General features: G+C 58.3%; 80 protein-coding genes, 1 tRNA gene and 1 pseudogene (1 of these 82 only partly in view). 39 read left to right on the forward strand and 43 right to left on the reverse strand.

The annotated features are described in order from the left end of the window. On the reverse strand, positions 1 to 205 hold the beginning of the coding sequence (locus SLH47_RS03175) for an FAD-binding domain-containing protein (protein ID WP_320237889.1). It extends 959 nt beyond the left edge of the window; the window shows 205 of its 1,164 coding nt (coding positions 1-205); its start codon is at positions 203 to 205; its stop codon lies beyond the left edge, outside the window. An 85-nt stretch (positions 206 to 290) separates the two neighbouring features. Here SLH47_RS03175 and SLH47_RS03180 point away from each other — a divergent pair, with 85 nt between their 5' ends. Together SLH47_RS03180 and SLH47_RS03185 are read left to right on the forward strand one after the other, a co-directional pair. Continuing rightward, a complete protein-coding gene (locus tag SLH47_RS03180; protein WP_320237890.1) occupies positions 291 to 1,739 on the forward strand; it encodes a TrkH family potassium uptake protein in 1,449 nt (482 codons plus the stop codon). 35 nt (positions 1,740 to 1,774) lie between these two features. Beyond that, the gene (locus SLH47_RS03185; RefSeq protein WP_413785617.1) at positions 1,775 to 3,340 is read left to right on the forward strand and encodes a thiamine pyrophosphate-binding protein; all 1,566 of its coding nucleotides are present in this window, start codon (positions 1,775 to 1,777) and stop codon (positions 3,338 to 3,340) included. A gap of 46 nt (positions 3,341 to 3,386) precedes the next feature. Here the strand turns inward: SLH47_RS03185 and SLH47_RS03190 are convergent, their stop codons facing one another. Then, positions 3,387 to 5,120, reverse strand: a complete 1,734-nt coding sequence (locus SLH47_RS03190) for a trypsin-like peptidase domain-containing protein (protein ID WP_320237892.1) — start codon at positions 5,118 to 5,120, stop codon at positions 3,387 to 3,389. Positions 5,121 to 5,299: 179 nt separating this feature from the next. On the opposite strand from SLH47_RS03190, the gene SLH47_RS03195 reads away from it, so the two are divergent. From SLH47_RS03195 to glmM, 9 genes are all read left to right on the forward strand, one after another. Continuing rightward, positions 5,300 to 6,220, forward strand: a complete 921-nt coding sequence (locus SLH47_RS03195; RefSeq protein WP_320237893.1) for a glycine--tRNA ligase subunit alpha — start codon at positions 5,300 to 5,302, stop codon at positions 6,218 to 6,220. After that, on the forward strand, positions 6,220 to 6,777 hold the full coding sequence (locus SLH47_RS03200) for a hypothetical protein (RefSeq protein WP_320237894.1): 558 nt from the start codon (positions 6,220 to 6,222) through the stop codon (positions 6,775 to 6,777). The genes SLH47_RS03195 and SLH47_RS03200 overlap by 1 nt, the downstream gene beginning before the upstream one ends. Then, positions 6,777 to 7,301 carry a DUF6446 family protein gene (locus tag SLH47_RS03205; RefSeq protein WP_320237895.1) on the forward strand — a complete coding sequence of 175 codons (525 nt, stop codon included), beginning with the start codon at positions 6,777 to 6,779 and terminating at the stop codon, positions 7,299 to 7,301. Before SLH47_RS03200 ends, SLH47_RS03205 begins: the two co-directional genes overlap by 1 nt. Further along, a complete protein-coding gene (gene glyS, locus SLH47_RS03210) occupies positions 7,301 to 9,682 on the forward strand; it encodes a glycine--tRNA ligase subunit beta (RefSeq protein ID WP_320237896.1) in 2,382 nt (793 codons plus the stop codon). Before SLH47_RS03205 ends, glyS begins: the two co-directional genes overlap by 1 nt. A 131-nt stretch (positions 9,683 to 9,813) precedes the next feature. After that, entirely contained in the window at positions 9,814 to 12,309 is a 2,496-nt protein-coding gene (locus SLH47_RS03215) for a putative PEP-binding protein (protein WP_320237984.1), read from the forward strand. Between the two features lie 191 nt (positions 12,310 to 12,500). Next, a complete protein-coding gene (locus SLH47_RS03220) occupies positions 12,501 to 13,169 on the forward strand; it encodes a cell wall hydrolase (RefSeq protein ID WP_320237897.1) in 669 nt (222 codons plus the stop codon). A gap of 101 nt (positions 13,170 to 13,270) precedes the next feature. Further along, complete coding sequence (locus SLH47_RS03225) at positions 13,271 to 14,191, forward strand: dihydroneopterin aldolase (RefSeq protein WP_320237898.1); 921 nt, start codon at positions 13,271 to 13,273, stop codon at positions 14,189 to 14,191. Next, positions 14,188 to 15,198, forward strand: a complete 1,011-nt coding sequence (gene folP, locus SLH47_RS03230) for a dihydropteroate synthase (protein WP_320237899.1) — start codon at positions 14,188 to 14,190, stop codon at positions 15,196 to 15,198. The genes SLH47_RS03225 and folP overlap by 4 nt, the downstream gene beginning before the upstream one ends. After that, the gene (glmM, locus tag SLH47_RS03235) at positions 15,195 to 16,538 is read left to right on the forward strand and encodes a phosphoglucosamine mutase (protein WP_320237900.1); all 1,344 of its coding nucleotides are present in this window, start codon (positions 15,195 to 15,197) and stop codon (positions 16,536 to 16,538) included. The genes folP and glmM overlap by 4 nt, the downstream gene beginning before the upstream one ends. On the opposite strand, the gene SLH47_RS03240 is transcribed toward glmM, so the two are convergent. The 3 genes from SLH47_RS03240 to SLH47_RS03250 are packed head-to-tail and all read right to left on the reverse strand — an operon-like array spanning position 16,535 to position 18,111. Continuing rightward, the gene (locus SLH47_RS03240; RefSeq protein ID WP_320237901.1) at positions 16,535 to 17,434 is read right to left on the reverse strand and encodes a DMT family transporter; all 900 of its coding nucleotides are present in this window, start codon (positions 17,432 to 17,434) and stop codon (positions 16,535 to 16,537) included. The two genes, glmM and SLH47_RS03240, sit on opposite strands and share 4 nt — an antisense overlap. 12 nt (positions 17,435 to 17,446) lie before the next feature. After that, entirely contained in the window at positions 17,447 to 17,791 is a 345-nt protein-coding gene (locus SLH47_RS03245) for an antibiotic biosynthesis monooxygenase (RefSeq protein WP_320237902.1), read from the reverse strand. Continuing rightward, positions 17,788 to 18,111 carry an NIPSNAP family protein gene (locus SLH47_RS03250; RefSeq protein ID WP_320237903.1) on the reverse strand — a complete coding sequence of 108 codons (324 nt, stop codon included), beginning with the start codon at positions 18,109 to 18,111 and terminating at the stop codon, positions 17,788 to 17,790. The genes SLH47_RS03245 and SLH47_RS03250 overlap by 4 nt, the downstream gene beginning before the upstream one ends. Positions 18,112 to 18,180: 69 nt before the next feature. On the opposite strand from SLH47_RS03250, the gene SLH47_RS03255 reads away from it, so the two are divergent. Then, positions 18,181 to 18,870: a winged helix-turn-helix domain-containing protein gene (locus SLH47_RS03255; RefSeq protein WP_320237904.1), complete on the forward strand. Its 690-nt coding sequence runs from the start codon at positions 18,181 to 18,183 to the stop codon at positions 18,868 to 18,870. On the opposite strand, the gene SLH47_RS03260 is transcribed toward SLH47_RS03255, so the two are convergent. Beyond that, on the reverse strand, positions 18,843 to 19,313 hold the full coding sequence (locus SLH47_RS03260) for a GyrI-like domain-containing protein (protein ID WP_320237905.1): 471 nt from the start codon (positions 19,311 to 19,313) through the stop codon (positions 18,843 to 18,845). The genes SLH47_RS03255 and SLH47_RS03260 overlap by 28 nt on opposite strands. A gap of 108 nt (positions 19,314 to 19,421) precedes the next feature. Then, positions 19,422 to 20,444 (reverse strand): ketol-acid reductoisomerase, encoded by a 1,023-nt coding sequence (ilvC, locus tag SLH47_RS03265; RefSeq protein WP_320237906.1) that lies wholly within the window; start codon positions 20,442 to 20,444, stop codon positions 19,422 to 19,424. Positions 20,445 to 20,572: 128 nt separating this feature from the next. On the opposite strand from ilvC, the gene SLH47_RS03270 reads away from it, so the two are divergent. The 4 genes from SLH47_RS03270 (at position 20,573) to SLH47_RS03285 (ending at position 23,493) form a co-directional block, all read left to right on the forward strand. Next, positions 20,573 to 21,028, forward strand: coding sequence for an Lrp/AsnC family transcriptional regulator (locus SLH47_RS03270; RefSeq protein WP_320237907.1), 456 nt, complete (start codon positions 20,573 to 20,575; stop codon positions 21,026 to 21,028). Further along, the gene (locus tag SLH47_RS03275; protein ID WP_320237908.1) at positions 21,025 to 21,477 is read left to right on the forward strand and encodes an Lrp/AsnC family transcriptional regulator; all 453 of its coding nucleotides are present in this window, start codon (positions 21,025 to 21,027) and stop codon (positions 21,475 to 21,477) included. The genes SLH47_RS03270 and SLH47_RS03275 overlap by 4 nt, the downstream gene beginning before the upstream one ends. A gap of 57 nt (positions 21,478 to 21,534) precedes the next feature. Beyond that, positions 21,535 to 22,284 carry a GGDEF domain-containing protein gene (locus SLH47_RS03280; RefSeq protein WP_320237909.1) on the forward strand — a complete coding sequence of 250 codons (750 nt, stop codon included), beginning with the start codon at positions 21,535 to 21,537 and terminating at the stop codon, positions 22,282 to 22,284. Between the two features lie 81 nt (positions 22,285 to 22,365). Continuing rightward, positions 22,366 to 23,493 (forward strand): aminotransferase class V-fold PLP-dependent enzyme, encoded by a 1,128-nt coding sequence (locus SLH47_RS03285; protein WP_320237910.1) that lies wholly within the window; start codon positions 22,366 to 22,368, stop codon positions 23,491 to 23,493. Here SLH47_RS03285 and SLH47_RS03290 read toward each other — a convergent pair. Next, complete coding sequence (locus tag SLH47_RS03290; protein ID WP_320237911.1) at positions 23,490 to 24,680, reverse strand: UbiH/UbiF family hydroxylase; 1,191 nt, start codon at positions 24,678 to 24,680, stop codon at positions 23,490 to 23,492. The genes SLH47_RS03285 and SLH47_RS03290 overlap by 4 nt on opposite strands. A gap of 38 nt (positions 24,681 to 24,718) precedes the next feature. After that, a complete protein-coding gene (locus SLH47_RS03295; protein WP_320237912.1) occupies positions 24,719 to 25,366 on the reverse strand; it encodes a pyrimidine 5'-nucleotidase in 648 nt (215 codons plus the stop codon). Between the two features lie 91 nt (positions 25,367 to 25,457). On the opposite strand from SLH47_RS03295, the gene SLH47_RS03300 reads away from it, so the two are divergent. After that, on the forward strand, positions 25,458 to 26,111 hold the full coding sequence (locus SLH47_RS03300) for a GntR family transcriptional regulator (protein WP_320237913.1): 654 nt from the start codon (positions 25,458 to 25,460) through the stop codon (positions 26,109 to 26,111). Here the strand turns inward: SLH47_RS03300 and SLH47_RS03305 are convergent. Next, entirely contained in the window at positions 26,065 to 27,978 is a 1,914-nt protein-coding gene (locus tag SLH47_RS03305) for a glycosyltransferase family 2 protein (RefSeq protein ID WP_320237914.1), read from the reverse strand. The genes SLH47_RS03300 and SLH47_RS03305 overlap by 47 nt on opposite strands. Positions 27,979 to 28,027: 49 nt before the next feature. Continuing rightward, entirely contained in the window at positions 28,028 to 29,194 is a 1,167-nt protein-coding gene (carA, locus tag SLH47_RS03310; protein ID WP_320237915.1) for a glutamine-hydrolyzing carbamoyl-phosphate synthase small subunit, read from the reverse strand. Positions 29,195 to 29,372: 178 nt separating this feature from the next. Between carA and SLH47_RS03315 the strand changes: the two genes are divergently transcribed. Further along, positions 29,373 to 29,834, forward strand: a complete 462-nt coding sequence (locus SLH47_RS03315; protein ID WP_320237916.1) for a GatB/YqeY domain-containing protein — start codon at positions 29,373 to 29,375, stop codon at positions 29,832 to 29,834. A 23-nt stretch (positions 29,835 to 29,857) separates the two neighbouring features. On the opposite strand, the gene SLH47_RS03320 is transcribed toward SLH47_RS03315, so the two are convergent. Together SLH47_RS03320 and ctaD are read right to left on the reverse strand one after the other, a co-directional pair. Continuing rightward, positions 29,858 to 30,346, reverse strand: coding sequence for a DUF2244 domain-containing protein (locus tag SLH47_RS03320; RefSeq protein ID WP_320237917.1), 489 nt, complete (start codon positions 30,344 to 30,346; stop codon positions 29,858 to 29,860). 156 nt (positions 30,347 to 30,502) lie between these two features. Further along, positions 30,503 to 32,176: a cytochrome c oxidase subunit I gene (gene ctaD, locus SLH47_RS03325; RefSeq protein ID WP_320237918.1), complete on the reverse strand. Its 1,674-nt coding sequence runs from the start codon at positions 32,174 to 32,176 to the stop codon at positions 30,503 to 30,505. A 197-nt stretch (positions 32,177 to 32,373) separates the two neighbouring features. Between ctaD and SLH47_RS03330 the strand changes: the two genes are divergently transcribed. Together SLH47_RS03330 and SLH47_RS03335 are read left to right on the forward strand one after the other, a co-directional pair. Then, complete coding sequence (locus SLH47_RS03330; protein WP_320237919.1) at positions 32,374 to 33,507, forward strand: carboxylate-amine ligase; 1,134 nt, start codon at positions 32,374 to 32,376, stop codon at positions 33,505 to 33,507. Position 33,508: 1 nt separating this feature from the next. Further along, positions 33,509 to 34,138, forward strand: coding sequence for a TIGR02466 family protein (locus tag SLH47_RS03335; RefSeq protein WP_320237920.1), 630 nt, complete (start codon positions 33,509 to 33,511; stop codon positions 34,136 to 34,138). Positions 34,139 to 34,306: 168 nt separating this feature from the next. Here the strand turns inward: SLH47_RS03335 and SLH47_RS03340 are convergent. Then, positions 34,307 to 34,393, reverse strand: a tRNA-Leu gene (locus tag SLH47_RS03340). Positions 34,394 to 34,545: 152 nt separating this feature from the next. Between SLH47_RS03340 and lipB the strand changes: the two genes are divergently transcribed. Continuing rightward, positions 34,546 to 35,241 (forward strand): lipoyl(octanoyl) transferase LipB, encoded by a 696-nt coding sequence (gene lipB / locus SLH47_RS03345; protein WP_320237921.1) that lies wholly within the window; start codon positions 34,546 to 34,548, stop codon positions 35,239 to 35,241. A 102-nt stretch (positions 35,242 to 35,343) separates the two neighbouring features. On the opposite strand, the gene SLH47_RS03350 is transcribed toward lipB, so the two are convergent. Together SLH47_RS03350 and SLH47_RS03355 are read right to left on the reverse strand one after the other, a co-directional pair. Beyond that, complete coding sequence (locus SLH47_RS03350; protein WP_320237922.1) at positions 35,344 to 36,141, reverse strand: universal stress protein; 798 nt, start codon at positions 36,139 to 36,141, stop codon at positions 35,344 to 35,346. Positions 36,142 to 36,236: 95 nt separating this feature from the next. Beyond that, the gene (locus tag SLH47_RS03355) at positions 36,237 to 36,785 is read right to left on the reverse strand and encodes a pseudouridine synthase (protein ID WP_320237985.1); all 549 of its coding nucleotides are present in this window, start codon (positions 36,783 to 36,785) and stop codon (positions 36,237 to 36,239) included. A 246-nt stretch (positions 36,786 to 37,031) separates the two neighbouring features. Between SLH47_RS03355 and SLH47_RS03360 the strand changes: the two genes are divergently transcribed. The 3 genes from SLH47_RS03360 to SLH47_RS03370 all read left to right on the forward strand — a co-directional run bounded on the left by SLH47_RS03360 (position 37,032) and on the right by SLH47_RS03370 (position 40,975). Then, on the forward strand, positions 37,032 to 38,204 hold the full coding sequence (locus tag SLH47_RS03360) for a type III PLP-dependent enzyme (RefSeq protein WP_320237923.1): 1,173 nt from the start codon (positions 37,032 to 37,034) through the stop codon (positions 38,202 to 38,204). A 123-nt stretch (positions 38,205 to 38,327) separates the two neighbouring features. Then, complete coding sequence (locus SLH47_RS03365; protein WP_320237924.1) at positions 38,328 to 39,608, forward strand: DUF3422 domain-containing protein; 1,281 nt, start codon at positions 38,328 to 38,330, stop codon at positions 39,606 to 39,608. Between the two features lie 56 nt (positions 39,609 to 39,664). Beyond that, positions 39,665 to 40,975 carry a cytochrome-c peroxidase gene (locus tag SLH47_RS03370; RefSeq protein ID WP_320237925.1) on the forward strand — a complete coding sequence of 437 codons (1,311 nt, stop codon included), beginning with the start codon at positions 39,665 to 39,667 and terminating at the stop codon, positions 40,973 to 40,975. On the opposite strand, the gene SLH47_RS03375 is transcribed toward SLH47_RS03370, so the two are convergent. Then, on the reverse strand, positions 40,972 to 42,444 hold the full coding sequence (locus SLH47_RS03375) for a CRTAC1 family protein (RefSeq protein ID WP_320237926.1): 1,473 nt from the start codon (positions 42,442 to 42,444) through the stop codon (positions 40,972 to 40,974). The two genes, SLH47_RS03370 and SLH47_RS03375, sit on opposite strands and share 4 nt — an antisense overlap. Continuing rightward, positions 42,441 to 43,706: an ROK family protein gene (locus SLH47_RS03380; protein WP_320237927.1), complete on the reverse strand. Its 1,266-nt coding sequence runs from the start codon at positions 43,704 to 43,706 to the stop codon at positions 42,441 to 42,443. Before SLH47_RS03380 ends, SLH47_RS03375 begins: the two co-directional genes overlap by 4 nt. Positions 43,707 to 43,916: 210 nt before the next feature. On the opposite strand from SLH47_RS03380, the gene xylF reads away from it, so the two are divergent. The 8 genes from xylF (at position 43,917) to SLH47_RS03420 (ending at position 53,269) form a co-directional block, all read left to right on the forward strand. Next, the gene (gene xylF, locus SLH47_RS03385; RefSeq protein WP_320237928.1) at positions 43,917 to 44,948 is read left to right on the forward strand and encodes a D-xylose ABC transporter substrate-binding protein; all 1,032 of its coding nucleotides are present in this window, start codon (positions 43,917 to 43,919) and stop codon (positions 44,946 to 44,948) included. Positions 44,949 to 45,074: 126 nt separating this feature from the next. Beyond that, positions 45,075 to 46,367, forward strand: coding sequence for a sugar ABC transporter permease (locus tag SLH47_RS03390; RefSeq protein WP_320237929.1), 1,293 nt, complete (start codon positions 45,075 to 45,077; stop codon positions 46,365 to 46,367). Further along, complete coding sequence (locus SLH47_RS03395; RefSeq protein ID WP_413785610.1) at positions 46,367 to 47,116, forward strand: ATP-binding cassette domain-containing protein; 750 nt, start codon at positions 46,367 to 46,369, stop codon at positions 47,114 to 47,116. The genes SLH47_RS03390 and SLH47_RS03395 overlap by 1 nt, the downstream gene beginning before the upstream one ends. Further along, on the forward strand, positions 47,116 to 48,555 hold the full coding sequence (gene xylB / locus SLH47_RS03400; protein ID WP_320237931.1) for a xylulokinase: 1,440 nt from the start codon (positions 47,116 to 47,118) through the stop codon (positions 48,553 to 48,555). The genes SLH47_RS03395 and xylB overlap by 1 nt, the downstream gene beginning before the upstream one ends. Next, positions 48,552 to 49,856, forward strand: a complete 1,305-nt coding sequence (gene xylA / locus SLH47_RS03405; RefSeq protein ID WP_320237932.1) for a xylose isomerase — start codon at positions 48,552 to 48,554, stop codon at positions 49,854 to 49,856. Before xylB ends, xylA begins: the two co-directional genes overlap by 4 nt. 113 nt (positions 49,857 to 49,969) lie before the next feature. Next, positions 49,970 to 50,884, forward strand: coding sequence for a hypothetical protein (locus SLH47_RS03410; RefSeq protein ID WP_320237933.1), 915 nt, complete (start codon positions 49,970 to 49,972; stop codon positions 50,882 to 50,884). Next, positions 50,881 to 52,089, forward strand: coding sequence for a hypothetical protein (locus SLH47_RS03415; protein WP_320237934.1), 1,209 nt, complete (start codon positions 50,881 to 50,883; stop codon positions 52,087 to 52,089). Before SLH47_RS03410 ends, SLH47_RS03415 begins: the two co-directional genes overlap by 4 nt. Further along, entirely contained in the window at positions 52,082 to 53,269 is a 1,188-nt protein-coding gene (locus SLH47_RS03420; RefSeq protein WP_320237935.1) for a glycerate kinase, read from the forward strand. Before SLH47_RS03415 ends, SLH47_RS03420 begins: the two co-directional genes overlap by 8 nt. Positions 53,270 to 53,286: 17 nt before the next feature. On the opposite strand, the gene SLH47_RS03425 is transcribed toward SLH47_RS03420, so the two are convergent. After that, on the reverse strand, positions 53,287 to 54,540 hold the full coding sequence (locus SLH47_RS03425; protein ID WP_320237936.1) for a cytochrome-c peroxidase: 1,254 nt from the start codon (positions 54,538 to 54,540) through the stop codon (positions 53,287 to 53,289). Between the two features lie 33 nt (positions 54,541 to 54,573). Between SLH47_RS03425 and SLH47_RS03430 the strand changes: the two genes are divergently transcribed. After that, the gene (locus SLH47_RS03430; protein WP_320237937.1) at positions 54,574 to 55,062 is read left to right on the forward strand and encodes a tetratricopeptide repeat protein; all 489 of its coding nucleotides are present in this window, start codon (positions 54,574 to 54,576) and stop codon (positions 55,060 to 55,062) included. 249 nt (positions 55,063 to 55,311) lie between these two features. Beyond that, on the forward strand, positions 55,312 to 56,136 hold the full coding sequence (locus SLH47_RS03435; RefSeq protein WP_320237938.1) for a LysR family transcriptional regulator: 825 nt from the start codon (positions 55,312 to 55,314) through the stop codon (positions 56,134 to 56,136). A 55-nt stretch (positions 56,137 to 56,191) separates the two neighbouring features. Here SLH47_RS03435 and dctP read toward each other — a convergent pair whose 3' ends face one another. The 6 genes from dctP to SLH47_RS03465 all read right to left on the reverse strand — a co-directional run bounded on the left by dctP (position 56,192) and on the right by SLH47_RS03465 (position 62,103). Then, the gene (gene dctP / locus SLH47_RS03440) at positions 56,192 to 57,253 is read right to left on the reverse strand and encodes a TRAP transporter substrate-binding protein DctP (protein WP_320237939.1); all 1,062 of its coding nucleotides are present in this window, start codon (positions 57,251 to 57,253) and stop codon (positions 56,192 to 56,194) included. Positions 57,254 to 57,276: 23 nt separating this feature from the next. After that, positions 57,277 to 58,848, reverse strand: coding sequence for a TRAP transporter large permease (locus SLH47_RS03445; protein WP_320237940.1), 1,572 nt, complete (start codon positions 58,846 to 58,848; stop codon positions 57,277 to 57,279). Next, positions 58,848 to 59,444: a TRAP transporter small permease gene (locus SLH47_RS03450; RefSeq protein WP_320237941.1), complete on the reverse strand. Its 597-nt coding sequence runs from the start codon at positions 59,442 to 59,444 to the stop codon at positions 58,848 to 58,850. The genes SLH47_RS03445 and SLH47_RS03450 overlap by 1 nt, the downstream gene beginning before the upstream one ends. 108 nt (positions 59,445 to 59,552) lie before the next feature. After that, the gene (locus SLH47_RS03455; RefSeq protein WP_320237942.1) at positions 59,553 to 60,056 is read right to left on the reverse strand and encodes a flavin reductase family protein; all 504 of its coding nucleotides are present in this window, start codon (positions 60,054 to 60,056) and stop codon (positions 59,553 to 59,555) included. Continuing rightward, on the reverse strand, positions 60,056 to 60,946 hold the full coding sequence (locus SLH47_RS03460; protein WP_320237943.1) for an aldo/keto reductase: 891 nt from the start codon (positions 60,944 to 60,946) through the stop codon (positions 60,056 to 60,058). The genes SLH47_RS03455 and SLH47_RS03460 overlap by 1 nt, the downstream gene beginning before the upstream one ends. Further along, positions 60,946 to 62,103 (reverse strand): LLM class flavin-dependent oxidoreductase, encoded by a 1,158-nt coding sequence (locus SLH47_RS03465; RefSeq protein ID WP_320237944.1) that lies wholly within the window; start codon positions 62,101 to 62,103, stop codon positions 60,946 to 60,948. The genes SLH47_RS03460 and SLH47_RS03465 overlap by 1 nt, the downstream gene beginning before the upstream one ends. Before the next feature lie 101 nt (positions 62,104 to 62,204). Between SLH47_RS03465 and SLH47_RS03470 the strand changes: the two genes are divergently transcribed. The 4 genes from SLH47_RS03470 (at position 62,205) to SLH47_RS03485 (ending at position 65,206) form a co-directional block, all read left to right on the forward strand. Beyond that, positions 62,205 to 62,912 (forward strand): GntR family transcriptional regulator, encoded by a 708-nt coding sequence (locus tag SLH47_RS03470; protein WP_320237945.1) that lies wholly within the window; start codon positions 62,205 to 62,207, stop codon positions 62,910 to 62,912. Between the two features lie 4 nt (positions 62,913 to 62,916). Further along, entirely contained in the window at positions 62,917 to 64,005 is a 1,089-nt protein-coding gene (locus SLH47_RS03475) for a Gfo/Idh/MocA family oxidoreductase (RefSeq protein ID WP_320237986.1), read from the forward strand. Positions 64,006 to 64,357: 352 nt separating this feature from the next. Continuing rightward, on the forward strand, positions 64,358 to 64,588 hold the full coding sequence (locus SLH47_RS03480) for a hypothetical protein (RefSeq protein ID WP_320237946.1): 231 nt from the start codon (positions 64,358 to 64,360) through the stop codon (positions 64,586 to 64,588). A gap of 306 nt (positions 64,589 to 64,894) precedes the next feature. Then, on the forward strand, positions 64,895 to 65,206 hold the full coding sequence (locus tag SLH47_RS03485) for an RNA polymerase sigma factor (RefSeq protein ID WP_320237947.1): 312 nt from the start codon (positions 64,895 to 64,897) through the stop codon (positions 65,204 to 65,206). Between the two features lie 8 nt (positions 65,207 to 65,214). Here the strand turns inward: SLH47_RS03485 and SLH47_RS03490 are convergent, their stop codons facing one another. From SLH47_RS03490 to SLH47_RS03500, 3 genes are all read right to left on the reverse strand, one after another. Then, on the reverse strand, positions 65,215 to 66,894 hold the full coding sequence (locus SLH47_RS03490) for an alpha/beta fold hydrolase (protein WP_320237948.1): 1,680 nt from the start codon (positions 66,892 to 66,894) through the stop codon (positions 65,215 to 65,217). A gap of 812 nt (positions 66,895 to 67,706) precedes the next feature. Continuing rightward, positions 67,707 to 69,140 (reverse strand): chemotaxis protein CheW, encoded by a 1,434-nt coding sequence (locus SLH47_RS03495; protein WP_320237949.1) that lies wholly within the window; start codon positions 69,138 to 69,140, stop codon positions 67,707 to 67,709. 10 nt (positions 69,141 to 69,150) lie between these two features. Next, positions 69,151 to 71,967 (reverse strand): PAS domain-containing methyl-accepting chemotaxis protein, encoded by a 2,817-nt coding sequence (locus SLH47_RS03500; RefSeq protein ID WP_320237950.1) that lies wholly within the window; start codon positions 71,965 to 71,967, stop codon positions 69,151 to 69,153. Positions 71,968 to 72,124: 157 nt separating this feature from the next. Here SLH47_RS03500 and SLH47_RS03505 point away from each other — a divergent pair, with 157 nt between their 5' ends. After that, entirely contained in the window at positions 72,125 to 73,714 is a 1,590-nt protein-coding gene (locus SLH47_RS03505; protein ID WP_320237951.1) for an aromatic amino acid ammonia-lyase, read from the forward strand. Positions 73,715 to 73,722: 8 nt separating this feature from the next. On the opposite strand, the gene gvpA is transcribed toward SLH47_RS03505, so the two are convergent. From gvpA to SLH47_RS03580, 15 genes and pseudogenes are all read right to left on the reverse strand, one after another. Next, positions 73,723 to 73,935: a gas vesicle structural protein GvpA gene (gvpA, locus tag SLH47_RS03510; protein WP_100366348.1), complete on the reverse strand. Its 213-nt coding sequence runs from the start codon at positions 73,933 to 73,935 to the stop codon at positions 73,723 to 73,725. A gap of 113 nt (positions 73,936 to 74,048) precedes the next feature. Further along, positions 74,049 to 75,611, reverse strand: a complete 1,563-nt coding sequence (locus SLH47_RS03515; RefSeq protein ID WP_320237952.1) for a hypothetical protein — start codon at positions 75,609 to 75,611, stop codon at positions 74,049 to 74,051. A gap of 390 nt (positions 75,612 to 76,001) precedes the next feature. Further along, positions 76,002 to 76,331, reverse strand: a complete 330-nt coding sequence (locus tag SLH47_RS03520; RefSeq protein ID WP_320237953.1) for a gas vesicle protein K — start codon at positions 76,329 to 76,331, stop codon at positions 76,002 to 76,004. Next, positions 76,328 to 76,828, reverse strand: a complete 501-nt coding sequence (locus SLH47_RS03525; RefSeq protein WP_320237954.1) for a GvpL/GvpF family gas vesicle protein — start codon at positions 76,826 to 76,828, stop codon at positions 76,328 to 76,330. Before SLH47_RS03525 ends, SLH47_RS03520 begins: the two co-directional genes overlap by 4 nt. 101 nt (positions 76,829 to 76,929) lie before the next feature. Then, positions 76,930 to 77,142: a gas vesicle protein gene (locus tag SLH47_RS03530; RefSeq protein ID WP_320237955.1), complete on the reverse strand. Its 213-nt coding sequence runs from the start codon at positions 77,140 to 77,142 to the stop codon at positions 76,930 to 76,932. Continuing rightward, entirely contained in the window at positions 77,132 to 77,923 is a 792-nt protein-coding gene (locus SLH47_RS03535) for a GvpL/GvpF family gas vesicle protein (protein WP_320237956.1), read from the reverse strand. The genes SLH47_RS03530 and SLH47_RS03535 overlap by 11 nt, the downstream gene beginning before the upstream one ends. Next, the gene (locus SLH47_RS03540; protein ID WP_320237957.1) at positions 77,844 to 78,779 is read right to left on the reverse strand and encodes a GvpL/GvpF family gas vesicle protein; all 936 of its coding nucleotides are present in this window, start codon (positions 78,777 to 78,779) and stop codon (positions 77,844 to 77,846) included. Before SLH47_RS03540 ends, SLH47_RS03535 begins: the two co-directional genes overlap by 80 nt. Positions 78,780 to 78,795: 16 nt before the next feature. Continuing rightward, entirely contained in the window at positions 78,796 to 80,871 is a 2,076-nt protein-coding gene (locus SLH47_RS03545; protein ID WP_320237958.1) for an AAA family ATPase, read from the reverse strand. Beyond that, positions 80,868 to 81,098, reverse strand: a complete 231-nt coding sequence (locus SLH47_RS03550) for a gas vesicle protein GvpG (protein WP_320237959.1) — start codon at positions 81,096 to 81,098, stop codon at positions 80,868 to 80,870. The genes SLH47_RS03545 and SLH47_RS03550 overlap by 4 nt, the downstream gene beginning before the upstream one ends. Next, the gene (locus SLH47_RS03555) at positions 81,098 to 81,868 is read right to left on the reverse strand and encodes a GvpL/GvpF family gas vesicle protein (protein WP_320237960.1); all 771 of its coding nucleotides are present in this window, start codon (positions 81,866 to 81,868) and stop codon (positions 81,098 to 81,100) included. Before SLH47_RS03555 ends, SLH47_RS03550 begins: the two co-directional genes overlap by 1 nt. Beyond that, positions 81,865 to 82,404, reverse strand: coding sequence for an Hsp20/alpha crystallin family protein (locus SLH47_RS03560; RefSeq protein WP_320237961.1), 540 nt, complete (start codon positions 82,402 to 82,404; stop codon positions 81,865 to 81,867). Before SLH47_RS03560 ends, SLH47_RS03555 begins: the two co-directional genes overlap by 4 nt. 155 nt (positions 82,405 to 82,559) lie before the next feature. Further along, a pseudogene (gene gvpJ / locus SLH47_RS26370) lies at positions 82,560 to 82,721 on the reverse strand (gas vesicle protein GvpJ); the annotation flags it as partial. Next, complete coding sequence (gene gvpO / locus SLH47_RS03570) at positions 82,721 to 83,029, reverse strand: gas vesicle protein GvpO (protein ID WP_320237963.1); 309 nt, start codon at positions 83,027 to 83,029, stop codon at positions 82,721 to 82,723. The pseudogene gvpJ and the gene gvpO, both read right to left, overlap by 1 nt. 21 nt (positions 83,030 to 83,050) lie before the next feature. Beyond that, positions 83,051 to 83,275, reverse strand: a complete 225-nt coding sequence (locus tag SLH47_RS03575) for a hypothetical protein (protein WP_320237964.1) — start codon at positions 83,273 to 83,275, stop codon at positions 83,051 to 83,053. Continuing rightward, entirely contained in the window at positions 83,272 to 84,225 is a 954-nt protein-coding gene (locus SLH47_RS03580) for an AAA family ATPase (protein WP_320237965.1), read from the reverse strand. Before SLH47_RS03580 ends, SLH47_RS03575 begins: the two co-directional genes overlap by 4 nt. Positions 84,226 to 84,956: the final 731 nt, after the last annotated feature.

Here is an 84,956-nt window from a genome sequence, read left to right on the forward strand (position 1 = left end):
ATTTCTCGGCCGCTTGCGCGCTGTGGCGGCCCAAAACGGCGCGCAAAACGTCTTCTTCGGTGATGATCCGGTGCCGGATATAGGGCGACAGGGTTGAGACATGGGCCGCGTCATCGAAATTGCGTTTGGCGGCATAGTCGCGCCCCGCGAGGGGCACGAACGCATGCAATCGCTCCAATGCTGCGGTGTATGTGGGCGTGAACATGAGAAGGCAGCTAAGGCAGGGCAGGGCCGTTTCAACTGTCGCGTCGGTTCTTGACACCGTGCTTTGGGCAGTCCAACGCTGCGCCATGCTTGATTTGCGCCCCGTGGGATATGTGATCGGTCTGCTTGTGGCGTCATTGGGGTTGACGATGCTGGGCCCGCTGGTGGGAGACCTGCTGGCGGGCAACGGGCATTGGTTTGTCTTCTTCGAAAGCGCTGTGATCACGACGCTGACCGGCGGGTTGATGGCGCTGGCCTGCGCAAACGGTGTGACTGCCGGATTGTCGCTGCGCCAAACCTTTCTGCTCACCTCGCTCGTTTGGCTTACCTTGCCGGTCTTTGGTGCGATCCCCTTCGTGCTGGGGGCAACCGAAGCAACATTTACGGATGCGTTTTTTGAGGCGATGTCGGGCCTCACCACAACCGGTGCAACGGCATTCGGCAATCTTGAGGACTTGCCGGACGGCCTGAAGCTTTGGCGTGGTGTGCTGCAATGGCTGGGCGGGGTCGGGATTATCGTGGTAGCCATGGTGTTTTTGCCCGAGTTGAGGGTCGGTGGCATGCAGATTTTCCGATCCGAAGGTTTTGAGACATCCGGTAAAATCCTTCCCCGCGCGGGTGAGATCGCGGCACAGATCTCGGGCATCTATGTGGCCCTCACCGCCGCCTGTATGCTCGCCTATACCGCGACGGGGATGGGCGGGTTCGATGCGATCGTGCATGCGATGACAACGGTATCGACGGGCGGTATGGCGAATTACGACAGATCATTCGCGACCTGGGGCGCGGGGGTGCATTATGTGGCCGTTGTCTTTATGATCCTCGCGGCACTACCTTTCGTGCGGTTTGTGCAGATGCTGGCGGGCTCCGCTCAGCCGCTGGTGAACGACAAACAGATCCACACCTTCCTGTTGATCATCGGGCTGAGCGTGCTGCTGGTCACATCATGGCTTTGGGGCCGCGGCGGTGAGATGACCGAACGCGCCTTTCGCGACGCCTTGTTCAACGTGACCTCCATCATGACCGGGACGGGCTATGCCAGTGCCGATTACATGGGTTGGGGGACGTTCCCGGTGGTGATGTTCTTTCTCATCGGGCTGATCGGAGGTTGCGCGGGATCAACTTCCTGTTCGGTCAAGGTGTTCCGCTATCAGCTTCTTTTTGCCGCGATCAAAAGCCAGATCCGGCAGATCCACTCTCCCCATGGCGTGTTCACGCCGCGCTATGATGGCCGCCCGATCAGTGAGGATGTCCTGAATTCCGTCATCGCCTTTCTGGTGGCCTTTATCCTGTCGCTGGGGGCGACATCGGTGCTGCTGGGGTTGACGGGGCTTGATTTCATCACCTCCGTCTCAGGCGCTGCGGCAGCATTGGCCAATATCGGCCCGGGTCTTGGGCTGGAGATTGGCCCGGCGGGCAACTACGCGAATATCAATGACGTGGCCAAATGGATTTTGGCGATGGCGATGTTCGTCGGCCGCCTCGAAATCATGGTCGTGCTGACCATTCTGTCGATCAAGTTCTGGAGAAATTAATGACAACACGGCCTTTGGGTGCGCAAATCAGCCACATGCTGAAAGATCGCGGCGTTGACGTGATTTTCGGCATTCCCGGCGTGCATAACCAGGAAATGTATCGCGGCATCGAAGAGGCTGGGATCACCCATGTGCTGGCGCGACATGAGCAGGGGGCCGGTTTCATGGCGGATGGCTATGCCCGCGCGACGGGCAAGCCCGGCGTGGCTTACGTGATCACCGGGCCGGGCCTCTGCAACATCATGACGCCGATGGGACAGGCCTATTCCGACAGCGTGCCGATGCTGGTGATTTCGTCGTGTCTGGATGAAACAGCGGCAACACGTGGGCAGTTGCATCAGATGAAGGATCAGGAGGGGGCTGCGCGCACGGTCTGTGATTGGTCCGAGACGGCGCGGACGGCAGAAGCTGCGTATGCGCTGATTGATCGGGCGATGGATGAGTTTTGGTTTGGCCCTCGCTTGCCAAAAGCGGTGCATGCCCCTATCGCGTTGCTTGAGGCGCCAACGGAGAAAGCAGGCGCAAAAGGGCTTCCTTCTGTCGGCCCCGCGGCGCCGGACCAGACGGCATTGCAAGATCTGACGCACTGGATTCGTGAGGCGCGCCGCCCCTTGTTTGTTTTCGGTGGCGGGGCACGCTGGATGGATTTTGTTGGCCCCTCATTGCGCCGTTGGTCTGCCGCAAGCTTTATGACCTATGCAGGGCGGGGCATCGTGATGGACGATGATCCACTTTGCTTTGGCGCCTTGCTCGCCCGCCCTTCAAGCGCAGATGTCATCGGCCAGGCCGACCTTGTTGTCGCTGTCGGAACCGATCTTTCTGAGACAGACCTTTGGCGCAACTCGCTGGGGGCGACAGCCAAACTCGCTGTCATAAACAACAACGTCGAGACGCTGTCTCGTCTGACCTTGAGCGAAGGCAATCACCGTTTGATGGTTCACGGCGATTGTTTCGCGGCTTTTGAATTCTTAGAAGAGAAATTGGCCGATCCGCAGCAGTCAGATTGGTCCGGTGATGCTGTTGCCGATTACCGTCGGCGCATGCGCGCCGAAATCGACGCCGAACGCCCCGGTATCATTCCTGTCGCTGACGCATTGAAAGAGGCACTTCCCGCAGACACAATGATCTATTCCGACATGACTCAGTTCGCCTATGCAGCCAAAGAAATCTATCCGATGGATCGCCCCGGCCATTGGCATCACCCCTATGGCTTTGGCACGCTCGGTTATGCCTTGCCTGCAGCCATCGGTGGCAAAGTCGGCATCGGGGATCAGCCTTGCATAGCGATACTGGGCGATTATGGCTTTCAGTATACGGTGCAGGAGCTTGCGGTCGCCGTCGAACTGGAACTGACTTTGCCGATCATCATCTGGGACAACGGCAAGCTGGGTGAGATCGAGGATTCAATGGTCCGTGCCCAGATCGCGCCGAATGCGGTTGTTCAGCGCAATCCCGATTTCTGCAAACTGGCCGAGGCCTATGGTGCCGCCGCCGCAGCGCCGCAGGATCTCGCTGCGTTTCAGCACGCGATCAAGGATGCTTTGAAAGCCAAGGGACCCACGATCATTCACGTCAAATCGGATATCGCTTTGCAGGCTTAATCGGCGCACGGCCTTAGCTTTGTAGGCATCGCTGCGGCGCCGGCACCTACCAGCAACTGACCAACACGGCGATGTCAGCAGCGCGGCGGGTCAGGGCAACGGGCGAGATTGGGCGCGCGCCGCCGCTTGTCTCCACTGCGATATCCAGTTCGGTGAGGGCGGCGGTGATCTCGGCCGCATCTAGTGAGAAATTCACCTCTGGCGGCAGCACGCGTGTATTGCCGTCCTTGCGGGGCAGGAGCATGCCTAGTACAGCGCCTGTGTCGTCAAAAACAGGCCCGCCCGCATCGCTGGGCTGCGGCAGAATGGATAACCGTTTGATCGTGTCGTCGCCATTCAGGCCGCGGATGTCGACGATCTGGCCAAAGGTCAGCGTCGGCGCGCTCAGCACGCCGTTGAAAGGGTAGCCAGCCACAGCGATCTGATCCTGCAGACGCGGCACGCCCGTCTGGAACCTGGCTGTCCCAATCGGGCTAAGCGCCTCAACCGGGCGCAGAATGGCCAGACCACGTTCATCATCCTGGAAAACGACTTCGGCCTCATCTTCACGGTCAAACGTGATGCGGGAGCATCCGGCGATCACCTCTGGCGTCGTCACAACCGTGCCATCACCCGACACGTAAAAGCCGGAGCGCGACAGTTTCGGCTGTCTCACAGCGAGCCCCGCAACCATGTCAATCGCCTGGTCCTCGCTTGCTGGAACAATGTTCGGGTCGAGCGCGCCGGAAAGCCGCTCAAAACTATCCCGCATCACTTCCAGCATCCGCGTGCGGCGCTCATCGTCACCCTCAGGCCAGACCAGCATGAAGCCTTTGATCTCACCATCTTGCAGCGTCACCGTGGTGTAGGAATGGATGCCGCCCCCAATCCCTTCAATCTCAAACCCGCTTTCCGAGACACTACGTGGCCCCTCGGTTGGGACGATGTCGAGAATTTGCAGCACCTCATAGAGCCCGACAAGTTTGCCCGCATCGCCTTCCTGAGAGATGAACAGCACCAGCGCCTCTGGCACGTCTCCGCTTGCCTCAAACCGCACAAATGGCGGCTGATACTCGGTGAAGGACACCATATCGGTGGGAATCTGCATCTGGATACCCGAGGCACTGTCGCGCACTAGCCGCAAGTTCAGCCCGTCAAGCACGCTGTTATATTGTTCCAGCAGCAAGACCCGCTCGCGCGTTGTGAGGATGCCGGTGGGTTCGCGGTTATTGGCCTCTTGCCAGGCTTGCATCGCGGCCCGCGTGCCGCGCCCGAATGAACCATCAATTGCTGCCGTGTAAAAGCCGCCCCATTGCAGGGCGCGCTGCAGTTCTTCCTTCTCATCACGGCTGAGTTCCGCTTCGGATGCACGCGCCTCTTGCGGCGTTTCATCCGCGGGCACGACCGGATCAGCAGGCAGGATTGTCTGGGTCGGGCTAGCGCTATCGGGTGCGTCCGGGACCGCTGCAGCGCGCCCGCTGCCGCCGCCGATGGGCCAGAATTGCTGCTTGAAGAACTGACCGTTCTTGACAAAACTGTCGCCAGGAATGGCCCCGCGCGCCAGCAGGCGCTGCAAAGCTGTTTCCGCCTGCGCCTCACTAAACGGGCCGATGAAAATCCCGTAAAACCCATCGCCCAGATAGAAGCCATTGATGTCATCAAGGCGTCTTGCATAGTCGCGGGCGCGGTCCTGCGCACCCGTGAGCGTCTGGCGCGCCTCAATCTGCACCCAAAAGTTGTCCTGGGCGGCGGCAGGCAGTGTTGACAGCAAGAATAGTATCAGTGCTGCGACGGCTTTCATCTTGGATCCCCGAAAGTCCTTTGAGTGGTCCTGCATTCACTGGCGTTGTCTGCAGGTCTACGCAAGGGTGGCGGCACAAAATTTGATCAAATGCTGACAGAAAGTCACAGCCCGTTGCCCAATTGACCCTGTGCGCGCCGCACCCTATTGAACCCCTGATCGCAGATAAGGGTTGAGATATGGTGGACACGCCCCGCAGTTTTCAAGGGATTATCCTGGCGCTTCAGGCCTATTGGGCGGGCAAGGGCTGCGCCATTCTGCAGCCCTACGATATGGAGGTCGGCGCAGGCACGTTCCACCCCGCCACAACCTTGCGCGCGTTGGGCGATCAGCCCTGGGCGGCGGCTTACGTGCAACCCTCACGTCGCCCGACCGATGGGCGCTATGGCGAAAACCCCAACCGCTTGCAGCATTATTACCAGTTTCAGGTGATCATGAAGCCATCGCCACCTGATCTGCAGGAGCTTTACTTGGGTTCGCTCGCCGCCATCGGCATTGATGCGACGATGCACGACCTCCGTTTTGTAGAGGATGACTGGGAAAGTCCCACGCTGGGTGCCTGGGGGCTGGGCTGGGAGGTCTGGTGCGACGGGATGGAAGTCAGCCAGTTCACCTATTTCCAGCAAGTGGGCGGGCATGATTGCAAACCTGTCTCGGGCGAACTGACTTACGGGTTGGAGCGGCTGGCGATGTATGTGCTTGGCGTTGATCATGTGATGGACATGCCGTTCAACGACCCGCAAACACCGATCCCGCTCACCTATGGCGACATCTTCAAGCAGACCGAGCAGGAATATGCCCGCTGGAACTTCGACGTCGCCGATACGGAGGTCCTATTGCAGCATTTCAAGGATGCCGAGGCGGAATGTCAGCGCATCCTGAACGAACCTGCCGAGGACCCGAAAACCGGCCTGCGCATCATCATGGCCCATCCCGCCTATGACCAATGCATCAAGGCCTCTCACGTGTTCAACCTGCTTGATGCACGCGGCGTGATCTCGGTTACCGAGCGGCAGGCCTATATCGGGCGGGTCCGCGCGCTGGCCAAGATGTGTGCCGATGCCTTTGTCCAGACCGAGGCCGGGGGGCAGGCCGCCTGATGATTATGGTGACTTTTCAGGCGGCGCGTTTTCAAAGGCGTGTTGAGGTGGGTCTTGGTGTGGATGGCAAACCACTGACGACGGTGCGGCTTTATGCAGAAGGCTATTACGGTGTCGTAGACTTTGAGAAAGAACGTTTTGACGATGAGGTCGATACTCTATCGCCAGTTTCTGGTGAGGCCTCGCTCGACGTATTCTTTCGTGATTGGGATCGAGTGCATTTCAAGCAGTCGGTCGCAGGCAAAATGGCCATCATGCTGCCAAAAGATGATCAACGCGACCTAGTCTACATGGAAATAGACGGATACTTACCGCTTGACGCTGCACATTGGGTTTTTGCTGACTTGGAGGTTGTTGACGGAGATCAGAAGTTTCTCACAATGACCGCAGTTTCGCGCGCTCCATCCGTGAGCGGTCCTCCTCAGTGGGAATATTTTTACGGCGAGTCGTCATTTGCTGAAAAAGAAGGTGAAGTTACCAGGGCTTCATTTTACGAAGTATCTCTTTTCCCTTCGGTGCAGCGCTTGGAACGTGTTCATCGCGACGAGGCCGCCTGATGGCACGGGTAATCATTGTGGGGATGCTTGTGCTTGCAGCGATCGCCGGGGCGCTTTTGTACTACAATCAGGTCTATGCCTTTTATGAAGAGGTGCAGGCCGAGGTGGCGGATGTGCGCCTGACCAGTCTTGTCACAGGCGAAGCGGAGCCGATCCTTTTTGAGAATTTCCAGGCCATCGACTCGGACAGTAGCCCCATCCGCTATCGCGCCTGTTTCACCACGCCGCTGAGCGAGGCGATGCTGACCGAAACCTTTATCATTCGCGATGACGCCGAACCGCTGGTCGCACCGCCTTGGTTTGACTGCTTCGATGCGGCCCGGATCGGCGCCGACATCGCAAGCGGTGAGGCGATCCCGTTTCTTGGTGTCGAAAACATCACCTATGGCATTGACCGTCTGGTCGCGATCTACCCCGATGGCCGCGCCTATGCCTGGCACCAGATCAATGAATGCGGAGAGATCGTGTTCAACCGCGAACCTGTGCCCGACGACTGCCCCCCAGCCCCCGAAAGCCTGCAATAATGCCCGACCTTCTGATTGAACTCTTTTCCGAGGAAATCCCCGCGCGCATGCAAAGGCGTGCGGCGGAGGATCTGCAAAAGCTGGTGACGGATGGGTTGGTCGAGGCCGGCCTGACCTATGCCGGTGCCGCAGCATTCTCCACGCCGCGCCGCCTGACGCTGGCGATTGACGAGCTTACGGCGGAAAGCAAGCCGGTGCGCGAAGAACGGCGGGGCCCGAAGGTCGGCGCGCCGGACAAGGCGGTTGAGGGGTTTTTGCGCGGGGCAGGGGTCGCGCGCGACGACCTTGAAGTGCGCGATGACAAGAAGGGGCAGGTCTATTTCGCGGTGATCAAAAAGCCAGGGCGCAAGGCTGCCGATATCATCGCCGAGGTGCTTGAGACCACCATCCGCAACTTCCCCTGGCCCAAATCCATGCGCTGGGGCGCAGGTCCGCTGAAATGGGTGCGCCCGTTGCATTCCATCCTGTGTATTCTGGTGGATGAGGCAGGGGCCGAAATCGTCCCGCTCGAGGTGGATGGCATCCGGTCGGGGAACACGACGCAAGGCCATCGGTTCATATCCAAGGGCGTGATTTCGGTTGCATCTTTCGATGATTACGAGGTGAAGCTCAAGCGCGCCCATGTCATTCTGCGCGCCGATGAACGGGCCGAGGCGATCTGGGCCGAGGCGACCAATCAGGCCTTCGCGCTCGGTCTCGAATTGGTCGAGGATCGCGGGCTTTTGGCCGAGGTTGCGGGGCTGGTCGAATGGCCTGTCGTGCTTCTGGGCAAAATCGACGATGACTTTCTCGGCCTGCCGCCAGAGGTGCTGCAAACCTCGATGAAAGAGCATCAGAAATTCTTTTCGGTGAAGAACCCGAAGACGGGCCGGATCGAGCGTTTCGTGACCGTGGCCAATATGGAAACGGCGGATAACGGCGCGACCATTCTGGCAGGCAACCAAAAGGTTCTGTCGGCGCGGCTGGCCGATGCGAAATTCTTTTGGGAGAATGATCTGCGCACCGTCAAGACCAAGGGGCTGGAAGGCATGGGCGCGCCTTTGGCGGATGTCACATTCCACAACAAGCTGGGATCGCAGGCCGACCGGGTCAAACGGATCGAGGCGCTAGCGCGCGAGATCGCACCGCATGTCGGCGCGAAACCCGATCTGGCGGCAGAGGCCGCGCGGATTTGCAAATCCGATCTGGCGTCAGAGATGGTCTATGAATTCCCCGAGCTGCAGGGGTTGATGGGCCGCTACTATGCCGAAGCTGCGGGCCACGATGATGGCGTGCCGGAAGCCTGCGAGGAACATTACTCGCCGCTGGGCCCATCGGACGACGTGCCAACCGCGCCGGTATCGGTCGCCGTCGCTTTGGCCGATAAGATCGACACGCTGACCGGGTTTTGGGCGATTGACGAGAAACCGACCGGGAGCAAGGACCCGTTTGCGCTGCGGAGAGCGGCGCTGGGGGTTATTCGGTTGGTGCTGGAGAATGATATTCGACTTAGACTGGATAGCTTGCTGAAAAGACCGTTTCTCTCAATGGCGTCCATTGCAACTGAATATACATACGACGGCAGGGCGGTCATTGAGAATGCCGTAGAGGCCGGTGCCGATGATCAAGAAGAGAGTGATCAAGCAGTTAAAGAGCTAGTGGCTGGTCCAAGTTCATTTGTCTTCAATTTTGACGGCCTAAGCGATCGATTTGTATCGGAAGTGAAGTCATTTCGAAACACTAGTCAAAAAGATGAATTTGATTTCCGCGAGTATGACAGCATGCGTCAACGTTGCCGAGTTGTAGAGTACCTTGATGCGTCGAGCGATCTGGATGAACTTCCCGATTTTGTCTTGGAGTCTGTTAGTTGGATATCGCAGAACCTCCTCTCCTTCTTCCACGACCGCCTTAAAGTCTTCCTGCGCGAAAAAGGCATCCGCCACGACATCATCGACGCCTGCATCGCGATGCCGGGGAATGATGATCTGACCTTGCTCGTCAAACGGGCCGACGCGCTGGCTACAACGCTCGCCACCGATGACGGCGAAAACCTGATCCAGGGCTTCAAGCGTGCCAACAATATCCTCACTCAGGCGGAAGAGGCGGATGGAGTCGAATACTCCTACGGCGCCGATCCGAAATTCGCCGAAGAACCCGCCGAAAAGGCGCTTTTCGCTGCCCTTGATGCTGCAGATGCGAAGATCGCACCGGCCATGGAGGCGGAGGATTTCAGCACGGCGATGACTGCTATGGCGGCACTTCGCGGGCCGATTGACCAATTTTTCACCGATGTGCAAGTGAACGCCGAAAGTGCGGTACTCCGCCGCAACCGGCTTAACCTGTTGTCACGGATCAGGAAAATATGTCTCAGCGTCGCTGATCTGACCAAAATCGAAGGCTAGACAAAAGTCCATAAAGATTTTCCTACACGTAACCGATTTATGACTTATGCTGCAGGTGAACATGAGGTTTTGCCGCATTGCAGCAACAGACAACATATCAGGCCCTGACGCTGATCACACCAACCGCCAAGATGTCGGCAGAGGTGCATGGCGGTCGTGCGAAATGCCTGCAGCGGCTCATTCGCATGGGCATGCCCGTGCCGCGCACGATGGCGTTGTCGTTTGATGTCGTGCACCGGATCGCGCAAGGACATCTGCCAGATATGGAGGCGCTGCTGGCGCCTTTTGGGGAGAACCCACTCGTGTCTGTCCGCCCGTCCAGCCAGGACCCGGATTGGGGTGGGCCCGGTGCGATCCTGAATATCGGGATGAATGACACGCGTCTGGCCGAGATGATCCCGGTGATCGGGGAATGGGCAGCCACGGCGGTTTATCTGCGCTTCGTGCAATCCTATGCCATTCACGTGGCGCGGCTTGATCCGGAAGAATTCTATTTGCCCGATGTACCCGATGCCGTCAGCCTGCGAGCGATGCTGGACACATATGAGCTGGAAACCGATGAGCCCTTCCCGCAGGACCCGGCGACCCAACTGGGCGAGGTGCTGCGGTCGATGGCGCGTGCCTGGGATGGCACCACCGCCCGGCTTTTACGGCAGGCCAAGGGCGCGCCGGTGGATGCGGGGCTGGGCCTTGTCGTGCAAAAAATGGCGCTGGGCGTGGGGCACGGCGAATGCGGGTCGGGCGTGATCCAGTATGTGGACAGTGCCACAGGACAGCCGCAGATCACCGGTCGTTATCTGGGCCAGAGCCAAGGCCGCGAGGCGCTGGGCGATACCGACAGCGCGCTATACCTCACCAAAGACCCGCGCGGCCCGTCGCTTGAAGAACGCTGCCCGGAGCCTTTTGCCCAGCTGAAGGAATATGGCGAACTCTGTCGTCGCAAATTGCGCGAAGAGATGCAGGTGGAATTCACCATCGATGATGGCACATTGCATGTGCTGGACGCGGTGCGCGTGCAACGCTCGTCCCGTGCCTCGGTGGCGATTGCCGTGGCTTTGGCCGAAGACAGCATCATCCCGCGCGAAGAGGCTGTTTTGCGGGTCGAACCTTCGGCACTGTCGGAACTTTTGCACCGCCAGATTGATCCGCGCGCGACCCGCGATGTGATCGTCTCTGGCATTCCGGCTAGTCCAGGTGCGGCGACAGGCCGGATCGTGCTGACGGCCAATGAGGCACAGGCGAGTGCGGCGCGGGGTGAACCTTGCGTGCTGGTCCGGCGTGAAACGACGCCAGAGGATATTCGCGGTATGCATGCCGCCCAAGCGGTTCTGACGATGCGGGGCGGGGTGACAAGCCACGCCGCCGTGATCGGACGCGGTCTTGGTGTACCATGTATCGTTGGTGCGTCGGATCTTGTGATTGACCGCAAGCGTGGCGGGATCATTGGCCGGGATGGCCGCCGTTTCGCTGTGGGAGACCTGATCACCGTCGATGGCACGACCGGGCAAGTGCTGGCTGGTTCGCCGCCTATGCTGGAGGCTGCTCTTGATGGCGCCTTCCAGACCCTGCTCGCCTGGGCTGACGATTTCCGCGATATCGGTGTGCGTGCCAATGCCGACACACCTGCAGACGCGCATACGGCCCAGAACTTTGCGGCGGAGGGGATCGGCCTTTGCCGGACCGAGCACATGTTCTTTGATGATGAACGGCTGGGCGTGATGCGCGAGATGATCTTTGCGGAAAGCAGCGATGATCGTCGGGCGGTACTCGACCGTTTGCTGCCGATGCAGCGCGCGGATTTTCAGGCACTTTTTGCGATCATGGCGGGCAAGAATGTCTGCGTGCGTCTGTTTGACCCGCCGCTGCATGAGTTCCTACCCGCCGATAAGGCTGGGTTGCGCGACCTGGCCGAGCAGATGGCGCTGCCGCTTGCCGCCGTGACAGAGCGGGTGAATGCCCTGCGCGAGTACAATCCGATGTTGGGCATGCGCGGCGTGCGGCTGGGCATCGCGATCCCTGAAATCTACGACATGCAGGCGCGTGCGATTTTTGAAGCGCTCATTGCAGTCCAGTCCCAGGGCATCACGATTGACGTGGAAATCATGATCCCGCTCGTGAGTGCAATGCGCGAGGTTGAACTGATGCGCGCCCGGATTGACGGGGTGGCCAATGCGGTGCGCGCCAAGAAACGCGCTGTCTTTGAGTACCATCTGGGCGTCATGGTGGAGACACCGCGCGGCGCTCTCCGTGCGCAGGACATTGCAGAACATGCAGAGTTTTTGTCGTTCGGCACAAATGACCTGACGCAGATGACATACGGTCTGTCCCGTGACGATGCGGGGCGTTTCATGTCGGCCTATGTGCAGCAGGGTGTTTATGCAGAGGACCCGTTCCATACGCTTGATATCGAAGGGGTCGGTGAACTCGTGTCGCTTGGCGCTGAGCGGGGCCGCGCTGGGCGTCCTGATGTGGTTCTGGCGATCTGCGGCGAGCATGGCGGCAGCCGCTCGGCCATCGCATTTTGCCGCGAACACAAGTTCGACTACGTCTCATGCTCGCCCTTCCGCGTACCGGTTGCGCGACTCACTGCCGCTCAACTGGCGTTGCAAGAGCGGATGAACGCCTGAGCAAAGTCCAGATATTGTGGCGAAAATGCCGCAAATCCCGTGATATTGCGAAATAGTCATCGTGATGCGCGAGTTGATGTTTCGGTAACTGCGACAGTCTATCCCGGGGACTAGACGTAAAGCGCGCGATGTCTTATCTCCGCCGTCGCTAGCGCGGGGCAAGTCCGCGTGGATTCCTGGGTGGGAATATTATGACGATTTTTAAGGCGTTTTGCGCCGCAATTGCTGCGGCAACACTGACTTTGAGTGGCTCTGCCACCTTTGCTGATGATCTTTTGGCCAGCCGTCTGGGGGCCATTTTGGGCCAGGAACGGCAGGCGCTGGCCGTTGTGCCGGATACACGGATGACCATGCTGACATCGCTGCCGCCTGCCAGCGAACGCGGCGTCGCGACACAGTCGGGCGTGGTCTATGACCGGGCCTATCTGGCCTCGCTGCCTGTTGTTGACGGTGATGATGAGTGGGCCTGTTTGGCCGAGGCGCTCTATTTCGAAGCACGCGGTGAGACGGTGCGCGGTATGTTCGCGGTTGGTGAGGTGATCCTGAACCGTGTGGATAGCAGCGCTTATCCCAACACGCTTTGTGCTGTGATCAATCAGGGGACCGGCCGGAAATATGCCTGCCAGTTCACTTATACCTGTGACGGGCTGGCCGAAACGATCGGTGAGCCTCGTTCGTGGGAGCGTGTGGGCAAGGTTGCACAGCTTCTGATGGAAGGCACACCACGCGCCCTGACCGGCGGTGCCACGCATTACCACACCAAGGCTGTGAACCCGTCCTGGGCGCAGCGCTTCCCGCGCACCGCGGCCATCGGTTCGCACTACTTCTACCGCCAGCCGATCCGGACTGCCTCAAAGTAAGTCGCATGTGACGCGCCCGTTGTCGCGGCCCGTGCTTGTTCTGCAGGGCTGAGCGGCGTATTGCCTTGCGTCACGGGATATCTCTTTGATCGGAAAGCGGCATGACCGACGATATTCGCCTTGCATTTGCGCATCCCAGCGAACGGGCTGAGGCGAGCAGCACGACACCTTGTGACCGCATCTCACTGCGCGACTACGTGGTCGAGGTGGAGATTGGCGCGTTCCAGCAGGAACGGGGCAAGCTGCAGCGTGTGCGTTTCAATGTGGTCGTCGAAGTCCTGCCGATGACCGGCCCGATTGATGACGATGTGGACCGCATCTTGTCCTACGACAAAGTGACCGAGGCCATCGGGATCGAGCTTGAAGCGGAGCGTCTGAACCTGTTGGAGACCCTCGCCGCGCGCGTGGCGGAACGGATCCTGCTGGAACCGCAGGCCGAGCGCGTCTTTGTGCGGATCGAAAAGCTGGATCGCGGGCCGTTTGCCTTGGGTGTCGAGATTGTCCGGTCGCGGGATGGCATGGATCTGGCCGGGCAGGATCATGTTGAGGCACCGCATCCGCGTGTCGCGTATCTCTCAAACGCCGCCATTGCCGCGCCAGCCTTGCCCGGTTGGATCGATCAATTGGTGGCGATGGATGCCCCTCTGATCATTTGCGTGGGTGCAGCGGCAGTAGTTGCGCCTCAGGCAGGGCATGCTTTGGCACAGCGGCGGATCGACCTACTGGCGATTGAGCAAAACGCCTGGACGCTGGCCGCGCGCGACCCACGCTGCATGGTCGTGGGCACCCGCACTGAACTCGATTGGGCCATGAAGAATGGCCAGATCTGTATCTGGGCACCATCAAAGATCGTGCTCGATGCGGTTGATGGCCCCTCCGCCAGCCCGCGCGATGCGGTGGCGCTGGTCGCCTGGTTTGCAGCAGAGATCGAGGCCAAGGAACTCTTGCTGATCGACGCCGCCGCGCCAGTAACGGACGTGCCCGTCCGTATCCACGATCTGGCTGCCACGCAGATTGCATGAGCGTCTATTACTGCCCCATCGTCGTCGCGGGTCCGAAACCCGAAGCCGCCCTTCCGATTGCAGGCGGCCCGTTCTGGTTTACGGAGATGCGTGTTCATCGCCGCGACGCAGCCCCAGAAGTCATCTCAGCGGTCTCTGCGCCGTCCGAAGTTCTTGATCGTCTCACTGCAAGCCGGGCCGATATAGCGGGCCTTAGCATGGACCGCCCCCGCCTGATGGGCATCTTGAACGTGACGCCAGACAGTTTTTCCGATGGCGGCCAGTTCAATGACCGTGACGCGGCCGTAGCACAGGCGCAAAAAATGCAGGCCGAAGGCGCCGATATCATCGATGTGGGCGGCGAAAGCACGCGGCCCGGCGCATCTGAAGTGCCCGTCGACGAGGAAATCGCCCGCACCGCCCCTGTGATCGCAGCAATCCGGGCGCAAAGCGACGTGCCGATCTCCATCGACACCCGCAAGGCGGCGGCCGCGCAGGCGGCGATTGAAGTAGGGGCGGGGTTGATCAATGACGTGGCGGCCTTAACCTTTGATCCCGATTTGGCGCGGGTGACGGCCGATGCGGGCCTGCCCGTCTGCCTCATGCATGCGCAAGGCGATCCCCAAACGATGCAGGATGATCCGCGCTACGATGACGTGCTGCTGGATGTGTATGACTTCCTGGCCGCGCGTGTTGCCGCCGCAGAGGCTGCAGGCATTCCCCGCGACCAGATCATCGTCGATCCCGGCATCGGCTTTGGCAAAACGGTTGAGCATAACCTCGCGCTGCTCAGAGGCATCGCGCTCTTTCATTCCTTGGGCTGCCCGATCCTGCTCGGAGCATCGCGCAAGCGCTTTATCGGGGTCATCGGCGGGGGTGAGCACGCCAAAGAGCGCGTCAGTGGCTCAGTTGCCGTCGCACTCCATGCAGCTCGTCAGGGGGTGCAATTCCTGCGTGTGCACGATATCTTTGCCACAAAACAGGCGTTAGACTTGGAATGGGCAATCAGCGGGGCAGCGAAAAGATGACACGCAAACTCTTCGGCACTGACGGTGTGCGTGGCACCGCCAACACTTATCCGATGACCGCTGATATGGCGCTGAAAATCGGCGCGGCGGCGGGGCGTTATTTCCGCAATGACGGATCAAACGGCCACCGGGTCGTGATCGGCAAAGACACGCGGCTGTCGGGTTATATGTTTGAAAGCGCGCTGACGGCGGGGCTGACCAGCACGGGTATGAACGTGCTGCTGCTCGGCCCGGTGCCCACGCCTGCGGTCGGGCTTCTGACGACATCAATGCGCGCTGATCTCGGCATCATGATCTCGGCCAGCCACAACCCGCATCATGACAATGGGATCAAGTTCTTTGGCCCTGATGGCTTCAAGCTTTCGGACGCCGCTGAGGCCGAGATTGAAACGCTGATTGCAAGTGACATCGCCCCGGCGCAGGCGCAGAATATCGGGCGGGCCAAGCGGATTGACGATGGCCGGTTCCGTTATGCTGAGCGTGTGAAGTCGACATTTCCCGCGGGCATGCGCCTCGACGGCCTGAAGGTTGTGATCGATTGCGCAAATGGCGCGGCCTACCGGGTCGCGCCCGAAGTTTTGTGGGAACTGGGTGCCACCGTCATCCCGGTTGGTGTCGCTCCGAATGGCACCAATATCAACGAAGGCTGTGGCTCAACGAGCCTGACCGCCGCCGCCGAGACGATCATTTCTCATAACGCTGATGTGGGCATTTGTCTGGATGGTGATGCGGATCGCGTGATGATCCTCGATGAAAAAGGCCATGTCGCCGATGGCGATCAGATCATGGCGCTGATGGCCGGGCGCTGGGCGGATCAGGACCGTCTCAAGGGCGGCACATTGGTAGCGACGGTAATGTCGAACCTTGGCCTCGAACGCTTTCTTGACAGGCGCGGCCTACATCTCGAACGCACGGCGGTCGGTGACCGCTATGTGGTTGAGGCGATGCGCGCGGGCGGCTGGAATCTGGGCGGCGAGCAATCGGGCCATATCGTCATGACCGATTATGCGACGACGGGCGACGGTTTGCTGGCGGGCTTGCAGTTTCTGGCGGCAATGATCGAAACAGGCCAAAAAGCCAGTGCCCTGACCAGGACCTTTGAAACCGTGCCGCAGCTCTTGAAAAACGTCCGCTTCGCGGCGGGTCAGGACCCGCTCAGCACCGATCCCGTCCGCAAGATCATCGCTGATGCAGAGGCGATGTTGCAGGGCAAGGGCCGTCTGCTGATCCGCAAATCCGGGACCGAACCGCTGATCCGTGTGATGGCCGAGTGCGAGGATGATGGCCTTTTGACTCAGGTGGTTGACGGGATCGTTGCCGAGGTTGAGGCGGCGGTTTAACGCCGCAAAAGCCGCTTGAGCGTGGCCCATTGGCTGATCGCAAGGCCCAGCAAGATTAGCGCTAATGCGGCAAAAAACCGAAACGGCAATACCTCATTCAGGATCCACGCACCAAAGAGCATCGACCACAGCGGGACCTGATAGTTCACCAGTGTCATGAAAACCGACCCTGCCGTGCGGATCGTCGCGACCCTGATCCAAGCCGCGAGCGCGGTTGGCACGAGACCAAGCGCGATGATCGCAATGGTTGGACGGCGTTCGGCAAGGGTCGGCACACCTTCGATCAATATCATGGCGGGAATGAGCGCTGCTGCACCAATCGTCAGCAACAAGGCGGCCATCGTAATCGGATCAATGGGCGGGCAACGGCGGGTCATGATGCTGGAGATCGCATAGGAAATGGCCGCGCCGATGCAAGCAAGCTGTCCCAACGGCTCCATGCCTGTTCCGATCCGCAAAACGCCGGTGCCGATCAGGACGATAGCTCCCACAAATCCAAGAATGACGCCCAAGCTGTTGCGCAGGCTCAGCTTTTCATCGGTAAAGACATGCGCCAGCGGCAGGATGAAAAGCGGTAAAGCCGCCATCGAGATGCCCGCAAAGGCCGAGGGCACGAATTGCTGCCCCCAGCTGAGCAGCGCAAAGGGCACGGCGGTGTTCAAAAGGCCAATAGCGACCAGATAGCGAGACATCTGGGCGGTGAAGACGGGCAGGGGGCGGCGCAAGAGGCGCATCAATGCCAGCAAGGCAACCGCCCCCAGCGTTGTCCGCGCGCACGCGACAGTAAATGGCCCGTAGCCCTCCAATGCGATGGCCACCACCATGAAGGTCGCGCCCCAGATTAGGCCAAGCAGCGCGATAGAGAGCCAGTTTGTCAGCGTGGGTGGGGCGGGCATGTTATCCGTTTCTCAACCGTGATGCAGCCTGCTGTCTTTGGGCGCTTGCGCGCGATCATGCAAGCCGTAGTCGCGTGAAACATCAGCGATCCTAAGGCGATAATCGACGAAGATGCCGTATCGCCCAGCGGATTGCGTGGAGCGATGTTGATGGGTTCTACGCCAACGGGTAATCGCCGTTTCGTCGGTGAAGAACGAGAGCGATAGCAACTTGTTCGTGTCGGTCAGGCTGCGAAACCGCTCGACCGAAAGGAAGCCAGGATGCACGTCCAACAAGGGGCGCAGGCGCCTGGCATGCTCCAGATATGTGTCCACCTGGCCCTCGGCCGGCGTCGCCTCAAAGATCACCGCGATCATGTCGCGCTGCCATGCGGTGCCGAGGCAAGACGGAGAAAGGTTCGATCCTCGCGCAGGATGAATTTCTCGCGCTGCGCGAAGTCGTAATTCTCTTGCCCCAGCGGATCGGCTGCCAGTTTCGCGCGGTAGCTCTCATAGGCGGCGAGCGATGGGATATTGTAAATGCCATAGGCGAGCGTCGTTGAGCCTTCATGCGGGGCGAAATAGCCGATCAGGTCGGCACCGTTGCGGGGAATGGCCTGGCCCCAGTTGCGGGCATAGGTCTCAAACGCCTCCCTTTTGGTCGGGTCGATCTGGTAGCGAATGATACAGGTCAGCATGTGTGTCTCCTTCTTCTGAGGAACGTCTAGCACCTTGGCAGACGTCAATGCTTCGGCTAAGGTCGAACTATGCGTGAAGGTCCTGATATCGCCCGCATTGCCGCGCTGATCGGCGATCCCGCCCGAGCGCATATGCTCACCGCGTTGATGAGCGGGAAGGCCCTGACGGCCACGGAATTGGCCGGTGAAGCGGGCGTGACCCTACAGACCGCCAGCGGGCATTTGTCGAAACTGCTGGACGGGCAGCTGGTGCAAGTGCGCAAGCAGGGGCGGCATAAGTATTTCGCGCTGGCCCATGCGGACGTGGCCGCAACGCTTAAAGCGCTGATGGGGCTCGCGGCGGGGCAGGGGACGTTGCGTACCCGCACCGGCCCGAAGGATGCTGCAATGCGTCAGGCGCGTGTTTGCTACAATCACCTTGCAGGGCGCGTTGGGGTGCAGATGTTCACCAGCATGCTGGATCGGGATCTGATCTGGGAAGAGGGCGAGGCGCTGGGCCTGACGGGCGCGGGCGAGGATTTCGTGGCAGGCTTCGGTGTGGACCTTGGCAGTCTTGAGGACGCGCGCGCACCGCTTTGCCGCTCATGCCTCGATTGGAGCGAGCGGCGCACCCATTTGGCGGGGGCACTTGGACGCGCGATGCTGTCGCGTATGGAGGTTGCTGGTTGGCTTCGACGGGATACGACAAGCCGGGCGATCCATTTCAGCGCTTCCGGGCAAAGCCAGTTCGATCAGACGTTTCCGTCGATCATCCGGTAGATTTCAGTCCGCACTGCCTCCGCAGGTGTGTTGCCGGGATCATCGATATAGATTTCCCAAACCGGCATGGCGGCGGGAATGCCCTCAGCCTCCATATGTTTCCAAAGCAACTGATGTGTTTCGCTCATCTTGTCGTAGCTGCCCACATGTGTGGTCGTCATCGCATCCCCGGCAGGCAGCATGTCCGCCTTGATCTCACCGTCCGTTTTCACCGCATCTTCGGCGCTGACCATGACGGCCGCGCGAAACCGCAGGATATTCGGGTCCATGCTCAGATAGATCGACATAGGCATGGATTGCGGGGCAATCCCATGGGCACCGACATGGCCGAAGACAGCTCCAAAACCGGATTCCATGGCTTCGGCAATCTCAGGCCCGTAAGCGCATTCGCGGTCCACATATAGGTAGTGTTGAGCGGGCAGCGTTGTGCGGGTGAAGGTCATGGTGGTCATCCTCTTTTGATGAGTCATGGCAACCCTAACAGAAAGGGCCCGGCATGACGCCGGGCCTTTTGTTGGCAGGATGGGCGACAACCCATCTTGCGGTGTGGCTCAGTTCTTCGCCTTGTCGACCATCTTGCCGGCGGAAATCCACGGCATCATGGCGCGCAGCTTTTCACCGACCTGTTCGATCTGGTGCTCGTCATTGATCCGGCGCGTGGCCTTGAAGAACGGTTGGCCCACCGCGTTTTCCTGCATGAAGTCCCGCACGAATTTACCGGTCTGGATGTCGGTCAGCACGTCTTTCATGCGCTTCTTCGTCTCGTCGTAAGGCAGGATGCGCGGGCCGCTGACATACTCACCATATTCAGCGGTGTTCGAGATCGAGTAGTTCATGTTCGCTATGCCGCCTTCGTAGATCAGGTCGACGATCAGCTTCACCTCGTGCAGGCATTCGAAATAGGCCATTTCGGGCTCGTACCCGGCCTCGACCAGCGTTTCGAACCCCATGCGGATCAGTTCGACAAGACCACCACAGAGCACAGCCTGTTCGCCGAAAAGGTCGGTTTCGCATTCCTGACGGAAGTTGGTTTCGATGATACCAGAGCGGCCCCCGCCGATGGCCGAACAATAGGATAGGCCGATTTCCATCGCCTTGCCAGATGCGTCGTTATGAACAGCCACAAGGCAGGGCACGCCGCCGCCTTTGGTGTATTCGCCGCGCACAGTGTGGCCGGGTCCTTTGGGCGCCATCATGATCACGTCAACGCCTGGCTTGGGCTCGATCAGGCCGAAATGCACGTTCAGACCATGGGCGAAGGCGATGGCGGAGCCTTCTTTGAGGTTGTCATGCACGTATTTCTTGTAGGTGTCCGCCTGCAATTCGTCGGGCATAGTGAACATGATCAGGTCACACCAGGCAGCGGCCTCGGCAATGCCCATGACCTGCAGCCCTTCGCCCTCGGCCTTCGCCGCAGAGGGTGAGCCCTCACGCAGTGCGACGACAAGGTTCTTGGCGCCGCTATCGCGCAGGTTCAGTGCGTGGGCGTGGCCCTGGCTGCCATAGCCGAGGATGGCGACCTTCTTGTCCTTAATCAGGTTCACATCGCAATCGCGATCATAATAAACGCGCATGGTTTGTCCTTTCGATTGATTTGGGGGATTGCTACCCCGACGACGCATTGTCGGCGAGGTTGGATTTTTGAGTATTTTTGGCGAGATGATAATTGCTATGCGTGAAATGTATCAGTATTCCGATTCCTATGCTTGATGATATGGATCGCGCGATTTTGCGCCAGCTTCAAACCGACCCCACACTATCGATGCCGGAACTGGCCGAAAGGGTAAACAGCACGCCGGTGCGCGTGACCCGCCGGGTGGAGCGGCTGAGCACCGATGGTGTCATCCTGGGGCAAGAAGCGATCATTGATTGGCGTGCCTTGGGTTACGCGGTGCATGTGTCGCTGCGGATCACGCTTGATAAGACAGTCACACGGGCCTTTGATGATTTTCTTGACGCTGCGCGAGCCGTGCCGGAGGTTCTCGAAATCCAGACGTTTCTGGGTCGAGTCGATGTGCGACTATCACTGATCGCGAAGGACCTAGCCGATTATCAGCTACTTTATCGGGACCGCATTCTGACGCTGCCCCATATCGCGGATATTGAGGCATTGATGGATGTCGCCAATGTGAAGTCGGATCGGAGTATTCCGCTATGACGCTCGACGATCTGGATTGGACGATCCTGTCGGCATTGCAGAAGGACGCAGCACAACCGACGACGCGGCTCGCTGGTAAGCTGGGGCTAAGCCAACCAGCTACGTGGCGGCGGATCAAACGACTGCAGGACGCGGGCGTGCTGGCTGGTAGGCGACTGGTGCTTGACGCGGCGCGTGTCGGTTTTGGCGTGACCGTTTTTCTGGGGGTGAAGCTTGCCGCGAAGGGCAGGGTCAGCCTCGAGGATTTCGAGCGTGCCATTGGCGCGATCCCCGAAGTGCAAAGCGTTGATCACGTGCTGGGCCTTTACGATTATCGGCTGCGCGTTATTGCGCGCGATTTGGCTGATTTTGAGCGGGTCCTGCGACGCCGGATTATGACTTTGCCGGGTGTCGGGGACGTGGAGGCAAATGTGCTTTTGAGTGAAGAACGCAGGCCGGGACCGATTTAGGGGCCAGAGTTTACAGATTCCTCATCTCCTTGCGTAATGCTCAAGAGCTACCGGCCGATGAGTGAGATGATGCGATTTGGGTTAGAGACATGGTGGGGCGTCACAATTGCCGCTATCCTGACGACAATGGCGGCCGTCGCCGTGTCCGAGTGCTTGATCTATCTGCTGTATAAAGGACAGGACCTGATGGCTGCATTGCGTGTTGGGCCCTTGGTTACCATCATCACAGCCTTCCCGTTCTGTATGTTTGTCTGGGCGCAGGTGCGTAAGAATTTGCATCTGAATGCAGAATTGCAGCGCCTCGTTGATCGCGACCGGCTGACGGACGTTGCGACCCGTGATTTCTTTTTCGCGCGCATGCGGGCCGAACCAAAGGCTTACGGCATTTCACTGATGATCGACATCGATCACTTCAAGTCGGTCAATGACACCCATGGTCATCTCGCGGGGGACGCGGTCATTAGCCGCGTGGCGACGATCTTGCGTCAGAATACCCGGGAAAAGGACATTGTTTGCCGTTTTGGTGGAGAGGAATTTATCGTCTTTCTGCATGAAGAGGGACCTAAGGCAGCCTTTGATATTGCTGAGCGTATGCGCAAGGCCATTGCCGATGAAGTCGTGAATTATGACGACAAAGCCCTTTCGGTGACCGTCTCAATCGGTGGATCCCTGAAAGAGCAGGTGGCAGATATCACGCGCGCGATCCAGCAGGCGGATGAAGCACTTTATCGTGCCAAGACCGGTGGTCGCAATCAAACCGTCTTTGCGGTTGCTGAGGATGACACCGCGACCGTTAGCGCGGCGTGAGCGGCACATAGTATACCTAAATAGACTTTGCGTTTCTCCGTCCCGCGCATTAGCGAGAGGCATCGCAGATGGGAGAAGACGATGGACGGCGCAAATCCGCAGATTGACCCTGATGGTTTGATGGAGTTTTCGGTGGTTTTCACCGATCGTTCGCTCAACCATATGAGCAAGGTTTTTCAGGGCGTGATGACTGACATCTCCGCCTTGCTGAAGGAGGTCTACAGTGGCGATCATGTTGCGCTTGTGCCGGGCGGTGGAACCTTTGCGATGGAGGCTGTGGCCCGACAATTTGGCGCAGACGCGCATGCGCTCATCGTCCGCAATGGCTGGTTTTCTTATCGTTGGACCCAGATTTTTGAGGCGAGCGGGATTGCCGCCGACACAACGGTGATGAAGGCGCGGACTGCTGGGAATGACCATCAAGCACCGTTTGCGCCCGCCCCGATTGCAGATGTCATCGATGCGATCCGCACAGCTAAGCCCGATGTCGTGTTTGCTCCTCATGTGGAGACGAGCGCGGGGATTATCCTGCCTGATGAGTACATCAAAGCCCTCAGCGCGGCAGCGCATGATGTGGGGGCGTTGCTGGTCCTGGACTGCATCGCGTCCGGCTGCGTGTGGGTTGATATGAAGGCGACTGGTGTCGATGTCCTGATCTCGGCCCCGCAAAAGGGATGGTCATCAACACCCTGCGCGGGGCTTGTGATGATGTCGGATCGAGCAGTCGAGCGCATGGCTGGTACGCAATCCAACTCCTTTACGATGGACCTCAAGAAGTGGCACAGCATCATGCAGGCCTATGAAAACGGTGGCCACGCCTATCATGCGACGATGCCAACAGATGGCTTACGCGCGTTTCGTGACACGATGGTGGAAACGCGTTCTTTTGGTTTCGACCGGCTGAAAGAGGCACAATGGGCGCTCGGCCATGCTGTAAGGGAAATACTCGCCGACAAGGGGGTGCGGTCCGTCGCGGCAGAGGGTTTTGGCGCGCCCGGTGTTGTCGTCAGCTATACCGACGATCCGGAGATCCAGAGCGGCGCAAAGTTTGCGGCGGCAGGCATGCAGATCGCAGCGGGCGTGCCGCTGCAATGTGATGAGCCGGAAGACTTCAGAACCTTTCGACTGGGTCTTTTCGGGCTGGATAAACTCTATGATGTGGAGGCGACATTGGCCCGCCTGAGACCAGTCTTGGACCGGGTGCTTTAGCCCGCGCCAAGGCCAAGTTGCATCAGGCTGCGACGGATGGGCGTGATGCCGTAAAGCGCTTCAATCCCGCGCGCGCGCATGTTTTGCACCATCGGATTACCGGCAATTGACGCGCGGTTGAGCGCGTCGATACCAGCCACGCGCAGCATGATATCCGGATGTCGTTTACGCGCGTAAGCGTTAAGCATCGCCGCGCTCCCAAGATCGCCCGGTTGCGCCTTTGCCAGTTCCAGAAGGCAATCGAGATCCCGCAGCGACATGTTTAGCCCCTGCGCCCCGACGGGCGGCATGACATGGGCCGCCTCTGCCACAAGGGCAGTGCGCGGTGCCGTCAGGCGGTCGGCCACTTGACTGATGATGGGCCAGACCATGCGCTTGCTGACAAGGTTCAGCGGGCCATAGGTCCAAGCAGACCTTTCATTCGCCGCGTTTTCAAGGGCGCCTTGCGGCAGATTTGCGAGCCGTTGCACCTCCGCCCCGCTTTCCATCCAGACCACAGCGGAACATGGTTTGCCCTCGTGATCTGGCAGTGGCACGAGGGTGAAAGGGCCACCGGACCGGTGGATCTCGGTCGAGATATTGTTATGCGGTGAGGTGTGAGTGACGGCGAAGGTCAGCGCCTTCTGCCCGTAGCGCAGGGTCTGCGTCCTGATCCCCTGCGCCTGTCGCACCGCAGAGTTGCGCCCATCCGCGCCGATCACCAGTTTCGCAGTCACCTGGGTCGCATCGCTAAGCGTCACGATTGCATTTTTTGTACGCGCGACCATGCGATCAAAACCCACTTCGGGCCGAAAATCGACATTGGGTAGCGTCTCGAGCCGTGCCACAATCTCGCGCCGCAACAGCCAATTGGGCAGGTTCCATCCGAACGGCTTGTCCGAGATGTCTTTGGCGTCGAAATCCCGCATCACATGTGGTTCGACCGCCGCATCGACGATACGCATGACCTGCAGAGGCGCGGCATGTGGCGCAAGAGCGGTCCACAGACCTGCAGCCTCAAGGAACTGCTGGGCAGGTTGCAAAAACGCGGTTGTGCGCAAATCGGCACCCGCATCATCCGCATGCGTGACCTGCGGGGTTGGATCAACAAGGGTGACGTGAAAGCCTGCAGTCCCGAGGGCAGCGGCGGCGGTTAGACCCGCCAATCCGCCGCCTGCAATCAGAATGTCCGTCTCATCACGCTTCATGCTGCTGACATATGCCGATCATGGCTGCGCGGAAAGGGTCAGCGCGAAAGCTGCGACAAGAAATCCGCGAGATCATCAGTGTGGTGGTGAATGTGATCAGCCTCATGCCGGTCGGGGTGCACATGCACGGTCTTCATGCCCATTGCGTGCGGGACCTTCAGGTTCCGTTCTTCATCCTCAAACATCGCGCTTGATGGTGCTGCGATGCCGTCCTTGGCAAAAATTCTCGCAAAAGCATCATGGTGGGGCTTCGGCGTGAAATCGGCATGCTCCACGCCATAGACGGCATCAAACTGACGGCTAAGCCCCCGCGCAGCCAGGACACGTTTGGCATGATTGTGCGAGCCGTTGGTGTAAACGACCTTGCGACCCGGCAGGGCGCGTAGTGCCTCAATCAGCGCCTCACAAGGTTCCAGATGCGAGATGTCGATGTCATGCACATCCGCCAGAAAATCATGCGGGTCCACGTCGTGATGCTCGATCAGACCGGCAAGCGTTGATCCGTAATCGAGCCAATACTCTGCGCAGAGTTTCAGAGCCTGCTCTTCGTCAAGGCCAGTCAAGCGCGTCACATAGGCGGAGAAACGGGCATCCATCAGCCCGAAAAGATCAGCCGAAGGCGGATAAAGTGTGTTGTCGAGGTCAAAAACCCACGTATCCACATGTGAAAACTGCTGGACAACCATGTTTGCAGGTTACGTTCTGCCCTTGCCGCGCGCAATTGCTTTGGAGGCATCGCGAGAGTATGATTGTCCGATCAAGAAAGGTGATAAAAGCATGCAGGACCCCCGCGCAACGCAAAAGGATGCTTACGCCCTTATTCTCGAAGCGATCGACAATCACACTTACAAGCCGGGTGATCGTCTGGTCGAAAGCGAATTGGCCGAGCGTTTTGGCGTATCGCGCACCCCGATCCGCGAGGCGCTGCAACGGCTAGAGACGCAGTCGCTTCTGACGCGGGATGGCCGGTCGCTGATCGTGGCGTCGCTGGATCATTCGCAATTGTCCGAGCTCTACGTGGTCCGGGGCGAGCTGGAGGGGTTGGCCGCACGTCTGGCTGCACGCCACGCGACACCCGAAGAGATAAAGGTGCTGCGTGACATGCTGGAGGAGGATCGCAAGCTGATCGGGGATCCCAATGCGATGAGCCGCGCGAACCGGCGGTTTCACAAGCAGATCCATCTGGCATCGCATAACCGGTTTCTGGTGCAGCAGCTTGATCTGGTGCATCGGTCGATGGCGCTTCTGGCCACCACGTCCATCGCGGCTGAAGGGCGCTCGAAAGAGACATTGGAAGAACATGCCACAATCGTGGCAGCGATCGAAAAAGGCGATGGTGATGCCGCCTACAAGGCCTTGCGCGATCATATTTCAGAGGCGTTTGTTACCCGTCTGAAACTGGACGCAGCGGCGGTTGAGGCGGCGGAGTAGCACCGGCTTTCCAACCTTTCGGTAACAGAACGCCATGTGCTGTCTTGTCCCAATAGAAAGGTTTGCGCGCGAGTTCCCAAAAGCCCTTATAGGCGGCAAGTGCGCCCAGCGGAAAATAAGCCTGCAGAGTTAGCGCCCATTTGATGAGCCATTGTTTGCGCGCTTTGCGCAATCCGATTGCGGCGGCGACAAATCCGATCACCTCCGACATCAGGAACAGACCGGCGAGCGCCCAAAAGGCCCAAGAGGCGAGGATCGGCTGCAACGGGTGGTTGAGGCCCAGCGGAATGAGCCAGAAGCTCCACAAAATTGGCGCCAGTACGAATTGAGAGAGTGTGCCCAGAAACAGCACCTGAAAGCCAAAGAAACGCCACGCACCCAGGTCACGCCACAGCTTGCGTGGACTACGCATGTGAACGCCATAGGTGATTGCATAGCCCTTCAACCAGCGAGAGCGTTGTTTGACCCAAGGCCACGCGCGGCCATTCGCCTCCTCCTCGGTCACGGTGTCAATCAGCGCGGTGCGGTAGCCATGCCGGGCCAGACGCACGCCCAGATCGGCATCTTCGGTGACATTATGGGCGTCCCACCCACCCAGTTCTTCGAGGATATCGCGCCGGAAAAACAGCGTTGTCCCACCCAACGGCACAACCAGACCCAGCTTGGCGAGGCCCGGCAGGATCACGCGGAACCAGCTGGCATATTCGATGGTGAAACAGCGCGTAAGCCAGTTGGCGCTGGCATTGTAGTAATCAAGCGTGCCTTGCAGACAGGCCACATCGGGTGCGGCATTGGCAAAGCTGTGTGCAACAATGTGTAATTGATCAGGTGCGGGCGCATCTTCCGCGTCCCAGATCCCGATGATGCTGCCACGGGCAAAATCCAGTGCGTAGTTCAACGCGCGCGGCTTCGTCTTGATCGTGCCTTTCGGAACGACAATCGCCCGCATCCATGTGGGAAGGATCGTCCGGCCCAGCGTGTCGCGCGTAGTCTGATCATCCGCCTCCAGCACCAGACAGATATCGAGGAGCGCGCGCGGATAGTCGAGCGCCTTGAGACGTGTCAAAAGATGCTCGGCGATGACCGTTTCGTTGTAAAGCGGCACCAAAACTGTGATCACCGGCAGGCGCGCTGGCGTGACGCTTGTGGCTTCATCCTGCGCATCGCGCCAGCCCAGATAGGCGGCTGTCCCTTTCAGTGCCGCGTTCAGGCACAAGGTCAGTATGGCCCAGATTGTCAGAATCGCAAAAACGGTTGTTGGCGCAAGGACGAGGCACGCAAGTCCCACAAGAGCCGCACAAAGCCCAACCCAAAGGGCAAATCCGGCATCCCAATGACGGCAGCTTTCGGCATCCGCGACCTTGTTTTCGGCGCGCGCTATCAAACCCTTGTCACTATGCTTCTGAACCGCGCGATTTAATTGTTCTTCAGTTGTCACGGCCATGCGTACTTGACCAAAGCACTGCGCTAGCTTCGCCCGGTGGCGAGCAAAATGGTCAGGCCGCGCGGTCAGGACGATGCAGGCCCCACCCATGTGGCGCCAGGGCAAGAGGCCGTCCTTGAGGCAAATCGCCGGGCCATATGCGGCGATCAGGCTTTCGTCCGGCGGCTGCTCAAGCGGATTGATCAGCTGGCTTTGCGCTGCATCGGCGAGAATGGCGGCGAGGGTGTAGTCAGAGATGCGATAATCCCGCCCCAGCACGTCCGCAACATGGACCCCTTGCTGCAATGCCATACGCTGTGCGGCATGCGCGTCGGCGATGCTGATCAGCCCGCGCGCGGCAACTTCGTCTGACAGGCTACGGTTGCAGCCATGTGGCACGTGGCGCGCATCGGCCCGCCCTTTGGTTTGATCAAAATGCAGCATGTCCTTCCCCGAACCGGGACGAACATGGGGGAACTTGGTTAATCAGTCGTTAAGCATCATCCGGAACCAGCATGCGCTGGTTCTGGGCCATCGCCTCGGCGAAACGTTCGAACAGGTAATAGCTATCCTGCGGGCCGGGGCTGGCCTCCGGATGGTACTGAACGCTGAAGACCGGCTTGTCAGCCACGCGGATCCCGCAATTGCTGCCGTCAAAAAGTGAGACATGGGTTTCGATCACACCTGCGGGCAGTGTCTGACTATCCACCGTGAACCCGTGATTCATTGACGTGATCTCGACTTTGCCGGTTTCCATATCCTTGACCGGATGGTTCGCACCGTGGTGGCCGTGGTTCATCTTGATGGTTTCGGCACCCAGGGCGAGCGCCAGCATCTGATGGCCGAGGCAGATGCCGAAAACCGGGATCTCTGTGGCGAGGACCCCTTTGATCATCGGCACGGCATAACGCCCCGTGGCTGCCGGATCGCCAGGGCCGTTGGACAGGAAAACACCATCGGGCCGCAGGGCCAGCACCTCTTCTGCGGTTGCCGTGGCCGGCAACACGGTCACATCGCAACCGGCGCTGGCCAGACAGCGCAGGATATTGCGTTTGGCCCCAAAATCGACGGCGACAACCTTATGCTTGGGGCCGGTCTGCCGTGGAAAGCCGTCGGGCCAGGCCCACCGCATCTCGTCCCAATGATAGGATTGCGCACAGGTGACATCCTTGGCCAGATCGAGCCCTTCGAGCCCCGCGAAGGCACGCGCCTTCTTCACCAGCGCTTCGATATCGAAGACACCGTCAGGATTGTGGGCAAGCGCGACATGTGGCGCACCTTGCTGGCGGATCGCACGGGTTAGCCGGCGTGTATCGACACCGCCCATGCCGATCCGATTACGTTTGGCGAGCCACGCCGTCAGCTCTTCGGTCGCACGCCAATTCGACGGGGTGGTCGGGTCCCATTTCACGACCATGCCGTCGGCGACCGGATCGGCAGTTTCGTCATCATCGGGGTTCACCCCGGTATTGCCGATATGGGGAAACGTGAAGGTCACGACCTGTCCGGCATAGGAGGGATCGGTCATGATTTCCTGATATCCGGTCATCGCAGTGTTGAAGCAAAGCTCGGCCACAGTCTCGCCCGTGGCGCCAAAGCCCATCCCATAGAAGATCGTGCCATCTGCAAGCGCCAAACAGGCCGTGGGTGTCTGTGCCATGACGTGATCCTCCGATGTGCCAAATTGTGCCGTGGTGTATTGGGGGCGAGGCGGGCGGTCAAGGGAAGGTGTTGATATCGCCACCGATCTTGACGTCGCGCCACGGACGCTTGTCATAAACGGCCTCTGCGCATAAGCTTACCCCTCGTTTGACGGGACAAAAACGGAAAATCACCACATGAACATGCGCGACCGGGTCAATGTGGCCCTGAAGGATGCGATGCGATCAAAAGAGGCTGATCGCCTGTCAACCTTGCGGCTGATCAACGCCGCGATCAAGGACAAGGACATTGCGCTGCGCGGTGGAGCTGATGAGGACAGCGGCGTTGGCGATGCGGACGTGCTGGCGATCATGGGCCGCATGGTCAAGCAGCGCCAGGAAAGCGCGCGCGCCTATGAGGAGGGCGGGCGGCTTGAGCTTGCGGAAAAGGAACGTGCTGAGATCAAGGTGATCGAAGAGTTTCTTCCCAAGCAACTCAGCGAAGAAGAAACAGCCGCTGCCATTGATGCAGCCATTGCGGATGTGAGCGCGGAGAGTATTCGCGACATGGGCAAGGTTATGGCTGTGCTGAAGGGCAAGTACACCGGTCAAATGGACTTCGGCAAAGCAGGGCCCATGGTCAAGGACCGGCTCGGTTAGCCACTCTAGGCGGCCTGTCGCCGTTAGCTGCGCAGCGCACGCTTGAGATCATCATAAAGCGCCAGCCGCTCTGCGGCGTCGAGGAAGGCACCAATTTCAACCTCGCGGTCTCCACCGCGCAATGTGATGTAGTTTTCCACCGGGCCGCCCTTTGGGTGCAGGTGGACGGTGACCCAATACCGGTTGGCCTGCCACTCCTGGGCCGGACCTTTCGGGTTGTGGCGGGTCAGATGGGCGGTGTTCTCGTCGACCACCAACTCCTCTAGCACTTCGCCACGGCGGTAGCTGACATGCAAAGCTGCCCAGAGTCCGCCGATCATCAAGAGGAAAAATGGCAACAGCCCCCACAACACCGGTGTGCCGAGCACCGTGACAAGCGGGAGCGCCACAAGCAGTGCGGTGGCACCGATGAAGATCACAAAATCGCGGCGTAGAAGCGACCGATAGGGCCAAAGGCTCAGCTCCCAACGGGGTTTGTGATGTGGCGGCTCTGGCGTCCATTCATAGGGCATGGGAATGGTTATAGCGCGCGGCGCGATGCAGTCACATGCGCAACACTGTCGCGAGAGGACGCTGCCGGTTTGCTTGTTATACCGTTCGCATAAACCCAGCGGCAGCGTTGCAAAAAGAAGGCCCCGCGTTTAGCGGGGCCTTTACGTGTTTTGCGTCTAATGCGCGTGCTGCTTGTCCCAATCTTCCCGCTTTGGCAGCGTTTCGAACGTATGCTCAGGCGGTGGAGAGGGCAGAGTCCATTCCAGCGTATCGGCGTATTCGTTCCAAGGGTTGTTTTCGGTCACAACCTTGCCCCGCGTCAGAGTCCAGACCATCACACCGATAAAGAACAGGAACGATGCGAAAGACAGGAATGCACCCCAGCTTGAGACGTAGTTCCAGAACGCATAGGCCTCTGGATAGTCGATGTAGCGACGTGGCATGCCTTGCCGGCCCAGAAAGTGCTGGGGGAAGAAGGTCAGGTTCGCACCGATGAACATCGTCCAGAAGTGCAGCTTGCCCGCCCATTCGGGATACATCCGCCCCGCCATCTTGGGCAGGTAGAAATAGATCCCGGCAAAGATTGCAAAAACCGCACCCAGCGACATCACATAGTGGAAATGTGCCACCACGTAATAGGTGTCGTGATACACCCGGTCGACGCCTGCCTGGCTGAGCACGATGCCGGTCACACCGCCGACAGTGAACAGGAACAGGAAGCCGAAGGACCAGAGCATCGGTGTTTTGAACTCAACCGATCCGCCCCACATCGTGGCGATCCAGCTGAAGATTTTCACGCCGGTGGGGACGGCGATGACCATAGTGGCCAGCATGAAGTAGGACTGCTGAGTTAACGACATGCCTACCGTATACATATGGTGGGCCCAGACGACGAAGCCCAGAACACCAATCGCCACCATCGCATAAACCATCGGCAGATAGCCAAAGATCGGCTTGCGGCTGAACGTGGCAATCACGTGGCTGATGATACCAAATCCGGGAATGATAATGATGTACACTTCCGGATGTCCAAAGAACCAAAGGATGTGCTGATAAAGGATTGGGTCACCGCCCAGTTCCGGCTGGAAGAAGCCAAAGCCGAAGTTCCGGTCCATCAGAAGCATTGTAATCGCACCTGCAAGGACCGGCAGCGCCAGGAGGATCAGCCATGCAGTCACAAAGATAGACCATGCGAACAGCGGCACCTTGTGCAGCGTCATGCCCGGTGCACGCATATTCAGGAAGGTGGTGATCATGTTGATCGCGCCCAGAATCGACGATGCGCCTGACAGGTGGACGGCAAAGATCGCCAAGTCCATCGACATGCCCGCCTCACTCGTCGAAAGCGGCGCGTAAAGCACCCATCCAACCCCCGATCCGGATTGCCCATTGCCTCCCGGTGCCAGCATTGACGCCACGCCAAGCGACGCACCGGCAACAAACATCCAGTAAGAAAGGTTATTCAAACGCGGAAACGCCATATCCGGCGCACCGATCTGCAATGGCATGAAGTAGTTACCAAAGCCGCCGAAAAGCGCGGGGATCACGACAAAGAACATCATGAGGATGCCGTGATAGGTGATCAGCACGTTCCAAAGGTGCCCGTTTGGTGTGCAGGGCGAGGAGGAGTCTGCGAACAGACGCGCGCCTTCAAGGCACATGTACTGGACGCCGGGGTTCATCAGTTCGAGCCGCATGTAGACCGTAAAGGCGACGGAGATGAAGCCTAGGACACCTGCGGTGAACAGGTACAGGATCCCGATATCCTTATGATTTGTCGACATAAACCAGCGCGTGAAGAACCCGCGCTCGTCTTCATGTGTGTCGCCGTGGATGGCTGCGTCTGCCATTATGGCTCTCCTCGTATTGGCTACATAAAGGCTGTTCCGAGTCAGCGTCCGGCTCGCCTTTTCCGGCGGTTCTAAAGTGTTGTGCTTAAAGGGGCAATAATGGATGCGCACCTTGCGTTGAGTAATATTGGCGCAGGGCTTGCCTGCTGCATTTAGACCTGATTTGCTTGCCGTTGGGGCAGTATGCGGAGCGTATGATGGCAGGGGCTGAGCCTGAATTCACCATCGGGATCGAGGAAGAGTATCTGCTTGTCGATCAAGAGACGGGGCGTCTGGCACAAGCGCCGGATGCACTGATCGACGCATGCAAGGCTGATCTGGAAGGCAAGGTCAGCCCAGAATTCCTGCAATGTCAGATCGAGATCGGGACAGGCGTCTGCCACACAATCGCCGAAGCGCGCAAAGACCTGGGCCATCTGCGCCGGACCGTTGCACAACATGCCGCCGAATTCGGGCTGGCGCCCATCGCCGCCTCTTGCCACCCCTTTGCGGATTGGAAGGATCAGCACCACACACACAAGGAACGCTATGACAAGCTGCGTCGCGATCTGGCCGGTGTCGCGCGTCGCATGCTCATCTGCGGCATGCATGTCCATGTGGGCATTCCTGATCAGGAGCTGCGCATCCAGCTGGTCAACCAGCTGAAATACTTCCTGCCGCATCTGCACGCGCTTTCGACGTCGTCGCCGTTCTGGCAGGGCGATGACACCGGCATGAAAAGCTATCGCCTGACGGTTTTTGACAATTTGCCGCGCACCGGCCTGCCGCCGCGCATGGAGAATTGGGACGAGTTTTCGTCAACCGTTCAGACGCTTGTTTCGCTGGGGCTGATCGAAGATGCCTCGAAGATCTGGTGGGATTTGCGGCCATCGTCCAAGTTTCCGACGATTGAATCGCGCATTTGCGATGTTGCCCCCCGGATGGAGGTGACGCTGATACTTGCCGCGCTGACCCAATGCCTGACGCGCATGCTCTGGCGCCGGATTGTCGATGGCGACCCCTGGCCAATCGTTGCCAATTTCATGGTGGGCGAGAACCGCTGGCGTGCACAGCGCTATGGCATCTCCGAAGGGCAGATCGATTTCGGACGCCAGGCGCTGATTCCGTTTGAGCAAGCCGTCGAGGAGATTCTCGCGCTTATTGCCGAGGATGCCGAGGCGCTGGATTGCGTTGAAGCCGTTGAGGCCGCCCGCCAGATCGTTACGGATGGCACCAGTGCCGATCATCAACGTCAGGTGCGCGATGCCGCATTGGCCAGCGGTGCCACAAAACAAGAGGCGATGGCGGCCGTTGTCGCATCGCTCGTCGCTGACTTTCACAAGGATCTGTAAGATGTCTGAATTCACCAGCGCAGAAACCGATATGCTCTTCGCGACGCCACTGACGCGCTTCAAAGTGCAGGATCACGAGGCGCTGAACGCCGAACTTCTGGCGGAAGGAGAGCGTTTGCGTGGCGCGAGTGACGGTGTGCAGAAATCCAACCGCGGCGGCTGGCATTCCGATCTGGATTTTCTGGACCTTGATGTGCCCTGCATTCAACGCCTGCGCATGCTTGCCATCCAGTCGGTCAAAGACGCCACGCGGCGTGTGACCAGCAGGGTCGATCCGGACGATCTCAACATGAAAATCTCTGGTTGGATGAATGCCAATCCGCGCGGCGGCTTCAACGCACCACACACCCATCCCGGCGCGCATTGGTCAGGTGTCTATTACGTGAACCAACCTGAGGTGGAGACGGGCAATTCCGGGATGATCGAATTCCTCGACCCGCGCTCTGATCTGCCGAATTGGCGGCTCTTGCGGGCAAAACCGTTCCGGCCCAAGCGCAAGATCCGACCGCAGGCAGGTGAGATTGTGCTGTTTCCATCCTACCTGACGCATTGGGTGTATCCCAACGAAACCGACGTCGAACGTGTCACGGTCGCGTTCAACGCCACATTTCGCAAGCGTCGCAAGTCATAAGACCCTCGCACAGTGGGTCGGTTACAAGGCTCCCGAACGTCCGCATCTATCGCGAAATTGGATAGTGCTTCTTGAGGTAAACAGCTCAAGGACAGCGCATGTCAGCGCCATCGCGTGTCGAAGTCACTTCAACATGTGCGTTCAACCATCTGCAACATAAAGAGAATTTGGTGCGGTCGGGGGGACTCGAACCCCCACGAGTGTTACCTCACAGCGACCTCAACGCTGCGCGTCTACCAATTCCGCCACGACCGCAAGTCTTTCCAGGCTGGTAAGTGGAGCCCTCATAGACGAGGCGTTTTGTGATGCCAAGAGGGAAATAGCGTCTGCATCTGCGCGCAACACCGTCAGTGTCGAAACGTCACTTTTGCCCAACGGTCAATTGTGGCACAGAGTATGCTTGGGGCTTGAAACAGGACGCGGAAAGCATGGTGGAGTGGATCGTCAGCGATGGGTTGACCGACTATGAAGCGGCGCTCGACTTCATGGAGGCACGGGTCGAAGGCATCATTGATGGAACAGCGCAGGAATGCGTCTGGCTGCTTGAGCATCCGCCCCTCTATACTGCTGGTACCTCCGCCAGGGCCGAAGACCTGATCGATCCACACCGTTTTCCTGTTTATGAGGCACGGCGCGGTGGCGAATACACCTATCATGGTCCGGGGCAGCGTGTTGTCTACGTCATGCTTGATGTGGGCAAGCGCGGACGTGATGTACGGGCATTCGTGAAAGACCTCGAGAACTGGATTATCGCAACGCTTGACCGGTTTAGCGTTCGTGGCGAAATCCGAGATGGTCGGGTCGGAGTGTGGGTGCAGCGCCCCGAAAAGCCCACACAAGCGGACGGACAGCCCGCCGAAGACAAGATCGCGGCTCTGGGCATCCGCCTGCGCAAATGGGTCTCGTTCCACGGCCTATCCATCAACGTCGACCCGGACCTCGAGCATTTCGACGGGATTGTCCCTTGCGGAATCAAGGCGCATGGCGTCACGTCTCTTGTCGACTTGGGGCTGCCTGTGACAATGACCGATCTCGATGTGGCACTCAGGCAGACTTTTGACGCAGCGATGTGCGGTGATCTTGTGGTGAACCCTCCCGCCTGACGCCACTGAGTCGAAGCATGGCGTTTTCATTCATCCGAGGCGCCCGCGATATCAGCGGGCGCTCCATCGCGACATATCCAAAACGATGCCGTCGTTCTTCAATTAGAGGATGAGCGTGTCGCGTGTGACATGCCCAAGCAGGAAGCTGGCTGTGCTGCCCAAGACAAATGCTTCCAGACCTGTCTTTTGTGTGCGTCCGAACGCGACCAGATCGGGCCCCGCCGTTTTGATCGCTGCCAGGAGCACATCGTTGATCCTCCCGCTGGGCAGGTCAACATTTGGCCGCGGCACTGCATACGACATTTTGCGCATGATTTCGGCGAGGTGGCCGTGCACCATATCGCTAGCGTTGGCGCGTGCCGCCTCAGAGATGTCGCCTATCACCTTTGTCACCGTCACTTCAGCCTCTGGTGCGATGCGCAGGGCGTATTCAAATGCCCGGCGGGCATTGAGCGAGTGATCAAATGCCACAATTGTCTTTGCATAGCTGCTGTGAACGGGGCTCCGTACGACGAGGACCGGATGCGCGATCTTCGACACGATCTGGTCGGTGGATGTGCCTTGAAAAACAGTTGCCGCGGTCAAATCCTCACTTTGCCCCAAAACAACTAAATCAGGATCAAGCGCTGTGACTTTGGTGACGATGGTCTGAACCGGATCGCCGATATGCGTGTAGGCTGTCCAATTTGGCCGCTTCGTTTCATCCGGTGTCAGTTCGGCGAACTGCCCGGCGATCAGTCCATCCAATTCGGTTTTACGCGCTTCCATGTCTTCCGCAGCGGAGGCGCCGACATAGATGACATGCAGATGCGCCATATGGTCGAGGGCAAGGCGGCATGCCCGCTCAAAAGCGCGATCTGAGCGAGATGTAAGGTCGCTGGCATAGAGAATGTTTTGCATTTTGCGCCTGTTTGGTTTGGTAATTGTCATGCGCAGAATGGCTTTGTTTGGGTGGCGATGAGTTGACGTATATCAACCGTTTGTCGGCGTACCCACTAAGCGCTGATCTCACGCCAGCCACCGGGGGAGAGCCTGTCGAGTGACCAATCGCCCACCCGCCAGCGCACCAGCCGCAGCGTTGGAAAGCCGATATGGGCCGTCATCCGGCGCACTTGTCGGTTGCGGCCTTCGCTGATCACGATTTCGATCCACCGGTCCGGCACCGATTTCCGGAAACGCACCGGCGGATCGCGCTCCCAAAGGTTTGGTGGATCGATCAGTCGGGCTTTCGCGGGACGCGTTGGCCCGTCCTTGAGCGTGACGCCATCGCGCAGCTTCTGAAGGTCCGCATCCTTTGGTGCCCCCTCAACCTGCACCAGATAGCATTTGCTGAGCTTGTGCCTTGGATCGGCAATCCGCGCTTGCAAGCGTCCATCATCTGTCAAGACAATCAGCCCTTCACTATCGCGGTCCAACCGCCCTGCGGGATACACGCCGGGCACATCGATGTAGGATGAGAGGGTCGGGCGCGGCGTTGGGCTACGCGCATCTGTGAATTGCGACAGGACGCCAAAAGGTTTGTTGAATAGGATCACGCGGGCCATGGCTTTCATGTGCCGCAGATATGCGGGCCCGTCCATGCTGATATGAAAAATCGCATAGCGTCATTTTCCCTCTTGTGCCGAATCTCAACTTGCCCCAAATGCGCGCCCATAGACGCCAACGCACGCGCCTCTGGCCAGTGATAGTCAACGCACTCGTGTTTACGTAGCGACGGTAACGTCTCTTTTGGAACTGAGCGGTCTGGGGCGGTGAAAATCCGTTATGGCCGGGTCTACTGGAGATGACCCATGACTATGCACTTCGCGCCCGACGGGGCGTCTTTTTCTGTCGAATGCACTTCTCGCCTTGATGCGTTTGTCGCCGCGCGAAGCTTTGACAAGCCGACACTGGTGATGGACCTTGATCTGGTTGAGGCGCAATATCGTGCACTGCGGCGGGGGCTCGGGCGTGCCGATATCCATTATGCGGTGAAGGCCAATCCAGCGCGTCAGGTCATTGCACGGCTCGTCGATCTCGGCTCACATTTCGATGCGGCCTCGCGTGCGGAGATCGCGCTTTGCCTCGAAGAGGGCGCGCAGCCATCAGAGGTCTCCTTTGGCAATACGATCAAGCGCGCATCCGATATTGCGTGGGCCTGGGATCAGGGGATCACTCTGTTTGCTGCCGACGCTGCTGAAGAGCTGGAGAAGATCGCAGCGCACGCGCCGGGCGCTTGCGTTTACATCCGGCTGGTGGTCGAGACATCGCCGGGCGACTGGCCTTTGTCGCGCAAGTTTGGCTGCGACAAGGATATGGCGCTGCAATTGCTGGATATGGCGACGGCGCTTGGCCTGAACCCGGTTGGGTTTTCGTTCCATGTCGGGTCGCAGACCCGGCAGGCGGCGATGTGGGCACCGACTTTGGACGTGATGGCCGACATCTGGCAAGCCGCGCAGGCGGCGGGGCATGATCTGACACTGCTCAATATCGGTGGCGGGTTCCCAGCCTTCCACGGTGAAGCGATTGTGACACCGACGGCCTATGCCGCGGAGGTTATGGCAATGGTCGAAGCACGTTTTCCAAACGTCCCGCACATCATGGCAGAGCCGGGTCGCGGCATGGTCGCGGAAGCTGGCGTGATCGTGGCCGAAGTGATGCTCGTCAGCCGCAAATCCGACCGTGACCTGCATCGCTGGGTATATCTGGATATCGGGCGTTTTTCGGGGTTGGCCGAGACGGAAGGTGAGGCGATCCGCTATCAGTTCGAGACTGCGAAGGATGCTGAGCCGATGGGGCCATGTATTCTGGCGGGGCCAAGCTGCGACAGCGCGGATGTGCTTTATGAAAAGCGTCCTGTGTCATTGCCGCTGTCGCTGAAATCCGGCGATCGCGTCTTGATCCGCAACACCGGCGCCTACACATCCACGTATTCTTCGGTTTGTTTCAACGGCTTCCCGCCACTGGATGTCGTTGTCATCTGACCAAGGAGCGGCATGCGGTATACTGTTGCACGCCGCTAACCATTTATAAATTAACAATTTTCATGGTTTACAGGGTGTGAAACCTCGCTAACTTGCGAGGAAGAGTAGCAACAAGGCGCGCCCATGCCCCCGATTGAAGATCACCCGCTGCGCTATCAGATGGCCAATGAGTTGCATGCGCGGCCCTTTCCGGCGGTGGCCGCACCCAGCCGTGCCGCCTATCTGGCGATCAAGCCCGCAAGCAATGCCGCAGGCCGCGACCGCGAGGCGGATCGCGCCCATCTGATCGACCTCTTGGACCGCTTTGGCGCGCAGCATCCTCAACCGGGGGCCACGCATTACTTTGGCAAGATCGGCAAGCACCAGCTGAAATGGGAAAGCCATACGGAGTTTGTGACTTACACGATATTCGGGGAAGGCGTGGCGGACCGTCCCTTTGACGCGGCCACCTTTGCCGTGTTCCCCGAGGATTGGCTGGCAGCGGCGCCCGGCACGCGCGTGACGTCCGCGTTGATCCGCGTTGAAGTGGCCGATGGCGACGATGGCATTGCCGAAAAGGCACGCGAATGGTTTGTGCCCGAAAGCCTGGCCATCAGTCGTGTGGTTGGGGATGATCTGGTGGTCGCGGGAGATTTTCGGATCGACCCCGGTGGGCATATGCGATTTGCCGTCTTCGCGCGCCCGCATGTGGGTAACCGGCGCGTCGGTCGCGTCGTACAGCGGCTTTGCGAGATTGAGACCTATAAGGCGATGTCGATGTTGGGTCTGTCGCGGGCGCGGTCGCTGGGGCCAAAAATGGCAGAATTTGACAGGAAATTGACCGGTTTGTTGGAGAATATGCGTGGGGCGGTGGCGCATCCGGCAGAGGTTTTGGAAGGGCTTCTGGAAGTCTCGGCAGAGATCGAAAACACGATTGCGCAATCGACATTTCGTTTCGGTGCAACAGGGGCTTACGAGACGATCGTCAACCAACGCATCACCGTTTTGCGCGAGGAGCGCTTTGCGGGGCGCCAAACCTTTGGTGAGTTCATGATGCGCCGTTTCGACCCGGCCATGCGCACGGTGAAATCGACTGAAGGGCGCTTGCAGGCCATGTCTGATCGCGCCTTGCGCGCCGGCGATCTCCTGCGGACGCGGGTTGATGTGGAGCGCTCGGCCCAGAACCAGGAGCTGCTTACCAGCATGGACCGACGCGCCGATCTGCAATTGCGCTTGCAGAAAACGGTTGAGGGGTTGTCGGTTGTCGCGATCAGCTATTACGCCGTCAATCTGGTGCTCAACATGACCGGCCCGCTGGAAGAGGCGTTTGGTATCAGCAAGGTTGTTTTCGCCGCATTGGCGACGCCCATCGTGCTGGGGGTCGTCTGGTATCTCGTCAACCGCATCCGCCGCAATATGGAGTAAGTGCCGCACTTGCGCCCGGCCTGCGCCATGCTAACCATTGCGGACGGGAGGAAACGATGCGGATTATCACAACAGCCTTTATGGCGGTACTCGGCACGGGTGTTGCGGCGGACGGCTTGCCGCGCGCACTGACCGACGCCGATTTCCGGCCCGTGCGCGAGGTGGAGGCACGGCTGGGCCAGTTGCTGTTCTACGATCCGATCCTGTCGGGCAATCGTGAAGTGTCTTGCGGCACCTGCCACCACCCGGCCTTTGGCACGGGGGATGGTCTGTCGCTCGGCATTGGCGATGGTGGGATTGGTCTCGGCCCGAAAAGGGTGGTTGATCCCGAAAACATGCCAGAACAACGCATCCCACGAAACGCGCCCGCGCTCTTTAACCTCGGCGCGCATGAATTCACCGTGCTCTTCCACGATGGTCGGATCGAGGTCGACCCCGACCGTCCCGGCGGCCTGCGCACGCCGCTCGATGCAGATATGGTGACCGGCTTCGCCTCGCTTCTGTCCGCACAGACGATGTTCCCGGTGCTGAGCGCCGATGAGATGGCGGGGCACTACAGCGAGAATGACGTCTCCCAAGCCGTGCGGCGTGGGGTGATCACCGGTGAGGGCGGTGCGTGGGATATCATCGCGCGGCGTGTTGCGGATGTCCCCGCCTATGCCGATGATTTTATTGCCGTTTATGATCACATCGACGACCCGGACCAGATCACATTTGCCGATATCTCAAACGCGATTGCGGTTTTCATGGAATGGGAATGGCGGTCGGATACATCGCCCTTTGACGCGGTGCTTCGCGGTGAAGGCACGCTGCCAGAGCCTGCGGCAACCGGCATGGAGCTTTTCTACGGAAAGGCGGGCTGTGCGGCTTGCCACAGTGGCCCGTTTCTGACCGATCACGATTTTCACGCAATGGGGGTGCCGCAGATCGGCCCTGGCAAAGCCGCCCGCTTCGAAAGCCATGCAAGGGATGAGGGACGGTTTCGGGTGACCGGTGATGTCGCGGACCTCTACGCCTTTCGCACGCCGTCCCTGCGGAATGTCGCCCTCACCGCCCCTTATGGGCATGCAGGTGCCCATAGCGATCTGCGCAGTTTTGTCGTGGCGCATCTGGACCCAAAGGCAGGCTTGCAGGCCTACGACCTGACGCAAGCGACCTTGCCAGAGATGCCGGTGGATGACGCAGGCGGGCTGGCGGATAGCCCTGCGATCATGGCCGCGATATCCGAAGAGCCGATTGCGGTGACGGATGCGGAGGTGACGGCCCTGATCGCGTTTCTTGATGCGCTGACCGACCCCATCGCCGTTGAGGGACGATTGGGCATCCCCGAAACCGTACCGAGCGGTTTGCCCGTCGATCAGCCCTAGCGGCTGATGATCACGGTCTCGTTCGCCGGGCTTTCGTGGCCAGAGAACGAACCGTCAGGCCATTGCACGGTGATTACAGCACTTTCGGCATCGCCAAGACCAAAGTGCAGGGGCAGGGCGCTGTCTCCGGCGTGACCGCCGCCGACCACCCGTTGTTGCACCTGAATGCCTGCATAATCCGGGCCGTAGCGGACAATGACAGTCGCCCCAATCGCGAACGTGTTCACATCCATCTGGCTGAGGTCCACGCGCAGCCAGTTGCCGGTGTCTTCGGTGATGTTGCGATACAGCTCCATCGGTGCGCGGCGGTTCATCACCACCAGATCAAGCCTGCCATCATTGTCGAAATCCGCGAAAGCGGCTCCGCGCGAGCGATCCGTCGTCGCGATACCGGCGGCAGCGGCCGCCTCTACGAATGTGCCATCGGGGCTTTGCATCAAAAGGTTGTTGGGATCACGTGTGGCCAATCCCGGCATCTGGTCCACATTGCCTTTCGCAATAAAAAGGTCGGGCCGCGTATCGTTGTCTACATCCGCAAATTCCGCGTGCCACCCGGTCGAGGGGCGCCCGTCATCGCCGATATGGGGCCGCTGCGCATAAGTGCCGATGCTGAAAGGGGCTGCCTCATATGTGCCGTCCGGGTCCGCCAATTGCAGCAATTGATCACCCATTGAGGTCAGCATGACCTCGTCCAACCCGTCACCGGTCAAATCCCGGCTGGCGATCCCCATGCCCCAGAGCGAGACGTTGCTCCACCCGTCCTCTGGCCCGAGAAAGCGACCGTCGGCGATATCCCACATTTGCTCATGCCCGCCACGCACGTAGTAGTGGCGGTCATTGGAAATACGCAATGTCGGCTGACCACGCGCATCATTGGCAGCGAGCATCGACAAGGGGCAATAGCCGGGGGTGAGTGGGGTTGCGAAATAGTCACCGCGACCTGCGCGCAGGAGGTAATTGTCATCGCAAGCCTCAAACGGCCCGTCAGGGTCGCTGCGATCAACATAATTCCCGATGGCCATAACAAGGCCCTGATCGTCCCACCAGGCGGAGAAGGCGGTGGTCCAATCATCGCGCGGCGGTAACTCGCTGCCGCGATTGAACCGGCAATCGCCCGCGCCCATCTGCAGCACGTTCTGTCCGACCCGCATGATGAACAGATCCAGTGTACCGTCGCTATTGATGTCCAGCGGATAGGCACCTGTCACACCAGTGATTGCAGGGAAGTCGGCGGGTATGAAGGTAAAATCTCCCTGATTGATAAAGAGCTTCGCGGGGTTCTCACCACCTGCCGTAAAGATATCCGGCAGGCCGTCGCGGTTGCAGTCTAGAATGGCGACACCACCACCCACGAAATGCTCCCATCCGCCATCATAGATATGTTCAGGAAGGCCGGATGAGCGGTCCTCAAAATGCGGCTCCGCTGCCACCGCCGAGGCCAAAAACAGAACGGGTAGGGCACGGATCATGCGCGGCTTTCACCCAAGGCCGCATCAGTAACGGCGGTCAGGGCAAGCGCCGTGGCCCCGCGTGCCCAAGCCAAATCTCCCCAGGCGTGGATCTCGACCCGGCAGGGCGCGCGCCCGTCGTTCAATGTCAGCTTCTGCATCTCGGCGAGCACCTCATCGGCGTAAAGATAGTCGTACTTCATCCGCGCACCTGACAGAATAATCAGTTCTGGATCAAAGAGTTGGATGATATTCGACAGGCCCACCGACAGATAGCGTCCGGCCCGGCGAAAGATGGTCAGAGCCGCTTCGTTGCCAGATTTGGCCTGCGCAAAAAGCGCCTCAAGCATTGCAGCCGGGCTTTGCAGATTGCGGGGATTGCGGTGCAACGCTGTGGCCGCCTCGCGGGCAAGGGCATAATCGGCCAGATAGGCCTCCAGGCAGCCACGCTGGCCACAACGGCAAAGCGCGCCGTCGAGTTGCACCTTTATATGGCCAAGCTCCAACCCCATGCCGCGCGAGCCGCGGAACAGTTGATTGCCCAAAACCATCCCCATGCCGACACCATGCTCGATGGTCACGACCGCAAAATCCGCCATCGACCGACCCGCGCCGAACCACAATTCGGCTAAGGTCAGGACGTTCGCGTCATTGTCGAGGAGCAGTGGCAGCCCGAAACGGCTGACAAATGCATTGGCCATGTCCACGTCTCGATCAACCAAAAGGGGAGACCACGGCACCATGCCGGTTTCGAAATCGACGATCCCCGACATCCCGATCCCGACGGCCGAGATGTCTGCCAGCGATTTGTCGGTGCTTTTCAGCACAAGGTCCATCAGCGCATCGATTTCTTCCAGCAGCGCATCCAGCGGTTTGGGCGTTGGTTGCGTTTGCAGGGATGCGTCACCCAGCATATTGCCTGCAAAGTCTGTGAGGACCGCAGAATGCGTTTCATCCGATAGCTTGATGCCGATCACATGATGTCCCTTGGGCACGACTTCGAGTGCGACAGGCGGGCGGCCGCGTCCGGTTTCACGGGGGGCACCTTCGACTTCGCGCAACAAGTTCGCCGTGATCAAGTCGGCGGTGAGGGTCGTCGCAGAGCCTGCGCTGATACCAAGCGCACGCGTCACATCAGTGCGTGCCGCGCGTCCGGCAGCCCGCACATACTCGAAGATCTGTTGACGTAGCGGCTTGGCCTCGTTGCTCTCAATGGGCAACATCGGGCCGCAGCCAGAGGGTTTCTCTGATTCGCCGCCTTCCGCTGTGATTTCCTCATACATATTTCAAGACTTGAACTATTGCGTGGTGTAAACTCAGCAAACAACCCGATTTTCCAAGCTTTGCCCAAAACTCATGCGGGATCAAAGCAAATTTTTCGGATTTTGACCAATTTTTATTTTGACAACTGAAATTAATTGGTCATCCTGTACGACGTAGGGTCAAAAGACCCGCGCCCCCGAGACGGGAGGGCAAATCTTTGGGAGGAACAAATGCATAAATCCATTATTGCCGCGGCCATTGCGGTTGCTGGCTTCAATTCTGCCGCATTGGCAGACGGCCATGGCGTTACCGTTGGCGTCAGCTGGTCCAATTTCCAGGAAGAGCGCTGGAAGACTGATGAGGCGGCTATCAAAGCTGCATTGGAGGCTGCTGGAGCCACCTATGTGTCTGCAGACGCGCAATCATCCTCGGCCAAGCAGCTTTCAGACGTTGAAAGCCTGATCGCGCAGGGCGTGGACGCCCTGATCATTCTCGCGCAGGACGCAGCTGCGATTGGCCCTGCAGTCGATGCAGCCGACGCTGAAGGCATTCCGGTTGTGGCCTATGACCGTCTGATCGAGGATCCACGCGCCTTCTATCTGACCTTCGACAATGTTGAAGTGGGCCGTATGCAGGCCCGTGCGGTTCTTGCCGCCCAGCCAAGCGGCAACTACGTCATGATCAAAGGCTCTCCCACCGACCCGAACGCGGATTTCCTGCGTGGTGGTCAGCAAGAGGTGCTGCAGGCCGCGATTGATAGCGGTGCGATTACCATTGTTGACGAGGCCTATACCGATGGCTGGCTGCCTGCGAATGCGCAGCGCAACATGGAGCAGATCCTGACCGCGAATGACAACAACGTGGACGCCGTTGTTGCCTCAAACGATGGTACTGCAGGTGGTGCAGTTGCGGCGCTGACGGCACAGGGTATGGAAGGCATTCCGGTGTCTGGCCAGGACGGCGACCATGCAGCACTCAACCGTGTGGCGCTGGGTACACAGACCGTGTCCGTCTGGAAGGACGCACGAGATCTGGGCTACGCGGCAGGCCAGGTGGCCGTGTCAATGGCAAGTGGTGCGCCGATGATGAGCGTTGTCGGCTCTGAAAAGTGGACGTCGCCCGGCGGCACCGAGATGACATCTCTGTTCCTTGAGCCTGTGCCGATCACGGCGGCCAACCTGACCACCGTTACCGATGCGGGCTGGATCACTGTTGAGGCGCTTTGCCAGGGTGTTTCGGGCGGTCCTGCCCCTTGTAACTAAGTGTCTGGGGCGGTCAGTGGACCGCCCTGACTGGGACCTTATGACCTTTTCGTAAGGTCCCCCTCGCCAAATTTCAAAGTGCCTATGTCATGCGCCGGCCCGTAGCGGGCTGGATTGGAGCATCATATGACTGATCAAGTCGCAGAACCCCCAAAAGCCGAACGCAACTTTCTGGCCAAGCTGGAGGTGGATACGCGCCTCCTCGGCATGATCGGTGCGTTTATCCTCGTCTGCCTCGTTTTTAACGTGCTGACGGAAGGGCGGTTCCTGACGCCGCGCAATATCTTCAACCTGTCGATCCAGACAGTCTCGGTAGCGATCATGGCCACGGGCATGGTGTTCGTGATCGTGACGCGGCATATCGACCTGTCAGTCGGTGCGTTGCTTGCCACCTGTACAGCTGTCATGGCGATGACACAGACTCAGTTCCTGCCGAATATGTTGGGGCTTGAGATCGGTCATCCGATGATCCCGTGGATCACCATTCTGGTGGGGCTGCTGACAGGCGCGCTGATTGGTGGCTTTCAGGGTTATCTGATCGGCTACCAGATGATCCCGGCCTTTATCGTCACGCTGGGCGGCCTTCTGATCTGGCGCAACGTGGCGTGGCACATGACCAATGGTCAGACGATTGGTCCACTGGATGAGACATATCTGCTGTTCGGCGGGATCAACGGCACGCTCGGCGTGTTCTGGAGCTGGGTTGTCGGCTTGATTGCGGCGGCGGCGGCTGCATTTGGCTTGATGATGGCGCGCCGCACGAAGGTGGGGCACGGTTTCCCTGTCAAACCGATGTGGGCCGAGATGGCCGTGATCGGGATCGTTGTTGCCGCTATTCTGGGCTTCGTCGCCGTCCTGAACTCCTACACCGTACCTGAACGCGTGGTCGCGCGCGACCTTGCCCGCTGGGGCTGTGAAACGGCTGAGGGCTGTAACGCGGCCTATGGTATTCCCTATTCGGTCCTGATGCTGATTGTAGTAGCCGTTGTCATGACGGTAATTGCGCAGCGCACCCGGCTTGGTCGCTACATCTTTGCCACGGGCGGTAACCCGGATGCGGCAGAGCTTTCGGGGATTAACACCAAGCTCTTGACCGTCAAAATCTTTGCGATGGTCGGCGTGCTCTGTGCGCTTGGTGGCATCGTCGCCTCGGCGCGATTGGGGTATCATACCAACGATATCGGGACGCTGGACGAACTGCGTGTGATTGCGGCAGCGGTGATCGGTGGAACCGCCCTCTCCGGTGGGGTCGGCACGATTTACGGCGCGATCATCGGTGCGCTGATCATGCAATCGTTGCAATCAGGGATGGCCATGGTGGGCGTGGATGCACCTTACCAGAACATCGTCGTTGGCTTTGTGCTGGTATTGGCCGTCTGGATCGACATCCAGTACCGCAAATTCTCGGGAGCGAAATGATGACCCCATTGGTTGAACTCAAGGATATCTCCATCGCGTTTGGTGGGGTCAAAGCGGTCGATCATGTAAGCCTTGATCTTTATCCCGGCGAAGTTGTTGGCCTTTTGGGTCACAACGGGGCAGGCAAATCGACGCTGATCAAATGTCTGTCCGGCGCATATAACAAGGATGCGGGCGAGATCATGATCAATGGCCAACATGCCGAGATCAACAACCCGCGCGACGCACGCCGGTACAATATCGAGACGATTTATCAGACGCTCGCTCTCGCCGACAATCTGGATGCGGCGGCAAATCTGTTTCTGGGGCGTGAGTTGACGACCGCGGTTGGGATGGTGGACGATGCCGCGATGGAAGCGGAGACGCGCAAGATCATGGGCCGCCTCAATCCCAACTTCCAGAAGTTTCACGCGCCCGTATCGGCACTGTCGGGTGGTCAACGCCAATCCGTCGCCATTGCGCGCGCCGTCTATTTCAACGCAAAGATCCTGATCATGGACGAACCGACTGCCGCCCTTGGGCCGCAGGAAACGCAGATGGTCGCAGAACTCATTCAAGAGCTCAAACGCGAAGGTTTGGGCATCTTCCTGATCGACCACGACGTGCATCAGGTCAAGGAGCTGTGTGATCGGGCGGCGGTGATGAAGAACGGGCAATTGATTGGTGTCGTAAAGGTTGATGAGGTATCAACCGACGATCTGCTCGCCATGATCATCGCAGGCAAAAAACCCGAACACCTTGCGGCCTAATGTATATCGGCCTTGATCTGGGGACATCAGGTCTCAAGGCGATCCTGATCGATGATAGGCAGGCAGTTCCGGCCGAGGCTGTCGCGCCGTTGGAGGCCGTGCGGCCCGCGCCCGGCTGGTCTGAACAGGCGCCAGCGACCTGGCTTGATGCCGCAGATTCGGCCATGCGGGCGCTCGGCGCGCAGGTGTCGTTGGATGCGGTGCGCGGGATCGGGCTGTCCGGCCAGATGCACGGCGCGACGCTACTGGATGCAGCGGATGAGGTGCTGCGCCCTTGCATCCTGTGGAATGACACACGGTCCGCCGCAGAGGCGGCGGAACTCGACGCTGATCCGCAGTTTCGCGAGCTAACCGGCAATATCGTCTTCCCCGGCTTCACCGCGCCAAAACTGGTCTGGGTCGCGCGACATGAGCCGGAGACTTTTGCGCGGGTGGCGCGCGTGCTGCTGCCGAAGGATTACTTGCGTCTCTGGCTGACGGGTGAGGCGGTGGCCGAGATGTCCGATGCTGCCGGAACCTCGTGGCTGGATGTCGGCAAACGCGACTGGTCGGATGCTTTGCTTTCGGCAACCGGGATGAGCCGCGCGCATATGCCGCGTCTGGTCGAAGGTTCGGAGATTTCGGGGCAGTTGCGGGATGAACTGGCAAGCCGCTGGGGCCTGCCCAAAGGTGTGGTCGTGGCTGGTGGTGGCGGTGACAACGCGGCGAGCGCGGTTGGCGTGGGTGTTGTGAAGGCGGGAGAGGCGTTTGTCTCACTTGGCACGTCAGGTGTGCTTTTTGCCGCCTCTGACGCTTATCAGCCGGATGCGGCGACTGCCGTGCATACCTTTTGCCATTCTTTGCCGGGCACTTGGCATCAGATGGGCGTGATCTTGGCCGCAGCTGACGCGCTGAACTGGTTTGCGGGCGTGGTGGGTGCGCCCTCGGCCACTCTGACGGGTGTTCTCGGAGAGTTGCAAGCGCCAACGCGGACGTTGTTTTTGCCGTACCTGGGCGGTGAGCGGACGCCGCATAACGATGCCAGCATTCGTGGATCGTTTCTGCACCTGGATCACGGGACCGATCAGGCAGCCATGACCCGCGCTGTCCTGGAGGGTGTGACCCATGCGATCCGGGATTGTTATGACGCGCTATCGGCGACGGGGACGCGCATTGACCGCTTGATCGCGGTTGGTGGCGGTTCGAAGTCGGATTATTGGGTGCAGGCGATTGCGACATCGCTCGACATGCCGATTGAACTGCCAACAGATGGCGACTTTGGCGGTGCATTCGGGGCGGCCCGCCTTGGCATGATGGCGGCGACCGGTGCCGGGGTCGAGATCGCAGCACCTCCGCAGATTGCGCGCACGATCGAACCTGACACATCGCTTACTGCGGCCTTTGCCGAAGCCCATGCACGCTACCGCGCCAGCTATGCCGCGCTGAAAGGACTGAAATGACTGACTTCTTCAAAGGCATCCCCGCTATCAAATACGAAGGCCCCAACAGCGACAACGATTTCGCCTTCCGCCACTACAACGCGGACGAGATGGTGATGGACAAGGCGATGAAGGATCACCTGCGCTTTGCCGCTGCCTATTGGCATTCCTTTGCTTGGCCCGGGCTTGACCCGTTTGGCGGCCAGACCTTTGACCGGCCCTGGTTTGGCGACACGATGGCGGCGGCGAAGCTGAAGGCGGATGTGGCGTTCGAGATGTTCCAGATCCTCGGCGTGCCTTACTTCTGCTTTCACGATGCGGATGTGCGTCCCGAGGGGACGAGCTTTGCTGAGAGCACGAAGAACCTTGAAGAAACCGTTGATTACTTTGCCGAAAAGATGGCAGCGACGGGTGTCAAGCTGCTGTGGGGCACGGCCAATCTGTTCTCGCACCGCCGCTACATGGCGGGGGCGGCGACGAACCCGGACCCGGACGTGTTTGCCTATGCGGCGGCGACGATCAAGACCTGCATGGATGCGACGATCAAGCTGGGCGGAGAGAACTACGTCCTTTGGGGCGGTCGCGAAGGCTATGAGACGCTGCTTAACACCGATATGGGGCGCGAACGGCAGCAGGCGGGTCGCATGTTGCAGATGGTGGTCGACTACAAGCACAAGATGGGCTTCAAGGGGACGATCCTGATCGAGCCGAAGCCGCAGGAGCCGACGAAGCATCAGTATGATTACGACGTTGCGACAGTCTATGGCTTCCTCAAGGATTTCGGCCTTGAGGATGAAGTGAAGGTCAATATCGAGCAGGGCCACGCGATCCTCGCGGGCCATTCTTTCGAGCATGAGCTGGCACTGGCGCGTGAACTCGGCATCTTCGGGTCCATCGACATGAACCGCAACGATTATCAATCCGGCTGGGATACCGACCAGTTCCCGAACAACGTGCCTGAAATGGCTTTGGCCTATTACGAGGTACTGCGCGCGGGTGGCTTCATGACCGGCGGGACGAATTTTGACGCGAAGTTAAGGCGGCAAAGCCTTGATCCTGAAGATCTTATCCTTGCTCATGTCGGTGGCATGGATGCTTGCGCGGCAGGGCTCAAAGCTGCGGCGGCCATGCTCGAAGACGGCAAGCTGGAAGCGGCGCGCAACGAACGCTATGCGGGCTGGGATACGCCCGACGCGCAAGCGCTGCTGACACAAGCGACCCTGGATCACTGTTATGATTGTGTGGTCCGCGACAACATCGACCCGCAGCCGCGCTCCGGCCGTCAGGAGCGGTTGGAGAATCTGGTCAACCGCTACGTCTAAGCACCCGGAAAACCTGACCTTGTGCCGATTTGCGGGCCTGCCTAACCTGCCGGTGACAGGACAGGCGCAAGACGTTGATCGGCACGGTTTTCAAGACATTCAGGCGGCGGTACATGGATGTGAGCCTGCGGTCCGGGCGTGACTATGTCGTGCGGATTGTGGAGCGTCCGGGTCTCTGGATGAAGCCAGAGGCGTTGCAGGCATTGGCCGACGCTTTGCGCCAGATCGCGACCCAGACATTGGAAGCGGGCAGCCTGACCTACGGTGTGTTCTCCGGCGACAAGGCCAGCATGGAGACGGTGATCATCACGCTGGTTTCGCGCCAGGATGGCACGCCGGTTGCCTTCAATGCGCTGGCGGTGATGGATGTTGACACAGCGCCGCACGCAACAGAGGTGCTGCATCTCGGCCTCGTCATGGTCGCCCCTGAAGAAAGGTCCAAAAACCTGTCCTGGGTGCTTTATGGGCTAACCTGCTTTCTAATCTTCGTGCGGCGGCAATTTCGGCCCATCTGGATCTCAAACGTCACGCAGGTTCCTGCCGTGGTAGGCATGGTGTCCGAGATGTTCTCGGATGTCTGGCCGCGGCCGGCAGGAGGGCGGCGCACACTCAATCACCTGCTTTTGGCGCGTGAGATCATGGCGGATCATCGGCATGTCTTTGGGGTGGGTAATGACGCGGATTTTGACGAGACGCGCTTTGTCATCACAGACGCTTATACCGGCGGTTCGAATGACCTGAAGAAGAGCTGGGATCAGGCCCCAAAGCATCGCGATGACCGCTACAACGCCTATTGCGCTGATATGCTGGATTATGACCGGGGCGATGATGTGCTGCAACTTGGGCAGATGGATCTGGCCGCGATGCGTACATATCTTGCGCGGGAGGTGCCCAAGTCGGCCCTCTTGGGCCTGGTGGTTACTGGCGGGCTAGTCGCGCTGCGCCGCTTGATCTTGCCTGCAATCTACTGGGCCGACAGCACGCGGCAATTCTCCATCCTGCGCCCTGCAAAAGACCAAAAACCATGATTGCTGCAGCGACCGTTCTGGTGCAGCTTTTCCTGTCCTGTGCCGCCCTGTTGGGGCTGTTCGTTTTGCGTGGCGTCCTGATTGCCCGCGATCCGTGGGAGCCGATCAACCGCCGGTTTCTTTTTGGCTTGCAGGTCACAATGATGCTGTTTGCGGCGCGTGTTTTCATGATTTTGACGGGGATTGAGGCGTTTCGCATCTTTGTGCTGCTGGCGGCAGGGTTGATCCCGTTGGCTGTGATCTTACTGACCGAGGGGCTGCTGCGCAGACACGCGCCGCCAGCGATCAAGTTTTTCGTCTGCGGTGGCGCCTGCCTCGCCGCTGTCACTTCGCTTTGGTATTCCGATAGTATCGATCCCGCGCGTCTGTTCACGCTGCTGGCTTTTCAGGTTTCGGGATTTGTCTTGTCAGGCTGCCTGATCCTCTCGCGTGACAAAGCGTCGCTTTCAGCACAGGAAAACGCGACTGTCGTGCGGCTTGGCCTGTCTTTGTTGTTGCTGATCCCCGTCGCCATCGGGGATTTCCTGCTGCTTTACATCGATCTGCCGATCCAGTTTTCGGCGCTGTCCGTGCTGATCTTGTGTTGGCTGGCCATTGGTCTAGGGCGGCCCCATCAGGGGCATCGCACGACATTGATCAATCTGGCCATCATGGTGATGGCGGGCGGATCGGTGGGCGGGATGATTGGTTTTCTTGCCGAATTGGGGCGTGCCGGAACGCTTCTGGTGATGGCGGCCATTCTGACGATGCTGTTTGTCGTGGCCATTCTAAGCGATGCACGCGCCTTGCGGGCCGAAGAACAAAGCCTTGGCCTGCTACGCTATCTGGCGGATGCCAAGACGAACGATCCGATGGCGTTTTTGCGTGATCTGCAAAATCATCCGCTTGTCGATGGGGCGGCAGTGATTAGTGAAGAGCGCTTGAGTGACTTGCAACCGGCTGTTCTGGATCAGATTTTTGAAGCCGCACCCGTATTGCGCAAATCTGATCCGCCACAATTGGGGGCGGTTGCGGATGATCACATCGCCTACCTTTTCGAACACTATGCCGCGACGCATGTGATCCTTGCGATGGCGCAACCGCGGGTACTGGTCGCGCTTTCGATGCCCTCCCTGACCGCCTCACCACAAGCAGAGTTGGAATTGCAGGTGGTTCAGCGTATGGCAGCATTAATGGCCGAAAAGGGGAGAGTTGGGCATGGATGATCCACGCGAGCTGGCGCGCCGGATTTTTGATGCGGGGCTGCGTGCGGCTGACCCCTTTGCGGCTGTGGAAAACGCGCTCGACCGTGTACAATCGCCAGCACTGATTATTGCAGTGGGCAAGGCCGCGCGGCGCATGGCCGAACCGGCGCTCGCGCGCTTTCAAGGTGCGCCATGTCTCGTGGTGACCAATTACGAGAATGCAGGTGATCTGAACGGTGCATTGGTTCTGGCAGCCGGGCATCCGGTGCCCGATGAGAATGGGGCAGCCGCCGGGCGCACAGTTATTGATGCGTTGCAGGCCGCCCAAGGGCCGGTTCTGGCCTTAATTTCAGGTGGCGGATCGGCCCTCCTGCCTGCGCCTGCAGGGGATGTAACGCTTGCCGACAAGGCAGTGGTGAATGAATTACTGCTGGGTGCGGGCATGGATATCCGCACCATGAACCTGATCCGGCAGCAATTGTCGCAACTGAAGGGCGGCGGCTTTCTACGTTGCGCAGCACCGCATCAGGTGACCGCGCTGATCCTGTCCGATGTTGTCGGAGATGATCTCTCTGCCATTGCGAGCGGGCCCACTGCGCATCCGATCGGCACAGCAGCAGAGGCGATTGAGGCCCTCCAGAAGGCTGGTATATGGGCGCGCGTACCAGACGCGGTGCGCACATATCTAAAAGGTGCGCCACCACCTGAACCCGTACCTGATTGCACGAACGTTCTTGTTGGTTCAAACGCAAGAAGCGTAGCCGCAATGGCCAAGGAAGCGGGTAAGGCGCATGTGATGTCTGACCCGGTTGAGGGCGACGTGGCCGATGCAGCGCGTAAGATCTGCGATGAGGCGCAGCCGGGCATCACCGTTTGGGGTGGTGAGACCACGGTGCATTTGCGCGGCAACGGGCGTGGCGGACGCAATCAGGAACTGGCACTGCGCATCGCGCTTGAGGCACGTGCACGTGGCTGGACCCGTTGGGTCTGTCTGCAAGGTGGCAGTGACGGGCGTGACGGCCCCACCGATGCGGCAGGCGGTCTGGTCGATCAGGATACATTGGACAAGATCGGCGCCGTAGAAGCACTGCTTGCCAATAACGACAGTTATGCCGCGCTGAAACAGGCGGGCGACCTTTTGATCACAGGCGCGACCGGCACGAATGTGGCTGATCTGGGTGTGATGATCCGGATGGACTAAGCCGGTCAGCGCTGATGCTAGTCCACTGGCAATCCACTTGGAACGGTTTCGGGGCGACCAAGAGGGCGATTCTCGGCAGTCTCGCCGGTCAAAGCGTGCAGGAACGCGACAAGATCGGCAATGTCGTCATCACTCAAAGCCATAGGGCGCATGTCATTCACGGCAGCCTGCCGGGCCATTTCCGCACTATCCTGACGGATCGCAAAGTCGACCGGGGCGAGCCATGGAGCGTCAGGAAGGTTCGCGACGTCCTCCGACCAAGCAGCACGTGCCGCAACTGGGTCAGCATGATGCCGGATCATTGCCTCAAGCGTCGGATAGGCGCCGTTATGACCGTAGGGGCCGGTGAGGGCGACATTTCTCAATGACGGCGTGCGGAACTTGTAGGCGTCTTCCAAGAGGTTCGTTTCGGCCATCCGCCCCACGTCGCGCGCGATCTGATCCCAGCGTCGTGTCCGCCCCGGTCCGAAGGCTGGCAAGCCAAGGGCGTGGAACTGCTGATCCGTGAAAAGCGGGCCCGCATGGCATGATGCGCAGCGGTTGTTGAAGAATAGTTCGCGCCCACGCTCCGCATCTTCGGGCAAAGGGGTGCCGGTCAGCCAGGCATCATAGGGACTGTCATAGCTTTGCCATTCGCTGGCGATGAAGGCCCCCAGGGCATTACCAATTTCAACAATGGTGACGTCGCCGGGCTCTTCGATGTGATCGAAGGTCTCAACGAACATGGCGCCATATGCGGGGATCGTGCGCACGCGTTTGGCGATGATGGGCCAGCCGCGGTCAATCCGATTGGTGACCGCGCCGATCACATCGTTCTCGCCAAGATTTCCGGCCATCTCGAACTGCGCGGCCATCGGGAATAGCGCCTGCGCGGCCAGCAGATTATCAAGGTCGGCAGGCAGCCATTCCTCCGCCGGGCTGTCGAACCCGTTGCCATAGATATCGGAGCGGGTCAGGCGACCATCATGGAAGAGAACACGGATGTCGTTGTGCCCAAGGTTCCAAAGCGCAGGCGCGTTGCGGGGGATACGTTTCTTGATCCGGTCGGGGCCTGTGCCAGGTCTACGTTCTGGCCCGACACCCACGCCGCCTTCGCCAATGCCGAGCGACAACCCGTCACCCCCGGCATGGTCATGATGATGGCAGGTGCCGCAGGATATATTTCTATTGCCTGACAATATCTTATCATAGAACAGAAGCTGCCCGATCCGGGCTTGATCAGGGTCGACGGGGATGTAATCATCCGGTCCGATACCCTGCGCGGCAGCCATCTGGCCCGCGAGGATCAACCCAAGGAGAGTGGTATGCTGCGTGCTCAGAAAGCATTGATATGGCTTGTGGCCAGCTGGATGCTTGCCACGCCCGTGCAGGCGGACATGGAGATCGCGCGCGATCTGATGGAAGCCGGCGAATACGGTGAGGCGCGCGCGCTTTTTGAGGTTTACGCACGCTCTGGCAATGCGGAAGCCGAGGAGTTGATCGGGGTCATGTATGCGCTTGGCCTGGGTGTGGAGCGCGATGATGAGCGGGCGTTTGACTGGTATCTTCGGGCGTCGTTGAAGGGCCATGCGGGCGCGCAATCCGGGTTAGGCTGGTACTACGAAGTCGGACGCGGCATTCCCGCCCCCGATATGGTCAGAGCGTATCTTTGGTACGCGCTATCGGCAATAGGCGGGGACCCGGATGCCTTGGTGAGCCTTGAAGAAATCACGCCCCGTCTGACAGCCGAAGAACGCGCCCGCGCCGAGGTGCTGGTGGATGACTACAAGGTGTGGATGTATCCGTTTCGGTAGTGTCATAGCGCCTCGTCAATACGGCCTCGATCCACTGGAGCCACTGTTGACGCTTACGCTGGCGCAACTCAGCTTTCATTTCTGCAAAGATCAAACGCTCGTTTTGGTATTCCGTTTGCGGTTGGCACTGCTTAGGCAGGGGGCGGATAAGGGGCGTCATTGGGGGGGTCCTTCTTGCTAGGATGCCTCAGACCTAACCTCGTGAAGCCGGGTTGATCAGACCGCAAAACCGGATGTGGACTTTCGCAAATGCAAACGGATTGGAACGACCTTGCCTATTTCTCGGCCATTGCGCGGCTGGGTAGCCTTGCACGTGCCGCGCATGATCTGGGGGTCAGTCAGGCCACCCTGAGCCGCCGGATGAAGGCGTTTGAGGCAGCACTCGGGCGGCGGTTGTTCTTGCATGGGGCCGACGGATACACGCTGACGGCGGATGGCGCGGCGCTGGCCCAGAAGACGGTGCATATGGAGGAGGCCGCGCGGCAGATCGACCAATGGCGCGATGCGGCGAAGGGGCCGGTTTGCGTGCGGATTTCGGCGGGAACGTGGACGGCGATGGATCTGGCCGAGAATGTGCGGTCCTATTGGGATCCGGAGGCGTCTTGGCTGCCGGAATTCGTCTATTGCGACCATGACCTCGATATCGCGCGGCGCGAGGTGGATATCGGGCTGCGCAACCGCTGTCCGGAACAGCCCTGGGTCGCGCGGCAGCGTATCGGTGAGGTAGCGTTCGCCGAATATGGTGCGCACGAAGATGTACAGGGCTGGATCGGGTCGGCCTGGGGTGCGACGATGACCCCCTCGGCTTTGTGGGTGAAAGCCAATTATGGCGACCGGATCGTGACCAAGGCCAACAGCCCGCATCTGGCTTGCGCATTGGCCCGCGCCGGGATTGGGCGTGTGGTGCTGCCAATGTTCATTGGTGAACGGACAAAAGGGCTGATCCGCCTGTCAGACGAGATTGAAGCCTTGCGCAGTGAGCAATGGCTGGTTTCCCATCATGAAGCCCGCAATGAGCCGCCCATTCGCGCGGCTTTGGATGCGATTGCGGGCTATGTCACAGGACGAAATTAACTAAAAAGAAGGGCCGCCCTGATGGACGGCCCTGATGTTTTCTTCCACGCAGAGCTCAGTTCAAATCGCTCGCATAAGCCGCTGCGATATCGGCTTCGACTTCTTCCACGGCTGCAAGCAGGGCGTCGAGCATTTCTGAGCCACCATCAACATTGTCGCGGAACCAGGCTTGAACAGGCTCAGCTGCGGCGGCGAATGCGGCCTTTTCCTCTGGTGTTGGGACATAGATGTCACCGCCACCGGCCACGAAGGCTTCATAGGCTTCGATGGATTTACGTTTGGGGGAGGCGAAGGTGGCTTGCTGCAACTGGCTGAACCCGTCGACCACGACGCGGCGCAGGTCTTCCGGCATCGCCATGAAGTTTTCGTTCGACATCCACCAAAGCGCGCCCATGTAGGAGTGCCCGTCCAGCGTCAGATATTGCAGGCCCGCATCGGGGAACTTCATGCCCATGATGTCGGTGATGCCGTTGGCCGTGCCTTCAACAACGCCAGTTTGCAGCGATGTAAATAGTTCTGGCCATGGGATCGGCGTGGCGGAGGCGCCCATCGCCTCGACCAATTGCACAGGCAGGTCGGCGACCACGGTGCGCATCTTTAGACCAGCGAGGTCTTCGGGCGTCTGGACACGGCGTTCGGTGTTGGCAAAGTTGCGCCAGCCACCCGTGTTCCCCACGGTCATTAGGCGGATTGTGTTGTCGCTGTCTTCCAGCGCCTTGTCACGCAGCGTACGAACAAAATCGCCCGACAGCACAGCCTCTGCCACGCGGTCATCGGACATCAGGTAGGGCAGGTCGAGCACCTGGATGTAAGGGAAGATACCCGCGGCCCCGCCGGAAGTGGAGATGTAGACGTCGATGGAGCCTTCGGAGACGCCTTCAAGGCATTCCGCACCGGTGGCACAGAGCTGCGTGCCGATGAAAAGCTCAACGCCGATCCGGCCGTTGGAGGCCGCTTCGACGTAATTCTTGAAGACGATCAGTCCGTCATAATCCTCGTCGTTTTCATTGGAGTTCGCGGTGGCCCTGATGGTGAATTCCTGGTGGCCATCCGCCCAGGCGGCGAATGGTGTCGCCAGAAGGGCGGCGGTGGCCGCGATTTTGAGGTGGTTCAGCATTACTCTCTCCCTGTTGCTGATCTTTAGTTGATGCCCGGTGGCGGGCTAATGCAAGCGCTGAATCCAACCTCCGGGCCGCAGCCCAGGAACCCGGTCAGATAAGGCACTGTCATGGAAATGGCGGGGATATAGGTGATGAGGAAGATCACCAGAATTTCGACGGCGAGGAAGGGTAGGATGGCCCGCGCGATGGTTTCAACCTTTTCGCGCGAGACGGTACTGGCCACGAATAAGACAAGCCCCATGGGGGGCGTGGCCAACCCCACGGTCAGGTTGACGCTCATGATGATCGCGAAGTGCACAGGGTGCACGCCGAGGTCGACGAAGATGGGCCCAAGGATAGGGCCGAGGATGATAATCGCGGGGCCTGCATCGAGGAACATGCCGACGACGAAAAGCAGGATGTTGATGAGGAACAGGAGCATCAACGGGTTCTCGGAGAGCGACAGGATGAACTCACTGAGGATTTGCGGTGCGTAGCTGAGTGAAACCACCGTTTTGAAGGCGACGGCGGCACCGACGAGCAGCAGGACGGCGGCGGTGGCGAGGGCGGAGCGGGATAGGACCTGATGCAGGTTTTTCAGTGTCATGGAGCGCAGCACGAGGAAGCTGACGATCAGCGCATAGGCCACGGCGACGGCTGAGGCCTCGGTCGGGGTCATGATGCCGATCAGGATCCCGCCGAGGATGATGATGGGGGTCTGAAGGGGGGCGACGGCCTTTTTGCAGATGATGCGGAAGTCGTGGCTGACCCGTTTGCGGTAGCCCATCAGCAGGAAATGGGCGGCAAGCAGACACACGGCGAAAGTGCCAAGGATCACGGTACCGGATGCCGGGATGGTCTCGCCTGCCGCGTTGACAGTCTCGGCGGTGATGCCAGTGGTGGCGGTCAGGATCGCATAAAGGATGTAGCCGAAATTGAGCCGCAAAAGGACGAAGCTGACCCAGTATTCGGTCGCGGTCATTGTCTGGTTCTTGTGAACGATCCGTTCAGCCTTGGGCAGGTTGTAGCGGTCGGCCATGAGCCGGACCATGATCATCAGGCCCACGCCGACCATGATGCCGGGGACAATGCCTGCGAGGAAAAGCGCCGCGACGCTTTCGCCCATCACATAGGCGTAGATGATCATGATGCCCGAGGGCGGGATGATCGGGCCGATGACTGAAGAGGCGGCAGTGATGGCGGCGGCGAATTTGCGGCTGTATCCATTCTTCTCCATCGCGGGGATCAGGGTGGAACCGAGCGCCGAGGTGTCGGCAACGGCCGAACCGGAGAGGCCTGCGAACAGGATGGAGGACAGGATGTTCACGTGGGCGAGGCCGCCGCGCAGATGGCCCATGAAGGCCTGGGAAAACTCGACCAGGCGGAGCGTGATGCCGCCCCGGTTCATGATCTCACCCGCAAGCATGAAGAAGGGCAGGGCCATCAGCGGGAAGCTGTCCATGCCGTTGTAGAAATTGCGGTAAAGGACCGAGAGTTGGCGCGCTTGGTCGTCAAGCGTCAGCAGCGCGAAGGGGGCCGCGAGCAGGGCAAAGACAACCGGCAGGCCGACCATGATCAGGACAAGAAAGACGGGCAGGAACCAGAGCAGCATTATTCGGCCCCCGCGTAGTCTTCGACGCTGAGCGGGTTCAGTTTTTCACCGGCACCGCCAAGCTTGATGATCTGGCGGATCATCAGTTCGAGATTGACGAGTATCAGAAGGTTCACGCCGACCCAGAGCGAGGTAAACTGATAATTGTTTTGAAACCGGTTGCCGCATTTGCCGATCTCGATCCCGAAGGGCCAGCGCAGGCTTGAGGAACAGCCGCGGCCAGAGATCGTGTCCACATGGTTATTGAGGCCCTTGTCCCAGGCGATGATGAGCACCCAAAGCGTAATAGCCAAAAGGATCAGCGTCAGGATCGCCGCAGCCATGCGGGGCAGGGCGCGTTCGAGCATGTCGATGGAGACAAAACCGCCGATCCGGTAGGCCATCGGCGCCATCAGCCCGGTCATCCAGAGCATGCCGAAGCGCGCGCCTTCTTCGGTCCAGTTCGGGGCGTCGTTCAGCACATAGCGGAAAAAGACCTGGCCCAGGATCAGGCAGACCATGATGGCAAGGGCCGCAACCGCGATCGCCTTGCCGATGGCAAGCACCACGGTGTTGAACCGTTCAAGCGGCCAAAGTAGGCCAAACAGGACCGACATCGCGGCTCCTCCCCTGTTTATGTCAGGGCCTTTGGCCCTTTTGTTGTCAGCGGTGTTGGCCGCCGCCCCGGATATGGTCCGGGTCCTCAGGTACTGCGGATTTTTCCGTCAGTCTTGGTGAAAGCCCCCGTATTTGCCAGCGTGAAAGACGAGCGGGTCACCGGGATTGTGATGTGCCTTTGTGACACGGCCCACGATGATGACGTGGTCGCCGGCGTCATGGGTGGCTTCGAGATTGCATTCGAATGTGGCGAGCGCCCCTTCGATGATCGGCATACCGCAATGGGACAGATGCATCGGGATCTGACTGATCGCGGTTTTTGAGCGAACGATGGCGGCGCAGATATCGCGTTGATCGGCAGCCAGGACGTGGATCGCAAAGCGGCGGGAGCCTGCGAAGTGCTCGAAGCGTTTGGACGATTTGGCCGGTGACCAAAGCACCAGCGGCGGGTCAAGCGACACGGAGGCAAAGCTGTTGGCGACGATGGCGACGGGGCCTTCGGGGCTGTCGGTTGTGACGACCGTGACCCCTGTCACGAAGGTACCGAGCGCGCCGCGAAAGCTGTCCGCGTCGGTGCTGGGGTCGAAAGTGGCGATGGTGCCTGCGTCCATTAGGGAACCTCTTGGCCAAGCGCGGCGGTGTAGAGTGTGAACCAGGTTTGCCGGTCCATTTTCACTTTCAACGCGTCGGACAGGCCTTTGATTCGATTGAGATTGTTAGTTCCCATCACTGGCATGATATTCGCTGGGTGCGCGAGCAGCCAGGCCACCGCAACGGCGCCCGTGTCGACTCCATTCTCTGCGGCGACTTTGCCCATTGCGTCTTGCATGGGGCCCGTCCCGGTCATCAGGCTGCCGCCGCCGAGGGGTGACCACGCCATGATGGGTATGCGGCGCTCTTGCAGGTAAGCGACATCGCCGTTCGTGAAGCCGTGATGGGCGCTCAGTGACAGTTCGATCTGGTTGGTGATCAGCTTTGTCTTCATCGCGGACTGAAGCAGCGTCCAGTCATGCAATTTGAAGTTGGAGACGCCGACTGAGCGGACCTTGCCTGAGGCCACGACCTCGTCCAGCGCGGCACCTGTTTCCTGATGATCCATCATTGGGTCGGGGCGGTGGATCAGGAGCGTGTCGATCTTGTCGACGCCCATAAGCCGCAGTGAGTGATCGACGGAGGCAAGGATATGGGCGCGGCTGGTGTCGTAGTACTTGACCTGCGCGTCGCTGTAGCGGCCCATTGGGGCAACGATATCGCATTTGGTGACGATCTCGATCTGGTCCTTGAGGGCAGGCGCGGTTTTGAGGGCGTTGCCCAACACTTCTTCCGCCTCGTAGCCGCCATAGATATCGGCCTGATCCATCGTGGTGATGCCTTGTTCGAGGCACGCCTCGATCTTGGCTTGCACATGGGCGGGCGAGGTGTTGCTGTCATCGCCTAGCCGCCACATGCCGTAGATGATGCGGCTGAAGGAAAGGTCGTCGGTGATCTGGATGCGGTCCATTAGCGGCGGGTTCCGGTGCCCAAGGGCGTGGCTGGCGTTTCGTTGGGCACCCGGCCGTATTCATGGGGCAGGGAGCAGGTCTTGAGCTGCGGCATCACGCGCCCGCCAAAATGTTTGGCCTCGTCGATATGCGGGTAGCCTGAGAAGATGAAAGCACGGATACCCATCTTTTGATAGGCTTCAATTTTGCTAAGTATCTGATCTGTTGAGCCGACAAGGGCCGCACCGCAGCCGGAACGCGCGCGCCCGACACCCGTCCAGAGGCCGGGTTCGGTGTAGCCGTATTTGTCGGCGAGCTCGCGGGCGCGGGCCTGATGGGCGACGCCGAGGCTGATTGAATCGTGGGCGCGGTCGCGGATCAGTTTGCCGTATTCGTCGTCGAGTTTGCTTGCGATGTAATCGGCGTATTCCTTGGCCTCTTGTTCAGTATCGCGGACGATCATGTGGACGCGCAGACCGTAATCGAGCGTGCGGTTATGGGCGGCGGCGCGTTCATTCACGTCCTTCATGCGCTGTGCGAGCATGTCGGTGGTTTCGGGCCACATCAGGTAGACGTCACATTGGGCGCCGCAGAGTTCGAGTGCTGCGGGGGAATAGCCGCCGAAATAGAGGAGCGGTCCGCCGTTTTGCTGGTAGGGTTTGGCCGGATCGGTGGTGAGGTTGGAGATCTGGTAGATGTCGCCGTCATAGCTGACCTCGTCCTGCGTCCAGCATTTGCGCAGGATTTCAACGACTTCATGGCTGCGTTTGTAGCGATAGGCGCTTTCGGCGACCTCGCCCGGGAAGTCGCTGCTGATCACGTTCAGGGTCAGGCGCCCTTTCAGCATGTGGTCCAGCGTCGCGATGGTGCGGGCGAGCATGATGGGCTGGACTTCGCCGCAGCGGATGGCGGCGAGGAAGTTCATCTTGCTGGTGAGCGGCGCCATGCCAGCCACGAAGCTGAGCGTGTCTTGACCCACCTGATAAGAAGACGGGGCGAGAATGTTGCGGAAGCCCTGTTCCTCTGCCGTCAGCGCGATGTCGCGGCAATGCTCCCAGCTTGAGCGCAAATCGCCATCGGGCACGCCGAGGAACTGGTAATCGTCTGAACACAGTGCGGAAAACCAGCTGACTTCGGCCGCATCAAGGTCTGCGCTGGTGACCGGTACGATGGTCATCGATTCTCCTCCCCGAGATATGTTTGGCCTCTTGCGTAGCATGCAAGTTTGTGTGCAACAATAGTGTATCAATTCGACCGGTAACCAGGGGAGGGGTTGCCATGGCAAAGACCTCGGCCCTGCCGAAATTCATTCAATTGAGCGAAATGCTGATCCGTGAGATTGCCGCCGGCCATCTTGCCGATGGTGCGCGGCTGCCGCCGGAGCGCGATATGGCGGATGATCTGGGCGTGGCCGTGGGGACCTTGCGCAAGGCGCTGGCGGATGTGGAGGCCAAGGGGCTTTTGGACCGGGTGCAGGGGTCGGGCAATTATGTGCGGCACCGACCGGCGGTTGACTCCGTCTATGCGTTTTTCCGGCTGGAACTCCTGAAAGGTGGCGGATTGCCCACGGCAGAGGTTTTGTCGGTGGATCGCTTGCCCAAGCCTGACGACTTTGCGCGCTTGGGTGGGCACCCGGAAGGGCACCGGATCCGGCGGCTGCGGTCACTCGATGGGGTGCTGGTGGCGCTGGAAGAGATCTGGCTGGACGGGGCGCAACGCGACGTCATCTTGATGGGTGACCTTTCAGAATCGCTGTACCACTTTTATCGCCACGAGTTGGGGCTGGTGATTGCCTCTGTCGAAGATCAGATCGGCGTCGATGTGGTCCCCGATTGGGCGCCAGCGGCGTTTCACCTCAAGGCGGGGCAAACTGCAGGCTATATCGCGCGGGTCAGCCGGACCGCAGCCAAGGAACCGGCCGAGTTTTCGCGTACCTGGTTTGATGCCGGGCGTGCTGCATACATCTCTCGCATGGGAAAAGGTTAACGACGTGCAAACGGTGAATTACGGCCTCATCGGCTGCGGCATGATGGGCCGCGAACATATCCAGAATATCAATCTCTTGCCGCAGGGGCGGGTATCGGTTGTTTTTGACCCGGTCGAAGAACTGGCAGAAGCCGCCGCAACCTTAGCAAATGACGCCCATGTTGCTCGGTCACTTGAGGAATTGCTTGCGTTCCCGCAGCTTGACGCAGTTGTCATCGTCAGCCCGAACTACCTGCATGTGCCGCAACTACAGCAGATCGTTGCAACCCGCCCCATGCCGATCTTATGTGAAAAGCCGCTTTATACCGAACCGGCGGATGCTCCGGTGATCGAGGATTTGTTCGCAGATTACGCGCATCCCGTTTGGGTGGCGATGGAATATCGTTACATGCCCCCCATTGCGGCATTGATCAATCAGGCCGAGCAGGCCACGGGCGGGATCAAGATGTTGTCCATTCGGGAACACCGCTTTCCTTTTCTGCCGAAGATCGGCGATTGGAACAGGTTCAACGCCAAGTCAGGCGGCACACTTGTCGAAAAATGCTGCCATTTCTTCGATCTGATGCGGCTGATCCTTGATGATGAGCCTGTTCGCGTTATGGCCAGTGCCGGTCAGTCGCTGAACCATATCGATGAGCGCTATGATGGCGAGGTGCCCGATATCTGGGATAATGGTTATGCTATCCTTGATTTCGCGAAGGGCGCGCGCGCCATGCTGGAATTGTGCATGTTCGCCGAAGGATCGAAGTGGCAGGAAGAGATCAGCGTAGTCGGCCCCAAGGGTAAGATCGAGGCGCTCGTCCCAGGGCCCGGGCGGTTCTGGCCCAAGCTGTTGGGCGACCCGCCCGTGCCGCAAATGATCATTAGCCCGCGGGCTCCGAAAGGCCCATATGTGTCCGAGATACCGGTTGATCCAAAACTGCTGGAGGCAGGGGACCACAACGGATCGACGTTTTATCAGCATCAGCGCTTCAATGCTGTTGTGCGCGGTGAGGGCGAGGTCGAGGTCACATTGGCAGACGGGGCAAAGGCGATTGAGATCGGGCATGCGGCGCAGGAAAGCGCGCGGACAGGGCAGGCCGTCTTGCTTTGACCTGAACTGGCTCATGCGAATACTTGCATGCATGGCAGGCGCCAGCAGTCACTCGCATTTCAGTCACAAGCGGTGGCGCCCGGGTGTCGGGCTGCGGTAACGCGGCTTGATGCTTAGAGCACGACGGTTTTGAGACAAGCGCAACGACTCGTTCTCTTGGGTCTGCTTTCCAGGATAAACGGCGAAATATCACGCTCAGGGCGTGGCAATTTTAGGTGCTTTCGGTCAAAAAACACGTTTTTTCGCTGAATTTCCACATTCACTACCACGCTGGCAACCACGCTGCTTTGGAAGAAGGGCTTGGCGCTGTCGCGCTCTGACATTCCTTGAGTATCACAGCCGGCAAATTGCCTTGGACTATCAGATTTCCTGGAGCTTTTTGGTGAACAAAATGAATGTGGCTAGTCATGCAGAACCGCCTTTAGTCGATTTGGGTTCATTACAGAACCAACCGCATGTCCAACTTGCCGCGATGCGAGAGCTGGGGCCAATTGTGCAATACGCGGATCGCCAATATCTGATTGTTGGTGGTCGGCGGGTCAACAACAGCGCTTTGCCGGGTGTTACGGGACACGTCAGGTGACATCAATGCATGTCTTCATCCCTTAGATCGCAAGACAACCGAGCCCTCACTCCGGCAAACGGTCGCCGCACCTGGCCTGCACCATTCCCCCAAGCCCCTAACAAAAGAACAAGAGAGAGAAAAAGCTTGGCTAAGACTAACAATGCCACCAAGGACAAACTGATCCGTCTGTTGCCGCGATTATGTCGGTTTGCGCAGTGTCTCACAGGCAGAAGCGGCGGGCACGAAACCCTCGTGCAGGACGCATGTTCTCGGATACTTGTATCGCGGAGTGATGCGGACCGGGCGCCGACGTGTTATCGCCATATGCTTCGCATCTTACATGCATGCTGGCAGGAGGCTGAGGCAGGTCACATTCGTCAGGGATCGAGATCTGGCGAGCCCCAAACGTCATCAGCTATCATAACGGATTCTGACGACAAGGTTGGCGGTCTGCCCGCAGAAATGGCCGCAGCGCTGCTGTTGGTGTCATCCGAAAGGTTCAGCTACGCGGACGCGGCCAAGGTTCTCGATCTGCCACTCAATACGTTGATGCTCCGGCTTCACCAGGCGCGCAAGACGCTGGCGGCGCAATTGCGCAAAGGTGCAATGAGGGATTTGAACGCGCCGTCGCCATAGTTCTCAACCTACATGTCATGCTTCCGGAAGAAGGCGATGGCCTTGTCGAGGCAGGTTTGCCAGGCAGGTTCTGACTCGAGCAGGATGTGATTGCGGCTGTGCAATGGAACAAACTCCGCGCCAGGAATGCCGGCGGCCAATTCACGGGCTTGGTTTATGCTGATCCGCTGATCGTCACGCGAGTGAAAAACAATCGTCGGGCATTTGATCTGCGATAGACGGTGGCGGACATCGATATCACCGAACGCATCAAGAAAGCGGACGGCGTTTTCTGGTGACGTTGTCTGCCGCTGGAACTCATTGAACCAATGAAGCTCTTCGGGTTTTGCGTCGGGCATGAATGTTTGGGAAAAGATTTGTCGGTAAGCGGGGTTTGGTGTGCCCCAACCGTGGCGCGTCAGCGTCATGACGGCCTCGCGGCGTTCCTTCTCTTCCGGTGTCGCGCCGATCCGCCAGCCTGCCGCGTAACCCGAAATCAGGACCAAACCCGAGACGCGCTCGGGATGCCGTGCCGCATATTCGATGGAGACCGCACAGCCTTGTGAGATCCCCAATAGCGGGAACCGATCAACGCCAGAGGCTTCCACAACCGCTTCGAGATCGGCGACAAAGGATTCCATACTGATATCTTTGACATTCCAGTCCGATAATCCGTTGCCGCGACTGTCATAGCGAATAAAGCGCCGCTCATGGGCGCAGGCGAGAAAGGTCTGCCCCCAGATCGGGCTGCCCCAGTCTAGTTCAAGGTGATTGAGCCAGTTTGCGGCTTTGATCAGCGGGCGGCCTTCGCCAACCTCGGCATAGGCAATATTCACGTCATCATGCGCCTTGCAGAAACCAATTGTTTGGCTCCGCAGGCGCCAGCGGCGGCTGCTGTCGCGCGGCGCTTTTTCGATATTTGCGGGCTGCGGTGTGGCGGGCATTTGTTTGAAGTCGGCAATCAGGTCTTTGGGCGCATGTTTTGTTTCGCGCCGAAACCGGCGCTCGACGCTTGCAGCCTCCTCAAAGCGGCCCGTTGCGCGAAAATCGGCGATGAGGCTGGTGGCGGCCTGTACCTCAAACGGCATCAGATCTAGCCATTTGTAAGACCATTTGATCCTGTCAGATGGCGCGAGGTCCGCATGGGTGGCCAAGCGGCGCAAGGCATTGACCTGCATCAGGCGCGCGTCCTCACGTTCACCCATGAGCCAGGTTTCAAACTCCTGATGTCCCGCGTCGTCAAGCCCGTCGAGGATGGGCTCGGCCAGCGTGTTGGCAATCTTGCTCAACTCACTTGCCGAGATCGTCTGCCTGTTGTCGAATAGCAGGCCCCGCGCAACGACAAAATCAACCTCGACATCACTCAGATCGATCGAAACCCGTTCGCGGTCGGCTTGGATACGTGCACTTTCAGGCGTGTCGACGACCTTCCGAATGCGGCTGAGCGCCCAACGCAATGATGCGCGCGGATCGTCCGGAATGCTCCACAACATCTCGCACAAACGCTCGCGGCGCACAGGGCGACCGGTCATGGCCAGATATGCAAGAAGCGCGCGCGCCTTGCGTGAAGGCGGCAATTGCTGCGCGGCACCCTCTCGGACAACTTGTAGTTCGCCGAAAACATTGATTTTGAGCGACTTGGCGGGACCGGGCAGGGCACTGTGGTCTGTAGAAATCTGGCTCGCTGCAAGGCAATCACGTTTTGACATTCTTCGTTCTCCGGTTCTCGACGTATTGGCGGCGATTGCTCGAGCGTCGTCAGTATTGGTCGTGCAGCCTTGATGGTTGTTCGGGACGTGGGCAGGAGGTCTGCAGCGCAGGTGCAGCGCGTCCGGTCAACTTCGCTTGCATGTTTCTGCCAAGCTTACGTACAGGAACGTGTGTTTATTCTGCGGGTCGCGAAATAACAATTCGGCGGCCCACGGTAGCGTGCTCATCGGGTATTTCTTGCTGATTTGCCGCTAAATGAAGCAGCTTTGCGCGAGAGCGAAGCTGTTGGTAGCGCCTGAAGTATGGTCCGGACGTGCCCAAACGGTGCATATCACCGGATATACTTGCCTTTCATCGCCAGTTTACGCACAGGTTCTTGGATTTACGCAGTCATCCACGCAATGATAGTGCTGGCGGGCCGGCTCTGGCCGGATAGCCCGTCAGTGGCGAGAGTTGCGTAAGCTGTGTGCGTTTGAAAGACCGTCAGGATTGCTCTTGCGGAACGGGATCTCGTGTTGGATCATTGCCCGTCTAACCATGTCATCTTCGCCGTTTCTTTTGTAATGTCTGGCTTGCCGTAAGAGGCGCCTGTTATGTCAGCAGACTGCTACAAACTCACACTTCTTGCACTTGGAGTGCGCTTTGAACCAAATTCAGCTTGGTCGCCTTCGGCCGACGTTCGCATGCGCAATTCGCGAAATACTTGGGTCTAGAAGTGCACATGGACGCGCTCAATGGGTAGATGGGCGCCGATTGCATTGTAGTTCTTGACTGTGCTGCAGGCTAAATCTTGAGACCACGAACCATTCTTTCAGATTTGAATTGCTGTGGCCAACTTTTCATCAATGGCCTCGTTCAGATTGAAAGCCGGGAGCACCTTTGTCTGTTCCCCATCGCCCAACTGAACCAGTGTCGTTGAGCCGCGCCGATTGGGATGTGCCGGTTTTTCACACCATTCAGACATTTCGATACTGACGACATTTTCAACACGAAATCCGACTTGATGTCCGGTCTGCCCAGTGAGCAGAACCTTTCCACCAGCTTCAGTGCCTGATTTGCCACCTCGGCAGGTGGCCAGATCATAGAGTGCGATGCTTTCGTTGAAGCGCGAGAAGTAACCCCGAAATCCAAGAGACGAAACGGTCGCGGGGGTCACACGGTCCGGCGGCTCCACGATACGGTTCACCTGCGAAAGCGGGATGGCGAGGCGTGCATCCGCATCGACCACAAGATAACGCTGCCTCTCTTGGCTGACGTTCCGCTCGTTCGTGGTTTCAGGTTTGGGCTGTATCTTCGGGTCGTCTTCGATTTTGGAGAGTTTTGCGATCGTCAGAAGATCATCGGCCTGGTTTAGCTTTTCGAGATCGACAACATAGATCTGTAACTCGTCGTCACGGATCATGACCCGGTCGACAAAGCTGCGCCCCGATTGCCAAAGCGGGATGGTTGTTTCTCTGATGCCCGAGAATGTGCCGATTTCGTGGATCGCGTCGACGGCGAACCCCAAAACCAGATCGTCCGGGAAACGCAAGGCGACGATTTCGGGACGAGATTGCGGCTCTCCATCACCCAATCCGAGAATGCGCGACGCGCAAACGACCGGGATGCGACGCCCGTGATAAGTGATCTCACCCAAAACCGGCCCCATCGTTATCGCGGTGCTTTCGACGCTTTGGCGTGGGATCGCAGCGTAAACTTCGACCGCCGGGACAGAAAAGCGGGCTGTTCCTGCTTCAAATGTGAGCATTGGGACTTGAGTACGCAGCATGTTCTTTTTTGAGATGTCGGGACGTTTCGCTGTGAAGATGTCTGGCGTATCGAACGTTGCCGACACATCCAGGACAGAAGCGAACGATTCATCATAGGCGAAGAGCGTGGTAAAGAGCGACGCCTTGTCCCCCGCCGTTCTTGACATTTTGTGGATATCGTCTGTTGCAATGTTCGCGATGCCGATGATGCGGTCAGCGAAGAGCGCGATCTGACGAGCCTGGTATTCAACGATCACGCCCAGCTTTGTTCCAGCATCAGGTTCAGGCAGACCTGCCAACGCTTGTAAGTCCAGGACAGGAACAATTTGTCCGCGAAGGGCGATTCCGCCACGCAGAAAAGCGCCACTTTGGGCCAACGGCTCTTGCTTCTGGACGTGCAATACTTCTGATAGGTGTTGAATCGGGATTGCGATCAGAGCCTCGCCGATCTGAATGACGCCGAATTGAACCCCTGAGGTCTGTGCAGTGCCCGACATCCTGATTGACCTAGTCGGTCGTCACGTTTTGTAGGCCTTTGGCAACTTCTGCCGCGGCTTTCATCTGCGTGGTCTGATGTTCGCTATCAACTAGGATTGTCGAGATGATCTCGGCGCTGTCAGTCAATGTTTGCGTCTGGCCGTTCAGGTCTTCCAAAACCACGTTTGCGTTTTCCGTACCGGCATTTATGTGGTTGATGGCCTGTTCGACATGGCGGCTGATCCCGCGCGCGGCTTCTCCGTTTCGTTCGGCTAGTTTCCGCACCTCGTCAGCAACGATTGAGAACCCGATCCCATGTTCGCCGGCCCGTGCTGCTTCAATTGCGGCATTGAATGCCAGGAGGTTGGTTTGAACGGCGATTTCTCCAACAACCTCTACAATTTCCGCCAATTCAGACACCTCAGAGGATACATGTGTCAGCTTTTCGAGGGTTGTTTCGATATGAGACTTATTTTGCGCAGTGATTTCTCGCGACGACACGGTCGCCTTTGAGAGGTCCTCGGCCTGGCGTTTTATCTTGTCAGTGACGTGGCACCCATCTGTGATCATCGACGCGATCTTCGTTCCGCTATCACTTGCGGCCTTTTCCAGACTAATCAGGGGGGAGATTTCGACCGCCGATTTGATGACCTTTGTCACCTCACCGTCGATGTCACGAACGGGATGGTAGTTCGCCAGAAGATGGACGTCGCGATTGAACCGCGCCACGCGACGCACTCGGCCGGTATGCCCTTCTCCTTTGCTTAGGTTGAACCAAAGTGTGCGGTATTCTTCGGTTTGCACATAATCGGGTGAACAGAACATCGAATGATGTTGCCCAACAATTTCGCGCAGAGAGTACCCAAATGTCTTCAGAAAGATGTCGTTGGCCCGCAAAACATTTCCCGCAGTGTCGTACTCGACCACCGACTGAAGTGCATTGAGGGCGTCGAGTTTGTAATGCGTGGCAAGTCGCGCGAGCTTGTCATCCGTGATGTCGCTGCCAAAGAAGATGATGCTCGACACTGTCTGTTTTGGATCAAGGATGGGACTGTAGGCACCGTGCAGCCAAATGTCTTTACCGTTGTTATCCCTGTGTCTGAAATCGCCGGTCTGGCTCTCGCCGCTGGTCACGCGTTCCCACATCTTGCGGTGACCTTCACTCTCCTTGGTGTCTCTTGCGTAAAGTGTGTTGAGCTTCTGCCCTTTAACTTCGTGTTCGGTCAGACCAAATGACGCCGCGAATTTGTCATTTAGATCAATAACAGTTCCATCAGGCGCATACTCAACCATCATCTGCGTTAAGTTGATGGCGCGCATCCGTTCATCCAGCTTCATTTCGCGGAGCGTGCTCGCCGTGACATCGACAAAGAACATTGCCATTTTCCAGAAACTCCCATTCGGCGTGAAGAGCGGGACGTAATTGGATTTGATGTAGATGGTTTCACCTTCGCTGGTTTGCATCTCATCGGTCTTATTGATCGCCTTGCCTTCGTGCAGACGATCCCAGAAGCCACGGTACTTGTGCTCCGCCGCCATCGCGCCGGAGAAGAAATCGATCAGTCGCTTGTTTTCGAGGTCTTCGGCCTCAAGTTTGAAGAGTTTTCGGAAAGTCTTGTTGCCACGCAAAAGCGCGCCCGAGCCATCAAATTCCGCGCGCCCGATCGTGTCCTCGGAAGCGGCGAGCAGCGTGCTGCAGTCGATGTAGTCTTCGTATTCATCAGTTATGTTTTCAGCGACCTTGATCACTTTCACTAACTGACCCGACGCATCCATGATCGGTATGAGCGTCGTGGACAACCAGACCAGCGCCCGATCTTTGGAGATCTGTCTGATGCGCAAGTGCTGCGTCCTACCTTCGGCCAATTCCTCCCAGGCCTTCGTATAGACCGTACCTCGCGCAAATCCCTTGTCGCAGAAATCATGGTCGTGTTTGCCGATTGCCTCTTCTACTTCATAGCCGAGGATTTCGGCCATAAGGTGGTTCATTGTCGAGACATGTCCGTCCTTGTCAAATTCGCACATCGGCAGACTGCGCCAAAGCCCGTCGCTTTGCTCAATTGCTTTTTCAGATGCATAGGTGCTTTCGGAGACGTCGACCAAGCATTGCATGATCTTGCTTGGCTGCCCTCCATTTGCATCAATCGGGGAGTAGATGCTGTGAAACCAAACTTCGGTTCCAACCGCGGTGATATGCTTGTACCGCCCTTCAACTGTTCGTCCCTGACGGAGTTTTTCCCAGAAGTCGAAGTATTCCTCGGACTCACAAACGGATTTGGGCCAGATTTTGTCATGGTTGGACCCGACCAGCTCTTCGCCGTAATCCTCCATCGCGGTCATCGCGCGGTCGTTCAGAGCAAGGATGTTGCCATCGAGATCAAACTGGATCGTTCCCACAGCGGCGTCCATGCAGGAAAAAACTGGATCTGGCGCGCTTGAATCGACGCTCTGGGTGTCCGGCTTTGCTGCGCTGACCCTCATCAAGACATGCGTCGTTTCACTGTTCTTGCCGCATAGGGCGGCATGTACCTCGCCTGCAGCCGACAGGCCAAGTGCACCCTCGATAGTGCCTGACCAACGGCAGTCGGTCGCGTCGATCACTGTATCCCAATGTTGCTGCGCCAGTTCGAAGCCAACCATCTCAGAAAATGTGGGCTGAATCGCGTTGCCGAGATCAAGGCCCAGCTGCATTTGTGCCGCATCATTTGCCGCGACCAGAGTGCCGGTTTCACGGTCAAACAGAAGCACGATATCGGCAGCCAGAACTCTGGTTGCGACGTCCCCAATTACGTCGATGAGCAGGTTAGCAGGCGTTTCGGATTCAATGCTAAGCGGTTCTTCAGTCATGGCGATCCCTTGTTACAGGGGCGTTCTTACGCCCCTATGCTTAAGGATTTCTTGCCAATCACGTGCCTGTAGCGATCATTTTTGCCATGCCCGTATTAGGCATTCGTTAACCCTACGAGGTCTAGTTCCCCTTCTAAACAGTTGACAAGAGGCGAGGATGAGTCGTGCTGAAAGTGCGCCAAAAGCGCAAGTAGTTCTGGATCGGACGATATCTCTGCCCGATGCCAAGCTCGTGATCGACGGTGCCACCAAGATTGCATTGCATCCCCAAGCATTGGTCCGATGCGCGGCGTCGCACGCGCGGCTTCAGCGGGTAATCGCAGAAGATCGACATGTGTATGGCTTAACCACTGGGTTCGGCCCCTTGGCAAATCGTCTGGTCGACAAAAAAGACGGCGCCGCGCTGCAGCAAAACCTTGTGTATCACCTGGCCAGCGGCGTCGGGCCAGAGCTTGACTGGGAAGGCGGCCGGGCGGTCGTGTTCGCGCGGCTGATGTCGATATTGCAGGGTGCGTCTGGGGCCTCGGAAGCTGTAATCAATGGCCTTGTCACGCTCTTGAATTCGGACCTATCGCCTTGCTTGCCAAGTCAGGGCACCGTTGGCGCGTCTGGTGATCTGACACCATTGGCGCATATGGTGCTTTGTTTCCAAGGACGCGGTGCGTTTCGAAATCGCGCCGGCGATCGGTTTGAGGGCTTGTCCGGGCTTGCACAAATCGGTGTCCAACCATTTGATCTTGCCCGCCGTGACGGATTGGCATTGGTGAATGGGACCTCTGCCATGACAGGGCTTGCGGTGCTCAACGCAGATCTGGCGACGCGCGCGGTAGGCTGGTCAATTGCGCTGACGGCTGCAATGGCAGAGACCCAAATGGTGCGGTCTGAAGCCTGGCATCCAGCATTCGCGGAATTGCGGCCGCATGCAAGACAGGCGGATGCGGCGCGTGAATTGATGACACGCCTGGTGGGCAGTGACCGGGTCGAGCGCGGGCATTTGGCCGACCGTCAACTGAAACAACAGGCCAATGTATTAGAGGCGCGCGCCGGTCAGGATGCCTATACGCTTCGCTGCGCGCCTCAGGTGATTGGCGCTGTTTGGGACACGCTGGATTGGCATGATGCCGTTCTCGTGACCGAGCTGTCGTCAGTGACGGACAATCCAATTTTTCCGCCGGGTGGGGATCCGGATTTTCTGGTTCTGCACGGGGGAAACTTCATGGGGCAGCATGTGGGACTGGCGTCGGATGCGCTTGCGAACGCAATCTGCGTTCTTGCAGGCCTCGCAGAGCGTCAGATTGCCCGGCTCACTGATGAGATGCTAAATAACGGTTTACCTGCGTTCTTGCATGAAGGCGCGCCCGGTTTGAATTCGGGCCTGATGGGGGCGCAAGTGACAGCAACAGCACTTTTGGCTGAGATGCGGACTGTGGGACCGGCCAGCATTCAATCCATTTCTACCAATGGTGCGAACCAGGATGTGGTTTCCATGGGCACGATCAGCGCGCGTGCTGTGCGGTCCAAGCTGCACAAGCTGGTGCAGATTCATGCAATTCTTGGGCTCGCTGTTGCGCAAGCCATTGATTTGCGCAGCTCCTACGAACCCGAATTGGCCTTTTCCGTGCATGCAAATGCGTTGCGTGGCTTTGTGCGACAGCAAAGTCCACGTCTTACAGAAGACCGGCCACTTGGGGGGGACATAGAGGCAATCGCACATGCGATGACCAAGAACGCCCCGCCCAATGGTTGATCGAAGAGTTATGCTGTGGCCGGGTCGACGGTCAGGCCAACGGCTTCTGCATATTTCAGCCATGTTTCCACAGATGAAACGACAGCGCGCACTTCAATCGCAATAAGTTCGATGCCGACAAGTGAGATCCGGACGAATGCATCGATCACAATTCCCTTGTCCAGAATGCGATCGACAACTTCAGCGATTGAGGCCGACGCAATGTTTTTTTCGATTGCCATTGTTTTCTCCATCATTTGACAACGCTTTCAGCCCCATGGGTTAGAAGCCATCATGATGGTTACCGGGCAGACCATAATATTGTGTTGATCTGGCTGCAAAGATAGGAACAACTTTACGGATCCTGGTGACCAGCAACCAGTGGATGCGCGCCATCTCTGAGCTTTTCATCCATGATCTGTTGCGCGATCAACTCTGCAAAGCTCAGACGCAGGTTGTCGAATGAGATTTTAGCATCCGCAAACGGATTGATCTCGGTGCCATTCGTTGGCTTGTCCGGGATATTATCAATCTCGTCCGGTGCGGTCAGAGGCTCGGTTTCCGATGTTTCAATTTGGTCTGCAACCCTCTCCAACCGAGTAAGCATCGTACCCATGGCAGTTGTGAAACGCGCGAGGCTGGTACGTTGCAAGCTCATATCGGGAACGGGTGCAGGGCGATCCAAGAGCGTTGAGATATCGCTTTGGAGCAAGCCAATCGCATCGTGAAGCGGCGCTAGGCTCTGATCTTCATCAGGTTTCATATTTTCAGTTGCCTGGCTTAGAACAACGTCTTCGATACGTTGTATTGCGGCATTGAAGTCTTGGTCATCGTCATTTGCTTCGATCCGTTCGGTCACCGCTTCGAGCCGCTTAATTGCGGTCCCAATTGCCCCGGCAAATTGTGCAAGGCTCTTGCGCTGTTCCGTCAAATCGATTGTGGGGGCTGGGCGATCCTTGAGTACCTTCAGCGCGGCCGACATCTCGTTTTGACTCTCTGGAAGCCCTTGAAGTTGTGTGGCAATTTCGGTCAACTGGGAGGGCATTGTCGTCAGGGGTGCAAACTGATCGGTAAGCGCTTGCGCAAGGCTGCTGAGTTGCGTAGCAGCCGTTTCACTCTGTCTTTCGTCCCCTCCAATGGCCTCTATTCGGGTGACCTCGTTTTCCAATCTGCCCACAACGTGGCCCATGGCCGTTTGGAAGCGTGCCAGCATCTGCCGCTGATCGGTCAGGTCTAATGTTGGATCTGGCCGCGTTCCGAGAGCGGAGATTTGTTTAGCCAGCTGATCTAGCTGGGCGGCAAGATGATTGTCCTGGTGAGAGTTTGTTGCATCCGCGTTTTCGCGCAGAGCAACAATTTGCGCCGAGAGCCCGGAGAGTCTTTCATTGAGGTCATCAGCATTTGGCAGGGCGGTCAGCATCTCGGCAAATGCCGCTTGCGTAAGTGGCTCCGCCGCTTCCGTATCATTTTCAGGAAGAAGGGCGCGCAAGGTACCAGTAAGGTCAGACTGCATTTGTGTCAGCAATTCAGAGAGCTGTGCCAGATAGCCCTCGCTCGCCCCAGATTGTTGATTATCGTTCAGACATTCTGATACAGTTTCTGCAATCTTTGCGAGCATCAGGGTCAAATCAGGGGCGTCGTCGCGCGACTTTTCGTTTTGCGTGGCCGCAATTGCGTCGAGCAATTCTGCTGTGCTTTGATCATCTTGCAGATGCGCGCGTATCTGCGACAGTTGCTCAGCGGTGTCCGGCAAACTCGCTGCGAGCCTGTCCTGATATGCGGACAACTTGGTTTCGAAGTCCGAAAGACGTTCCAGAATAGTCGCGCTGGCTTCAGCTTGCTGCGCGATTGCCGCGTGGAACGCCGTAACGTCTTCAGTTTGACCGGGAGTCGGCGTTTGTGTTGCTTGCAGCGTCATCGCAGCCGTCAGAGCATCAATTCTTTCGCTCAGCGCATCCTCGGGCGAACACTCTGATAGTGCAATTGGTTCCGCAAGTGGCGCAATCTCTGGTGGCAGTTCGTTATGGCACCCAAAGACGACCGAGCCATCTTCAAACACAGCCGCAAAGCTCACCTGCGGGAAGTCCTGGACTTTGGAAAGGGCAAATAACGGATCGACCGCTTCGGCGTTTTTGACGATATGTGTAACGAGCCCCGCCTGTGCGAGCCGCTGAATATGCGGCTGAAACGAATTGCCCATCATGTGCTGCCCTGTTGTATCCGCATCATAAGGGACATGCCCCCCAAAAGCACCGGCCCTTCCTTATCTTGGTTAGCGCAAAGTTATTGACGGGAAGTTACCTGCTCCTCAGATCGTTTTCCCGAGCGGACCGAGGTCGAGTGATAGATCTTCAGGTGCGAGGTTAAACTGTGCGGCGACTTCATAGATGGCGGTCTCGGCCCGCATCAGCGTTGTGCCCAATTTCTCTTCCTGTTGATCGGTCAGGTTGCCGTTCTCCATCTGACGAATGGCCTGCAACTCCATCAACTGACGTAAGAATGCGACAAGCCCCAGCACGAGCCGAGCCAGATCCTGTTCAACTGTATCTGGGTCAATTTCCAGACGCCCATTTGATCCGCTTAGATCGGTCAAAGCTTCGCTGATATCTTTCGTATTGATTTCAATCGGTTGTATCATGCGAACTGCTTTGATGTCGTGAAATCGTAGGGCGGCCAAGGACCTGTAATTGCGAGTTTTACCTCTTCAAGATGCGGGAGATGACGCAAACCCAGCGCAATCGCCCTTATCACCTCATGGGCTCTTCTACGAGCGACAAGCATATTGCATTGCATACGATTCTTCGATTGGCGCAGCGGCGTGAATTCTAGTGTGAGATCTTGTGCGAACTCCGATATCTGCCTGACAATCTGCTCTTTTTTCGACAGGTGCAGTTGCCGCTCTAAGAGCCAAGCGCGGCCGCTGGGTGATTCGACTTTGGGTCGATCTGGCATGTCAATGACAAGTGTCAATTGTGCCTTTTCCTGAAGGCCAATCACGGTATCACGCAAATCGGACTCTGCCAAAAGCTGCTCTGCCGCAACCGGTGAGATTTCCTGTGAGGGCGCGATCGGCACAAAATCAATCCCGGCCTCAAAACACCGCACTTGCGCCTGAAGCTTGCTGCGCGCATCCACATCGGTGCTTTGTTTCATCATCAATATGCGGATTTCGCCGTCACCATGATAGGTCACGTCATCCGGTAAAGCTTTATTTGCCGTCGTCCACCCCAAGGCAATCATTGCAAGGCACCAGCAGGTCGCATGCGGTCAGGCGTTGCGAGCACAACGTCGAGACCCAAGAAAACAAGATCGACATCCGCGACGCTCAGCCAGAGTTCGCCTCTTATGGCGACGCCATGATCGAGCAGCCCGTCGACCAGATCGACCAGACGGCTATCACTTGATTCCAACGTCTCTGTGGCACTGGCCAATTGCATCTCAACCGGCACGGCAGCTCTCCTGCATGTATGTCTCCGAGGGATCGAAAGAATAAGGCGGCCACGGGCCCGTGATCTTTAGTTCCAGTGACAAATCACGCGCCAATTGATCTGACACGGCGGCCAACTCCTGCAGTTTCGATACAGTGTCCTTCCGGATCAATATGGTCTTATTAAGCAGTCGCCCTGGTTTGGCATCAGGCGTGCTCGGTCTCAGAGACATGTTTTGCAGCTCTGCCAAGAGGTCACAGGCGAAAGCGGTTTGGTTTGTCTTGAGGTCTCGTCTTTGATCGCGCTTGACCTGGCGTGCTTTTAGGAATCTGCGGCCCGTGAGGGGTGCTTTGCTGGGTGCGGCGATTCTGTCTTTTGGAAATAGCTGCACCGTATACTCTTCAATCCCGGAGAGCATGTCGAGAACACGAAGATGTTCGGCATGACGCTCGATCAGCTTCGCCTTCAGTGCTTCTTCACTCGAAAAGACAGAGCCGATGGCCAAGGGCAAGACGGGGCCTTGAGCGCAATACGCAAGCAGAATGCCGTGATGCCGCGTTGCCCAATCCGCCAAGTCATCAGGGTTTTCAAAATCGAATTCTTTGGAAAGCTCGGTGACAAGCGCCCCCAAGCTGTCGCAAAGCAGAAGTCGGTGCTCGGGCGCGGTAGGATTATGTGCAGCCTCGCCGCGGACCAAACCATGCATTTGAAGCAATGTCATGTCATGCCACCTGCTGCAGATTTGTGAGCCTGGCCTGATCCTCAGCTGTGACATCGCAGAGAAAGAGACGGGCCTCAGCATCAAGTCGCGCAGTTGCTGCTGCAATCTCGGCGCAACGCTTTGTGTAGTTGGCATGTTGAGGAGCTTGTCGCAAAGCTTCTTGCCTGGCGCGAGTCACCGCCTCTTCACTCAAAGGCTTTTGCAGGCCGAGATGCCGTATGGCAGCCTCAATTTCATCTGCATCAACCAAGCTGGGATCGAGTAATGCAAACGATGCGGCGGGAGCCGGGCCAATCTGCTTGATCCGAAAACCCTCGGTCCAAATAGCGTCAATGGCCTCTATGGCATTGTCCAGCTGCGGATTCTGCGCGCGCTCAAGCAAAATCGCAGCATTGCAAAGCATGTCGGGCATTGCAGGAAGGTGGATCATCTGGTCGGAAATACCTGAAAGATGCGCCTCGATTTCGCTCACAAGTCGCTGGCGGAGTGTCGATACACCGCGCGCGAGCATGCTTGGGGTGATGTGGCGTTTCCGGAATAATCGTTTGAGTTCCGCGCTATCGCGGAACTTTGTCAAAACGGCTGCCTCGTTCCAACTGATGGTAATCTGATATTGTACCTTTCCTGTGAGGCGTGCGACCAATCGATCCAGCAAGGGTCGATTGGCGCTGATCAGTGCCTGGACATCCTCATGCGAAATGAAGAATTGGGGACGGCAGACGATGAGAGGGCCGGGGTCCATACATGCTTCAAGTCGTGCCTGGCGTTGTGCTGCCGCAGTCAAGAGCTGCTTTCGGCTTTGCGGCAAGGTCAACACTTTCTGCGGCGCAGCGGACATGATGGCAGTGTGGGTCAGCCCGCAGACGTATTGCAGGCCCTCAATTCGGGGTAAGTTCGACGTTGCCGGTGTCAGAGCATAAAGTTCAAAGTTCTTCATAGGTTTCAACACGTTCCTAGATGAAATCTTGGCCGAGCGAGAGATCGGAGAGATCAAGTGCAGCGAGCGCTTCGTCAAAATCGGCTTGTGTGATTACCGGATCACCACTTTCAGAATGAAGCGCCTTGCGCATCGCGGATCGCCCGGCCGCCCCAGTTAATGCGGCGAGCGTCGCGCCAGATCGTCCATCAGTCTTGGCAGCAATGCGGTCAAGGTCGACCTGCTCTGATAACGGCAAATCAGTTGTATGCACGGCAAGTATTGCTAAGCGGGCGGTTCGATCCGGTAGCGGGATTTGGATGACGCTATCGAACCGCCCGGGCCTGGTCAGAGCTGGATCCAGGGCTGCGGCCCGGTTCGTCGCAGCCAGAACAACGACATCTGTATTGCGTGATAAGCCGTCCATCTCGGTCAGCAACTGCGCGACAACGCGGTCGAGAACAGGGTCTTTTCCCGCGCGACGTGGCGCAAGCGCGTCGAGTTCATCAAAAAAAACAATGCACGGTGCGGATTGGCGCGCCTTGGCGAAAATGTCGGCGAGTGCGCGTTCGGCATCACCAAGGAACTGCGACATGATCCGCCCCGGGCGTACGGGAATGAAGTTCATGCCGCTTTCGGTTGCGAGGGCGCGTGCAATCAGCGTTTTCCCGCTGCCAGGTGGACCCGACATAAGCACGCCTGAAACCGGATTGAGATTCAGTTTTGCAAACGTTGCTTTGTGATGTTGTGGCCAGATCACGGCTTCGGTCAATGCTGCCTTGACTGTTTCAAGGCCGCCCACATCCGCAAAGGTTATCGTCGGGCTTTCGACAATCGTCTCGCGCAAGATACTGGGGCTCGTTGCTTTCAAACCGTGCGTTAGGTCTGCTTGCGTAATGAAAAGGTCATCCACTTTGACGCGATCTTCGCTGCCAGCCTCACGGACAGCACGGTCAAGTGCTGCTAGGGACGCTTCCCGAGCAAGGGCGGCAAGGTCGGCACCAACATAGCCGTGGCTTTCATTGGCTATGCTTGCCAAATCGACATTCTCAGCTAACGGAGCCGTGCGCAGATGGATGCGCAGGATTTCCTGGCGCTGATCCGCAGATGGCGGTGCGAACATGATTTCGCGATCAAAACGGCCGGGCCGTCGCAAGGCGGGGTCAAGACTATCCGGCAGATTTGTTGCCGCCATCAGGATGACACGACCGCGTTCTGCAAGCCCGTCCATCAGTGTTAGAAGCTGTGCGACAACCCTTCGTTCCACCTGCTTTTCACTCGACAAAGCTTCGCGTTTGGGTGCAATCGCATCAATTTCATCGATGAAAACAATCGCGGGCGCCTCTTTTTCTGCGGCTTGAAAAACCTTACGCAGGGCCGCTTCGCTCTCGCCGTAGTGCTTTGAGACGACTTCGGGGCCGCTGATTTGAAAGAAGGCGGCTGATGTTTTTGCGGCGATGCTGCGCGCAAGCAATGTCTTGCCGGATCCCGGTGGGCCTGTAAAAAGCACGCCGCGGGGCGCCGCGACGCCCAACCGGTCAAAGAGTTCCGGGCGCAACAAGGGTACGGCCACCATCTCATGCACACGTGCAATCTGCTCATCAAGGCCACCAATATCTTCGTAGGGATGTGTTGCTTCCGGGTTTTCGGCCAAAGATAAGCTGGTTGTTTCTCGGAACAGCCCCGCTGGGGCCGGATCAAGCGCCGCAATCTCGATCTGTGCCACGCGACCCATTGGCAGTTTTACCGTCAGCCTGTCACCTTCTGTCAGCGGCAGGTCATAGAGGCACTCAGCAAGGTCGGCACTTGTGCATCCCACATCGTTTCGGATCTTGACCACCACTGTTTGCAGGACGGGCAATTGCGCCGGCAAGCATTCAACCTCATCACCCCAATCGCAACCGATATTGCGGGGAAGTTCTGCACCTGCTTCAAGCCAATCGTTTCCGGCGGGCAGCGGCCTGGCCCTGACATGTGTTGTCCGCATTCCTTTAACGGCAACAATGTCGCCGGGCTGCACATTCAGCACGCGCATGCGATCCATGGGCATGCTTAGAATTGCAGGGGTTTGATGCACGGATCGTCCTTGCTTCAATGCTAGGGCAATCTTCATTGAATCGCCTTCAAACGAAGCAGAATATCCGCCTCGGCAAGATCATAATCAGCCTCCGAAATGGCGCCTGCCAGCAATTGTTCTTCGAGATTGACCAATGCTTTGCGCAATGCGGCAGGGTTGTTTAACTCGGCTTCAGCAGTCTCATGGATTTTCCGTGCAACCCAGATGCCGCTGTTGATCGGTCCTGCAATGGGCAACGTCAATAAGCCGCGGAGAATGCGCATTACGCAGCTTCCTGATCGACATCAAAGGTGAGGTTGAGATTTACAAAGTTATACATGGGCACGGGGCCGATGACGCTTATCCTTGGTTCCTCCCCAGGGGCAAAATCCAACGCAGAAGCCGCGTCGGCGAGCGACTGCTCAAAGCTGTGCTGCAACTCGGCATCGACCAGGAACTCTGCGCGCAAAACCTCGATATCATCTTCAGGTTTGCGAAGCACGTGGTCGCGCGCCATCGGTCGTATCGCGGTCAGAAGCGCCTTTTGGGCCGCGCCACGACGCCGATCCATTTCATCAGCAAGCTTGCCACCAAAGGCCGCAATCTCAAAATGAGCTTGGGGCCCCTTCCTTTGAAGCGCTTCCCGCTCTTGTCGCAAGCGCGGATGCGCATCAAGGGTTGCTGCAAGCGCCGCCTGACGTTCGAAAGAAACGCGGACCCCAAGCTCAATCGCCCCGCTCAGTTTCTTGAATTCCGCATCTATCTCGTTCTGAACAGAATGAACCAAGCCCTCAATCTGTGACATGTCGCGCGCGACAAGGCCAAAACGGGCTGGCAAAACAGTGCCAGTTGTTAGCATCGTCTCAAGGACCTTGGTGTGGGCCAACAGAAGGCGACGTCGAGGCATGATCTCTTCATCATCATGGTCGGAGTAGATCAGCGTCCAAGGTCCGATTTGTGTCTGTTGAAGTGGGCCCTGAAGTCCATTAACTCCATCTAAGCAAATTGGCAGCGCAGCGTTTGAGGCTTCGACCAGGCCGTAAAGATAAATCATGTTTGTCGATCCTTGCCTACGCGCAATGTTAGGATGCCGTTGCGCATGCTGCTTGAAACTCTTGAAAGAGAAAACTGGCCGCCAATATCAACCTGGCCTGCATAGGAACGCGTCCCGGTCGTAGAGATCGCCAGTGTCGTGCCATTCTTGCCGAGCTGAAGCTCGTCCGTCGAGACACCAGGCAGGTCGGCCGTGACAACCCACTCGTCCTCGTCGTCTATAACGTCATAGACAATTGATTTGACCTTTGGCTTTTCTGGATCAGAAGATCCTCGGTCCGGATTGACCGGTTGAGGCTCTTCGGATGCACTCTTGGCATCCATTCCTCCCATCCGCAGTCTGATCCCAGCATGCGCTCGGATCGGTCCTTTGGGCGTCTCAAAGACCTGATCGCGTTGCACGGCGCCGGTTTGGCCCTCTTCAATGCGGTCGAGCATGGTTGTCAGAGCATCACTCAGAGTCGCAAACAGCGTGTTCAGACCGTCATCGATGCTAACTCCGGCCTGTTGAAAACCCTTTTTACGGGAGCCATTCATGTCAATTCCGGCCTTTCTTCTGTTTGCAGTGCCAGCTTGGCTTCCAACGCACCAATACGCTCCAGAAGCGCCGTGTTTTGTGCTTCAAGCGTGCTCGCTTGTGCAGTCAGTCGCGGATCATTTTCCCACCAATTGATGCCCATTTCCTTGGCCTTATCCACGGTGGCGATCAAAAGGCGCAGGCGTATTGTCAGCAATTCGATCCCAACCAGTGAGACAGACACATCGCCCGCTATGACGACACCCTTATCCAGTATGCGCTCCAAGACGTCAGCGAGCCCATCCCCCTGGGCAGGGCCCTGGATTTCGTACGCCATCAGCCCTCTCGATCCTCCCTGTGATAGCGGCGCAGACGGCTGAAACCGGCCAGCTCTGCGTTCGGACCAATCTCGACCTGATAGGTTGCAAGAAGATCATTGTCGCCCAGTCTGGCATGACTCTCGATAACATCGATCGACACCGACCAGCCGTTCTCTTCTTGCCGGGTGCATTCAACGACTGAATCAACCGATTGACCTGTCATGGAATTGATGGCAGATTTTGCGGCTGCGATAGCTTCCAGCATATTGGGTGTATCACCTTCTTTTTGTGCGGTTTTGAATTGGACATTTGCCTCGTGTTTCATTCCCAACTTCCTCCAGAAGTTTCACCCACTCAGAAGACCGAGAAGACGTTGACGCTGCTCTTGATTGCGCGCGAGTTCATGCGCGTAGTTGTCAGCGCGGTCTTGTGCTTGATCGATGCCCATCTGGAGGCGCGCGGCGTCAAACTCTAAGCGAACGAGATGGATCGCCGCCTCTTTCGAAGTTCTCGCAATTGCGCCGTTTGCCGCCTTCGGCCGACGCGGCATCTGCGTTCGGGGCCTTTTCATGTTGCTTTCTCCTGCTCATTGGAACGGTCGAGAAACCGTGCAATCTGTCCTGTATTGACCGCAATGCCACGTCCTGTGAGCACATCAGCAGTTATTTGCGCCAAAAGCGCATCTGACAACGTGGCCGATCTGAGGCGGAGTGCGGCAATCTGTGCGATCATGATGGAAGCTCGCATGGAGCAAACACGCTCAGGCCCTGTCAGTTGATTGACCAGACGGACAATTCGGGTACTAAGGTCGGACGAGATGCCCGTCCGTGTTGCGACCACACCACTTTCGGTTTCAAGTGAATAGCGAGGCATCTGAAATGTGATCATTCGATCAAGCAGCGCATCCGGCATCTTATTAACACCCGAGTAATCGTCCGGATTTGAGGTCAGAATGATCCTGAAATCAGGATGTGCTTGAATGTGGTCGCCATTGGCCACAGGATCAGTAGCGACAAGCACACCTTCCTCGAGCACACTGAGAAGAATTCCATTGGCTTGCGCGCTGGCGCGAGTGAATTCATCATATATGAGTGTGTGGCCTTGCAGCATTGCCTCGGCGAGGATTGAATTTTGCCAGTCATAGCGGATTGTTGCTTCGCTTCGCCGAACTCGCTGTACATATTTGTCTACAACCGAGTTTGACGTCTGCCCAACCTGTTTGCCAACCAGGTCTTCAACGTCCAGCCAGTCATTCCCAGTCATCACCTGTACTGGTTTCCCCATGCGCGTCGCAATCTCAAGTGCAACTGCAGTCTTTCCGCGTCCAGCCGTTCCCTGAAAGTGAATAGGAACACCCGCACGGGAATAAAAAAGCGCCCTTTGGAGCAAAGCGGAAATATCATCATTCTCAAAGAATAGATGCTTCTTCTGAAGACCCAGCCACGGATTGTGCGGCGGTCCACCTTTGTCAACCAAAGAAGTGATCGTCGCGCCTTGCAGAGATGGAAAATGCTCAGCCAATGTTGATCCGATGTTTAAAGATGCGGGTAGTTACTTCGATTCAAGCTCCGCCATTAGGGTGAAATTTTCATTAAGAGATTCCGAAAAACGCGCCAGTTTCACGCGAAACGAAGCCGCGCCCTCTTTCGCCGCAATACGGTTCTAATGAACTGCAATATCGCCTGCAGCCAAAGCTGGAACGCACCTATCAGGTATTTTCTTGAGCTCCGATGCTTGGTGTCAGGACTTATAGCCAATAGATGACGGCTGCGGCGAGGGCGATGCGGCCGGCTTGCCAGCGGTCCTCCAGTCTTCCTCACCTGTCTCACCGGCCTTACCCCAGAATGGATCGCGTCATTGAAACGGCTTCAGGCAACTGTAATCTTACGGCCCTCACCTTGCACTGCTCAAGATTGTTCTGGGCCTGACGGTAGGTGCTGCGGGCGCGGCGGCAGAGTTGGCGTTATTGCATGTTGTCCGGAGGCTGTCCGGGGCCATCGCACCTTACGCGCAGTTGAACGTCTTCTGCCGCGGCGCGCATCCCGCGGTAATCTCTGGCCGCTCGAACCTGCGATGCAATCGAGACCGGCAACCGCGGCCGCATGAGATCGAGAAAGCAACACCTCCAAAGCTGGAGGACAGTCGGGTCTCAGGTCATTGGGCGTCCATCGTTTCGGCTGATTTACGTTGCTCCCTGAAATCAGGCCATTGAAGTGTTAGTGATCCGTCCGAGCAAAGGATGGACTATGAAA

This window comes from Cognatiyoonia sp. IB215182, from assembly GCF_033963905.1.
Taxonomy (GTDB): domain Bacteria; phylum Pseudomonadota; class Alphaproteobacteria; order Rhodobacterales; family Rhodobacteraceae; genus Yoonia.

What these genes read in the sequence shown, in the direction of transcription:
- SLH47_RS03240 (WP_320237901.1), bottom strand. Translation starts at nt 17,434, where the DNA reads ATGCCCGCCCCACCCACGCTGACAAACTGGCTCTCTATCGCGCTGCTT.
- SLH47_RS03415 (WP_320237934.1), top strand. Translation starts at nt 50,881, where the DNA reads ATGATTGCTGCAGCGACCGTTCTGGTGCAGCTTTTCCTGTCCTGTGCC.
- SLH47_RS03315 (WP_320237916.1), top strand. Translation starts at nt 29,373, where the DNA reads ATGAACATGCGCGACCGGGTCAATGTGGCCCTGAAGGATGCGATGCGA.
- SLH47_RS03445 (WP_320237940.1), bottom strand. Translation starts at nt 58,848, where the DNA reads ATGCTGCTCTGGTTCCTGCCCGTCTTTCTTGTCCTGATCATGGTCGGC.
- SLH47_RS03215 (WP_320237984.1), top strand. Translation starts at nt 9,814, where the DNA reads ATGTCGGCAGAGGTGCATGGCGGTCGTGCGAAATGCCTGCAGCGGCTC.
- dctP (WP_320237939.1), bottom strand. Translation starts at nt 57,253, where the DNA reads ATGCTGAACCACCTCAAAATCGCGGCCACCGCCGCCCTTCTGGCGACA.
- SLH47_RS03365 (WP_320237924.1), top strand. Translation starts at nt 38,328, where the DNA reads ATGCCCCCGATTGAAGATCACCCGCTGCGCTATCAGATGGCCAATGAG.
- SLH47_RS03555 (WP_320237960.1), bottom strand. Translation starts at nt 81,868, where the DNA reads ATGATTTATCTTTACGGCCTGGTCGAAGCCTCAAACGCTGCGCTGCCA.
- SLH47_RS03255 (WP_320237904.1), top strand. Translation starts at nt 18,181, where the DNA reads ATGCGTGAAGGTCCTGATATCGCCCGCATTGCCGCGCTGATCGGCGAT.
- SLH47_RS03300 (WP_320237913.1), top strand. Translation starts at nt 25,458, where the DNA reads ATGCAGGACCCCCGCGCAACGCAAAAGGATGCTTACGCCCTTATTCTC.
- SLH47_RS03545 (WP_320237958.1), bottom strand. Translation starts at nt 80,871, where the DNA reads ATGAAGATTGCCCTAGCATTGAAGCAAGGACGATCCGTGCATCAAACC.
- SLH47_RS03260 (WP_320237905.1), bottom strand. Translation starts at nt 19,313, where the DNA reads ATGACCTTCACCCGCACAACGCTGCCCGCTCAACACTACCTATATGTG.
- SLH47_RS03465 (WP_320237944.1), bottom strand. Translation starts at nt 62,103, where the DNA reads ATGACCATCGTACCGGTCACCAGCGCAGACCTTGATGCGGCCGAAGTC.
- glyS (WP_320237896.1), top strand. Translation starts at nt 7,301, where the DNA reads ATGCCCGACCTTCTGATTGAACTCTTTTCCGAGGAAATCCCCGCGCGC.
- xylA (WP_320237932.1), top strand. Translation starts at nt 48,552, where the DNA reads ATGACTGACTTCTTCAAAGGCATCCCCGCTATCAAATACGAAGGCCCC.
- SLH47_RS03295 (WP_320237912.1), bottom strand. Translation starts at nt 25,366, where the DNA reads ATGGTTGTCCAGCAGTTTTCACATGTGGATACGTGGGTTTTTGACCTC.
- SLH47_RS03205 (WP_320237895.1), top strand. Translation starts at nt 6,777, where the DNA reads ATGGCACGGGTAATCATTGTGGGGATGCTTGTGCTTGCAGCGATCGCC.
- folP (WP_320237899.1), top strand. Translation starts at nt 14,188, where the DNA reads ATGAGCGTCTATTACTGCCCCATCGTCGTCGCGGGTCCGAAACCCGAA.
- SLH47_RS03380 (WP_320237927.1), bottom strand. Translation starts at nt 43,706, where the DNA reads ATGTATGAGGAAATCACAGCGGAAGGCGGCGAATCAGAGAAACCCTCT.
- ilvC (WP_320237906.1), bottom strand. Translation starts at nt 20,444, where the DNA reads ATGCGCGTTTATTATGATCGCGATTGCGATGTGAACCTGATTAAGGAC.
- ctaD (WP_320237918.1), bottom strand. Translation starts at nt 32,176, where the DNA reads ATGGCAGACGCAGCCATCCACGGCGACACACATGAAGACGAGCGCGGG.
- SLH47_RS03375 (WP_320237926.1), bottom strand. Translation starts at nt 42,444, where the DNA reads ATGATCCGTGCCCTACCCGTTCTGTTTTTGGCCTCGGCGGTGGCAGCG.
- SLH47_RS03495 (WP_320237949.1), bottom strand. Translation starts at nt 69,140, where the DNA reads ATGTCGGGCACTGCACAGACCTCAGGGGTTCAATTCGGCGTCATTCAG.
- SLH47_RS03335 (WP_320237920.1), top strand. Translation starts at nt 33,509, where the DNA reads ATGTCTGAATTCACCAGCGCAGAAACCGATATGCTCTTCGCGACGCCA.
- SLH47_RS03535 (WP_320237956.1), bottom strand. Translation starts at nt 77,923, where the DNA reads ATGCTGAGGCCCGTCTCTTTCTCTGCGATGTCACAGCTGAGGATCAGG.
- SLH47_RS03550 (WP_320237959.1), bottom strand. Translation starts at nt 81,098, where the DNA reads ATGCGCATTCTCCGCGGCTTATTGACGTTGCCCATTGCAGGACCGATC.
- SLH47_RS03505 (WP_320237951.1), top strand. Translation starts at nt 72,125, where the DNA reads ATGAGTCGTGCTGAAAGTGCGCCAAAAGCGCAAGTAGTTCTGGATCGG.
- SLH47_RS03225 (WP_320237898.1), top strand. Translation starts at nt 13,271, where the DNA reads ATGACCGACGATATTCGCCTTGCATTTGCGCATCCCAGCGAACGGGCT.
- SLH47_RS03490 (WP_320237948.1), bottom strand. Translation starts at nt 66,894, where the DNA reads ATGTCAAAACGTGATTGCCTTGCAGCGAGCCAGATTTCTACAGACCAC.
- SLH47_RS03410 (WP_320237933.1), top strand. Translation starts at nt 49,970, where the DNA reads ATGGATGTGAGCCTGCGGTCCGGGCGTGACTATGTCGTGCGGATTGTG.
- SLH47_RS03420 (WP_320237935.1), top strand. Translation starts at nt 52,082, where the DNA reads ATGGATGATCCACGCGAGCTGGCGCGCCGGATTTTTGATGCGGGGCTG.
- SLH47_RS03305 (WP_320237914.1), bottom strand. Translation starts at nt 27,978, where the DNA reads ATGCTGCATTTTGATCAAACCAAAGGGCGGGCCGATGCGCGCCACGTG.
- SLH47_RS03430 (WP_320237937.1), top strand. Translation starts at nt 54,574, where the DNA reads ATGCTGCGTGCTCAGAAAGCATTGATATGGCTTGTGGCCAGCTGGATG.
- SLH47_RS03245 (WP_320237902.1), bottom strand. Translation starts at nt 17,791, where the DNA reads ATGATCGCGGTGATCTTTGAGGCGACGCCGGCCGAGGGCCAGGTGGAC.
- SLH47_RS03195 (WP_320237893.1), top strand. Translation starts at nt 5,300, where the DNA reads ATGGTGGACACGCCCCGCAGTTTTCAAGGGATTATCCTGGCGCTTCAG.
- SLH47_RS03360 (WP_320237923.1), top strand. Translation starts at nt 37,032, where the DNA reads ATGACTATGCACTTCGCGCCCGACGGGGCGTCTTTTTCTGTCGAATGC.
- SLH47_RS03500 (WP_320237950.1), bottom strand. Translation starts at nt 71,967, where the DNA reads ATGACTGAAGAACCGCTTAGCATTGAATCCGAAACGCCTGCTAACCTG.
- SLH47_RS03575 (WP_320237964.1), bottom strand. Translation starts at nt 83,275, where the DNA reads ATGAAAAGGCCCCGAACGCAGATGCCGCGTCGGCCGAAGGCGGCAAAC.
- gvpO (WP_320237963.1), bottom strand. Translation starts at nt 83,029, where the DNA reads ATGAAACACGAGGCAAATGTCCAATTCAAAACCGCACAAAAAGAAGGT.
- xylB (WP_320237931.1), top strand. Translation starts at nt 47,116, where the DNA reads ATGTATATCGGCCTTGATCTGGGGACATCAGGTCTCAAGGCGATCCTG.
- SLH47_RS03395 (WP_413785610.1), top strand. Translation starts at nt 46,367, where the DNA reads ATGACCCCATTGGTTGAACTCAAGGATATCTCCATCGCGTTTGGTGGG.
- SLH47_RS03540 (WP_320237957.1), bottom strand. Translation starts at nt 78,779, where the DNA reads ATGAAGAACTTTGAACTTTATGCTCTGACACCGGCAACGTCGAACTTA.
- SLH47_RS03220 (WP_320237897.1), top strand. Translation starts at nt 12,501, where the DNA reads ATGACGATTTTTAAGGCGTTTTGCGCCGCAATTGCTGCGGCAACACTG.
- xylF (WP_320237928.1), top strand. Translation starts at nt 43,917, where the DNA reads ATGCATAAATCCATTATTGCCGCGGCCATTGCGGTTGCTGGCTTCAAT.
- SLH47_RS03190 (WP_320237892.1), bottom strand. Translation starts at nt 5,120, where the DNA reads ATGAAAGCCGTCGCAGCACTGATACTATTCTTGCTGTCAACACTGCCT.
- SLH47_RS03520 (WP_320237953.1), bottom strand. Translation starts at nt 76,331, where the DNA reads ATGATACAACCGATTGAAATCAATACGAAAGATATCAGCGAAGCTTTG.
- SLH47_RS03560 (WP_320237961.1), bottom strand. Translation starts at nt 82,404, where the DNA reads ATGAATGGCTCCCGTAAAAAGGGTTTTCAACAGGCCGGAGTTAGCATC.
- SLH47_RS03425 (WP_320237936.1), bottom strand. Translation starts at nt 54,540, where the DNA reads ATGGCTGCCGCGCAGGGTATCGGACCGGATGATTACATCCCCGTCGAC.
- SLH47_RS03355 (WP_320237985.1), bottom strand. Translation starts at nt 36,785, where the DNA reads ATGGCCCGCGTGATCCTATTCAACAAACCTTTTGGCGTCCTGTCGCAA.
- SLH47_RS03250 (WP_320237903.1), bottom strand. Translation starts at nt 18,111, where the DNA reads ATGCTGACCTGTATCATTCGCTACCAGATCGACCCGACCAAAAGGGAG.
- SLH47_RS03450 (WP_320237941.1), bottom strand. Translation starts at nt 59,444, where the DNA reads ATGTCGGTCCTGTTTGGCCTACTTTGGCCGCTTGAACGGTTCAACACC.
- SLH47_RS03390 (WP_320237929.1), top strand. Translation starts at nt 45,075, where the DNA reads ATGACTGATCAAGTCGCAGAACCCCCAAAAGCCGAACGCAACTTTCTG.
- SLH47_RS03185 (WP_413785617.1), top strand. Translation starts at nt 1,775, where the DNA reads ATGCTGAAAGATCGCGGCGTTGACGTGATTTTCGGCATTCCCGGCGTG.
- SLH47_RS03320 (WP_320237917.1), bottom strand. Translation starts at nt 30,346, where the DNA reads ATGCCCTATGAATGGACGCCAGAGCCGCCACATCACAAACCCCGTTGG.
- SLH47_RS03515 (WP_320237952.1), bottom strand. Translation starts at nt 75,611, where the DNA reads ATGACGCTGCAAGCAACACAAACGCCGACTCCCGGTCAAACTGAAGAC.
- SLH47_RS03290 (WP_320237911.1), bottom strand. Translation starts at nt 24,680, where the DNA reads ATGAAGCGTGATGAGACGGACATTCTGATTGCAGGCGGCGGATTGGCG.
- SLH47_RS03435 (WP_320237938.1), top strand. Translation starts at nt 55,312, where the DNA reads ATGCAAACGGATTGGAACGACCTTGCCTATTTCTCGGCCATTGCGCGG.
- SLH47_RS03485 (WP_320237947.1), top strand. Translation starts at nt 64,895, where the DNA reads ATGCTTCGCATCTTACATGCATGCTGGCAGGAGGCTGAGGCAGGTCAC.
- SLH47_RS03330 (WP_320237919.1), top strand. Translation starts at nt 32,374, where the DNA reads ATGGCAGGGGCTGAGCCTGAATTCACCATCGGGATCGAGGAAGAGTAT.
- SLH47_RS03285 (WP_320237910.1), top strand. Translation starts at nt 22,366, where the DNA reads ATGGACGGCGCAAATCCGCAGATTGACCCTGATGGTTTGATGGAGTTT.
- gvpA (WP_100366348.1), bottom strand. Translation starts at nt 73,935, where the DNA reads ATGGCAATCGAAAAAAACATTGCGTCGGCCTCAATCGCTGAAGTTGTC.
- SLH47_RS03370 (WP_320237925.1), top strand. Translation starts at nt 39,665, where the DNA reads ATGCGGATTATCACAACAGCCTTTATGGCGGTACTCGGCACGGGTGTT.
- carA (WP_320237915.1), bottom strand. Translation starts at nt 29,194, where the DNA reads ATGGCACAGACACCCACGGCCTGTTTGGCGCTTGCAGATGGCACGATC.
- SLH47_RS03455 (WP_320237942.1), bottom strand. Translation starts at nt 60,056, where the DNA reads ATGGACGCAGGCACCATCGCCACTTTCGACCCCAGCACCGACGCGGAC.
- SLH47_RS03280 (WP_320237909.1), top strand. Translation starts at nt 21,535, where the DNA reads ATGAGTGAGATGATGCGATTTGGGTTAGAGACATGGTGGGGCGTCACA.
- SLH47_RS03275 (WP_320237908.1), top strand. Translation starts at nt 21,025, where the DNA reads ATGACGCTCGACGATCTGGATTGGACGATCCTGTCGGCATTGCAGAAG.
- SLH47_RS03470 (WP_320237945.1), top strand. Translation starts at nt 62,205, where the DNA reads ATGGCAAAGACCTCGGCCCTGCCGAAATTCATTCAATTGAGCGAAATG.
- SLH47_RS03350 (WP_320237922.1), bottom strand. Translation starts at nt 36,141, where the DNA reads ATGCAAAACATTCTCTATGCCAGCGACCTTACATCTCGCTCAGATCGC.
- glmM (WP_320237900.1), top strand. Translation starts at nt 15,195, where the DNA reads ATGACACGCAAACTCTTCGGCACTGACGGTGTGCGTGGCACCGCCAAC.
- SLH47_RS03460 (WP_320237943.1), bottom strand. Translation starts at nt 60,946, where the DNA reads ATGGACCGCATCCAGATCACCGACGACCTTTCCTTCAGCCGCATCATC.
- SLH47_RS03180 (WP_320237890.1), top strand. Translation starts at nt 291, where the DNA reads ATGCTTGATTTGCGCCCCGTGGGATATGTGATCGGTCTGCTTGTGGCG.
- SLH47_RS03270 (WP_320237907.1), top strand. Translation starts at nt 20,573, where the DNA reads ATGCTTGATGATATGGATCGCGCGATTTTGCGCCAGCTTCAAACCGAC.
- SLH47_RS03200 (WP_320237894.1), top strand. Translation starts at nt 6,220, where the DNA reads ATGATTATGGTGACTTTTCAGGCGGCGCGTTTTCAAAGGCGTGTTGAG.